General features: G+C 49.9%; 103 protein-coding genes and 1 tRNA gene (2 of these 104 only partly in view). 82 read left to right on the top strand and 22 right to left on the bottom strand.

The genetic code is table 11. The annotated features are described in order from the left end of the window. From pepV to ABCW45_RS03840, 12 genes are all read left to right on the top strand, one after another. Positions 1-666 carry the 3' portion of a dipeptidase PepV gene (pepV, locus tag ABCW45_RS03895; protein WP_343220314.1) on the top strand. 738 nt of this gene lie to the left of the window's left edge, so the window shows 666 of its 1,404 coding nt (coding positions 739-1,404); the start codon falls outside the window, past its left edge; it ends in the stop codon at positions 664-666. A gap of 233 nt (positions 667-899) precedes the next feature. Beyond that, on the top strand, positions 900-2,570 hold the full coding sequence (locus tag ABCW45_RS03890) for an AAA family ATPase (RefSeq protein ID WP_343220313.1): 1,671 nt from the start codon (positions 900-902) through the stop codon (positions 2,568-2,570). A gap of 88 nt (positions 2,571-2,658) precedes the next feature. Beyond that, positions 2,659-3,486: an amidohydrolase family protein gene (locus ABCW45_RS03885; RefSeq protein ID WP_343220312.1), complete on the top strand. Its 828-nt coding sequence runs from the start codon at positions 2,659-2,661 to the stop codon at positions 3,484-3,486. A 133-nt stretch (positions 3,487-3,619) separates the two neighbouring features. Next, complete coding sequence (locus tag ABCW45_RS03880; protein WP_343220311.1) at positions 3,620-4,075, top strand: YlmC/YmxH family sporulation protein; 456 nt, start codon at positions 3,620-3,622, stop codon at positions 4,073-4,075. Positions 4,076-4,184: 109 nt separating this feature from the next. Then, the gene (aguA, locus tag ABCW45_RS03875) at positions 4,185-5,297 is read left to right on the top strand and encodes an agmatine deiminase (protein ID WP_343220310.1); all 1,113 of its coding nucleotides are present in this window, start codon (positions 4,185-4,187) and stop codon (positions 5,295-5,297) included. A 167-nt stretch (positions 5,298-5,464) separates the two neighbouring features. After that, positions 5,465-6,331, top strand: a complete 867-nt coding sequence (gene aguB / locus ABCW45_RS03870) for an N-carbamoylputrescine amidase (protein ID WP_343220309.1) — start codon at positions 5,465-5,467, stop codon at positions 6,329-6,331. 318 nt (positions 6,332-6,649) lie between these two features. Next, positions 6,650-7,732, top strand: a complete 1,083-nt coding sequence (leuB, locus tag ABCW45_RS03865) for a 3-isopropylmalate dehydrogenase (RefSeq protein WP_343220308.1) — start codon at positions 6,650-6,652, stop codon at positions 7,730-7,732. A gap of 466 nt (positions 7,733-8,198) precedes the next feature. Then, on the top strand, positions 8,199-9,287 hold the full coding sequence (gene serC, locus ABCW45_RS03860) for a 3-phosphoserine/phosphohydroxythreonine transaminase (protein WP_343220307.1): 1,089 nt from the start codon (positions 8,199-8,201) through the stop codon (positions 9,285-9,287). A 32-nt stretch (positions 9,288-9,319) separates the two neighbouring features. Then, on the top strand, positions 9,320-10,486 hold the full coding sequence (locus ABCW45_RS03855) for a phosphoglycerate dehydrogenase (RefSeq protein WP_117566772.1): 1,167 nt from the start codon (positions 9,320-9,322) through the stop codon (positions 10,484-10,486). A gap of 165 nt (positions 10,487-10,651) precedes the next feature. Continuing rightward, a complete protein-coding gene (locus ABCW45_RS03850) occupies positions 10,652-11,887 on the top strand; it encodes a DUF1015 domain-containing protein (protein WP_015553655.1) in 1,236 nt (411 codons plus the stop codon). Positions 11,888-11,999: 112 nt separating this feature from the next. Continuing rightward, a complete protein-coding gene (trpS, locus tag ABCW45_RS03845; protein WP_117470394.1) occupies positions 12,000-13,088 on the top strand; it encodes a tryptophan--tRNA ligase in 1,089 nt (362 codons plus the stop codon). Between the two features lie 99 nt (positions 13,089-13,187). Then, on the top strand, positions 13,188-13,802 hold the full coding sequence (locus ABCW45_RS03840; RefSeq protein WP_015553654.1) for a DedA family protein: 615 nt from the start codon (positions 13,188-13,190) through the stop codon (positions 13,800-13,802). Positions 13,803-14,488: 686 nt separating this feature from the next. On the opposite strand, the gene ABCW45_RS03835 is transcribed toward ABCW45_RS03840, so the two are convergent. The 3 genes from ABCW45_RS03835 to ABCW45_RS03825 form a co-directional block, all read right to left on the bottom strand. Then, complete coding sequence (locus ABCW45_RS03835) at positions 14,489-15,397, bottom strand: radical SAM protein (RefSeq protein ID WP_343220306.1); 909 nt, start codon at positions 15,395-15,397, stop codon at positions 14,489-14,491. A gap of 118 nt (positions 15,398-15,515) precedes the next feature. Then, a complete protein-coding gene (locus ABCW45_RS03830) occupies positions 15,516-15,716 on the bottom strand; it encodes a hypothetical protein (RefSeq protein WP_343220305.1) in 201 nt (66 codons plus the stop codon). A 328-nt stretch (positions 15,717-16,044) separates the two neighbouring features. Next, entirely contained in the window at positions 16,045-16,536 is a 492-nt protein-coding gene (locus ABCW45_RS03825; protein ID WP_015553650.1) for a DNA-deoxyinosine glycosylase, read from the bottom strand. A gap of 207 nt (positions 16,537-16,743) precedes the next feature. On the opposite strand from ABCW45_RS03825, the gene ftsH reads away from it, so the two are divergent. The 4 genes from ftsH (at position 16,744) to ABCW45_RS03805 (ending at position 22,247) form a co-directional block, all read left to right on the top strand. Next, the gene (gene ftsH / locus ABCW45_RS03820) at positions 16,744-18,726 is read left to right on the top strand and encodes an ATP-dependent zinc metalloprotease FtsH (RefSeq protein ID WP_343220304.1); all 1,983 of its coding nucleotides are present in this window, start codon (positions 16,744-16,746) and stop codon (positions 18,724-18,726) included. 203 nt (positions 18,727-18,929) lie between these two features. Next, the gene (locus ABCW45_RS03815; protein ID WP_343220303.1) at positions 18,930-20,597 is read left to right on the top strand and encodes a S8 family peptidase; all 1,668 of its coding nucleotides are present in this window, start codon (positions 18,930-18,932) and stop codon (positions 20,595-20,597) included. Beyond that, complete coding sequence (locus ABCW45_RS03810) at positions 20,554-21,699, top strand: aldo/keto reductase (RefSeq protein WP_120040361.1); 1,146 nt, start codon at positions 20,554-20,556, stop codon at positions 21,697-21,699. Before ABCW45_RS03815 ends, ABCW45_RS03810 begins: the two co-directional genes overlap by 44 nt. A gap of 56 nt (positions 21,700-21,755) precedes the next feature. Further along, a complete protein-coding gene (locus ABCW45_RS03805; protein ID WP_117470743.1) occupies positions 21,756-22,247 on the top strand; it encodes a YbaK/EbsC family protein in 492 nt (163 codons plus the stop codon). On the opposite strand, the gene ABCW45_RS03800 is transcribed toward ABCW45_RS03805, so the two are convergent. Then, positions 22,207-23,571 (bottom strand): sodium-dependent transporter, encoded by a 1,365-nt coding sequence (locus ABCW45_RS03800; RefSeq protein WP_021904654.1) that lies wholly within the window; start codon positions 23,569-23,571, stop codon positions 22,207-22,209. The genes ABCW45_RS03805 and ABCW45_RS03800 overlap by 41 nt on opposite strands. Before the next feature lie 341 nt (positions 23,572-23,912). Between ABCW45_RS03800 and ABCW45_RS03795 the strand changes: the two genes are divergently transcribed. Both ABCW45_RS03795 and ABCW45_RS03790 read left to right on the top strand, forming a co-directional pair. Beyond that, a complete protein-coding gene (locus tag ABCW45_RS03795) occupies positions 23,913-24,647 on the top strand; it encodes an ABC transporter ATP-binding protein (protein ID WP_343220302.1) in 735 nt (244 codons plus the stop codon). Next, the gene (locus ABCW45_RS03790) at positions 24,647-25,573 is read left to right on the top strand and encodes a SufB/SufD family protein (RefSeq protein WP_343220301.1); all 927 of its coding nucleotides are present in this window, start codon (positions 24,647-24,649) and stop codon (positions 25,571-25,573) included. Before ABCW45_RS03795 ends, ABCW45_RS03790 begins: the two co-directional genes overlap by 1 nt. A gap of 166 nt (positions 25,574-25,739) precedes the next feature. Here the strand turns inward: ABCW45_RS03790 and ABCW45_RS03785 are convergent, their stop codons facing one another. After that, positions 25,740-29,642, bottom strand: coding sequence for a hypothetical protein (locus ABCW45_RS03785; protein WP_117484378.1), 3,903 nt, complete (start codon positions 29,640-29,642; stop codon positions 25,740-25,742). Between the two features lie 254 nt (positions 29,643-29,896). Here ABCW45_RS03785 and ABCW45_RS03780 point away from each other — a divergent pair, with 254 nt between their 5' ends. Both ABCW45_RS03780 and ABCW45_RS03775 read left to right on the top strand, forming a co-directional pair. Beyond that, positions 29,897-30,340, top strand: coding sequence for a MarR family winged helix-turn-helix transcriptional regulator (locus ABCW45_RS03780; RefSeq protein ID WP_117484379.1), 444 nt, complete (start codon positions 29,897-29,899; stop codon positions 30,338-30,340). Next, positions 30,340-31,680 carry an MATE family efflux transporter gene (locus ABCW45_RS03775; RefSeq protein WP_343220300.1) on the top strand — a complete coding sequence of 447 codons (1,341 nt, stop codon included), beginning with the start codon at positions 30,340-30,342 and terminating at the stop codon, positions 31,678-31,680. Before ABCW45_RS03780 ends, ABCW45_RS03775 begins: the two co-directional genes overlap by 1 nt. Positions 31,681-31,821: 141 nt before the next feature. Here ABCW45_RS03775 and ABCW45_RS03770 read toward each other — a convergent pair whose 3' ends face one another. Continuing rightward, positions 31,822-32,679, bottom strand: a complete 858-nt coding sequence (locus tag ABCW45_RS03770) for a YitT family protein (protein ID WP_117470747.1) — start codon at positions 32,677-32,679, stop codon at positions 31,822-31,824. A gap of 280 nt (positions 32,680-32,959) precedes the next feature. Here ABCW45_RS03770 and ABCW45_RS03765 point away from each other — a divergent pair, with 280 nt between their 5' ends. Next, positions 32,960-33,439 (top strand): pyridoxamine 5'-phosphate oxidase family protein, encoded by a 480-nt coding sequence (locus tag ABCW45_RS03765; RefSeq protein ID WP_015553643.1) that lies wholly within the window; start codon positions 32,960-32,962, stop codon positions 33,437-33,439. Between the two features lies 1 nt (position 33,440). Continuing rightward, positions 33,441-33,803, top strand: a complete 363-nt coding sequence (locus ABCW45_RS03760; protein ID WP_117470748.1) for a VOC family protein — start codon at positions 33,441-33,443, stop codon at positions 33,801-33,803. Here ABCW45_RS03760 and ABCW45_RS03755 read toward each other — a convergent pair. The 3 genes from ABCW45_RS03755 to ABCW45_RS03745 form a co-directional block, all read right to left on the bottom strand. After that, positions 33,758-34,030 (bottom strand): hypothetical protein, encoded by a 273-nt coding sequence (locus ABCW45_RS03755; protein WP_117566762.1) that lies wholly within the window; start codon positions 34,028-34,030, stop codon positions 33,758-33,760. The two genes, ABCW45_RS03760 and ABCW45_RS03755, sit on opposite strands and share 46 nt — an antisense overlap. A gap of 211 nt (positions 34,031-34,241) precedes the next feature. Further along, positions 34,242-35,834, bottom strand: a complete 1,593-nt coding sequence (locus tag ABCW45_RS03750) for an AAA family ATPase (RefSeq protein ID WP_343220299.1) — start codon at positions 35,832-35,834, stop codon at positions 34,242-34,244. A 168-nt stretch (positions 35,835-36,002) separates the two neighbouring features. Further along, positions 36,003-36,614: a 50S ribosomal protein L25 gene (locus tag ABCW45_RS03745; RefSeq protein WP_120040260.1), complete on the bottom strand. Its 612-nt coding sequence runs from the start codon at positions 36,612-36,614 to the stop codon at positions 36,003-36,005. A gap of 564 nt (positions 36,615-37,178) precedes the next feature. On the opposite strand from ABCW45_RS03745, the gene murI reads away from it, so the two are divergent. The 5 genes from murI (at position 37,179) to ABCW45_RS03720 (ending at position 40,391) form a co-directional block, all read left to right on the top strand. Next, the gene (gene murI, locus ABCW45_RS03740) at positions 37,179-37,955 is read left to right on the top strand and encodes a glutamate racemase (protein WP_117484387.1); all 777 of its coding nucleotides are present in this window, start codon (positions 37,179-37,181) and stop codon (positions 37,953-37,955) included. A gap of 36 nt (positions 37,956-37,991) precedes the next feature. Then, positions 37,992-38,585 (top strand): NAD(P)H-dependent oxidoreductase, encoded by a 594-nt coding sequence (locus ABCW45_RS03735; RefSeq protein WP_117484382.1) that lies wholly within the window; start codon positions 37,992-37,994, stop codon positions 38,583-38,585. Then, on the top strand, positions 38,578-38,787 hold the full coding sequence (locus tag ABCW45_RS03730; protein WP_117470753.1) for a hypothetical protein: 210 nt from the start codon (positions 38,578-38,580) through the stop codon (positions 38,785-38,787). Before ABCW45_RS03735 ends, ABCW45_RS03730 begins: the two co-directional genes overlap by 8 nt. A 276-nt stretch (positions 38,788-39,063) precedes the next feature. Beyond that, positions 39,064-39,624 (top strand): RNA polymerase sigma factor, encoded by a 561-nt coding sequence (locus tag ABCW45_RS03725; protein ID WP_015553637.1) that lies wholly within the window; start codon positions 39,064-39,066, stop codon positions 39,622-39,624. After that, complete coding sequence (locus ABCW45_RS03720) at positions 39,606-40,391, top strand: hypothetical protein (RefSeq protein WP_343220298.1); 786 nt, start codon at positions 39,606-39,608, stop codon at positions 40,389-40,391. The genes ABCW45_RS03725 and ABCW45_RS03720 overlap by 19 nt, the downstream gene beginning before the upstream one ends. Positions 40,392-40,592: 201 nt before the next feature. On the opposite strand, the gene aroE is transcribed toward ABCW45_RS03720, so the two are convergent. Then, positions 40,593-41,582 (bottom strand): shikimate dehydrogenase, encoded by a 990-nt coding sequence (gene aroE, locus ABCW45_RS03715; RefSeq protein WP_117470755.1) that lies wholly within the window; start codon positions 41,580-41,582, stop codon positions 40,593-40,595. 295 nt (positions 41,583-41,877) lie between these two features. Here aroE and ABCW45_RS03710 point away from each other — a divergent pair, with 295 nt between their 5' ends. Beyond that, the gene (locus ABCW45_RS03710) at positions 41,878-42,396 is read left to right on the top strand and encodes a shikimate kinase (RefSeq protein WP_117503494.1); all 519 of its coding nucleotides are present in this window, start codon (positions 41,878-41,880) and stop codon (positions 42,394-42,396) included. Between the two features lie 552 nt (positions 42,397-42,948). Here the strand turns inward: ABCW45_RS03710 and ABCW45_RS03705 are convergent. Further along, positions 42,949-45,834, bottom strand: a complete 2,886-nt coding sequence (locus ABCW45_RS03705) for an NYN domain-containing protein (protein WP_343220297.1) — start codon at positions 45,832-45,834, stop codon at positions 42,949-42,951. 390 nt (positions 45,835-46,224) lie between these two features. Here ABCW45_RS03705 and rimP point away from each other — a divergent pair, with 390 nt between their 5' ends. From rimP to ABCW45_RS03615, 18 genes are all read left to right on the top strand, one after another. Beyond that, the gene (gene rimP, locus ABCW45_RS03700) at positions 46,225-46,692 is read left to right on the top strand and encodes a ribosome maturation factor RimP (protein ID WP_021904666.1); all 468 of its coding nucleotides are present in this window, start codon (positions 46,225-46,227) and stop codon (positions 46,690-46,692) included. Positions 46,693-46,707: 15 nt separating this feature from the next. Further along, positions 46,708-47,874, top strand: coding sequence for a transcription termination factor NusA (gene nusA, locus ABCW45_RS03695; protein ID WP_021904667.1), 1,167 nt, complete (start codon positions 46,708-46,710; stop codon positions 47,872-47,874). Positions 47,875-47,894: 20 nt separating this feature from the next. Further along, positions 47,895-48,176: an RNase P modulator RnpM gene (rnpM, locus tag ABCW45_RS03690; protein WP_021904668.1), complete on the top strand. Its 282-nt coding sequence runs from the start codon at positions 47,895-47,897 to the stop codon at positions 48,174-48,176. Continuing rightward, entirely contained in the window at positions 48,163-48,474 is a 312-nt protein-coding gene (locus ABCW45_RS03685; protein WP_015553628.1) for a L7Ae/L30e/S12e/Gadd45 family ribosomal protein, read from the top strand. The genes rnpM and ABCW45_RS03685 overlap by 14 nt, the downstream gene beginning before the upstream one ends. An 88-nt stretch (positions 48,475-48,562) precedes the next feature. Next, entirely contained in the window at positions 48,563-51,394 is a 2,832-nt protein-coding gene (gene infB, locus ABCW45_RS03680) for a translation initiation factor IF-2 (RefSeq protein WP_242998013.1), read from the top strand. Positions 51,395-51,477: 83 nt separating this feature from the next. After that, positions 51,478-51,873, top strand: coding sequence for a 30S ribosome-binding factor RbfA (gene rbfA / locus ABCW45_RS03675; RefSeq protein ID WP_117470760.1), 396 nt, complete (start codon positions 51,478-51,480; stop codon positions 51,871-51,873). 145 nt (positions 51,874-52,018) lie between these two features. Continuing rightward, positions 52,019-52,981 (top strand): DHH family phosphoesterase, encoded by a 963-nt coding sequence (locus ABCW45_RS03670; RefSeq protein WP_343220296.1) that lies wholly within the window; start codon positions 52,019-52,021, stop codon positions 52,979-52,981. Positions 52,982-52,999: 18 nt separating this feature from the next. After that, a complete protein-coding gene (gene truB, locus ABCW45_RS03665) occupies positions 53,000-53,902 on the top strand; it encodes a tRNA pseudouridine(55) synthase TruB (RefSeq protein ID WP_120040246.1) in 903 nt (300 codons plus the stop codon). Position 53,903: 1 nt separating this feature from the next. Beyond that, positions 53,904-54,833 carry a bifunctional riboflavin kinase/FAD synthetase gene (locus tag ABCW45_RS03660; RefSeq protein WP_015553625.1) on the top strand — a complete coding sequence of 310 codons (930 nt, stop codon included), beginning with the start codon at positions 53,904-53,906 and terminating at the stop codon, positions 54,831-54,833. 65 nt (positions 54,834-54,898) lie between these two features. Next, complete coding sequence (locus tag ABCW45_RS03655) at positions 54,899-56,719, top strand: L,D-transpeptidase family protein (protein ID WP_343220295.1); 1,821 nt, start codon at positions 54,899-54,901, stop codon at positions 56,717-56,719. Between the two features lie 229 nt (positions 56,720-56,948). Further along, a complete protein-coding gene (gene rpsO, locus ABCW45_RS03650) occupies positions 56,949-57,215 on the top strand; it encodes a 30S ribosomal protein S15 (protein ID WP_117552104.1) in 267 nt (88 codons plus the stop codon). 203 nt (positions 57,216-57,418) lie between these two features. Next, positions 57,419-59,638 carry a polyribonucleotide nucleotidyltransferase gene (locus tag ABCW45_RS03645; protein ID WP_343220294.1) on the top strand — a complete coding sequence of 740 codons (2,220 nt, stop codon included), beginning with the start codon at positions 57,419-57,421 and terminating at the stop codon, positions 59,636-59,638. Positions 59,639-59,787: 149 nt separating this feature from the next. Next, a complete protein-coding gene (locus ABCW45_RS03640; RefSeq protein WP_015553621.1) occupies positions 59,788-60,066 on the top strand; it encodes a type II toxin-antitoxin system HicB family antitoxin in 279 nt (92 codons plus the stop codon). A 145-nt stretch (positions 60,067-60,211) separates the two neighbouring features. Next, positions 60,212-60,655, top strand: a complete 444-nt coding sequence (locus ABCW45_RS03635; protein WP_015553620.1) for a protease complex subunit PrcB family protein — start codon at positions 60,212-60,214, stop codon at positions 60,653-60,655. A gap of 291 nt (positions 60,656-60,946) precedes the next feature. Next, positions 60,947-61,618, top strand: a complete 672-nt coding sequence (cysE, locus tag ABCW45_RS03630; protein WP_181967987.1) for a serine O-acetyltransferase — start codon at positions 60,947-60,949, stop codon at positions 61,616-61,618. 318 nt (positions 61,619-61,936) lie between these two features. Then, positions 61,937-63,487 (top strand): DUF3794 and LysM peptidoglycan-binding domain-containing protein, encoded by a 1,551-nt coding sequence (locus tag ABCW45_RS03625; protein WP_343220293.1) that lies wholly within the window; start codon positions 61,937-61,939, stop codon positions 63,485-63,487. 448 nt (positions 63,488-63,935) lie between these two features. After that, on the top strand, positions 63,936-64,199 hold the full coding sequence (locus tag ABCW45_RS03620; protein ID WP_015553617.1) for a GIY-YIG nuclease family protein: 264 nt from the start codon (positions 63,936-63,938) through the stop codon (positions 64,197-64,199). Positions 64,200-64,352: 153 nt separating this feature from the next. Continuing rightward, on the top strand, positions 64,353-65,939 hold the full coding sequence (locus ABCW45_RS03615; RefSeq protein WP_117470766.1) for a serine hydrolase: 1,587 nt from the start codon (positions 64,353-64,355) through the stop codon (positions 65,937-65,939). A gap of 77 nt (positions 65,940-66,016) precedes the next feature. Here ABCW45_RS03615 and trhA read toward each other — a convergent pair whose 3' ends face one another. Beyond that, on the bottom strand, positions 66,017-66,673 hold the full coding sequence (trhA, locus tag ABCW45_RS03610) for a PAQR family membrane homeostasis protein TrhA (protein WP_117470767.1): 657 nt from the start codon (positions 66,671-66,673) through the stop codon (positions 66,017-66,019). Positions 66,674-66,949: 276 nt separating this feature from the next. Here trhA and ABCW45_RS03605 point away from each other — a divergent pair, with 276 nt between their 5' ends. The 11 genes from ABCW45_RS03605 to ABCW45_RS03555 all read left to right on the top strand — a co-directional run bounded on the left by ABCW45_RS03605 (position 66,950) and on the right by ABCW45_RS03555 (position 78,386). Continuing rightward, entirely contained in the window at positions 66,950-67,750 is an 801-nt protein-coding gene (locus ABCW45_RS03605; protein ID WP_343220292.1) for an RluA family pseudouridine synthase, read from the top strand. Positions 67,751-67,860: 110 nt separating this feature from the next. Beyond that, complete coding sequence (locus ABCW45_RS03600; protein ID WP_343220291.1) at positions 67,861-69,039, top strand: AI-2E family transporter; 1,179 nt, start codon at positions 67,861-67,863, stop codon at positions 69,037-69,039. Between the two features lie 79 nt (positions 69,040-69,118). After that, a complete protein-coding gene (locus ABCW45_RS03595; protein WP_343220290.1) occupies positions 69,119-69,619 on the top strand; it encodes a GNAT family N-acetyltransferase in 501 nt (166 codons plus the stop codon). A 285-nt stretch (positions 69,620-69,904) separates the two neighbouring features. After that, positions 69,905-70,453: a biotin transporter BioY gene (locus ABCW45_RS03590; RefSeq protein WP_117484658.1), complete on the top strand. Its 549-nt coding sequence runs from the start codon at positions 69,905-69,907 to the stop codon at positions 70,451-70,453. 3 nt (positions 70,454-70,456) lie between these two features. Beyond that, on the top strand, positions 70,457-71,152 hold the full coding sequence (bioD, locus tag ABCW45_RS03585) for a dethiobiotin synthase (RefSeq protein WP_343220289.1): 696 nt from the start codon (positions 70,457-70,459) through the stop codon (positions 71,150-71,152). A 124-nt stretch (positions 71,153-71,276) separates the two neighbouring features. After that, on the top strand, positions 71,277-72,476 hold the full coding sequence (gene bioA, locus ABCW45_RS03580; protein ID WP_117513677.1) for an adenosylmethionine--8-amino-7-oxononanoate transaminase: 1,200 nt from the start codon (positions 71,277-71,279) through the stop codon (positions 72,474-72,476). A 210-nt stretch (positions 72,477-72,686) separates the two neighbouring features. Beyond that, positions 72,687-74,678 (top strand): excinuclease ABC subunit UvrB, encoded by a 1,992-nt coding sequence (gene uvrB / locus ABCW45_RS03575; protein WP_117472078.1) that lies wholly within the window; start codon positions 72,687-72,689, stop codon positions 74,676-74,678. A 140-nt stretch (positions 74,679-74,818) separates the two neighbouring features. Next, complete coding sequence (locus ABCW45_RS03570; RefSeq protein ID WP_117470777.1) at positions 74,819-75,049, top strand: FeoA family protein; 231 nt, start codon at positions 74,819-74,821, stop codon at positions 75,047-75,049. Beyond that, positions 75,046-77,043, top strand: a complete 1,998-nt coding sequence (gene feoB, locus ABCW45_RS03565) for a ferrous iron transport protein B (RefSeq protein WP_343220288.1) — start codon at positions 75,046-75,048, stop codon at positions 77,041-77,043. Before ABCW45_RS03570 ends, feoB begins: the two co-directional genes overlap by 4 nt. 123 nt (positions 77,044-77,166) lie before the next feature. Then, complete coding sequence (locus ABCW45_RS03560) at positions 77,167-77,943, top strand: threonine/serine exporter family protein (RefSeq protein WP_343220287.1); 777 nt, start codon at positions 77,167-77,169, stop codon at positions 77,941-77,943. After that, positions 77,940-78,386 (top strand): threonine/serine exporter family protein, encoded by a 447-nt coding sequence (locus tag ABCW45_RS03555; protein WP_343220286.1) that lies wholly within the window; start codon positions 77,940-77,942, stop codon positions 78,384-78,386. The genes ABCW45_RS03560 and ABCW45_RS03555 overlap by 4 nt, the downstream gene beginning before the upstream one ends. Before the next feature lie 48 nt (positions 78,387-78,434). Here the strand turns inward: ABCW45_RS03555 and ABCW45_RS03550 are convergent, their stop codons facing one another. Next, complete coding sequence (locus ABCW45_RS03550) at positions 78,435-79,382, bottom strand: DUF5688 family protein (protein ID WP_343220285.1); 948 nt, start codon at positions 79,380-79,382, stop codon at positions 78,435-78,437. A 353-nt stretch (positions 79,383-79,735) separates the two neighbouring features. Here ABCW45_RS03550 and ABCW45_RS03545 point away from each other — a divergent pair, with 353 nt between their 5' ends. Continuing rightward, positions 79,736-80,074: a cupin domain-containing protein gene (locus ABCW45_RS03545; RefSeq protein ID WP_117472088.1), complete on the top strand. Its 339-nt coding sequence runs from the start codon at positions 79,736-79,738 to the stop codon at positions 80,072-80,074. 195 nt (positions 80,075-80,269) lie between these two features. Here the strand turns inward: ABCW45_RS03545 and queA are convergent, their stop codons facing one another. Next, entirely contained in the window at positions 80,270-81,295 is a 1,026-nt protein-coding gene (queA, locus tag ABCW45_RS03540) for a tRNA preQ1(34) S-adenosylmethionine ribosyltransferase-isomerase QueA (RefSeq protein ID WP_120040223.1), read from the bottom strand. 233 nt (positions 81,296-81,528) lie between these two features. Between queA and ABCW45_RS03535 the strand changes: the two genes are divergently transcribed. The 5 genes from ABCW45_RS03535 (at position 81,529) to metA (ending at position 86,441) form a co-directional block, all read left to right on the top strand. Continuing rightward, positions 81,529-82,110, top strand: coding sequence for a cysteine peptidase family C39 domain-containing protein (locus ABCW45_RS03535; protein ID WP_117503506.1), 582 nt, complete (start codon positions 81,529-81,531; stop codon positions 82,108-82,110). 221 nt (positions 82,111-82,331) lie between these two features. Beyond that, positions 82,332-82,403: transfer RNA gene (locus ABCW45_RS03530), tRNA-Arg, on the top strand. A 171-nt stretch (positions 82,404-82,574) separates the two neighbouring features. Then, complete coding sequence (locus ABCW45_RS03525; protein ID WP_165859951.1) at positions 82,575-83,588, top strand: pseudouridine synthase; 1,014 nt, start codon at positions 82,575-82,577, stop codon at positions 83,586-83,588. Continuing rightward, positions 83,564-85,531, top strand: a complete 1,968-nt coding sequence (ligA, locus tag ABCW45_RS03520) for an NAD-dependent DNA ligase LigA (RefSeq protein WP_343220284.1) — start codon at positions 83,564-83,566, stop codon at positions 85,529-85,531. The genes ABCW45_RS03525 and ligA overlap by 25 nt, the downstream gene beginning before the upstream one ends. Next, complete coding sequence (metA, locus tag ABCW45_RS03515; protein ID WP_117470784.1) at positions 85,521-86,441, top strand: homoserine O-acetyltransferase MetA; 921 nt, start codon at positions 85,521-85,523, stop codon at positions 86,439-86,441. Before ligA ends, metA begins: the two co-directional genes overlap by 11 nt. 136 nt (positions 86,442-86,577) lie before the next feature. Here metA and ABCW45_RS03510 read toward each other — a convergent pair whose 3' ends face one another. The 5 genes from ABCW45_RS03510 to ABCW45_RS17895 all read right to left on the bottom strand — a co-directional run bounded on the left by ABCW45_RS03510 (position 86,578) and on the right by ABCW45_RS17895 (position 90,622). Further along, positions 86,578-87,774 carry a M20 family metallopeptidase gene (locus ABCW45_RS03510; protein ID WP_343220283.1) on the bottom strand — a complete coding sequence of 399 codons (1,197 nt, stop codon included), beginning with the start codon at positions 87,772-87,774 and terminating at the stop codon, positions 86,578-86,580. 27 nt (positions 87,775-87,801) lie between these two features. Next, a complete protein-coding gene (locus tag ABCW45_RS03505; protein WP_343220282.1) occupies positions 87,802-88,647 on the bottom strand; it encodes an amidohydrolase family protein in 846 nt (281 codons plus the stop codon). Between the two features lie 84 nt (positions 88,648-88,731). Continuing rightward, positions 88,732-88,968, bottom strand: coding sequence for a hypothetical protein (locus ABCW45_RS03500; protein WP_343220281.1), 237 nt, complete (start codon positions 88,966-88,968; stop codon positions 88,732-88,734). Next, positions 88,937-89,989: an amidohydrolase family protein gene (locus ABCW45_RS03495; protein WP_343220280.1), complete on the bottom strand. Its 1,053-nt coding sequence runs from the start codon at positions 89,987-89,989 to the stop codon at positions 88,937-88,939. Before ABCW45_RS03495 ends, ABCW45_RS03500 begins: the two co-directional genes overlap by 32 nt. A 321-nt stretch (positions 89,990-90,310) precedes the next feature. Then, positions 90,311-90,622 carry a DUF3899 domain-containing protein gene (locus tag ABCW45_RS17895; protein ID WP_165859949.1) on the bottom strand — a complete coding sequence of 104 codons (312 nt, stop codon included), beginning with the start codon at positions 90,620-90,622 and terminating at the stop codon, positions 90,311-90,313. A 254-nt stretch (positions 90,623-90,876) separates the two neighbouring features. On the opposite strand from ABCW45_RS17895, the gene ABCW45_RS03490 reads away from it, so the two are divergent. From ABCW45_RS03490 to ABCW45_RS03470, 5 genes are all read left to right on the top strand, one after another. After that, on the top strand, positions 90,877-92,673 hold the full coding sequence (locus ABCW45_RS03490) for an ABC transporter substrate-binding protein (RefSeq protein ID WP_117567405.1): 1,797 nt from the start codon (positions 90,877-90,879) through the stop codon (positions 92,671-92,673). Positions 92,674-92,824: 151 nt separating this feature from the next. Further along, a complete protein-coding gene (locus ABCW45_RS03485) occupies positions 92,825-93,775 on the top strand; it encodes an ABC transporter permease (protein WP_117470807.1) in 951 nt (316 codons plus the stop codon). Next, positions 93,775-94,923: an ABC transporter permease gene (locus ABCW45_RS03480; RefSeq protein WP_343220279.1), complete on the top strand. Its 1,149-nt coding sequence runs from the start codon at positions 93,775-93,777 to the stop codon at positions 94,921-94,923. Before ABCW45_RS03485 ends, ABCW45_RS03480 begins: the two co-directional genes overlap by 1 nt. Positions 94,924-94,940: 17 nt before the next feature. Next, entirely contained in the window at positions 94,941-95,978 is a 1,038-nt protein-coding gene (locus ABCW45_RS03475; RefSeq protein WP_117470790.1) for an ABC transporter ATP-binding protein, read from the top strand. Next, positions 95,971-96,942, top strand: coding sequence for an ABC transporter ATP-binding protein (locus ABCW45_RS03470; RefSeq protein WP_015553589.1), 972 nt, complete (start codon positions 95,971-95,973; stop codon positions 96,940-96,942). The genes ABCW45_RS03475 and ABCW45_RS03470 overlap by 8 nt, the downstream gene beginning before the upstream one ends. 79 nt (positions 96,943-97,021) lie before the next feature. Here ABCW45_RS03470 and ABCW45_RS03465 read toward each other — a convergent pair whose 3' ends face one another. Next, the gene (locus ABCW45_RS03465; RefSeq protein WP_117470791.1) at positions 97,022-98,035 is read right to left on the bottom strand and encodes an asparaginase; all 1,014 of its coding nucleotides are present in this window, start codon (positions 98,033-98,035) and stop codon (positions 97,022-97,024) included. Between the two features lie 124 nt (positions 98,036-98,159). On the opposite strand from ABCW45_RS03465, the gene ABCW45_RS03460 reads away from it, so the two are divergent. From ABCW45_RS03460 to ABCW45_RS03405, 12 genes are all read left to right on the top strand, one after another. Next, positions 98,160-98,339 (top strand): DUF4250 domain-containing protein, encoded by a 180-nt coding sequence (locus tag ABCW45_RS03460; protein WP_117470809.1) that lies wholly within the window; start codon positions 98,160-98,162, stop codon positions 98,337-98,339. A 113-nt stretch (positions 98,340-98,452) separates the two neighbouring features. After that, positions 98,453-98,998: a putative ABC transporter permease gene (locus tag ABCW45_RS03455; protein ID WP_117470792.1), complete on the top strand. Its 546-nt coding sequence runs from the start codon at positions 98,453-98,455 to the stop codon at positions 98,996-98,998. A 197-nt stretch (positions 98,999-99,195) separates the two neighbouring features. Further along, positions 99,196-99,939, top strand: coding sequence for a lysophospholipid acyltransferase family protein (locus tag ABCW45_RS03450; RefSeq protein WP_015553585.1), 744 nt, complete (start codon positions 99,196-99,198; stop codon positions 99,937-99,939). A gap of 102 nt (positions 99,940-100,041) precedes the next feature. Beyond that, the gene (pheA, locus tag ABCW45_RS03445; RefSeq protein WP_343220278.1) at positions 100,042-101,205 is read left to right on the top strand and encodes a prephenate dehydratase; all 1,164 of its coding nucleotides are present in this window, start codon (positions 100,042-100,044) and stop codon (positions 101,203-101,205) included. Between the two features lie 120 nt (positions 101,206-101,325). Continuing rightward, positions 101,326-102,891 carry a Ppx/GppA phosphatase family protein gene (locus tag ABCW45_RS03440; RefSeq protein WP_021904852.1) on the top strand — a complete coding sequence of 522 codons (1,566 nt, stop codon included), beginning with the start codon at positions 101,326-101,328 and terminating at the stop codon, positions 102,889-102,891. 46 nt (positions 102,892-102,937) lie between these two features. Further along, a complete protein-coding gene (locus ABCW45_RS03435) occupies positions 102,938-105,142 on the top strand; it encodes an RNA degradosome polyphosphate kinase (protein WP_343220277.1) in 2,205 nt (734 codons plus the stop codon). Positions 105,143-105,396: 254 nt separating this feature from the next. After that, positions 105,397-107,403, top strand: coding sequence for a molecular chaperone HtpG (gene htpG, locus ABCW45_RS03430; RefSeq protein WP_343220276.1), 2,007 nt, complete (start codon positions 105,397-105,399; stop codon positions 107,401-107,403). Next, entirely contained in the window at positions 107,393-108,358 is a 966-nt protein-coding gene (locus ABCW45_RS03425; protein WP_343220275.1) for a CPBP family intramembrane glutamic endopeptidase, read from the top strand. The genes htpG and ABCW45_RS03425 overlap by 11 nt, the downstream gene beginning before the upstream one ends. A 237-nt stretch (positions 108,359-108,595) precedes the next feature. Then, positions 108,596-109,111 (top strand): dCTP deaminase/dUTPase family protein, encoded by a 516-nt coding sequence (locus ABCW45_RS03420; protein ID WP_021904848.1) that lies wholly within the window; start codon positions 108,596-108,598, stop codon positions 109,109-109,111. 111 nt (positions 109,112-109,222) lie between these two features. Beyond that, on the top strand, positions 109,223-110,029 hold the full coding sequence (locus tag ABCW45_RS03415; protein WP_117470796.1) for a tetratricopeptide repeat protein: 807 nt from the start codon (positions 109,223-109,225) through the stop codon (positions 110,027-110,029). An 8-nt stretch (positions 110,030-110,037) separates the two neighbouring features. Next, entirely contained in the window at positions 110,038-111,291 is a 1,254-nt protein-coding gene (gene hflX, locus ABCW45_RS03410; RefSeq protein ID WP_117567394.1) for a GTPase HflX, read from the top strand. A 36-nt stretch (positions 111,292-111,327) separates the two neighbouring features. After that, on the top strand, positions 111,328-112,197 hold the full coding sequence (locus ABCW45_RS03405; RefSeq protein WP_343220274.1) for a YitT family protein: 870 nt from the start codon (positions 111,328-111,330) through the stop codon (positions 112,195-112,197). A gap of 229 nt (positions 112,198-112,426) precedes the next feature. Here ABCW45_RS03405 and ABCW45_RS03400 read toward each other — a convergent pair whose 3' ends face one another. Then, complete coding sequence (locus ABCW45_RS03400; protein ID WP_343220273.1) at positions 112,427-113,377, bottom strand: substrate-binding periplasmic protein; 951 nt, start codon at positions 113,375-113,377, stop codon at positions 112,427-112,429. 106 nt (positions 113,378-113,483) lie between these two features. Between ABCW45_RS03400 and ABCW45_RS03395 the strand changes: the two genes are divergently transcribed. Next, positions 113,484-113,666, top strand: coding sequence for a hypothetical protein (locus ABCW45_RS03395; RefSeq protein ID WP_215704049.1), 183 nt, complete (start codon positions 113,484-113,486; stop codon positions 113,664-113,666). A gap of 54 nt (positions 113,667-113,720) precedes the next feature. Here ABCW45_RS03395 and ABCW45_RS03390 read toward each other — a convergent pair whose 3' ends face one another. Then, positions 113,721-114,197 carry a hypothetical protein gene (locus ABCW45_RS03390; RefSeq protein WP_015553573.1) on the bottom strand — a complete coding sequence of 159 codons (477 nt, stop codon included), beginning with the start codon at positions 114,195-114,197 and terminating at the stop codon, positions 113,721-113,723. Positions 114,198-114,484: 287 nt separating this feature from the next. On the opposite strand from ABCW45_RS03390, the gene addB reads away from it, so the two are divergent. Continuing rightward, positions 114,485-115,343, top strand: the 5' portion of a protein-coding gene (addB, locus tag ABCW45_RS03385) for a helicase-exonuclease AddAB subunit AddB (protein WP_343220272.1). It continues 2,690 nt past the right edge of the window; only the first 859 of its 3,549 coding nucleotides appear in the window; its start codon is at positions 114,485-114,487; the stop codon falls past the right edge of the window.

Genomic DNA, 115,343 nt, shown 5'->3' with positions numbered 1-115,343 from the left:
ATCCGGTTCACGGTATCCTCTGAGGATGGCTGCCTGAAGATTGCTGCAGTTGGCGAAAACGGCCATGCAATGGCACCGTGGAAAGGAAAGAATGCCCTGACAGGACTCTTATCCCTGATCGAGCGTCTTCCGTTGGCGGAATGCGGACAGACAAAGGCAGTCCGCGCGTTAAACCGCCTGATGCCGCACGGTGACTGGTACGGCGAAGCGCTTGGAATCAAGATGAGCGATGAGGAGTCCGGCGAACTGACACTGGCATTCAGCATGTTGGATATTTCCGAGAAAAGCTTAGAGGGCGAATTTGACAGCCGTTGTCCGATCTGTGCCACAAAGGAAAACACCATCGATGTGATCCGTGAAAAAATGGAAGCAGATGGAATCTCCTTCAATACAGAAGAAATGAAGCCGCCGCACCATGTACCGGCAGATTCTGATTTTGTGAAGACTCTGCTCTCCGCATATGAAAAATATTCCGGAAGAAAGGGCGAGTGTATCGCCATTGGCGGCGGAACCTATGTCCACAATTTAAAGAACGGTGTTGCTTTCGGCGCTGCCCTTCCGGAGACCGAGAACCACATGCACGGCCCGGACGAGTTCGCGGTAGTTGACGAGCTCACAATGAGTGCGAAGATCTTTGCACAGGTGATTGTGGATCTTTGCTGTTAAAAGAGGTCATGATTGGGAGAAAATGAATAGATAAGCGCAGCAGAGCGCACACGGTCCGGCTTCAGAAATGGAGCCGGGCCATTTTTTGTTATGGCTTATAGCAAATTACGCAGAATGAGCGGAAGCCGGAATAGCCGCAGTAAGCAGAGCTTTTTCTTGTAAAAACACGAGATTCATGGTAGCATAGAAGCAATGAAAAATCTGTGCATGGCTGCACGAAAGGAGCAGCAGAGATGAAAGAAATGAACATTCCTGTTGGAGTTTCGGATTTTGAAGAAATTCGTAAAAATGAGTATTACTATATTGATAAATCGGAATTAATAGGAGAGCTGCTCAGCAGAACGGGAATAAAAGTAACGCTTATTACCCGTCCCCGGCGCTTCGGCAAGACATTGGGCATGAGCATGCTGGAAAGCTTCTTCGACATCCGCAAGGAGAGCAGAAAACTGTTTGAGGGACTGAAAATTACAGAAAACCAGGCATTGTGCGATGCGTGGATGAACCAGTATCCGACAATTTTTGTTTCGTTTCGACAGGTAGATGGACTGGATTTCACTGGGGCATACGATATGCTCACAATGGTGATTGCAGATTTGTACAACAGACATCTCTATTTGCTTGATGGTAAAAATGCCACGGACTTCCAAAAAGCGGCGTTTGCACATCTCGCACATGGCAGCGGTTCGATAAAAGAAGTTAAGAGCAGCCTTATGCTTTTGACAACGATGATGCAAAGCTATTATGAAAAGCCTGTAATTCTTCTTATAGATGAGTATGATGTTCCCGTAGCAAAAGCGAACAACAACGGTTACTATGATGAAATGCTCGATGTTATGAAAGGCTTGATGCAGGCACTGAAGGACAATCAGGCACTTCGGTTCGCGGTTGTTACGGGGTGTCTGAAGATTGCAAAAGAGAGCATCTTTACTGGAACAAATAAGTTTGTGTCGGATACGATCACAAATTCCCGTTTGAACGAGTATTTTGGTTTTGTACAGAGCGAGGTTGACCAGCTGCTGAATGACACCGGTCTGACGGAACAGGCTGACAATATCAGGAAATGGTATGATGGCTACCATTTCGGTGATTTTGATGTTTACTGCCCGTGGGATGTTATGAATTATATGTTGGAACTGCAGCGAAATCCGAAAGCCAGACCGGTCAGCTATTGGAAAAACACCAGCGACAATGCCATCATACGTTCCTTTATTGAGTATGCAGGCGGTACGATTACAAATAAGCTTGAAACTTTGATGGCGGGCGGCTGTATTGTTCAGCGTGTAGATGAAAACCTGACCTATGATTATCTGCATTCTTCGGAAGAGAATCTTTGGAGTACACTATATCTGACGGGCTACTTAACCAAAGCGCGCAAGGGAGATTACAAGGACGAACTGCCGGATGGCATGGCTGCTCTTATGATTCCGAATGCAGAAATCAAAGAGATTTTTGAAACGACAGTTATTAAATGGTTCGATGACAGCACGAAGAAGTGGAATCGAAATGCTTTGTTTGACGCTGTATGGAACGGTGACAGTGAGAGGATTACCAAAGAAATGAATGCCCTGCTCCGGCGGACGATCAGCTACCATGACTATCGGGAAGACTTCTACCACGCTTTTCTTGCAGGTATCTTCACCGGCGCCGGATATATGGTGGATTCCAACAAGGAACACGGAGAAGGCCGGAGCGATGTGGTTATTTACGATTCTATGAATGCCCGTGTTGCAATTTTTGAGGCAAAGTATACGAAGGTTCTGGAAAATCTGGGGAGTGCGTGCGATACAGCTTTGCGGCAAATTGATGATCGAATGTACGCAAAGGAGTATGAGGAAGACTATGACCAGATTCTTTGCTACGGTATTTCGTTTTTTAAAAAGCGTTGCATGGTAAAGAAAAAGTGACTCATTGCAAATAAAAACCAAAGCCGCAGAAAAATTCAGGAACATGCTGCCGAAAACGGTGCATGGAGGAAGAACTGGAGAAGAATAGATGAATTGCAGGATCATTGACATTCATACGCATATCTATCCGGTTGCCCTGGCGAGACGGGCCATGGAGGTCACCGGGCATGAAAATGATGATTTTAAGAAGCTTCCGATCAGGGAAAATCTGCTGGCGCGGATGCGGGAGGCGGGAGTGGATCTCTCCGTGAACCTGCCGGTGGTATCGAAACCACAGAATCAGGGGGAGGTGAACCGGTTCGCGAAGGAAGCGGCAAGAAAAAATATTATCTCATTCGGCGGCCTTCACCCGGACTGTGAGAATGTGATCGAGGAGCTGGAAAAGCTGAAGGATATGGAGATGGCCGGGATCAAGTTCCATCCGCCGTTTCAGAAGGTCCATCTGGATGATCCGAAATACGAGGAGATGTGGAGAAAGATCAATCAGCTGGGATTTCCGGTGCTGATCCATATGGGGACGGCGAGGATCGTGCGCCCCTATGATCTCTACCCGTCGGGAATCCGAAAAATCTTAAAATCTGCCCCGGATATCCCAATTATCATGGCCCATATGGGAAGCTTCTGCATGATGAAAAATCCCAATGAGAATCTTGAAAATCTGCCGGAAAATGTATTTATCGATACGGCCATGAGCGCGGAGCTGGAGGAAGCCGGGGAGTTCGAGGAGATCGTCCGGAAATTCGGCACAAAGCGGGTGCTTTACGGCTGTGATTTTCCTTATGGAAGCCAGAAAGCCGCAATCGCGAGGATCAAGGACAGCAGCTTTTCGGACAGCGAAAAGGAAGACATGTTGTGGAGAAATGCGGCGAAGATTTTGAAGGCAGTGGGAAAACTGCCGGAGAATATTGAGTTGTAAAGCTTCAGAAAAATTACAATTAAGTGAAAATAATGCTGGATATTTATCTCAGGGACAAGAAATGGAACATAGACTATAAATAGAGAGTATGACTGGTTGACGGCAGCCTGCGCGAATAACAGGTCTGTGGTTGATGGGATACATAAAATGTTTCGATCCGGGAGATGATGCCATGCGGATGAGCGAGTTAAAGAGGCGGGAAGTGATCAATGTCTGCGACTGCAAACGGCTGGGGTTTGTGGGGGATCTGGACATTGATCCGTGTACAGGCAGGATTTTAGCGATCATTGTGCCGGGACCGGGCTGTGTCTGCGGATTCCTGGGACGGGAAAAGGAATTTGTGATCCCTTTTGGGGATATTTGCCAGATCGGGGACGATATTATTCTGGTCCGGGTTGAGGAGAAGAAGGAAAAGCCGTCGAAGCCCCCGAAGCCGTGTCCACCGCCGCCAAAGCCGCCGTTTTGTCCCTGCCCGCCTCCATGTGAGCCGGGAGGAAGATGTGACTGTCCGCCGCCGTGTAATATGGATTGTGGCTGCCCTCCGCCTTGTGACCAGGGAAAAGGCGGTTATATAAAAAAGTGGCGGTAAGAAACCTGGAAGTGAGAGCGGCTTCCGGGGCGAATAGCAGGAAGATGTACATGAGATAGATCAGTATAATTAGTAGTTAATGAAGATAAGTCAGGAAAGGAACTGAAGAATGAACAAACTTCACACGATACCGGCAGCGGATGGATTCCGCATGCCGGGCGAATTTGAACCTCACAGAGGCTGCATCATGATCTGGCCGAAGCGTCCGGGAAGCTGGAACTACGGCGCGAAAAAAGCGAGAGAGGCATTTAAGCGCGTGGCATGGGCCATCGCCGAGAGCGAGGAGGTCTTTATGCTGGCGGAGCCGGATGTGGAGGAGAATGCCCGCGAGATGTTATCCGGGAATCCGGGACACGGGATCCACGTGATCCGGATGGAGTCCGATGATGCCTGGGCGAGGGATGTGGCACCGACCTTTGTGGTGAACGGGGAGGGCACTGTCCGTGGCATCGACTGGGAGTTCAACGCCTGGGGAGGAACCGTGGATGGACTTTACGCCCACTGGGAGAAGGATGATCTTGTGGCGGAAAAAGTCTGTGGGGAGCTTGGCTATGACTGCTACGAGGCCCACCCCTTCGTTCTGGAAGGCGGTTCGATCCATTCTGACGGAGAGGGGACGGTTCTTGTGACGGCAGCGTGCCTCCTGAGCGGAGGAAGAAATCCGAAGCTCACAAAGGACGAGATCGGGAAGAAGCTCTGTGCTTACCTCGGGGCTAAAAAGGTGATCTGGCTGGAACATGGAATCTACAATGACGAGACGAATGAACATGTGGACAACATCTGCGCGTTCGTGCGCCCGGGCGAGGTGGTCTTAGGCTGGACCGATGATGAGAAGGATCCCCAGTATGCCATGTCGAAGAGCTGTCTGGATATTTTAGAACATGAGACGGATGCTATGGGAAGAAAAATCAAAGTCCACAAGCTTCCAATCCCAAAGACACCGATCTGTGTGACGGAGGAAGACCTCGGCGGTTATGAGTTTGAGGACGGCGAGGACACGAGAGAAGTCGGGGAACGGCTGGCGGCAAGTTATGTAAACTTCTATATCTCAAACGGCGGGGTGATCGTGCCGCAGTTTGGGGATGATCATGATAAGACGGCGGTGGAGATCCTCGGAAAAGTGTTCCCGGAAAGAAAGATCTGCCCGATCCCGGCCCGGGATATTCTGCTCGGCGGCGGAAATATCCACTGTATCACGCAGCAGATCCCGCAGGGAAGATAGGAAAAGAATACGATAAAAAATAGAATCAGAAAACGTGTATTGAACCAGGATAGACGCTGTACCTGAGGAGCAATTCAAAAAATTAAAAATCAAAGAACAATATGGAGCTGGAATATAGACAGCACATAGGGACAATAAAACGGATACCCCACAGGAGGAAATATAAAATGCGAAAAGTAAAAGTCGCAGCGGTACAGATGCGCTGCACAAGAGACGTGAATGCGAATATCGCAAACGCGGAGGGACTCGTGAGAAAAGCGGCAGCGGACGGAGCCCAGATCATCCTGCTCCCGGAGCTCTTTGAGCGCCAGTATTTCTGCCAGGAGCGCCAGTACGAATACTATGAGTTTGCAAAGCCGGTGGAGGAGAACGACGCGGTAAAACACTTCGCGAAGGTGGCGGAGGAGCTCAAAGTCGTTCTTCCAATCAGCTTCTACGAGAAGGACGGAAAGCGCCTGTTCAACACTGTTGCGATTCTTGACGCAGATGGAACAAATCTTGGAATCTACCGGAAGACCCATATCCCGGATGACCACTATTATCAGGAAAAATTCTACTTCACACCGGGCGACACGGGATTTAAGGCATTTAAGACCCGCTACGGCACCATCGGCGTGGGCATCTGCTGGGACCAGTGGTTCCCGGAGACCGCGAGATTTATGGCGGTAAAGGGCGCAGAGCTCTTATTCTACCCGACAGCCATCGGCAGCGAGCCGATCCTCTCCGTGGACAGCATGCCCCACTGGAGACGCTGTATGCAGGGACATTCCGCGTCGAACCTGATGCCGGTGATCGCGGCAAACCGTGTGGGACTGGAAGAGGTAACGCCATGTGAGGCAAATGGAAACCAGAAATCAGCCCTGAAATTTTATGGCTCCTCCTTCATCACGGACGGTGCCGGCGAAGTGATCCAGTCCATGGACCGCGACAGCGAGGGCGTGATCACAGCGGAGTTTGATCTGGATGAGCTGGAGCGCGAGAGATTCTCATGGGGACTCTTCCGCGATAGAAGACCGGAGATGTACCACGAGTAAGAAAAATTCAGAGAAGAAAAGGCACATGCCATGGAATAAACATTGGTTCCGGGTGATGTGCCTTTTATCATGAAGAGAAGCAGTGAGAGTGAACCCCACTAAAGTATAACTGTGATTCATATAAATAATAGAAAACATATATGCCAGTAATTCCTCCAATTTGTTGAAAATTAAGAAAAATTAGAGTATGATTACAAAGAGATAATCGGACAGAAAAGGAATTAGTCCGGTACAAATATGAAAAGTAAAATACCCGAAAAATATGGAAATGACGGCAGCATTTCGTGAATTTTCAGGCGGGATATGGAGGAAAAAGACATGGAATATAGAATTGCAACGATCTCCGGCGACGGGATCGGTCCGGAAATCGTGAGAGAAGCAAAGAAAGTTTTAGATAAAACAGGTCAGAAATACGGTCATAAATTCAACTATGAAGAGGTCCTCATGGGTGGAATCTCCATCGACACCTACGGTGTGCCGCTGACAGACGAGGCGCTGGAGATCGCAAAGAAGAGTGACGCTGTTCTTCTCGGTGCAGTCGGTGGAAATGTCGGCAACTCCCGCTGGTACGATGTTGCCCCGAACTTAAGACCGGAGGCAGGACTTCTTGCGATCCGTAAAGGATTAAATCTCTTCGCAAATATCCGCCCGGCATACCTCTACAATGATCTTGCAGGCGCATGCCCGTTAAAGCAGGAGATCATCGGTGACGGCTTCGACATGGTCATCGTCCGCGAGCTGACCGGAGGCCTTTACTTCGGTGAGCGCCACACAGAGACCGTAAACGGTGTTGAGCAGGCGACAGATACTCTCGTATACAGCGAGAAGGAGATCCGCCGCGTAGCGATCAAGGCATTCGAGATCGCCATGAAGAGAAAGAAGAAAGTAACAAGTGTCGATAAGGCAAACGTTCTCGATTCCTCCAGACTCTGGAGAAAAGTCGTTGCGGAAGTCGCAAAGGACTACCCGGAAGTCACTCTTGAAAATATGCTGGTCGACAACTGCGCAATGCAGCTCGTTATGAACCCGCGCCAGTTCGATGTGATCTTAACAGAGAACATGTTTGGCGATATCTTATCCGACGAGGCGAGCATGATCACCGGTTCCATCGGTATGCTGTCCTCCGCAAGCTTAAATGAGAGCAAATTTGGTCTCTACGAGCCGAGCCATGGTTCCGCACCGGATATCGCAGGAAAAGACATCGCAAATCCGATCGCGACGATCCTCTCCGCAGCTATGATGCTCCGCTTCTCCTTCGACCTTGACAAGGAAGCAGATGCTATCGAGGATGCGGTCAGAAAGGTCCTCGCAGAGGGCTACCGTACCGTTGATATTATGGACGAGGGCAAAAAGCAGGTCGGAACCACTGAGATGGGAAATCTGATCTGTGAGAGAATCTAATAAAATAAAGCAGAACGAGACTGGCAGAATACATGAGTTCATGTGTTCTGCCTTTTTTATGTAACAGGAAATTCCCTGTTACATAAAAAGGCACTAACGTGTCCAAGATGCACACTCGCGCGAAGATATAGATTGTCGCAAGCGACCGTGCGAGGCGCGAGAATGTGCCAAGGCACATTCTTTTTATAGAAATCCGGAAGAAATTGCCTACAGCAGTCATATATTTTAAAAAAAATTACCAAAAATGAAAAAAAGTTTGCATAATTCGGGGCAAATCAAAAATTTATCATTGATTTGCCCGGGCACTTGTGTTAGGATATATGTCAAATCATCCTAAGGCGTCGCGTTACACTGGTAGAGAAGAGACAGAGTAAAGTGCGGCGCCGGATCGAGAGACAAAGGCTGAATGTGTGGTCATTCCTGAAAGGACCGATCATAGAGCAATCAGAGAGAGGGGAATAAAACTATGAGCAGAGTTTACAACTTTTCCGCAGGTCCGGCCGTGCTGCCGGAAGAAGTCTTAAAAGAAGCAGCAGCCGAGATGCTTGATTACAATGGAACCGGAATGTCCGTCATGGAGATGAGCCACCGCTCAAAAGCTTTTGAAGAGATCATCCAGACAGCAGAGCAGGACATCCGAGACCTCTTAAAGATTCCGGATAACTACAAAGTCCTGTTTTTACAGGGCGGCGCTCACCAGCAGTTCGCTGCAGTACCGTTGAACCTGTTCAAGAACCGTGTCGGCGATTATATTATCACCGGACAGTGGGCAAAGAAGGCATGGAAGGAAGCAAAGCTTTACGGAACCGCAAATGCCATCGCGTCCAGCGAAGACGAGACCTTCAGCTATATTCCGGACTGTTCCGATCTTCCGGTCGATGAGAATGCTGACTATGTTTATATCTGCGAGAATAATACGATCTACGGAACAAAATTCCATACACTCCCGAACACAAAGGGAAAAACACTCGTCTCCGATGTGTCCTCCTGTTTCCTCTCTGAACCGATGGATGTATCAAAATACGGTGTGATCTACGGCGGTGTCCAGAAAAATATCGGACCGGCCGGTGTCGTTATCGTAATTATCCGTGAGGACCTGATCCGCGAGGATGTTCTTCCGGAGACACCGACGATCATGCGCTACGATGTCCAGGCGAAGGCCGGATCCCTCTACAACACTCCGCCATGTTACGGAATCTATATCTGTGGCAAGGTCTTCAAATGGCTGAAGAAGCAGGGAGGACTGGAAGCCATGAAGGAGAAAAACGAGCGGAAGGCAAAGATCCTTTACGATTATCTGGATCAGAGCAGGCTTTTCCACGGAACTGTCCGCAAAGAGGACCGTTCCATCATGAATGTGCCGTTCGTTACAGGTGATAAAGATCTGGATGCCCTGTTCGTAAAAGAGGCGGAGGCAGCCGGATTCGTGAACTTAAAAGGACACCGTACCGTCGGCGGCATGAGAGCCAGCATCTACAACGCAATGCCGGAGGAGGGCGTTGTGAAGCTTGTAGAATTTATGAAGAAATTTGAGGCGGAACACGCGGACGCGTAAGACTGCCGGATGAAAATATCAGAGGAAAAATCATGAGAAATATTTGTTGTTTAAATCAGATCTCCCACTATGGCACAGACCGCCTCACGGGAGACTATAAACTTGTAGATGATATTAAGGACGCGGAAGGAATCCTGGTCCGCAGCGCGTCTCTCCACGAGACAGAATTCCCGTCCGGACTCCAGGCCATTGCCAGAGCCGGAGCCGGAGTCAACAATATCCCGCTCGACGAATGTGCGAAGAAAGGCATCGTCGTATTCAATACACCGGGCGCAAATAAGAACGGTGTAAAGGAGCTTGTTCTCGCAGGCCTGTTCCTGACATCCAGAGACGTTGTCGGTGGTATCGGGTGGTGCAGGGAACATGCCGGGGAAGAGGACATTGCGAAGAAGATGGAGAAGAGCAAAAAGGCCTTTGCAGGAAACGAGATCAAGGACAAGAAGCTCGGCGTCATCGGTCTCGGTGCGATCGGCTGTGAGGTCGCAAACGCTGCCGCGGCTCTCGGAATGGAAGTTTACGGGTATGACCCGTTTATCTCCGTCAACGCCGCATGGATGCTGTCTCGCTCCGTAAAACATATCATGGACGTGAACACGATCTACAAAGACTGTGATTACATTACAGTCCATGTGCCGCTTCTTGATTCCACGAAGGAAATGATCAACAAGGATGCTTTTGACCAGATGAAGGACGGCGTCGTGATCTTAAACTACGCGAGAGACCTGCTTGTAAATGATGATGATATGGCAGAGGCGTTAAAGTGCGGAAAGGTGAAGAAATACATCACCGACTTCCCGAACGCGAAGACTTCTGCAATGGAAGGCGTGATCGCTACACCGCATCTTGGCGCATCCACGGAGGAATCCGAGGACAACTGCGCGGTGATGGCTGCGGATGAGTTAAAGGATTACTTAGAAAATGGTAATATCAAGAACTCTGTAAACTATCCGGCGTGCGACATGGGAATCTGTCAGGTGGCAGGAAGAATCGGCCTGCTCCACGCGAATATTCCGAACATGATCGGTCAGATCACGTCGATCCTTGCTGCTGAGGGAATCAACATCGCCAATATGACGAACAAGAGCCGCGACAAGTATGCGTACACGCTTCTTGATCTGGAGAATCCGGTGAAAGAGGAGGCGGTTGCCCACCTTGAAAAGATCAGCGGAATGTATAAGGTCCGCGTGATCAAGGGCTAAAAAATATAGTCGAAAAGAGAATAATACGGCTGCATAAGAAGATGGCAGCTGTGAAATGTAATTGTAATTCATCCATGTACGAAAAATCGTCATGGATGAATTGCGTTTATAGAGAATTGAGTGTAATATAGAGGCAGGATAAAATAATATGGGGAGGTAACAGGCATGGCAGTAGTGAGACCGTTTTCATGCGTGCGCCCGGCAGCAGAACATGCGGCAGAGATCGCGGCACTTCCGTATGATGTATACAACAGGGAGGAGGCAAAGCGAGAGGTGAAGTCCCATCCGCTTTCCTTCCTCGCCATCGACCGCCCGGAGACGGGATTCCCGGACACGGCGGACATGTACGCGCCGGAGGTCTATGCCCACGCAAAGGATCTTTTCGAACAATGGGTGAAGGACGGAAACTATGTGGAAGATCCGAATGAGACCTACTATCTCTATGAACTCACGATGAACGATCATCCCCAGACAGGAATCGTGGCATGCTCAAGCGTAGATGACTATGTAAACGGCGTGATCAAGAAGCACGAGAATACGAGAGAGGAGAAGGAACTGGACCGGATCCGCCATATCGATGTGATGGACGCCCAGTCCGGACCGATTTTTCTCGCATATCGCCCGGTAAAACGCTTAAAAGAACTGGTTGCACTTGCAAAAGAGGAGAATCCGCTTTATAATTTTATCTCAGAGGATGGAATCAGACACCGGGTATGGAAAATCGGATCCGGTGATATGATAAAAGAGATCCGGGAGGAATTTGAAAAGCTCCCGGCGACATATATCGCAGACGGTCATCACCGCGCGGCTTCTGCCGTGAAGGTTGCCTTAAAGCGCAGGGCGGAACACCCGGACGCGCCGAAGGACGCCCCGTTCAACTACTTCCTCTCCGTACTGTTCTCAGAGGATGAACTGACGATCCTGCCGTATAACCGTGTAGTGTGGGATCTGAACGGACACTCGGAGGAGGAGCTCTTAAAGGAAGCTTCGAAGCTTTTTGAGGTCTCCGGACCTTTAAAGGAAGCTGTGGAGCCGAAGGAACGCGGTGAGGTCGGCATGTACCTCGGAGGAACATGGTATGATCTGAAATTAAAGGCGGGAGTCCGACCGGATGATCCGGTGAAGGGACTTGACGTGTCCGTGCTCCAGGAGAAATTCCTGGCTCCGGTGCTTGGAATCGGAGACCCGAGAACGGATAAGCGCATCGACTTTGTGGGCGGGATTCGCGGCGTGAAAGAACTGGAGCGCCGCTGTGAGGCGGACATGAAGATCGCCTTTTCCATGTATCCGACATCGATGGAAGAACTGCTGTCTGTTGCGGACGCGGGGCTTCTGATGCCGCCGAAATCGACCTGGTTTGAACCGAAACTGCGAAGCGGAATTTTCATCCACCGGCTGTAGCCTGAAACTTGGGGTCAGCCGACAGGATTTCTGGAGATCGAAATGGGACTGCAGTCGTGGAGCCGCCGGTATCACAGAAACCTGACATCACAGGAGAGAAAGGAATATTGTTGTGGGAAAGATTATTTTAACAGGAGACCGTCCGACAGGTCGTCTTCATGTAGGACATTATGTAGGATCTCTTAGAAGAAGAGTAGAGCTTCAGAATTCCGGAGAGTATAGCGATATCTATATCATGATTGCTGACTCCCAGGCGCTCACAGACAATGCGGATAACCCGGAGAAGGTCCGCCAGAATATTCTGGAGGTTGCGCTCGATTACCTGTCTGCAGGTCTTGATCCGGAAAAATCCACGATCTTTATCCAGTCCATGGTGCCGGAGCTCTACGAGATGACCGCTTACTATATGGACATCGTTACGGTTTCCAGATTACAGAGAAACCCAACCGTAAAGAGCGAGATCCAGATGAGAAATTTTGAGGCCAGCATCCCGGTAGGCTTCTTCACCTACCCGATCAGCCAGGCAGCAGATATCACAGCCTTCAAGGCAAACGTGGTTCCGGCTGGTGAGGACCAGATGCCGATGGTTGAGCAGACAAGAGAGATCGTTCACAAATTCAATACGGTATACAATACAGATACTCTTGTTATGCCGGATATTCTTCTTCCGAGCAATAACGCATGCCGCCGTCTTCCGGGCACCGACGGAAAGGCAAAGATGAGCAAATCCTTAGGAAACTGCATCTACCTTTCCGATACAGAGGAGGACGTAAAGAAGAAAGTCATGTCCATGTACACAGATCCGAACCACTTAAAGGTAAGCGATCCGGGACAGGTTGAGGGAAATACCGTCTTCACATATCTGGACGCATTCTGCAAGGACGAATACTTCGCAGAGTTCTGGCCGGATTACAAGAACCTCGACGAGGTGAAAGAGCACTACAAACGCGGTGGACTTGGCGATGTAAAGGTCAAGAAGTTCTTGAACCGTGTGCTTGAGGAGGAGCTCCGTCCGATCCGCGAGAGAAGAAAGAGATGGGAGCAGGACATCCCGGCTGTATACGAGATCTTAAAGAGCGGAAGCGAGAAGGCAGAGCGCGTGGCTGCACAGACATTAAAGGAGATGCGTGCGGCTATGAAGATCAACTACTTTGACGATGCGGCGCTGATTGCGGAGCAGAGTAAGAAGTATAACGGTTAATATAAAAGCTGAATCTGCAGATGAATGGATTCGGGAAAAGTGAATAAAACAGACTGGATGCTGCATATATTATACCCATGGTAAAGCGGGGGTGTCTGTATGCGGGAGCTGGTACTGGAATTGATGGGGGAATACGGCAATCTTGCTGTGTTCCTCCTTATTTTAGTTGAAAATCTCTTTCCTCCGATCCCGTCGGAGGTGATCCTGACCTTTGGGGGCGTCATGACGGTCTGCACGGACATGACGCCCGTCGGTGTGATCCTGTTTTCCACTGCCGGATCGCTGGCGGGGGCTGTCATTCTATACAGCGTGGGACGGTTTCTGCCGGATGAGGTGTTCCGGAAACTGCTCTGCGGACAGATCGGACATCTGCTTCACTTCCGCCTGGAAGATGTGGATCTCGCGAAAGGATGGTTCAGGGAACGCGGGAGATCGGCGGTGTTCCTGTGCAGGCTGATCCCCATCGTCCGCAGCCTGATCTCCATCCCTGCAGGGATTGCCAGGATGCAGTTTGTGCCGTTTCTTGTCTTTACGGCGGCGGGAAGTCTTCTGTGGAACACGGTCCTCGTCTATGCCGGGAGGATTGCTGGGGACTCCTGGGAGAAGGTGTCGGCGGCCTTTGGGGTGTATTCGGATCTGTTTCTCATGATAGCTGGGATCTCCATCGCCTTTGCTGTCCTGTTTCGCGGGTGCGGAGAAAGAAGAAAGCTGTAGAAGCCATATAGAAAGGTCATTGCGGATGGGAGAAGGATGGAAAAAGAGAGTGAATTTCTTTTGCGAAATAATATAATTATTTGAATAATTATATACAATAGAACAATAAACTAATAACAATAAAATAAAAAATATTTTTTCTAAAAACATATTGACAAATGAGAAGATATCGAATATAATGAAGACAACAAAAAGAAAGAGAGAACAAAGCAAAGAAGACGAAAAGGTTCGTACTTAAAAAAATCTAAGTAAAGGAGGTACAGTCCACCGAACACATAAGTCTCGTTCCATTTTTCAAATTTGAAAAATCCGGAACAAAGGAAAAACACAAAACCGGGTAATTAATCGAAAAAAAGATTATTTGAAATCCTTCAAGATATGACGAGAAAGTATCAAAAAGAGAAATACAATAATCGATATGAGAACGAAAAGAAAGATAAGATTTCGGAAAAAGCCGGCGGAGTGAAAAAGGAAAACTTCATATAGAAAAAAATCTAATGAAAACGAGGTAAGATCCATTGGATAACGCAGAACATTAAGGTGGGTATCGAAACAAGAAAATTGATTCGGTACCCACTTTTTATGCGCAGAAAAGAATTGCTGCCACTTGCTTTTGGGGGGAGAGTAGCAAACTGTCTGTACGAACCAGGTGCAGGTCTGTAACCGGGCAGGCTTATTAATCTGTATTAAAGCCCTTCACAGTCAAACGGTGGCGTATATTCTTCTTTCGCGCTGCTTCTTTCCTGCATAAACCCTTCCGTGAGACCGAGGTCAATCGCGGTGTCAACGACTTTGTTGTACTCATAGGAGGTGATCCGCCGGTTGATCTCCGGATATTCGGTGCTCCTGTAGAACGGCGTATACTGGCTCATGATGCTGATAAGATACTGGTGATCCGGGAGATTTTCCCTGATCCAGTGCAGGAGGCGGATCGAGTCCTCTTTTGCGCCCGGAAGGACCATGTGACGGATGATGACGCCGCGGTCCAGCATTGATGGATTCCTTTTATTCCAGGAAAGTCCGCCGGTGAGGCGGATCATTTCTTTTATGGCGGCGGAAGCTTTCTCGAAATAGTCCGGGGCGGCGGAGTATTTCTTGGCGAGACCGCTGTCCATGTATTTGAGGTCTGGAAGCCAGATATCGACGTAGTCTGCGAGATCACGGATCGTTTCAAGCTTTTCGTAGCCGCCGCAGTTAAAGACGACAGGAATATGAAGCTTCGGCTTCGCGAGATCCAGGGCGCGGACGATAGATGGAGCGAACTGGGTCCCGGTCACGAGGTTGATGTTTGCGGCGCCTTTTTCCTGGAGTTCCAGGAAGATATCGGCGAGGCGGGAGACGGAGATGGTTTTTCCGTAGTTTTCGTGACTCAGCTGGAAGTTCTGGCAGAAGACGCAGCGTAACGTACAGCCGGAGAAGAAGACGGTTCCGCTTCCGGTGGTGCCGCTGATGCAGGGTTCTTCCCACATATGCAGGGCGGCCCTGGCGGCGCGGAGCTCGTGCCCGGCGCCGCAGAAGCCGGTGGATGTTGTTCGGTCGGCATGACATTCCCTTGGACAGAGGGTGCATGATCGGTAGATGGATTCGGTTAACATAACTTTACATACTTCTTTCGTGGTGATTTATGAGCCAGATGCCTGCAGATGATCGGTATTCAGGCACTGGCGGTCGGGCAAAATGCTTTCAAGGGATCGTGTGGATCAAAGCGTTGGTTCAGGATCTTGCTTTGTCGGAATTGTATTCAGCCCGATCCGGGGTATCCGGCAGGTAGTGGTAGAGGTCCTGATAGTGCTCGAATTCCGCATCGGTCTCCGGAAGGGCGGGGATCAGGCCGGTACAGTCGGTGGCGGAGCAGGCCTGGATGTCGATGTCCCAGTCGGTGCTGGTAAGCAGTTTCTTTGATGAGTTTTTCATGGAATCACCTCCTGAATTATAGTTTTCATCGAAAAAAGAAAATAAAACAGGAAAGTAATTCATAAAAAATTATATAGTGCAGGATTTCTAAATTATAAAAATGTCTCAAAACAGGAGAATTTAGTAATCTACCTGTGTTTTACATAACAATGACAAAGCGCTTGGGGTAGTTAAAATTAATAGTAACTGTTCAGTAGGTCTGCGCACTTGCTGCGCTGACCGTAAGAAAACATAGGCTGGAGGGCAAAAATCCCATCAGCGAAGCTGATCTGGAATGGATTTTTGCGTGTAACTATGAAGGTACTGAATAGTTACAATTAATATCTATCTATTTAAGATAATCAGTAATAATACCCCAGGCGCCCTCCAATTTCTCCAGCGTCCACGCCGCATTCGCCGGACTTGTGGACGGCAGGGAGACTGCCGGGATGCCGGTTGCGGATTCCTGATATTTTCTGTAGTAATTCCAGGATGTCTTTCCGTTGCAGAAGATCGCCCGGATGTCGGCTGTGGACAGGATCCGGGAGAGATCGTTGGGCACGACATCGCGGATGGAGCTGTCGCTGGAACCTTCGATGGAGCAGGATGCGATCACATCCCAGAGGGCAATATGATGGGAGAGGAGAAATTCCTTTTTCTCATCAATACTGCCCGGAACCGGAACCGCGAGAATTCCGGCCAGGGTCTTCCAGAAACGGTTCTGCGGGTGGTGATAGAAAAAATGTCCTTCCCTGGATTTGACGGACGGGAAGGAACCGAGGATCAGAATCCTGGAGGCGCTGTCAAAAACAGGCGGAATCGGGTGTGTGACGGTATTCATGATAAATATCCTTTCAGATATATTTTAAATGATAAAATTGCTATCCATGTTGTATTGTAGCGTTTCTGATATTTTTTGTAAACATAGAAATTTCATACTTTTTTTATTGCCTTATGGGGAAACTCAACTTATAATGATTAGGTATCACAAAATCATGGGTCAATATACCCAAATGTGATATATGCGCAAAAGAAGTGGAGAAAATCAATGGACAATAACAATCAGAACAGAAATGGCGGAAAGCGGCCAAGCGGACAGAATATCGGGGTGCTCGCCCTGATCCTAGTGATCACGCTGATCGCTGTGACCGTTATGAACAACATGGTCCGCAAAAACCAGACCCAGGAACTCGGGTATGAGGAATTTGTGGAATACTTAAAAGAGGGAGAGATCGATACGGCGAAGATCTCCAGCAACAGGATCTACTTAACGCCAAAGACTTCTTCCACGAAGCTTTCCCGCTTCATCCAGTATTATACGGTAAGAATCCCGGATGTTGATCTTGCAGAGCGTCTTTTAGATGCCAACGGGGTCCATGTGGTGGCGGAAGATACGAGTACGAGCGCGAGTATTTTAAATTTTCTGATGGGATGGGTACTCCCGTCGGCGCTCATGATCGGACTTCTCTATATGATGTACAGCCGGATGGGCGGCGGAGGAATGATGGGCGTTGGAAAGAGCAACGCCAAGGTCTACGTCCAGAAGGAGACGGGAGTCACGTTTGCTGACGTAGCGGGCGAGGACGAGGCGAAGGAATCCCTTGTGGAGATCGTCGATTTCCTGCACAATCCGCAGAAATATTCAAAGATCGGTGCAAAACTGCCGAAAGGAGCGCTCCTTGTGGGACCTCCAGGAACAGGTAAGACTCTGCTTGCGAAGGCGGTAGCCGGTGAGGCACATGTTCCGTTCTATTCCCTTTCCGGTTCTGATTTCGTGGAGATGTTTGTCGGCGTGGGTGCGTCCCGTGTCCGAGACCTCTTCAAGCAGGCACAGCAGTCCGCACCGTGTATCATTTTTATTGATGAGATCGATGCCATCGGACGCAGCCGTGACAGCCGGATGGGCGGAAATGATGAGAGAGAGCAGACCTTAAACCAGCTGCTTTCCGAGATGGATGGATTTGATTCCTCTAAGGGACTTCTCGTCCTGGGCGCGACGAACCGTCCGGAGATCCTGGATCCGGCACTTTTGAGACCGGGACGTTTTGACAGACGTGTGATTGTTGACAAGCCGGACCTGAAGGGCCGTGTCAATATCTTAAAGGTACATTCCAAGGATGTGCGCCTGGATGAGACTGTCGACTTCGAGGAGATCGCCCTTGCGACTTCCGGTGCTGTGGGCGCGGATCTCGCGAACATGATGAACGAGGCGGCTATCAACGCAGTCAAGAACGGACGCCAGGCTGTCTCCCAGAAAGACCTCTTTGAGGCTGTGGAGCTTGTTCTCGTCGGAAAAGAGAAGAAAGACCGGATCTTAAGCAAAGAGGAGCGCCGGATCGTCTCCTACCATGAGGTTGGACACGCGCTTGTCACCGCGCTTCAGAAGGATGCTGAACCGGTCCAGAAGATCACGATCGTTCCGCGTACCATGGGAGCGTTGGGATATGTCATGCAGGTTCCGGAAGAGGAAAAATATTTAAATACGAAAAAAGAACTTGAGGCAATGCTTGTGGTTTCCCTTGCCGGACGTGCGGCTGAGGAACTCGTGTTTGACACGGTGACGACAGGTGCTGCGAACGATATCGAGCAGGCGACAAGGATCGCGAGAGCGATGGTCACCCAGTATGGTATGTCTGAGAAGTTCGGTCTTATGGGGCTTGCGACCCAGGAGAACCAGTATCTGACAGGACGCACCGTCTTAAACTGCGGTGACGCTACGGCGGCTGAGATCGATACGGAAGTCATGAAAATGTTAAAGAACGCCTATGCTGAGGCGAAGCGTCTTCTCTCCGAGAACCGCGAAGCGATGGATCAGATCGCCGCGTTCCTGATCGAGAAAGAGACGATCACAGGCAAGGAGTTCATGAAGATCTTCCGCCAGGTGAAGGGAATCCCGGAGCCGGAGGAAGGAAAGAAAGAAGAGAAGAGCCGTATGGGAGGCGAGTTCGCGGAGGACGCGGCGAGCCAGCCGGTACAGGCTGCTGAGGCTTTGGAGGCCCCGACGGAGCAGAATCCGGAGCAGCAGAACTAAATATGGATAAATGTGGGCAGGGTGACAAAAAGTGTCATCCTGCCCATTTTTCTATATCAGCAAATTAAAAGAAATAATTCATGAAAAAGACAAGAATATCTGGTAAAATAAAATACAGATTTGAACACAGCTCAGAAGACAGCAGAAACGAATTGCGAATGTCCGCTTTGCAGGGCTGGAAATGGAGAGAAAAGAGAATTTTTATGGATCAGAATGATTATGGAAAGAGAAAAGCGGTCTGCAGACATGCGGCGGGATTTATGGCGGCGGTGATGCTCGCGGCAGTGGGACAGCCGTCTATGGCGTATGCGTCTGAAAAACTTCAGACGAATGACCCGTCCGCGTCAGAGCAGTGGGCGTTCTTCAACGATGGATCGTTCACATCGGAAGAGGTTACGAAGTATCCGGTCTACTCGGATCCGTTCGGTCAGCCATCGGAGAATGCGGAGCTTCTTGGAACTCTCGTGGAGGTAAAGAAGAGACAGGCGGTTTCCGGCGTGGATATCAACCTGAAACAGGCATGGGAGACATATGGGAACGGAAGCCATGATACCATCGTCGCAATGATCGATACGGGAATTGATGCTTCTCATGAAGATCTGAAGGACACTTTATGGGTCAATACCGATGAGATTCCGGGAAACGGCATCGACGATGACGGAAACGGCTACGTGGATGATTGTTATGGGTGGAATTTCTACAATAATAACAATCAGATCTTCACCGGGAATGAGGACAGCCACGGAACCCACGGGGCCGGGACGATCAGTGCCGGGACAGGAAACGGGATCGGAATCTCGGGAATCGTTCCGGGAACCCGGGTTCGGGTGATGGCGTTAAAGGCTCTTGGGGGAAATGACGGCGGCGGAAGTACGGCGGCTGTCATCAAAGCGATCAAATATGCGGAGGATAACGGTGCGGTGATCTGCAACCTGAGCCTGACGTCGACGACAGATGATAAGGCGTTATATGAGGCGATGAAGAATTCCGGTATGCTGTTTGTAGTGGCGGCGGGAAACGGAAATCCGAAGACAGGAAAAGGCGTTGATACGGACGTGATCCCGTTTTATCCGGCGGCGTATGACCTGGACAATATTATTTCCGTCGCGAATCTAAGCTTTGATGGGGCACTGTCCGCAAGCTCCAACTATGGAAAAACGACTGTGGATCTTGCGGCGCCGGGAAGTTATATCTTAAGTACGACCCCTGGAAACACCTATGGATACATGAGCGGAACGTCCATGGCGGCACCGATGGTGTCCGGGGCGGCGGCAATGATCTATTCGTATTTTGACGGGATCGGGGTTGCGGATGTGAAGGAGATCCTGATGTCCACGGTGACACCGATGGAGAGTCTCAAGGACGTGACGGTGTCCGGCGGCAGGCTGAATGTGGGCGCAGCACTTTCCTATGATATCAGCAGTTTATCAAGAAGGGGATTTCAGAACGGTGGAACGAGACTGGCGAACGGGACGGCTCCATATCTGGAAATGCAGACCTCGAACCGGAATGGCGGAATGTATCTGACGGTCCGCGTCCTCGATATTGACGGGGATCTTGATAAGCTCTTCTATGCAAAGGGCGAGCATACAGCCGGGGAGTTTGCGAACGGGACTGTGGAAGGAACGGCGTTTACGGTGAATGAGAAGGATATGGCGGCGTTCCAGATCACGGAAAAAGGAACGTATACGTTCTATGCTGTGGATAAGAATGGAAATGGAGCGGTGAAGATCGCAAAATTCGTGTCGGAGAGCGACGGACCGGGGCATTTCAGTAGGATCCTGATGGGAGAAATGCCGGAGGCAACAGATGATCGGAGGAGAACACATGAAGACAAGACGATTGGGAAAAACAGGGCTCATGGTGAGTGAGATCGGATTTGGCGGGGAATGGCTGGAACGGCATACGGAAACTGAGGGCATTGAGCTGATCCGGTATGCGTCAGAGAAAGGGATCAATATGCTGGACTGCTGGATGGCGGATCCGAAATCGAGAAATATCATCGGCGAGGGAATGAAAGAGAACCGGGATCAGTGGTTCATTCAGGGACATATCGGGTCTACCTGGAAGGACGGACAGTATTTCCGCACGCGGGAGATGAAATATGTGCGTCCGGCCTTTGAGGACCTTTTAAAGAGACTACAGACCGACTATATCGATCTCGGAATGATCCACTATGTGGATTCTGAGGAAGAGTGGGAGAAGATCCAGCACTCTGATTATCTGGATTATGTGATGGAGCTGAAAGAAAAAGGCGTGATCCGGCACATCGGCATGAGCTCCCACAATCCGAAGGTAGCTATGAAGGCGGTTGAGTCCGGATATATAGAGATGATCCTTTTCAGTATCAACCCGGCGTTTGATATGCTGCCGGCGAGTGAGGATATCGATACGATGTTTGCGGAGGAGTTTGACGCGGGACTTAAGGGGATCGATCTGGACCGGGCGATGCTCTATAAGGCCTGTGAGGAGAACGATGTAGGGATCACGGTCATGAAGGGATTCGCGGGCGGAAGACTTTTCGATGCGAAGAGATCTCCGTTTGGTGTCTGTCTTACCCCGGTCCAGTGTATTCACTATGCGCTGACGAGACCGGCTGTCTGCTCCATCATGTGTGGATATGACACAAAGGAGCAGGTAGATGCGGCAGTGGGATATGAGACTGCCTCAGAGACGGAGAAAGACTATGCGTCTGTGATCGCGAATGCGCCGTTCCATTCCTACCGGGGCGAATGTACATACTGCGGACATTGCAAGCCGTGTGCCGCAAATCTGGATATTGCTATGATCAACAAGTTTTATGATCTGGCAACCATGCAGCCGAAGATCCCGGCGACAGTGCAGTCTCACTATGAGCTTCTGGAACATAAGGCGTCGGAGTGCATCGGATGTCATTTGTGCGAAGCACGGTGCCCGTTTGGAGTTCCGATCGCGGAGAGGATGGAGAAGACTGCGAAGTTATTTGGATGCTGATATTGCGGAGATCGAAAATCCAGTCAGCGAATTATCAACAAAGGAGAAATAGGATCATGTCACTTGAAAAAGCAAAAGCAGATCTGGAACAGAAGGGATTTCTGGATCATGTGATCGAGCTGAAAGAATCAACGGCCACAGTGGCAGAGGCTGCGGAGGCACTGGATGTGAAGCCGGGAATGATTGCGAAGACCATGTCCTTTTTACAGGGTGAAAAAGCCGTCCTGATCCTGACGGAAGGGACGGCAAAAGTCGATAACCACAAATATAAAGATACATTTCATGTAAAGGCGAAGATGATCCCGTTTGATCAGGTAGAAGCGCGGATCGGCCATGCGCCGGGTGGCGTGTGCCCCTTTGGGATCAACGAGGGGATCGAGGTCTATCTGGATGACAGCCTGAAGCAGTTCACAACGGTGTACCCGGCTGCGGGAAATGACCACAGTGCGGTAAAACTTACGATCCCGGAGCTCGAGCGGGCTGCAGGAGCAAAAGGATGGGTGGATGTTACATCGAGATCCACCCAAACGCGTTCGCCACAGAACTGATCAGTATGATAGCCGCAAAGATCGGGCAGAGATACTGGATCATAAACTGGAAGATCACTTTTCTGCGGAACGGATGACCGCCGTCTGTGACCTCCTGTTCGATCTTTGCAACTCCGATGACTCTCGATACGAGAAGGCAGGTCGCGATCGCCGCGATCGGCATCATAACAGAGTTTGTCAGGAAATCGAAGAAGTCAAGGAACTGCATTCCGATCACGGTCACACCGGCCAGTGGACCATAGCCAAGACAGGAGAGCGTTCCGAGCAGGAGCATAATGACAGCCATAAATACCGTCGCCTTTTTCCGGCTCCAGTGCAGCTCATCCTCAAAAGTGGAGACGGCACTCTCGGTCAGGGCGATGGAACTTGTGACAGCCGCGAACAGGACCAGAACAAAAAACAGGATGCCGACTGCGGCTCCGAGTCCCATGCTTGCGAACACCTTCGGGATCGTGATGAACATCAGCGCAGGACCGGCCTGCAGGGTATCCGGGTCACCGCCGGAGAAGGCGAAGACGGCCGGGATGATCATGAGACCGGCCATGATCGCGATCGCGGTATCGAAGATCTCAACATTCTGGGTGGAATCTTCGATCGAAGTATCTTTTTTCATGTAGGAACCGAAGGTGATAAGGATTCCCATGGCGATGGACAGGGAGTAGAACATCTGTCCCATAGCGGATACCACCGTCATCCATGAGAAGTTCTCAAGGTTTGGTACCAGCAGATATTTCACACCACTCATAGCCCCCGGTCTCGATACGGAATAGCCCGCGATGAGCAGGGAAAGGACCACGAGGATCGGCATCATAAACTTCGATACACGCTCGATCCCGTTGCGTACACCTGCGTAAATGATAACAACTGTAAACAGAGTGAAGAGAATAAAGCAGATCTCCGTGGAACGACCGTTGGAAATAAACGCGGAGAAATATTCGTCCGTGGCAAGGGCCTGTCCATGTCCAAGAAGGTATTCCGCCAGATATTTGATGACCCAGCCGCCGATCACAGAATAGTACGGGACGATCAGGATCGGGATCACAGCATTGATCCAGCCTCCGAAGGACAGCCATTTTGATTTTCCAAAGGATTCATAGGCACCCACCGGACTCTTTTTTGTCATGCGGCCGAGAGCAGTTTCCGCCACGATCATCGTGTAGCCAAAGGTCAGTGCCAGAATGATATAGACGAGTAGAAAGATTCCCCCGCCATACTTTGCTGCGAGATAGGGGAAACGCCAGATGTTTCCAAGTCCTACGGACGCGCCCGCCGCCGACAGGACGAAACCGAGCTTTCCGGAGAACGAACTTCGTTTACGATTCATAATTAATTTCTCCTCATGTTTTTATCACAAATACATTTGTGCGTGTAAGGGATAGTCTATCATAGAATATGAAAAAAGGCAATTTGAACTGTCGGGGAGACTAAAATTGGAATAGAACCGATGGAAGGTATAATCAGAACGCAGAAGAATGTATAAAAAAAGGAACAACCGGAGAATCTTATAATTTGATGGCGAAATTATCGGTTTTGCGTTATAATACACTTATTCCTACCAGATAAATACAGTTTATATTTGGATACAGACGCAGGAATGGTGTCGATGTACATGGGCTTTTATCCGACAGGGTCTGAGCCCATTGATAGATACAGAGAGGTGAAATTGTGTTAAAAGCGGAAAATTTGATTCTCCATGTGGAGGATAACGGGGCGAAAAAATGTCTTCTGGATCATATTTCTTTCCAGGTGGACGATGGGGAGATGCTGGTGATTACGGGACCAAACGGCGGTGGAAAGTCCACACTGGCGAAGGTCATGATCGGAATCGAGAAGGCGGAGAGCGGAAAGATCTTTTTAAACGGGGAAGATATCACGGATTACGATATCAACCACCGGGCTAACGCCGGGATCGGCTATGCATTCCAGCAGCCACCGAGATTTAAGGGAATGACGGTGCAGAGACTTCTTGCGCTGGCAGCAGGAAGAGAGCTGGAAGATCAGGAGTGCTGCAGGCTTTTGTCTGACGTGGGACTCTGCGCTGAGGAATATTTAGGCCGTCAGATCGACGGAACGCTTTCCGGAGGCGAGATGAAGCGGATCGAGATCGCGACGGTTCTTGCGAAGGAACATACCTTATGTATTTTTGATGAGCCGGAAGCAGGGATCGATCTCTGGAGCTTCTCGATGTTGATCCGGAAGTTTGAGGAGATCCATAAGGAGAAAAAACAGAGTCTGATCGTCATCTCCCATCAGGAGAAGATCATCAGCATGGCAGACCGGATCATGGTGATCGATGACGGGAAGATCAAGGCGGAAGGACGGAAGGAAGATGTCCTGCCGTGTTTAGAAGGTCTTGATAAATGTCATGCATGTGCAGGAAATGCGGGGGTGAGAGCGTAATGGTAGAGCTGGATCATGTAGTAGAAGAGGTACTGAGGGTCATCAATGACAACGGATTTTCCCAGAAGGGCGCTTTCAATCTGCGCCAGAACGGAACGTCCATCTGCCACGGTGACAGTGAGCATATTAAGATCAAGAAGAAGACGGACAAGCCGGGCATCGATATCTATATTGATGGCGATACAAAGGGCGAGAAAGTTTACATCCCGGTGGTCGTCAGCGTTTCCGGCATGACAGACCTTGTATACAATGATTTCTATATCGCAGACGGCGCGGACGTTACGATCGTTGCGGGCTGCGGGATCCACAACAGCGGATGCAATGAGAGCAGACATGACGGGATCCATACCTTTCATGTTGGAAAGAATGCGAACGTCTGTTATCAGGAAAAGCATTATGGAGATGGAAATGGAACCGGCGGCCGTGTGCTGAATCCGGTGACGAATATCTATGTCGGAGAAAATTCCGTATTTACTCTGGATACGGCACAGATCAAGGGCGTTGACTCCACAGTCCGCGAGACGCTTGTGGAGATGGATAAAAACTCCAGATTGTATGTGACGGAGCGCCTCATGACCGAGGGAGACCAGACGGCGGAGTCCAACATCGAGGTACGTTTAAACGGTGAGGACAGCTCAGCCCAGATCATCTCAAGGTCTGTCGGAAAAGGCAATTCCGTCCAGACCTTCCACCCGAAGGCGGTCGGAAACAACAAATGTCAGGCCCATATCCAGTGTGACTCCATCATTATGGACCACGCCGAGATCGGATCCATTCCGGAGATCCGTGCGCGCGACTTAAACGCGGCGATCATCCATGAGGCGGCGATCGGAAGGATCAACGATGAGCAGTTATTAAAGCTTCGGACGCTGGGACTTACCGAGGAAGAGGCGGAGAGCGTTATTATTGAGAACTTCCTGAACTAAAATCGAAAGGTTATGCATAATAAAAGCAGGTCTGCAGGTGAAAAACACCGATGTAGACCTGCTTTTTTTCGCAATTACACGTCAGAAATGCAGATGTAAGCAGAATTGTAACTGTTCAGTAGGTCGGCGCACTTGCTGCGTTGACCGTAAGAAAACATACGCATAATTATTTTATTGTGATCGAGAGATTGCCAAAATCAGTGACAGGTGTCTCTTTTCCGCCAGTAAAGAGAAATACAGACAGCGTATGAGCCGGTTTTGCGCTGCCGGTGATCTGGACTGCTGGCTGGATCCTGATGAGGATATCTGCATCGGCAGATCTGGCATCCAGCCATCTTAACAGGTCTGCATCCAGGTATGCGGTCGAAGCGCCGTCAAGTCCGAGCGCTAAATGAGTCACGTTTTCGCGGATCAGTGTGTCGAGAATGCGGGCACTTATCGTCACGGAGAATGCGGAATGACTCTTTTCTGATACCACAGGGATGGACACCGCGATGCCGTTTGCAGATCTGCCATTCTTTTTCACAGTTTTCCGGGCGGCTTTGATGGCGAACTGGATCATATTGTGATCGAGAGTTACATTACCGTTCTTATCCGGTACAGCGGATGGAATGCTGATCGTGGACGGAGATTTGGACTGTGCCTGTCCGGAGTAGTCTGAGGACAGGAACGTATCTTCATAGGAAGAATCGCTGTCACTGTCGGAAGAACTGTTTCCGCCGGAATTACTGCCATTGGAGGAAGAATTTCCACCGCCGGAAGTATTGCCGCCGGAGTTCCCGCCTGGCTTATTGTCTTCGCCGCTGTCGGGCAGCTTATTGTTGACAGCGCTGACCTGGAGCGTGAGGAGAAAGTCATGGTAATTCTGGGAGATGACTTTAACTGTCACGGTGCCGATCTGTTGCTCCAGCGCAGAATCCACCGGACGGACCGGAAGTGTCAGTACTCCATCACAGATGGACGCGCCGCTGTCGTAATAGTCTCCGAGAGCCACGTCCTCAAGATGGTATTCGACCGTGCCGTATTTCTTCGGCGTGTCGAGCTCCGGCAGAAGGGAACTGAGGTCAAAGCGGTACGCGGCTTCCGTATGATTGAGGACAGTCATGGTTCCTGGTTTTGCATTGGATGCGGTGGCTTTTTTGATGTACGGTGCCTGACCGCAGAAAAAACGTTTTTCCGTTTCCCCGCCTGCAAACGAGTAGTTCGGGTTTGTCAGGGTGCAGAGGAAGCTTACCCCTTTTTCATCGGAAAAATCTGGATTTGGTGTTTCTGGTGCTGGAGAATTAAAGTACCAGGAATCGCCGATCAGACATGTGATCTCGTCTGCATCCGGGAGATCTCCGCCGCCAGCCGCAATGAATATAGGCTTTATGTCGGGTACATTCGCTGTACCGTCATAGACTTTTGAGATGAAATCTTCATCGACGGTCAGCTCCAGTTCCCGGGGAGTGACGGTCACGGTGTACGGGTCACTGTAGCAGATATATCCGCCGCAGGTGATCTCCGCGGCATAGGTGTATGTGCCGACGGGTATCGTCGGAGAGAGGTGGAGAGCCATGTCTGAGGCGTCTTCGATCTCCGTCATGCTGCCGTCGGAATTTACCTGGTACCACTGGCAGGAGGCAGACGGAGTTACATCTGATCTGAAGTGGATATCAGGCATCAGGCTGAATTCCCTGCCGGTCCGTGCTTTGTACTGGACGTTCACAGACTCTTTGTACTCTGTACCGGAAATCCGGGCATATACGGCTGCATCCTGGACAGGCGCATCCACAGCGGTCACATCTTCAATATATTTACTTTTTCTGTTCATATATTCGGGAGAATTGGTTACATCGTTCTTGGAGAGCCAGCTGCCGTCAGACTTCTGAAATCCTGATCCATTCGTCAGCAGAGCGGAGAAATCCGCGTAAGTGACTTTCGGACGAACCAGAGCTGATTGAAGGTCCGTCTCATAGATCTCAATTCTGCCGTAACTTCCGCCGGAGATCTTTACGTCACAGATCCCTTCCAGATAGAGCGACCGGTAGCTGCCGCCGGTCAGGACTGCCCTGCTGCCGTCCTTCATAACAAGGACAGGGTTGCTGCAGTCGGAAATATGGATCTCACTGTCTGTGTCTGCGTAGATATAACTGTATGTACCGCTGTCTAGTTCAGCATGTCCGCCAGGCTCAATGGTGATGGATGATCCGGAGGACAGGTCTAATTGATTTTCTTCTGAAATGCTGTAATCTTTTGGAACGATCAGTGTACCGCCGGACTGGACGACGATAGGAATATTCTGGATGAGCGCATATGGAGTTTCACGGTTGAGGAGCGTGACTCTGCCACTGAGGACCAATTCTGAGTCTGAAGTATCGTGATACAGTGACATATTGGTGAAATCAATCGTCACATTGTCCGGGACAATAAGCCGGGTATTGAGAGACGGAGTGAGGAAATGGAATGTACCGCCGGACGCATGATCGAGGGCGTCCTGAAGATCCGCATAGTACAGAGTCTTTCCGTCTTTTGTCACGCTGCCTGTGTAGGTCACTTCGCCGCAGGGGCATTTGTAGATGATCGTGGATCCGCTGGTGGTCGTCACGGCTGCCGAAGTGTGGTCGCAGGGAACTACGGACACATTGGTGAGTTTTGTGTCGCTGTCAGACGGAACGATGATCTGACCATTCTGTTCGTAGCAGTATCCTGGCGCAAGAAGGTCAGTGAGGGCACTGCCGTTTAAACTCGTGATTGTGCCGAAGGTGCCGCTGGAGAGGGAGGCAGTTCCTTCTTGGATCTCGAGAGCATCAATGAGAAGGTTCGTGCCGGCCGGGATGATCAGGCTGGGGGAAGATCCCCAAAGGTTGAGCGTGCCGATAAAGTGTCCCCGGGTGGTGCCGGTATTCTGCAACGTTACACCTGTACCGGAAATACTAGCTGTGTTACCGTGACTTCCGGTCCAGATCATTGTGTGACCATTAAAATCAACGGTCATATTGTCGAAGACGAAATTGGAGGATGAATCCTGATCGCTTAACAGAAGGATCCTGCTGCTGAAAGGATTCGCGGCAGTCGTTGCATCGTTAAAGGAGGTGACATATTCCGTCTCTCCGGGATTGTACACAATGTCGTTGATCTCCATATGACAGATCTCACATTCCCTGTCATCTGAACTGCGGGAATCATGTGTGCAGGCATTGCCGCAGACTGGACAGATATATCTGGTAAAGAAGGTGTCAGGATCCCTGACAAATCCTTTTTCATGCTCACATGTCATGACTGTGACGTTTTCCAGTTTGGTGCCGCGTTCCAGGGCATCTCCCTGCACGCGGCGGCCATCGGAATCAACGAAGTAACATCCAGGGGCCAGGGCATTGCCGAAATCCGCCGGATATTCGGATTCCGTGCGGAGTCTGCTGATCGTTCCGCCGCCGAGGAAGGTCGGTGTATAGCCCCCGGAATTAAGAAAAGTGTATCTGATAACAAAATCACCTTTGATATTTATATTTTCCATGGTTATCTGACCGTCCCATAACTGAACGGCAGTACCATTTTCCGCTGTATTTTCGATGGTTCCGTTTTTAAATGCGACATGATATGCTGTCGCAGGATCGAAATACACAACGGCCTCATCATCAAAATTTCCGGACAGGGTATAACCGTTGAGATCGAAGGTTATATTATCCCAGTCACATACGTTGGCGTCAAGCTTCAGCTGGCGTGTAATCGTGGTGTCTCTGAGCAGGGTGAATGTCACTCCCGGAACGATCCAGTCGAGTGCCTCAAAGATATCGGTGAATTCTTTTGTTCCAGAAATGTAGTCCACAGAAACAACGGGCTCCTGGTTTTCCACAGCATTGGAAAAGGTGGCTATGGCGGCAGCAGTGCTGGATGGAGTCACTGGAGCCGGGGCGTTGGACGGCGTGACAGCATTGGAAGAGGTTGCCGTCTGCGCCGGAAGTGCGCTCCGTGTGCCTGTTTCTGGCAGTAAGCTGCTGTTTGACGCATAGACGGGGCTGCCGGACAGTGTAAAGCTCAACGCCGCGGACAGCAGGAGCGCCAGTGGTTTCTTATATGTACTTCTCATAGAGATTCCCCCTTTATTTTCGTAAGAAAAGCTGAAAAATGGTATAAAAAACTGATCTTGCAACGGAATCGGTTATCTTTAGGATATCAATTTTTCGGGTGTTGTCAATAAACGCTGCACAAGATGTCGAAAATCGGCATGAATTGCAGGTGGAACTTTGATGGTGGAAGCGGAGCTGCGGGGATTGACAAATCATGGTGACGGGAGTATACTCCTTTTCAGTCTCAAATGGGATTGAAAAGGAGAAAACGATTATGGACCATGAAATACAGAAGCTTCACGACCAGGTAAACCAGGCGATCATCCGGTGCCGAAGAGTCTACTCGGTGTGGGCGAAGAAAAATAAGGTCAGCTATAACCGGATGCTGGTGCTCTATACGATCCGGGAATATGGATCCTGCACACAGAAACAGGTCTGCGATTCTTATATGCTGCCGCGGCAGACGGTGAACCATGTGATCACGGAGATGCGGAAAGAGGGGATCCTTGCGGTCAGCGAGGAGATGAGCCGCGGAAAAGAGAAGGCGCTGGTGCTGACGGAGAGCGGAGAAGAGTATTCGGAACGGCTCCTGCATTCTTTAAGTCTTATGGAGGAGCGGGCGGCGGCTCAGCTCGGAGCAGAGCGGATCCGGATGATGACGGAGCTGTTCATGGAGTATGACCGGGTGTTGGAAGACGCGCTGGAGGAGGAAGAGTGATGAAGGAGAAGATGGAGACTGGAACGGATCTCTTCCGCACGGAAAAGATTCCGAAGATTCTTTTGAAGATCGCGCCGCCGGTCATGCTGGCGCAGCTCATTCAGGCCGTGTACAACATCGTGGACAGCTTTTTCGTCGGTCAGTATTCCGCAAATTCGCTGACAGCGCTGTCGGTGATCTATCCGCTGCAGCTTATCATTATTGCCCTGGCGGTGGGAACCGGTGTCGGTGTCAACACGTACATGGCGAGACAGTATGCGCAGAAATTCCAGCAGAAAGCCGAGGAGGCAGCGGGAACCGGCATGGTTCTGGAATTCATGACCTGGCTTATATTTGCGGTTCTCGCGGCCGTGTTTATGCGTCCCTATGTCATGACAAGCGCGAAGTCTCCGGAGGCGATCGAGGACGCGGTGATCTACGGGCGGATCGTCTGCATCGGCAGTATTGGCGCGTTTTTAGAGGGAAACTGGACGAAAGTACACCAGTCCAGGGGAAATATGCGGCGCCCGATGATCGCCCAGACCGTTGGCGCGCTGACTAATATCGTCCTGGATCCGATCATGATCTTCGGACTTGGTCCTGTGCCGCAGATGGGCGTGGCGGGAGCTGCCTACGCTACAGTCTGCGGTCAGGTGGCCGCGGCTGTGATCACGGCCTTCGGGGGAGTGCGCAGGCCGCCGGAGTTTCGGAAAATGAAGGTTTACATAAAACAGATCTACTGGCTTGGATACGCATCGATTTTACAGCAGGCCATGTACACGGTGTATATTGTGATCTTAAACGCGATCCTCGCGGGATTTTCGGATTCCGCGGTGACGGTTTTAGGACTTTATTATAAGATGCAGACCTTCTTCTTTATCCCGCTGATGGGACTGCAGACGTGTATTGTGCCGGTGCTGAGTTTCAACTACGCGACGAAGAGTTATGGGAGATGCCGGGAGACCATGAAGGACAGTTATCTGTTTTCCTGTGGGTTTATGCTGATCGGGGGGGTTTGTTTCGTGTTCTTTCCGGTGGAACTGCTCCGGATCTTTTCGGACAGCAGTGAGGTCATTGCAATCGGAAAAACGGCGTTTCCGATCATTGGATCGAGTTTTATTCCGGCGGTATTTTCACTGATGACACCGGTGTTCTTTCAGGCGATCGGAAATGGAAGAGTCAGTCTGTTCCTGTCTGTGATGCGCCAGATATTCTGTCTGATCCCGATTTTCTGGGCGCTGTCTCTTCTGGGACTTCAGTTTACCTGGTTTGCGTTTCCGATCTCAGAGGTGCTTGTTGGAGTGACCGGGATGGGAGTGTATTGGAGGACGATCAATGGATGGAAGAATAGTAGGAAATAAAGAAAAGGCTGATGCGTTGGTTTGAAACTGCATCAGCCTTTTTGCTGCATAAATTCGGAAGAAACTGCTGGCGGCAGGATCTGTAGGAATTGTGTGTGTTCTGCAGAGAATGCCGGTAACAGGTTCTGGAGGCGCATGGTCTTAGAAGTACGTCCGTCTCTTCGGCGTATTCCAGCTTCCCACCACGCGCTTCACGTTGGAGATCGTTACGAAGGCGTTGGGGTCCTTTGCCTGGACGTAGTCCATAAACTGACCATATTCCTTTTTGGTGAGGATCGCAAGGATCTCTTCCTTCTGCGTGTCGCTGTAGCCGCCGGTTGCGGTGTAGACGGTGATTCCGCGCTGGAGTGTTTCGATGACGTAGCGCTTGAAATCATCGTTGTGCTCGGAGATCACGCAGACGCGGATCTTTCCGGTGAACTCGTCGATAAAGTAGTCCAGGACGAGGCCGCTGAAGTAGGTGGACAGGGCGCCGATGATCACGGTCTGGAGGTCGTAGGCGAAATAGGAGCTTGCGACGGTCACCATTCCGGCGATAATGATGGACTTTCCGAGATCCATGTGGAGGTACTTGTTCATGATCTTCGCGATAATGTCGAGACCGCCGGACGCGGCGTTGGCGTTAAAGAGGACTGCCTGTCCGTAGCAGATCACGACGATCATTCCCACCACGTCCAGGGCGATATTTCCTGTGGGAGAACCCGGATTTGGGAACAGGATCTCGAACACAAAGAGAAGCGCCGGCAGCAGGACGGAGATAAAGATGATCTTTGTCCCGAAGGTCTTATCCACGAAGAGGAATGCCAGGATGATGCAGATGATGTTTAAGAGCAGCGTCATGGCGGACAGGGACAGCGGGACAAAGTTTACGAGAACCACGGCGAGTCCTGAGATACTTCCGCTGATGATATGGTTCGGGTTCATGAAGAAATAGACTCCCACGGCGATGATGAAGGTGCCGAAGAAGATCGTGGAGAAATATTTTAGTTTTTCAAACATGGTGAGATTCCCTTTTTCGTATTAGTATTTGCGTGTCAATCATATGTGAAAAATGTATAGTTGTCAAACGTGCACGTTACAGTGTGAGCGCTTGTATGCGGCAAAGTGAAAAACAGATATTGATAAAATATGAAGGATGACCGGGGATGGAAAACGCGTTGGAGAAGGAAGAGGATGACGAATCCAATCGTGTGAGATATAATGGATCTGGAAGAATTTGCCGGTGTTTGGAGCAGGAAAAGATGAGGTTGGTAATATTATGAATCAGGAGTGTAGAATTATGTTTAGAGAGATTCGAAAAAAGAGAAATAAGATCGAGGATAGCGCGGCGGAGGAACTTCTGCAAAACAGCAGGAGAGGTGTTCTTGCGGTGAATGGGGATGATGGATATCCGTATGCGATCCCGCTCAATTATTTTTATGACAGGGAGAACCGGAAAATCTATTTTCATGGTGCGCGCGCGGGGCATAAGGTCGATGCACTGCGGGTATGTGATAAGGTATGTTTTACGGTTTATGGAAATGAGACGATCAGGGAGGAAGACTGGGCACCGTTTATGCAGAGTACGGTTGTGTTCGGGAGATGTCATTTGATGGAAAATGGCAGTGAGAAAGCAATGGAAATGTTAAAACGGTTTGCGATGAAATATTATCCGAATGAACAGCTGGCTGATGAGGAGATCGCGCAGGCGGGAAGGGCTGTGCAGATGTTTGAAATCGAGATCGAGCATTTGAGCGGCAAGGAGGTGCAGGAGAAGTAGAATGAGATTGAGGAATATTTTGATCGTTGTCAAGGATATTGAGAGATCGAAAAAGTTTTATCATGATCTGTTTGGACTTGATATAGTACTTGATAATGACGGAAATATAATCCTGACGGAAGGGCTTGTGCTGCAGGAGGAGAAGATATGGAAGGATTTTTTAGGGAAAACTATTATTCCGGAAAGCAATTCGTGTGAGCTTTATTTTGAGGAACAGAACATAGAGAGATTTGTTGAAAAATTGGAGCGGTTATATCCCAATATCCAGTATGTGAACCGCCTTATGACACATAGTTGGGGACAGAAGGTGGTCCGGTTTTATGATTTGGATGGCAATTTGATCGAAGTTGGGACGCCGATGTGATTTTGTGCGTCAAAGTACAGAACGTATGTGTAGAATAAATAGCTGAGGCAGAGTCCCGCCAGCACGGAGGTTGCGATGCCGCTGCCAATGATGCCCGCCTCATGGGGACGCTTTTCACCGATTTTCTGCCCCACAAGGACCGTGATGCCCATGGCGATTTTCGTGATCACCGTCATGACGCTCTGAATGATCTGGCTGCCTTCCGTGAAATCATTTGTCTTTTTCATAGTATTTTCCACCTGAAATTTCCAGTTATATAAAAAAGCCGGATAAAATGCCGAACGATCCTTCGGCATCTTATCCAGCTTTGTAAATGCGTTTACAAGCCCTCCGATGAGCTGCAAGACAGTATAGCAGGGAAATACAGAATTGTCAACTCAGCGACTTTTTTGATCTTTTAAGTTGAAAGATATTGCTGATGTTCACATGATACTATATTTATTTCTGCATAGTCTCGATCATGCATTCGTGTTTCTTCGTTGTTTTGTTATAATTAATTCCAACAAGTAATATACTACCATGATAATCTTTCAATGCATTTCCATACTGTTTTTCTCTGATCTGGTCTAAAACTCCAGATGCGCTTTTATCCCATTTAAGTTCGATCACTACCGCAGGCTTATCTAAATGCAGTTTTCTCGGAATCAGACATATATCAGCAAAACCCTTACCTGTAGGCAGTTCACGGATTATCGTATAATATTCACGTGCAAAGTAAAATGCAAGATTTATGGTACAGCTCAGAGAATTTTCATCGTTGTACTGAAGAATCGAAATTTCATCGTGAGCCTTGTCAACTCCTGCCGCAACTGCGTCGGCGTCCATGGCCCACAATGATTCTAAAAGTTTACGGGATGATTCTACGGAGTCGATCACGCCATGCCAGTTCATGGTGCTGATTGCATTCACATATTCCTGTGAGACTTCTTTATTAGGAATGGCAACGGTACCATCTACGCTGTTGTATGTCAGGTAGCCGAGATGGATCAGTAATGTCAAGACATCATCTTTAGTGGCAAATGTGGTCATATCATTGCTGAAAGTTCCTATATTGATTTGTACTGCTTCACCTGCAAGCATTCTGACAACAGAGTCCTGCAGTCCGTCCATATCCATCTGAATGTAAATTTTTAAGGCTTCATATGTTTCTGTCTGATTCCAATAAGTTCCCAACTTGTGCCGCAGCATGGCTTCCACAACCGATTTAGGACTGTAAATAGAGTAATGTTCATCACCATTCTGGCGATGTGCGATCAGATGATATCCATCATACCATGTTTTCGCTTCCTCGAAATTCATATCGTATGTATCGCAGAGTCTGGATACTTCCTGTTCAGTGAAGCCGAAATACCCGGCCAGATCGCCTGGATCGGTCATGGAATATTCTGTAAACATATTTAATGCGGAATGGGAACCATATTTTTTAATGGGTAATATGCCGGTCATGTAGGCCAATGCCACATAATCCTTATCCTTCAGCCATGCGCGCAGAAAATCTAAATATTTTTTCTGAGCCTCTTTATTCTGCTTGTACTCCCGGAACAGGCAGTCCCACTCATCGATCAGGATCACAAAAGGACATTTGGTATAACGGAATACGTCTTTCATGACCTGAATCAGATTCTTTTCATCACGAAACTGTATTTCGTGAAAAGTCTCCTTAAAATCCAAAATCAGATAATTTTTAAGCATCTCCAGCATTTCTTCCATTGTTTCAGACATACTTAAAAATTCCTGCATATTGATTTTGATCACATCATATTGGTTCAGATTTTCCCTATACGATCTGTCTTTACTGATAGCAAGATTTTGAAATAATTCCGTTGTATCCTCGCTCCGGTCATAATATGCGGCGAGCATATTAGCGGCCATTGATTTTCCGAATCTTCTTGGACGGCTTACACAGATATATTTCTGCTCGGTACAAAGCGCTTCATTGGTTCTGGCGATCAGTTCGCTTTTGTCGATATAAATTTTAGAGCGGAGACTACCGCGGAATGAAAGATTCCCCGGATTCAGATAACTTCCCATGCAAATTCCTCCCATCAGAAAAAGCGTCTTTGATTGTTTTTATTATACTTGATTCCAGCGGGAAGTACAAGGAGTGTTCATTTCCTACGGATGTAAAAATGGCGGCATCGCTCACCATTGAAGCGATACCGCCATTTTTATATCCATTTCTATATATGGACGCGGAGATTATTTGGTCTCTTTTTCCTCAGCAGCAGCTGCAGCAGGTGCAGTTGTAACTTCAGTTTCCGGAACAACGTTGTGAACCGGGATGACGGAGAGCACAACAGCCTCCGGATCAGTCTTTAAGTCGATGTCTTTGTTCTTTGCGATGTCAAGATCCTTGACATGTACGATGTCACCAACCTTGAGGCCTGCAGCATCCAGTGTTGTCTTCTCGACAAGTGCGGACGGGAATGCTCTGTAAGCAACTTCGCTTAAGTCTTCCTGAAGAACGCCGCCGACAACAGCCTCACGGTTCAGGATTACGATCTCAGCAGTAGAAGTAACCTTTTCATCGCTTACAAGTGCCTGAAAATCAATCTCATCGATCTTTCTTGTCATTGCATTGTAGTCAATTTCCTTGATCAGGACATCATATACCTGCCCCTCAATGTCGAGATTGATCTGGCCGCCTTTATGTTCGGTCTTTAAAAGACGTTCAGCATCTGCAACGTTCATCTTTACCGGAATGGAGCCTTCGATGGCATGTCCGAAAACATTACCTGTAACAAATCCTTCACGTCTTAATCTCTTTGCCTTTACATCCATGCTTCTTTTTTCAGCTTTTAAAGTAGTCATTTATCTTTTCCTCCAAAAATCTGATTCCCGGCAAACGAACCAGTATTCGTTCTGCCGGATTCGCTTAGCAGCCCTCAGCTTTAGTGTATAAAGGGGTTTTGTTAAGTTTGTGACTAATAACTGTTCAATAGGTCTGCGCATTTACTGCGCTGACCGTAACATAATTTTGACCAGCAGGCAAAAATCCCATTGCCGCAGGCAATTCGGAATGGATTTTTGCGTAACTGTGAAGGTACTGAACAGTTACCGCTTCTTTCTTGTTACAGCGTAAGTATAGCAGTGTTTTGAGAAACAGATTAACCAAAAATGAAAAAAATAAAGGCCTAAATTTTAAAAAATGCACAAAAACAGAGCGGAGAAAGTCTGTGGATGTTCAAAACGGGGAAAGTGTGATAAGATATAAGAGATCATCACAAAGAATAATTCGATGAAATAACTGGTGTTGTGCAGGAAAGAGATGTGCGGTCATGGAAATGAAACATGACAGCCTGAGAACACGAGGATTCATATAATATGCTGCATGAGATCCGGCGGATCTCTGCGGCAGTCAATGAGGTGTACATTATGAATACAGACAATCGACCGATCGGTGTTTTGGATTCCGGACTCGGCGGGATCAGTGTTTTGAGAGAATTAGTGAAACTGATGCCGGGGGAGGCTTTCTTATATTACGGGGACTCCGCGAATGCCCCTTATGGCACACGTACCCCGGAGGAGGTCATTGACCTCACAAAAAAGGATGTGGATTTTTTACTGGAACGCGGGGCGAAAGCCATAGTTGTGGCCTGCAACACGGCAACCAGTGTGGCGATCCGGGAATTGAGAGAGGAGTATGAGAAGAAGGATATTCCGGTGATTGGAATCGAACCGGCGCTGAAGCCGGCGGTGCTTGCGAAAGAGCACTCAAAGGTTGTCGTTATGGCGACTCCGATGACTCTCTCCCAGACAAAATTTAATTCCATGCTGCATGTCTACGAGGATGAGGCGAATATCATCAAGATGCCGTGCCCGGGACTTGTGGAGTATATCGAGGGCGGAATGTTAGAGGGACCTGTTCTGGACGAGTATCTGGAAAAACAGTTCGAGCCTTACGAGAAATCAGAGATCGACGCGGTGGTACTCGGTTGCACACATTACCCGTTAGTAAAAGATGAGATCCAGAAACATCTGCCCGGCGTGGCGATCTATGACGGTGGATTCGGAACCGCGAAGCAGACGAGAAAGCGCCTGACTGAGTGTGGACTGTTATCAGGGAAAGAGTCCGGAGGTGAGGTGAAGATCTTTAACAGTAAGAATACGGAGGATGTTCTGGAGCTTTCGAGAAGACTGTTGAATTTATAGATACATGTAATATCAAAAATATCTGGAGAGAAAGGTATGAAAAAATTATTGTACATTGACGCCTGCGTGAACCGCGATATTTCAAGAACGGAGAGACTTGCGCAGGCTTTATTAAAGGAAATGAACAAGAACGGGGAATATGAGGTCGAGACCCTGTGCCTGGAGGATGAAGATCTGAAGCTTTTTACCGGAAAAGAGAGTGCAGGACGGGAACAGCTCACGAGGGCCGGAATTTATGAGGGACCGCTGTTTGACTATGCAAAGCAGTTTGCGTCCGCAGACCGGATCCTTGTGGCGGCCCCGTACTGGGATTTTACTTTCCCGGCGAGAATGAAATGTTATCTGGAGCAGATCTGTGTGACAGGGCTGACCTTTACCTTTTCTTCCAAGGGAATCCCGGGTGGGCTGTGCCATGCCGACAGTCTCCATTATGTGACCACCAGCGGTGGCTCCATCGGGGCTCTGAATCTCGGATATGAGTATGTCGAGAAACTCTGCAAGGTATATTACGGAATCAATAAGACTGTGTGCTATACCGCAGAGGGGCTTGACATCGAGGGCAATTCCGTGGAAGAGATCATGAAGGCGGCAGAGGAGGAGGCAGTCCGGACATACCGGAACTTTGCGTGATTTCCTCAGGTTCATCTCCTTTTTTACAATAAGATATATCGCGATCGACTTAAGCGGCGGGAAGAAAAAGCTTCCGATCCGCAGCATTACCGTTGTCCCGAAGAATCATATCGACCTCGCGCGGGAGGGCATGAAGGAGTATCTTCACAGCCATGGATATGAGGTGGATGTGGAGCTTTCTAGGATCAAGTTAAGGTATTAGTACGAAAAATCATATTAAGGCATCAATCGAAACAGGACAGATCATCTGCGTGGATGCGGGTGGCTGTCCTGTTTTTTGCGGCTCTATGAAAATGGTTGACGGTAGACGCGATGGAAGTCAGTGTAGATAGAAAAACAAAAATAAATATGTCTGGTGGAAAAATAAGTTATATATTTGGAAGAATAAAGAAGAAAAGAAATTTCCGATAAAAATGAACTTTCCCCCAATTGCCTGTCTCTATAAGACAGATGCATCAAAAAAGAGAGGAGGCAGGACATGGATGAAGAGAATATCGTGAGACGCATGATCAACGGGGACATGGATGCCTTCGGGGAGCTGATGGAGAAGTATGAGAGGCCGGCGCTCAGGGCGGCCTGGCTGATCTCCGGGAACGCGGCGGACAGCGAGGACATTGTCCAGGAGACATTCACCGCCTGCTATTTAAACAGAAAGAAGCTCCGGGATCCGGCAGCCTTTAAGACATGGTTTTACAGGATACTCACAAGGTCCGCGTGGAAGATCAGCAGAAAGTCACGGAAAGAACAGCCGGAGGAGGAACCTGCATCCGGGCAGGCGGACACCGGAAGGTCCGTCCTGGAAAACTGCATTATGAAGGAAGAGGAGCGGATCCTCTACGAGGCGGTGGAAAAGCTGCCGCCGAAGCAGAAGACCGTGTTGATCCTATACTATTACAATGATATGCCGATCCGCGAGATCGCAAGGGTCTGCGGAGTGTTTGAGGGAACGGTGAAATCCAGGCTGTTCCACGCGAAGGAACAGTTGAAGCAAATCCTCACACAGGAGGAAGGAGGAAAAACATGGACGATCCTATCTTAGAAAAGAGACTGAAAAACATGTTTGAGAGCCGCGCAGGCGAACTTCCGGACGAATCGGTGCGGAAGGCGCGGATCCGGAGAAATGTATATGAGAAGATAGAAAGAGAGGGAAATTATATGAAGAAAGGTTTTATGAAAAAAGCGGTAGCAGCAGTTGCAGCGATCTGTGTATTTGGAAGCATGACGGCGTTCGCGATTGGAAAGATCGCGGGAATCACATCCCGCACCGATATAAGAGATGAAGTCCACACCTATGAACAGGCGCTGGAGCTTCAGAAGGAGAATGGACCGATGGTAGATTTCCCGGAGAAATTCTCCAACGGGTACGCGTTTAAGGCTGCTGTGCCGGTAAACTATGAGACGGAAGATAAAGATGGAAATAAACTGGGAAACGGAACACAGCTTTCCGTCACATACGGAAAAGACGGCATGGAGGATGTCACGTTTTCCGCGGAAGTCGGCATGGATGGAGAACTCACCCCGGCAGAGGTGAGGACATGCGAGGATGGTACAGAACTCTGTTTCTACAAGCTGACCAACAAGTTCGTTCCGGCAGATTATGAGCTCACCGAGGAGGACAAAAAGGCCCAGGAAGACGGCAATTTTAACCTGGCTTACGGCAGCGATAAGGTCGAAGTTATGACTTCCTACACGGTAGAGTGGAACATGGACGGACAGGGCTACAGCCTCTTCAAGTTTGGTGAGGATCTCGGCGCTGAGGAGATGTTTGGAATGGCGGAAGAGATTATTGCGGGACGGAGTAAGTAGAAGATAAAACAACTGGCAGTTCATAAGATAGATGATGAAAGCCTGAAATAAAAGATTTGATTAAGGAAAACGATCTGTTTGTGGTATTGATGGTTTGCACAGACAGATCGTTTTCCTTTTTTGATGCCATGCATCCAGAGAAAACTGTCGGTGGCAGGTTCTGGAGGTCATGTGTAAATAGAAACTTTAAAAGTAGAGTATTTATTTTTCGTCAGTGATTAACTCATGTGAAATACCGTTTCCGGCGTTTAAAGCAGCAATGACACGGCGTAAGTGATCTAAGTTGCTTTTTGAATAAAAAGGATCGGAGAAAAATTCCTTCTTGATCTTCTCCACTGGCATCTCCTTTCCAGTCCAGAGACGGAAGGCCTCGGCACCCTGGTAGAGGAGCATATAGGATCCGTTGAAGAACGGGTTGCCCTGATTTTTAGCCATGGTGAGGAGCTTTGTCTCACGCGGATTGTAGATGATATCGGAGACGATGAGGTCTTTCGGAAAAGTCAGATTTTCCGGGACCGGGCAGGTATCCTCGTGGGGAGCCATGCCGACGGAGGTCCCGTTTGTGAGGATAGCGCTGTCCGCAAGTTCTTTCTTTAAGAGATTCGCGTCGGAGAAGTCACAGATCTTGATCCTGCAGTCAGTGATCTCAGTGAGCTCCTCGACGGTATGTACCAGGCGGTCGTAGAAGCGGCTGGTGGGTCTCATGAAGACGGAGATCTCTTTTAAGCCGTCGAGGGCAGCCTGTACCAGAATTGCGGTGGCAGCGCCTCCTGCGCCCAGAAGTGTCATTTTTTTGCCGATGATATCGTAACCGGCATCTTTTACGGACTGCATGTAACCGATGCCGTCGGTGTTATGGCCGACGAGACGTCCATCTTCGTTTACGACCGTGTTGACAGCACCGATGATCCGGGCAGCGGTGGAGAGTTCGTCGCAGAGGGAGACCATGAGATTTTTATCCGGCATGGTCAGGTTGAAGCCGCGGGCACCGAGAACCTTTAAACCGGCAACTGCGGTGGGAAGTGTCTCCTCATTGACATCAAATGCGAGGTAGCGGTAGTCGAGCCCAAGAGCCTCAAAGGATGCGTTGTGCATCATCGGGGAGACGCTGTGGGCGCAGGGGCTGCCGAGCAGACAGATAAGACCGGTGTGTCCGGTGATCGGTGAAGCTGCGGATGTGGTGTTTTCCATTTTATGTGTACCTCCGGGGAGTGATTTTTCTCGCTTTATTATAACAGTGCAGGAAAGAAAATGCAAAAGAAAATTTATGATTTTAAAGTGTGAAAATGTAAAAAGCAGAAAAATTTAAAAAAGAGGGCTAAAAGCGGAATAGATCAGGAATGTGAAGGTTCTTTGATTGCAGAGTATGTTAAAATCTGGTATACTTGCACTAAATGACGCATGAAAGTGGAAAAGTGTTTTGGGTGTGGGAGAAAACAGTTAGAGATTTTGAGAGACTATTAGTACGAAAAGGAGAATTTAGATTATGGCGGGATTGAAGGAACATATTTTTCTGATCGGATTTATGGGCTGCGGGAAGAGTACGAACGCGGAGTGCCTGGCGGAGATGACCGGGGCGAGGCAGGTGGAGATGGATCAGATGATCGTGGAGAATGAGGGGATGGCGATCGCGGATATTTTTGAGGAGAAGGGGGAAGCGTATTTCAGGGAGCTGGAGACGGAGCTGATCAAAAGCTTTGCGGGAGTGGAGCCGGCGGTGATCTCCTGTGGGGGAGGTGCTGTTTTGAAGGAGGAGAATGTGCGGCTTATGAAGGAGTCTGGGAAGATCGTGCTTCTCACGGCAGAGCCGGGGACGATCTACGAGCGTGTGAAGGACAGTACGGAGAGACCGGTACTGAATGGGAATATGAATGTTGGGTATATTGAAGAGCTGATGGAGAAGCGCAGGCCGAAGTATGAGGCGGCGGCTGATGTGAAGGTTGCTACGGATGGGAAGACGGCAGAAGAAATCTGCGGGGAGATCCTTGAGGTTTGTGGGAAATAGATTGGCTAGAGGTACGCGCCGGTGAGTCTTCGGGCACGGACGCTTTGTGCAGGGAGCCTGGCTTCCTCTTGGCTCGCAGGAGAATGCGTTGGAGGACAGGCGGCACTAGTCTGAGCGTCAGCGAGTTGTGCCGACTGTTCTCCGCCCTTAGCATTCTTCTGCAAGCTTAGAGGAACCGCTCCCGAACCCCTGCGTTCGCGCCCGAAGACTCACCGGCGCTGTGCGTTGGCGGTTTGGAAGATTGCGTATCAGCGCGGTGTGTTGACAGGAGCGAGGAGAAGTTATGTGCTTGAGTCTGAAGGTTTAAAATCGCGCTCTATTTCGAAAATTTCGAAAATTCGCTGGATTGCGTGTTGGTGGTTCAAGGGAGAGAGATTGAGGGCAGGTCGGAAAATGTAGAGAATGGCTGGAAATAGGACGGAAAAAGTGTGAGAAATGTCTGAAATGGGGTCAGAAAAAGGCACTGACGTGCCAAAGATGCGCACTCGCGCGAAGATGTAGACTGTCGCAAGCGACCGCGCGAGGCGCGAGAATGTGCCAAGGCACATTCTTTTATGGCATTTCAGGATTTTTTCCCAGTCGTACTGCCTCTAAATACTTCTGTGTCTCCGCGTCTGCATGCGCGAACAGATAATTTTTTGCATTGCCGGTGTGCTTTCCCTTTTCCTCAGAGATCAGCTTTCCGACACGTTCGATCTCCTCACGGAAATCCCTCGCGGACCAGAGGATACAGCCCTGACTTCGGATAATGAGCTGGATCACGCCGTCGGAGGTAGCGACTGTGGTGCGGTATCGTCTGCCGATGCGGATCGCGACTTTTTCGATGTACTGGTCGGCGGTCTCCGCCTCTTTTGTATACACGACGTTGATGTTGTGGTATTTCTGGACTTTCTCCACACCGCCGGGGACCTTGTAGGCATCGAAGACGACGATGACACATATTTTCCGGAATCCCTGGTAGTTGCTTAGGATGTCCATAAGCTTATAGCGGGCGGCATCGATGCTCACGGCCGCCAGATCGCTCAGTTCCTCCCAGGCAAAGATAATATTGTAGCCGTCAACGAGAAGGTATTCGTCCTCCGGCTCCTCTTTTTCCTTCACCGGCTTCACCGGGCTGGCGTTCTTCGCACGGATCACGGTGCGGGAGTCGTAGTCGGAGACGAGCTTCCGTTTTGGCTCGCCATATGTACGGGTGAAAATCGCCTGAAGTTCTTTGTCGTCATAGAAGGAGAGCGAAGAACCTCCATTTCCGCGGCTGCCGGAAGAAGAATCGGCGGTGCCATTCGCGGAAGTTTTTGTTCCAGAACCAACACCGTCATCGGAGCCAGTCCCAGAGCCGGTTCCCGAACCAGCAGAGCCGTCTGAACCGGATTTGTAACCGCCAGCCGCTCCACTCGGAACTTTCCCCGCGGCTACATCCGCCGCCATCGCCTGCAGCCGTTCATTCGCTTCCTTAAGCTCCCGTTCCTGCTGTTCCTTCGCAAGCTGTTTTGCCAGCGGACTCTCCACATGCATATACTGCTTCACCTCATTCCACGGCACCACGAAGCCTGCCCCGTGGGAGCAGAAGACGGATCCGGCAGGATCCTGAAGGTCGGAATCGAAATCATAGCCGGAGGCCGCAATGACTTCCTCGGCATTATGGCATGGCTCATAGCCGGAAAGACTCAAGGTCAGGCGTCCACGGCCTTTCGTGTAGGAGATCACGTCGCGCTGGTAATTTCTCATGGTGGAAACCGGGGCGGTTCCCGTAAGAAGAGCCATGGAGCCATCCTGTTCCGGTGCGGAAAATTCACCCTGCATCCGGTCAAGATCCGCCATGGCGCGCCCAAGGTTTTCCGATGGGACTTCCAGACGGAACGCGTAGTAGGGTTCTAAGAGCACACACCCCGCCTCGCAGAGTCCCTGACGGACAGCGCGGTAGGTTGCCTGACGGAAATCGCCGCCCTCCGTGTGCTTCTGGTGGGCACGTCCGGCGATCAGAGTGATCTTCATATCGGTGATCTCGGAACCGGTGAGGATTCCCCGGAACCGCTTTTCCTCCAGATGTGTCAGGATCAGTCTCTGCCAGTTTTTATCCAGCATATCTTCGCTGCAGCTGGTATCAAAGACGAGTCCGGTTCCCGGCTCACCCGGTTCCATCAAAAGATGGACTTCCGCGTAGTGGCGCAGCGGTTCGAAATGACCGACGCCCTCAACGATCTTAGCGATCGTTTCCTTATATACAATATTTCCTTCGCCAAATTCGATCTCCACGCCGAATCGTTCCTGTACCTGACTTTTCAGGATCTCCATCTGTACATCGCCCATGACCTGTGCCTGGATTTCGCCAAGCGCCTCGTTCCAGACAATGTGGAGCTGCGGGTCTTCCTCCTCCAGCATGCGCATATGCCTGAGCATGGTGTGGGAGTCTGTTCCGAAAGGCAGCAGGATCCGGTAGGTGAGGACCGGTTCCAGAAGTGGAAGAACGCTGTCGGAGGCCGATCCAAAGACCTGTCCCGGTTTTGTGTCAGAAATCCCTGTGACAGCGACCACCATGCCGGGTTCCGCCTCCTTTAACATCTCAAATTTTGAGCCGGAGTAGAGCCGGATCTGATTGATCTTCTCCTCAGAATCAGGAGAAAGGGAATCGCGGATCTTTAAAGTTCCGCCTGTGATCTTCAGGTGCGTCATCCGGACACCTGTCTCATCGCGGGAGATCTTGAACACCTTCGCACCGAAGTCCTTCGTATAGTCCGGACATGATGCAAACTCCCCAAGGGAAGTCAGAAACTCCCGGACACCGGTGAGCTTTAACGCGGAGCCGAAAAAGCAGGGGAAGAGCTTCCGGTCCTGGATCGCGTTCCGAACGTCCGCCGTCTTTAAGCTGCCATCCGCGAGATATGCTTCCAGAAGCGCTTCGTCGCAGGTGGCGATCTCCTCTGCAGTTTCATCCGAAGTTCCAAGAATCTCACAGTTTCCGGACACCCCGCTGAAATCCACGATCCCGTGATCCAGCCGCTCCTTCAGTGACGCCAGCACCGCCTCCTGATCCGTTCCCTTCTGATCCATCTTATTCACAAAGAGAAATACCGGGATCCGATACCGTTTTAAAAGTCTCCACAGTGTCTCCGTATGTCCCTGAACCCCATCAGCTCCGCTGACGATCAGTACCGCATAGTCAAGAACCTGCAGTGTCCGCTCCATCTCCGCCGAAAAGTCCACATGACCCGGCGTGTCGAGGAGCGTCACGGAAGCATCGCCTAACGGAAAGACCGCCTGTTTCGAAAAGATCGTGATGCCGCGGGCGCGCTCCAGTGCAAACGTATCGAGAAACGCGTCCCGGTTGTCTACGCGCCCCATTTTCTTTAATTTTCCTGTCTCATATAAAATTGCCTCGGACATGGTCGTCTTTCCAGCGTCGACATGCGCGAGGATACCGATAACAAATCGTTTCATATACAATAAGGTCTGCTTTCTGTAATATAGATATAATAAGTGACCTGCCGCCTGAAAGAAAATAAAAGGCGGCAGCGTAAACATAGTATATCAGAAAACAGAATCCCATGCAACGAGGCACCGGCACAGGATTCACCAGGATCAGCATGATTTGCGTAAATGGACAGGTCTGTCGGGCTGGTCACTGCCCCAAAATCATAGAAAACACCCGGAAAACTGCACAGAAATCCCGCAAACAGGCACTTTTCCCAGCAAACCCCTTGATTTTTCAGATGTTCTATGCTATGATTTTGATGATAACATAAGTAACCGGTCAAAAGAGTGGACGAAAAAGTCCACTCTTTCGTTTTGCATAACCGGAATATTCCGGCAGAAAGGCGGTGGAAACCCATGGCAAGAAGAGATGAATATGAATCCAGGGTCGAGAAATTTTTAATTCCGATCATGGAAGAGAATAATTTTGAATTGGTGGACGTGGAATACGTGAAGGAAGCGGGCACCTGGTATCTGAGAGCTTATATCGACAAAGAGGGCGGCTTTACAGTGGATGACTGTGAGATGGTATCGAGACGCTTAAGCGACTGGCTCGATAAAGAAGACTTTATCGATGACAGCTATATCCTGGAAGTAAGCTCCCCGGGACTCGGCAGACCGTTAAAGAAAGAGAAGGACTTTAAGAGAAGTCTCGGCGAAGCAGTCGATATCAAGCTGTACCGCGCCATCGAGAGACAGAAAGATTTCTCCGGAATTCTCACGGCATATGACGCGGACACCGTAACGATCCGCTATGAGGACGGTTCCGAGAGCACATTTAATAGAAAAGACATTGCCTTAATCCGTCTGGCATTCGATTTTTAATAAGGAGGATAAAAAATGAACAAGGAACTGATGGAATCGATGAATATACTCGAAAAAGAGTACAACATCAGTAAGGACACATTGCTGGAGGCAATTGAGAATTCACTTCTCACAGCCTGCAAGAACCATTTCGGCAAAGCTGACAATGTGAAAGTCATCATTGATCCGGATGGCTGCGACTATTCTGTATATATGGAAAAAGAGGTCGTTGAGACTGTGGAGGACCCGATCACACAGATCAGCCTCGCCGACGCAAGAATGATCGCTCCGAGACATGTCCTTGGTGATATCGTCCAGATCCCCATTGATTCCCATGATTTCGGCAGAATCGCGACGCAGAACGCGAAGAACGTGATCTTACAGAAGATCCGCGAGGAGAGCCGTAAGTCCCAGTTAAGCGAGTGGCAGTGCAAGGAGAAAGAGGTCGTTACGGGTATTGTCCAGCGTTATATCGGCCGCAATGTCAGCGTAGATCTCGGAAAGATCGATGCGATCCTTCCGGAAGCTGAGCAGGTAAAGGGCGAAGTATTCCAGAGAACTGAGCGCATCAAGGTTTATATCTTGGAAGTTAAGGACAGCCCGAAGGGACCGAGAATCTCCGTATCCAGAACGCATCCGGACCTCGTAAGACGTCTGTTTGAGGCTGAGATCGCAGAGGTCCGCGACGGTACCGTTGAGATTCGCGCCATCGCCCGTGAGGCAGGTTCCAGAACAAAGATCGCTGTAAGCTCCACAGACCCGAACGTTGATCCGGTAGGTGCATGTGTAGGTTTAAACGGCGCGAGAGTCAACGCCATCGTCAACGAGCTCCGCGGTGAGAAGATCGATATCATCAACTGGGACGACAACCCGGCGTTCTTAATTGAAAACGCGTTGAGTCCGGCGAAGGTCATCTCCGTCGTTGCGGATGAGGACGAGAAAGAGGCACAGGTCATCGTTCCGGACTACCAGTTATCCTTAGCGATCGGTAAAGAAGGACAGAATGCAAGACTTGCCGCAAGACTTACCACCTACAAGATCGATATCAAGAGTGAGACACAGGCGAGAGAGCTTGGCCTCTTCGACGATATGGATTTCGGCGAGGAAGGCTTTGAGGGCGAGTACGAGAAAGATGTAGAGCCGGCAGAGGACGAAGCTCCGGCAGAGGAAACTTCCGAAGCACAGGCTGAGACAGAAGAATAGGAGAGAAGGGAACGACCACAGTGAGTACAGTAAAGAAGGTTCCGCAGAGACAGTGCATTGGCTGCGGTGAAATGAAAAACAAGCGGGAGCTGATCCGTGTCTTAAAAGGTACTGACGACGTGATTTCCATTGACGCGACCGGAAGAAAAAACGGACGCGGCGCATATATCTGCCCATCCATGGCATGCTTTGAAAAGGCAGTGAAGAGCCGGGGACTGGAACGCTCCTTTAAAATGGCAATTCCAAAAGAGGTTTACGAAAGTCTGAAAAAGGAGATGGAACAGATCGATGAACAGAAATAAGGTCCTGGGCCTGCTGGGCCTGGCGGAGAAAGCCGGCAAGGTAAGAAGTGGCGAGTTCTCCACAGAGAAGGCGGTAAAGTCCGGAAAAGCCGGACTGGTGATCGTATCGGAAGAATCTTCGGACAACACAAAGAAAATGTTCCGGAACATGTGTACTTACTATAAGGTCCCGTACTTTGAGTTCGGAAGCAAGGAAGAGCTCGGACACATCCTGGGAAAGCAGATGAGAGCGTCCCTGGCCGTGATCGACGAGAATTTTTCCAATGCGTTGTTGAAGCATTTTACTGCAAAAGCGTAGTCCTGCGGACATGAGGAGCGCATGCCTGCATGCGGCGGGTCATGTACATTGGCGATGGTTTGCAGGGACTATTTTGGAGGTGGCGAGCGTGAGTGAGTTTGAAAAGGATTTAAGAAAGAAAAAAGAGGGAACAGATACATTGAATCAGAATCAGGAGAATTCCACAAAGCCGGCAGTTCCGGCTGAAGGAGAAAATAATGCGCCGGCAGCACCGGCAAAGAAGCGTATTGCGGCAGTTTACCGTCCGCAGAACAGCACACAGAAACGTCCGGCAGGAAACCGCCAGCAGGGCGGTCAGAGACCGGCAAGACAGAACAACGGTTCCGGCATGCAGGTGAGACCGACGACAAACAGCGCGCCGGCAGAACCGGCAAAGGCAGCTGAGACTTCAGCAGCACCGGCACCGGCACCGGAGAAAAAGGCGGAGACAGTTAAGACAGAGGCACCGGCACAGGATCTTCGTGAGAATGTCCGTCCGCTTCCGAACCAGAGCCGTCCGGAAGGACGCCAGGGCTTCCAGTCCAGAGAGAGCCGTCCGTTCCCGGGACGCGACGGAAACCGTGAGAGCGGAAGAGATAACCGCCAGGGCGGCTATCAGGGCAGCAGAGATAATAATCGTCAGGGCGGCTACCAGGGTAACAGAGACGGAAACCGCCAGGGTGGCTATCAGGGCAACAGAGACGGAAACCGCCAGGGCGGCTATCAGGGCAACAGAGACGGAAACCGCCAGGGTGGCTACCAGGGCAACCGCGATAACAACCGTCAGGGCGGCTACCAGGGCAACAGAGACGGAAACCGCCAAGGTGGTTATCAGGGTAACAGAGATAACAATCGCCAGGGCGGCTACCAGGGCAACAGAGACGGAAACCGCCAGGGTGGCTACCAGGGCAACCGTGACAACAATCGTCAGGGCGGTTACCAGGGCAGAAACGACAACCGTCAGGGCGGAAACAGAAGCGGCATGGGCATTCCGAAGCCGTCCTTCGATACACCGCTTGCACAGAAGCAGCAGAACACAAAGCAGAGCAAGAACGCTTACAAGAAAGAGCATGACGCAAAGAAAGACCGCGATATCGAGATGAAAGGCAAGGCAGGAAAGGGCCAGAAGGGCGTAAAAGCTCCGGTTATGCCGCCGCAGCCGAAGAAGGAGGAGGCGAAGGTCGAGGAGATCAAGACCATCGTAATTCCGGAGGTTATCACGATCAAAGAACTCGCGGACAAGATGAAATTACAGCCGTCCGCAATCGTTAAGAAGCTCTTCTTACAGGGCACCATCGTTACGATCAACCAGGAGATCGACTTCGAGAAAGCCGAAGAGATCGCTATGGAGTATGATGTTCTCTGCGAGAAGGAGAAGAAGGTCAACGTCATCGAGGAACTCTTAAAAGAGGAAGAAGAGGACGAGAAGGACATGGTTCCGAGACCGCCGGTCATCTGCGTAATGGGTCATGTTGACCACGGTAAAACTTCCCTTCTTGACGCGATCCGCCAGACAAACGTAACCTCCAGAGAGGCAGGCGGTATCACACAGCACATCGGTGCCTATGTTGTTGAATACAACGGACAGAAGATCACATTCCTCGATACACCGGGTCATGAGGCGTTCACGGCAATGCGTATGCGCGGTGCCCAGGCAACAGATATCGCGATCCTCGTTGTCGCAGCGGACGACGGTGTTATGCCGCAGACTGTTGAGGCCATCAACCACGCGAAGGCAGCAGGCGTTGAGATCATCGTTGCTGTCAACAAGATCGATAAGCCGAGCGCAAACGTAGAGAGAGTAAAACAGGAGTTATCCGAGTATGAGCTGATTCCTGAGGACTGGGGCGGAAGCACCGTATTCGTACCGGTTTCCGCACATACAAAAGAGGGAATCCCGGAACTTCTCGAGATGATCCTCTTAACAGCAGAGGTAAAAGAGTTAAAGGCAAACCCGAACCGCCGCGCAAGAGGTCTCGTGATCGAGGCGCAGCTTGATAAGGGAAGAGGACCGGTGGCAACGGTACTTGTACAGAAAGGTACCTTAAAGGTCGGTGACGCTATCGCCGCTGGCTGCTGCTACGGTAAAGTCCGCGCCATGATGGACGATAAGGGCAACCGTGTCAAAGAGGCTGGCCCGTCCACTCCGGTTGAGATCCTCGGACTCAACGATGTTCCGAACGCAGGTGAGGTATTCATCGCGCACCAGAACGAGAAAGAGGCAAGAAGCTTCGCAGAGACATTCATTGCAGAGAGCAAGAATAAGCTTATCGAAGATACAAAGGCAAAACTCTCCTTAGACGACCTGTTCTCCCAGATCAAGGCCGGAAATGTCAAGGAGCTTCCGATCATCGTAAAAGCCGATGTACAGGGTTCTGTAGAGGCTGTAAAACAGAGTCTCGTAAAACTTTCCAACGAGGAAGTTGTTGTCAAAGTCATCCACGGCGGCGTTGGCGCGATCAACGAGTCCGACGTTACACTTGCATCCGCTTCCAATGCGATCATTATCGGTTTCAACGTTCGTCCGGACGCACAGGCGAAGTCCATCGCGGACCGCGAGAAAGTCGACATGCGTCTGTACCGCGTCATCTATCAGGCGATCGAGGATGTAGAGGCTGCCATGAAGGGTATGCTGGATCCGGTATACGAGGAGCAGGTAACCGGTCATGCGGTTGTCCGCCAGACGTTCAAGGCATCCGGAGTCGGCACCATCGCCGGTTCCTATGTGCTTGACGGTAAGATCACCCGTGGAAGCAAGGCCCGCATCACGAGAGACGGAGAGCAGATCTTCGAGGGACCGCTGGCATCCTTAAAGCGTTTCAAGGACGACGTGAAGGAAGTCAACGCAGGTTACGAGTGCGGTCTTGTATTCGAGGGCTTCAACGACCTTCAGGAAGACGATATGATCGAAGTTTATATCATGGTAGAGGTGCCGAGATAGTTGTCTGTCAGGTCTGTGCATAGCCGCGGAGAGTTTCGTTTCGCGGCTATGTCCGGGATAGTCGTAAAAAAAGAGGTAATATCATGAGAAAAAACAGTGTAAAAAATATCCGGATCAACGGCGAAGTCCAGAAAGCCCTGAGCGAGATTATCCGTTCCGAGCTCAAGGACCCGCGTGTTCATCCGATGACAAGCGTGGTCCAGGTCTCGGTCACACCGGACCTTAAGATCTGTAAGGCCTACATCAGCGTCCTTGCGGACGAGGAGCAGGAGAAAGATACGATCCGCGGCTTAAAGAGTGCGGAGGGCTTTATCAGAACCCAGCTGGCAAAAAAAGTAAATCTTCGGAACACTCCGCAGATCTTCTTTGTGCTGGACCAGTCTATCGAGTACGGCGTCCGCATGTCCAAGCTCATCGATGAGGTGACAAAGGATATGCCGGAGGAGCAGGAAGACGACGGAACTGAGAGCGAAAATTAAACGAAGGAACCGGTCTGCGTGGAAAATACGCGGACAGGAGCGTACTGAAATCATATAGAGGAATCCGGTCGGACACGCGTAACGCGGATTCTGCCGGATTTTTCTGTTTTTTATATTACAATACACATTAAGGGAGGCGGAACTTTTGGGAATTCTTGATGAGATGCTGGAAGGAAAGAAGAGCATTGTGATCCTGGGCCATGTAAATCCTGACGGGGACTGTATCGGTTCCTGTCTGGGACTCTATAATTATCTGAAGGAAAATTATGAGGGGCTTGAGGTCTCGGTGTATCTGGAGAAAATGGGAGTGAAATTTTCCTTTCTTTCCGGTTTTGAGGATGTACACACAGAATACGACGACACAAAAACATTTGACCTTTGCATCACATCGGATGCCAGCGACGTTCCACGCCTGGGCGTCTTCGCCCCGTACCGGGAGACAGCAAAAGATACATTCTGCGTTGACCACCACATCACGAACAAGGGAATGTGCAGGGTCAACGTGATCGAGAGCTGGGCAAGCTCCGCAAGTGAGGTGGTGTTCCGCCTTCTCGATAAGGGAAAGATCAGCAAAACGGTCGCAGAGTGCCTGTACACGGGGATCGCCCATGACACCGGTATCTTCAAGTTCTCAAACACATCGAGACAGACCATGGAGATCGCCGGGTTTTTAATGGAAAAGGGCATCGATTTCCCAAAGATCATCGACGACAGCTTTTTTGCGAAGACATATGGTCAGGCGAAGATTCACGGCCGGGCTGTTCTCGACAGTGTCCGGATTCTGGATAACCGTTGTGTATACACGGTTGTCACGACGGATGAGTTATGGGAATATGGCTGCACCGTAAAGGCCACGGACGGAATCGTGGACCAGCTTCGGATCATTGAAGGCATCGAGATCGCGTTTCTGCTCTACCAGACGGGAAATCCTGACGAGTACAAGGTGAGCCTCAGAACGAACTCCGCAGTGGATGTGAGCCGGATCGCCCTGAGCTTCGGCGGCGGCGGACATGTGAAGGCCGCAGGCTGCACGATGACGGGGGAGCCGCAGGAGATCGTGGAGAAGATCAGCGGAAAGATCCGCGAGCAGTGGGAAGAGCTCAAGTAACGAACACCGGAGGAAAGAATGTACGACGGAATTATTAACGTATATAAAGAAAAAGGATTCACCTCCCACGATGTGGTGGCGAAAATGCGGGGGATCCTGGGTCAGAGAAAGATCGGTCATACGGGGACTCTGGATCCGGCGGCGGAAGGCGTTCTTCCGGTGTGCGCAGGAAAAGGCACGAAGCTCTGCGATATGCTGACCGATCACGACAAGACATACAGGGCTGTTCTTCTTCTTGGAACCGAGACGGACACGGAGGATACGACGGGTACGGTGCTGGAGACGAAAGATACATCGGGCCTCACAGAAGACGAAGTGCAGGATGTGGTCCTCTCCTTTATCGGGGATTACGCCCAGGTTCCGCCGATGTACTCGGCACTCAAGGTCGATGGAAAGAAGCTCTATGAGCTTGCGCGAGAGGGAAAGACTGTGGAGCGGAAAGCGCGCCCGGTTAAGATCTTCGATATCCAGATCGAGAAGATGGAGCTCCCGGAGGTCACGATGACCGTGTCCTGCTCAAAGGGAACTTATATCCGCACCCTGTGCCATGATATCGGCGCGAAGCTCTCCGTCGGCGGCTGCATGAAGGAGCTTCTTCGGACAAAGGTGGGCCGGTTTGAGCTCTCAGAGAGCCTGACACTGGACGAACTTCAGAAGTTAAAAGAGGAAGACCGGTTGGCGGAGGCCGTACTTCCGGTGGAGGAAGTCTTCAAGGAGCTTCCGGAGATCCGCTCGGATACGGAGGAGCTCGATAAGCTCTTAAAGAATGGAAATCCGTTCCGCAGCCGCGCAGTAAAAGATGTAAAGGGCGGGGACATGTTCCGCGTTTATCATTCGGATGGAACCTTTATCGGGGTGTTTAAGTACGACGAAGAGAAACACATGTACTATCCGGAAAAAATCTTTCTGGGAGGAAATTGACATGCAGTACATCGCGGAAACCAGAGAGTTTCAGATCAAAGAGAAAACAGTCGTCAGCATCGGTAAATTTGACGGTCTCCACAGGGGACACCAGAAGCTGATGCATGAGATGTTAAAATGGAAGGAACAAGGCTTTAAGATCGCCGTGTTCACCTTCGCGACGCCTCCGGGAACCCTGGTAAAGGGAAAGATGCAGACCATGATCATGACGAACCCGGAGCGTGAGATGCTTTTGGAGAGAGCCGGTGTGGACTACATCGTGGAATACCCATTTGATGAGGAAGTATGCCATATGGCACCGGAGAAGTTCGTCTCCGACATCCTGGTGGGACACATGAACGCCGGGGTCATCGTTTCTGGTCCGGACTGCCACTTTGGATACAAGGCAGCCGGGGACTGCGCGATGCTGGAGCGCCTGTCGTCTGAGTACGGATACCGCTATTTTGTTGTTGACAAGGAGCGGGACGAGGAAGGAAAGATCATCAGCAGCACCTACATTCGTGAGATGCTGGCGGACGGAAATATCATAAAGGCAAACAAGCTTTTGGGGTATTATTACTTTGTCACCGGAACGGTGCAGCATGGAAACGCCATCGGACATACAAAATTATATCCGACGGCGAACCTGATCCCGCCGGCGGTGAAACACCTGCCGAAGTTCGGCGTCTATGTGACGAGGGTGACCGTGGACGGAAAAACTTACGGTGGACTGACAAATGTGGGGGCAAAACCTACGATCTCCGGGGAAAATCCTGTGGGAGTGGAGACTTATCTCTATAATTTTGAGGGAGATCTCTACGGAAAAGACATGAAAGTGGAGCTTCTCGATTTTGTGAGACCGGAGATGAAGTTTGAGTCCATCGACGCGCTGAAGGCGCAGCTGGACCATGATATCAAGGAGTGCCAGAGACGGTATCTGGAGTTTGCGTAAAAAGACAGCGTCCGATTTTCTAAAGGAGATGCGGGCGTATCTTATGAAATATGGAGAAGGAAGAATTGGAGTTAGAAAATAAGCCGGAAGGCGGGGAAAAAGAAAAGCAGGCGCCGGAGCAGAAGCCGGCGATGACATATGCAGCATTTAAGGCCCAGAAAGGGAGAAAACGGGGGAAAAACCGTGGGACCGGAATGAATAAGGACCTGGCGGTAAAGATCGCGGCTGTGTGCGGCGGCGTGGTCGTTCTCGTTGGGGCCGTTGGCGGCGGCCTCTACTGGCATGAATCCTCAAAATACAAGACATGTTTTCTGCCCGGAACCATCGTTGACGGCATGGATGTGACGGGAAAGACGGCATCGGAAGTGGAAGACGCCATCATGGAGCAGTTAAAGGGATATACGCTGACCATCAATGGGCGCGAGGATCTCTCTGAGTCCATCACCGGGGAGAGTGTGGGACTTTACGCGGAGTTTGATGATACGTTAGATAAGGCCATCGCCTCCCAGAAGCCGATGGACTGGGGAAAATACCGGTTTGGAAAAGCGGTGAATGAGGTAAATACGGATGCCCTGCTCCGCTACAGCGACGATATGCTGAATGAGGCAGTAGAAGGTCTCTCCTGCATGGACGAGGAAAATATGAGAGAGCCGGAGGACGCGAAGATCTCTGATTATGATTCCGTGACAGGCTCTTACTCGATCATAAAAGAGGATGAGGGAACGGAGCTCCAGGAGGACAAGGTGAAAGAGGCGGTCGCCACTGCGATCATGTCCCTGGCGGAGAGCGTGGACCTCGAGGAGCAGGGATGTTATCTGGCTCCTTCGGTGACCTCCGAGGACGAGGCACTTAAGACGGCCTGCGAGACCATGAACAAGTATGTGGGGGCGAAGATCACATATAAGTTTGGAGATAAAGCGGAGACGCTGAACGGAAATGAGATCCATAACTGGCTCACGGTCAACGGGACGAGCGTCAGTGTCAGCGAGTCGAAGGCGGCGGAGTATGTCAAGAACCTGGCATCCACCTGTAACACCGCGTATAAGCCGAAGACATTGAAGACATCCTACGGAAAGACGGTGACCATCACCACCGGAAATTACGGATGGAAGATCGACCAGGCGAAGGAGACGGCAGCTCTCGTGAGCCTCATCAAAAATGGGGAGCAGACATCCAGAGAGCCGGAATATTCCCAGAAGGCCGCGAGCCATTCGGGAAATGATTATGGAAATACATACGTGGAAATCAACCTGACGGCGCAGCATCTTTACTTCTATGCGAATGGAAAGCTTCTTGTGGAGTCGGATTTCGTGTCCGGAAATGCCGCGAAGGGCTGGAGTACCCCGGCGGGTGCTTATTCCATCACGTATAAGCAGAGAAATGCGACCCTGAAAGGCCAGGGATACGCGACTCCTGTTTCCTACTGGATGCCGTTTAACGGCGGAATCGGTCTGCATGACGCGAATTGGAGAAAGACATTTGGCGGAACGATCTACAAGAATGGCGGATCCCACGGCTGCGTCAACCTGCCGCCGGCAGTGGCGAAGACCATCTACGAGAACATCTCCGCGGGAGATCCGGTCCTGTGCTACCATTTAGACGGCACGGAGAGCTCCAAGACCAGCGGAACGAAGAAGGACGGAACGGCGGAGACAACGGCAGCTACGACGGCAGTGCCGACAACCGCGGCACCTGAGACGACGGCAGCACCGGCGACCACGGCAGCGCCGGAAACGACCGCGGCGGGACCGTCCGTGCCGGAGACAACCGCGGCGCCTGAGACGACACCTGCAGTTACGGCGGGCGGGGACAACGAGAGCTTCGGACCGGGATTCGTGCAGGAGACGGAAGGCATGACAGAGCAGGAAGTCGGACCTGGATTTTAAAATCGGTTTAAAAGAAAAGCAGTTCAATTCCGTGACGTTTAAACACGATTTGAACTGCTTTTTTGAACTGGAAGATTCTGGAGCTTTTTATGAAAAAAACTTATTTACTTTTAAAGACAGGTATGCTATACTGTCAGAGTATGTGAAAGCGCCGACACTCGGTCAGCGGATAACTCCAACCGGGACCTGGTGATCGGTAAGTTTAAAGAATTTTAAGGAGGAAATCACAATGATTTCAAAGGAAAAGAAAGCAGCTATTATCGCTGAGTACGGCAGAAAACCGGGAGACACAGGTTCACCGGAGGTTCAGATCGCAATTCTTACAGCAAGAATCGCAGAGCTCACAGAGCATTTAAAAGTTAACCCGAAAGATCATCACTCCAGACGTGGTCTTCTTATGATGGTAGGTCAGAGACGTGGTCTTCTTGCATACCTTAAGAAATCTGATCTTGAAGGATACCGTGCTCTTATTGAGAAGTTAGGCATCAGAAAGTAATAGCAGACTTATGGGTGGAGCGCATGATTTCGTGTACTCCACCTTTGTTGTAATTGACAGACGGAAGAAACTTCCGAGACCGCTAAAGTAGGCATGAGTGATCCGGAGCTTACGGGTTCGCGTGTTAACCAATGCGTGGATCATGTTTAGTTTAGTAGTTTCGGCTTCTTCTGTCGCAACATTTAAGAAAAGGAGACGAAGCCATGTTTAAGAGTTTTTCCATGGAACTTGCAGGACGTACCCTTACCGTTGAGGTAGGCCGTGTTGCAAAGCAGGCAAATGGTGCAGCATTCATGCACTACGGCGATACAGTTGTTCTTTCTACCGCAACTGCATCTGACAAGCCGAGAGACGGGATCGATTTCTTCCCGTTAAGCGTAGAATATGAAGAAAAATTATACTCCGTAGGAAAAATCCCGGGCGGATTCACAAAGAGAGAGGGAAAGGCATCCGAGAACGCGACCCTTACTTCCCGTGTTATCGACCGTCCGATGCGTCCGTTATTCCCGAAGGACTACAGAAACGACGTAACACTTGACAACATTGTTATGTCTGTTGACCCGGAGTGCAGCCCGGAGCTCACAGCTATGCTCGGTTCCGCGATTGCTACATGCATTTCCGATATCCCGTTCGACGGCCCATGTGCAATGACCCAGGTAGGTCTTATTGACGGCGAGTTCATTATCAACCCGACATCCGCTCAGAAGAAGGTATCTGATCTTGCTCTTACCGTTGCGTCCACAAGAGAGAAAGTTATCATGATCGAGGCTGGCGCAAAGGAAGTTCCGGAGCAGACCATGATCAACGCGATCTTCAAGGCACACGAAGTAAACCAGGAGATCATTAAATTCATCGACCGCATCGTTGCTGAGTGCGGTAAAGAAAAGCACACTTACGAGAGCTGCGCAATTCCGGATGAGCTGTTTGCTGCGATCAAAGAGATCGTTCCGCCGGCTGAGATGGAAGAGGCAGTATTCACAGACGAGAAGCAGAAACGTGAGGAGAACATCCGCCAGATCACAGAGCGTCTCGAAGAGGCATTTGCTGAAAACGAAGAGTGGCTTCCGCTTATCGGACAGGCTGTTTACCAGTATCAGAAGAAGACCGTAAGAAAGATGATCTTAAAAGACCACAAGCGCCCGGATGGCCGCCGCATCGACGAGATCCGTCCGTTAGCTGCTGAGATCGATATCCTTCCGCGCGTACATGGTTCCGGTATGTTCACCCGCGGACAGACCCAGATCTTAAACGCCTGCACACTTGCACCGCTTTCCGAGGCACAGCGTCTTGACGGTCTTGATGAGAATGAGACAACAAAGAGATATATGCACCACTACAACTTCCCGTCCTTCTCCGTAGGTGAGACAAAGCCGTCCAGAGGACCGGGACGCCGTGAAATCGGTCATGGCGCTCTTGCTGAGCGTGCCCTTGTACCGGTACTTCCGAGCGAGGAAGAGTTCCCGTACGCGATCCGTACTGTATCTGAGACAATGGAGTCCAACGGTTCCACATCCCAGGCCAGCATCTGTGCATCTACCCTGTCCCTTATGGCAGCAGGTGTTCCGATCAAGACTATGGTAGCCGGTATCTCCTGCGGTCTTGTAACAGGCGAGACAGACGACGATTACATCGTTCTTACCGATATCCAGGGTCTTGAGGACTTCTTCGGAGACATGGACTTCAAGGTAGGCGGTACTCACGAAGGTATCACTGCGATCCAGATGGATATCAAGATCCACGGTTTAACACGCCCGATCATCGAGGAGGCGATCAGACGCTGCCGTGAAGCAAGACTTTACATCATGGATAACATTATGGCTCCGGTTATCAGCGAGCCGAGAAAGACTCTGTCCAAGTACGCTCCGAAGATCACACAGATCACCATCGATCCGGCTAAGATTGGCGATGTAGTCGGCAAGCAGGGTAAAGTGATCAATAAGATCATCGAGGAGACTGGCGTTAAGATCGACATCACAGATGACGGTGCAGTCAATGTCTGCGGTACTGATCAGGAGATGATCGACAAGGCGATCGCTACGATCAAGAACATCGTGACAGATGTCGAGCCGGGTATGATTTACACAGGTAAGGTTGTCCGCATCATGGAATTCGGCGCATTTGTTGAGCTTGCTCCGAACAAGGATGGCATGGTTCATATCTCCAAGCTCTCTGACAAGCGTGTAGCAAAAGTTGAAGATGTCGTAAACATCGGCGATGAGGTTACGGTAAGAGTCGTTGAGGTAGACCGCATGGGAAGGATCAACCTGACCATGAGACCGGAAGATATGACAGCAGACCTTGAGAAGTTAACACGTCCGGAAAGACGCGAGAGAAGCGACCGCCCGGAGAGACGCGATGACAGAAGAGGCGGACGCCACGACGACAGACGCGAGCGTTCTGAGAAGAAGGACGATAACGAGTAAGACATGTCAGAGTCCGGTTATGTGCCAGTTTTGGTTACTGCATGACTGAACGGTGCTGCTTACGATAAATACATGGGCCGCAGCCTGCAGCGTTTGCTTTGCAGCCTGCGGCTCATGTTGATTAAAAAAAGATCGGAGAGGAGAAAACTATGACATTTACATATCCTGCCGTATTTACAGAGAAAGAAGATGGAACCGGTTATCACGCATTCTTTCCGGATCTGGAGATGTGTGAGGCGGACGGTGCCGATTTAGAGGACGCTATCGAAAACGCCAGAGATGCAGCCCAGAACTGGATCAGCGTAGAGCTGGAAGAATTCGAGGGCGACCTGCCTTTCGCGACTCATGTAGACGATATTGAGCTTGCAGAGAATCAGGTTGCGAAGCAGATCATGGTAAAGATCAAGTTTTTACCGGACAGCGACTGATGGGATTTTTGCTTTCCAGCTTAAGTTTTCTTACGGTCAGCGCAGCAAGTGGGCAGATCTGCTGAACAGTTACGAATAAGAAACTCATATAAATGGGATCCCCGGAATAGGATTGTAACAAAATCCATGATGGGGATCTTATTTTATGTTCAGACGTTTGCCAAGGCGCGCGAGAAAGGTGCTTACGGTGCTGGGAGTCCTGATGGTGATCTTGGGCGGGATTGCGGCATTTACCGGATGTCAGTCCGGAAATTCTGAGGAGAAGCAGGGAGAAGACCTGGAATTTACAGTCACCGGGGAGGCGGATATCCCGGCGGCATTAAAGGAGCTGATCGACAAAAAGCGGGAAAAACCATTCAAGCTTACATACGCGGACGGGCTGGAAATGTATATCGTCATCGGCGAGGGTCCGCAGAAAGGCGGCGGCTACAGCGTGGCGGTGAAGGAACTCTATGAGACGGATAATTCCATCGTGATCCGCACGGAACTTACGGGACCGGAGGCTGGTGAGGCGAGGGGGACAGAGAACTCGTATCCGGTGCTGATCGTGAAGACAGAGTATCGGGATAAGCCGGTGGTATTTCAGTAAATCCGGAGGGTCGTGTTTTGCTTACAAATGCGTTTCCTTATATTGTGTAATCGGAAATTACTTTATATAGGTAAGACAGACTCGATATTTTGCACTGATGTATTGAGTTAACGCTTTACTTTGATAATCATTTCTGATAGAATACATGTAATCAGCCATAAATGTCCTGACGGCAGATGTGGAACGTGACCGATTGACCAAAATGATCTGATGTGAAGAAATTCGGACACACAATATGGGCAGAATACGTATGATAGACAGAGAAAATATGTCTTAAAAGATTACAACGGGATGGCAGAGGAGAGGAAAAACATGTTGTTGAAAGATATCTGGCTTGATGTAAAGGCGGTTCAGGAGAGAGATCCGGCGGCGAGAAGCGCGCTGGAGGTCCTGCTTTTATACCAGGGAGTCCATGCCCTGATCTGGCACCGGATCGCCCACTGGTTCTGGACCCACAATATGCGGTTCCTCGGTCGTCTGATCTCCCAGATCGCCAGATTTTTCACTCTGATCGAGATCCATCCGGGCGCGGTCCTGGGACATGGGATCCTCATCGACCACGGCTGCGGCATCGTCATCGGCGAGACCACGGTGGTGGGGGATAACTGCACGATCTACCAGGGCGTGACGTTGGGCGGTGTCGGAACAAAGAAGGGAAAACGCCATCCGACCATCGGAAACAATGTCCTCATCGGAGCCGGAGCGAAGATCCTCGGCGCCTTCGAGGTGGGTGACAACTGCCAGATCGCGGCGAACGCGGTCCTCTTAAAGCCCCTGGAGGAGAACAGCACCGCAGCCGGAATCCCCGCGAGACAGGTCAAAAAGGACGGCGTGCCGGTGAAAGACCCGTCAAAGAAGATCAACACGGAACACATCTGCAAGATGCAGGAGACCATCGACGAGCTGGAGCGCCGGGTGAAAGAGCTGGAGAAGGAGCTGGAAAAGGCGAAGGAGGAGCTGTAGCAGAATAGATCTAAGCAGCAGTACAACCGGAGGACCTTTAAGCAGACCTGCGGAGGTGCTGCATTGAGCGAAAAGAAGCTCAGGCTGCCAGACCGAAAGTAACAACGGGCGTAACTGTTCAGTAGGTCTGCGCACTTGCTGCGCTGACCGTAAGAAAACATAGGCTGGAGGGCAAAAATCCCATCAGCGAAGCTGATCTGGAATGGATTTTTGCGTGTAACTATGAAGGTACTGAATAGTTACCAACGGGCATAAAATAATAACTGCCATCATACAATTTCCTAAAGCATGGCTTTGGAAAGGTATGGTGGCGTTTTTATGATGGAACTTTTGAAGAAACATATCCACATGAACCGTCGCAGGGGGAACGTCACGTCCCAGATGACCCTGGATGACGATTTCAATGTGCCGGATTCTATGGATGATGTGGAAGAACTGATCATGGAGAACGGGGAGGTAAAAATTGAGTCGGTGAAGAACCCCGGCGAGAAGGCGGAGATCAGTGGAAAACTGGAATTCCGGATCCTGTACCGGCGGCCCGGCGGAGAACTCACAGCTCTTGCCGGCAGCATCCCGTTTACGGAGACCGTACATATGCCGGGGCTTGCGGAGAACGACTACGTGCAGGCGGGCTGGGAGCTGGATGACCTGAATGTGAGTCTCATCAACTCGAGAAAACTGAATGTCAAGGCGTTAGTGACCCTGGAACTCAAGGCGGACGAGATCCGGGACATGGAGACGGCGTCGGACGTGAAATTCGACGGTGAGGTGGAGGTATTGAAGAAGACGCTGACCGTGGCTGCCATCGCCGTTCGGCGGCGGGACACGTTCCGGGTGCGGGAAGTCCTTACGATCCCTGGAAACGACCCGGACGCGGAGACGCTTTTGTGGCAGGATATGCGGCTTCAGGATGTGGAGACAAAGCCCCTCGACGGGAAGATCCATATCAGCGGCGATCTTCTGGTATTTGCAGTCTACTCTGCGGGCGGCGGGCAGATGCCGGTGCAGTGTTTCGAGGAGACTGTGCCGTTTTCCGGGAATGTGGAGCTCACAGAATCAGCGGAGGACATGATCCCGTTTATCACGGTGAAGTTAGTGCACCGGGATATGGAACTGCAGCCGGATTCCGACGGCGAGATGCGGGAGATATCCGTGGACGCGGTCATGGAACTGGACATCAGGCTCTACGAGGAAGAGCAGGTGGAGCTTCTCGGGGACCTCTATGCCCTGGACCGGGAGGCGGTTCCGGAGACAGGGACGGTGTGCTTTGATACGCTGGCAGTGCGGAACCAGGTGAAGACGAAGATCCAGGAGAAGGTCCAGCTCACCGGAAGGCAGCGGATCCTGCAGGTATGCCACAGCGACGGGGACGTGAAGATCGATGAGGTCCAGATCAAGGAGGACGGAATCCACATGGACGGGGTCCTGGAGATCCGGCTTTTATACCTGACGGCGGATGACCAGGCACCTGTGGGGGCAGCGTCGGAAGTGCTGCCGTTCCATCTGATGGCAGCCGCGGATGGTCTGACGCAGGATGTGGTATATGAGATTGAACCGGGAATCTCCGGGCTTACAGCTGTCATGGCAGGCGGGGACGCCGTGGAGGTGAAGGCTCAGATCACGGCGGATGTGCTGGTGTTAAAGCCTGTCTGCGAGCAGACGGTCCTGAGCGTGGCGGAGGAACCTTTGGATACGGAGCGGCTCAAAAAAATTCCGGGGATCATCGGATATGTGGTGAAGCCGGGGGACAGTCTCTGGAAGATCGCCAGGATGTTCCACACAAGCGTAGAACGGATCATGGAGCTAAACCACCTGTCAGACAGCACGATCCGGCCGGGCGACAGGCTGATTTTAGTGAAAACGGTGTAGGGATAGAGCTGGTTCCGCGTGTGACTGTTGTCCGGTGCTGCTTTTTATTGAAAAAACAAGTGCAAAATGCGGCAATGTGTGATTTTCCCCGAATGTCTGGTTGCAATTCGGGGAAAATTTTATATAATGGTATGAGTGGGATTTTCTGCTCGCAGCAAAATGACATTGGTCAGGAGCGACAGAATGTTATGGAATATGCCAGAATCGGAAACAGAAGAATGCTCCTGTAACGTTCTGAAAACTGCGGCATAAAATAACAGTACCACAGAAAATCACATCTAAGGCATCCCGATGCTTTCATATAGATTCCGCGGGCTCAGGCTTTCGGAGAACGGTGATGGATTCCATGGTCCCATTGCCGTTTACATAACATGTAAAGTGTCAGAGAGCAGGGAATGTCGGGGCAGGATACAAGCGGGTGCCGGTATCGCCGTGAAATGGAGAAAACATGAACTATACATATCTTCTGGAATGTTCGGACGGGACACTCTACTGCGGCTGGACGAATGACCTGGAAAAAAGGGTGAAGGCGCACAATTCCGGGCGCGGGGCGAAGTACACGAAGTCCAGACGGCCGGTGCGGCTTGTGTGGTATGAGACTTTCGAGACGAAGGAAGAGGCGATGAGCCGGGAAGTGAAGGTAAAACAGCTTTCCCGGAATCAGAAGGATGAACTGGTGGCCCATGGGCCGGTTGAAAGGCCGATTTCCTGAAAAGCCCCGTAAGCGTGCGGCAGAGCATTGTTTATTGCGCTGGCCGCAGGAAAACATCACATATAAGGCAGAAATGCATCGATTTTTGAAATGGATTTTTGCTAGTATCTGTGAGAAAACCGAACAGATACGGAATACAGGGAGAAAATATTTATGATTTGTACTTTTAAAAAGAAACTGGCAAAGGTGCTCTGCGGCGTGCTCGTGTTTACCCAGCTGGGAACGATGCAGGCTTTCGCGAGACCCGACTGGCCATCCGACACGGGAATCGAGGCGGAGGCGGGAGCTGTCATGGACGTGGACACCGGAACGATGCTTTTCGGACAGAACAGCCATGTGGAATACTATCCGGCGAGTATCACAAAGATCCTCACAGCCCTCGTGGTCCTGGAACATGCGGACCTCACTGACACGGTCACTTACTCGGACAAGGCCATGAACTCCGTGGAGGTGGACAGCGGAAATAAGCTGAGTCTCGTGGCGGGAGACACTATGACCGTTGAGGACTGCCTCTACGCGCTGCTTCTTGCATCCGTCAACCAGGCGGCAAACGCCCTGGCGGAACACGTGGCAGGCAGTATTCCGGACTTTGTTGACATGATGAACGCGAAGATCTCGGAGCTTGGATGCACGGAGAGCCATTTCGCGAACCCATCGGGCCTCAACAACGATGACCAAGTGGTTACAGCGTTTGATATGACGAAGATCGCGGCTGCGGCCTACAGTAACCCGAAGCTTCTGGAGATCAGTTCCGCGAAGTCATGGAAGGTGGGACCGACGACGAACAACCCGGACGGGGCCAGTGTGCGGAATGAGCACCGTCTCGTGATCACGGAGGACACTTCCAGCGAGTATTACTGCCCGGAGGCAGTGGCAGGAAAGACCGGATATCTCTTAAAAGCAGGAAACACGCTTGTTACATACGGTGAGAAGGACGGAAGACGTGTTGTATCCGTCATCTTAAAGGGAAGTCCGAGACAGTATTTCATTGATGGAAAATCGTTGCTGCAGTTTGGCCTGAACCGGTTCCAGAATGTGGATATCGCGGAGAATGAGACGAGATATGTCACAGGAGAGGACCAGGTGGATGTAAACGGGACAAGCTATGCGCCGTCCGACCTGGCGATCCAGACAGGAAAGAAGATCACACTTCCGAAGGACGCCACATTCGCGGACGCGGAATTAAGTCTCGGCGCAGTTCCGGACGGAGCGCCGGAGGGAACGGTCGGAGTGCTCAACTACATTTACAATGAGAGAAAGATCGGCTCCGCGTACCTGATGACGAAGGCGGGGGCGGAAGCACTTGCGGCTGCTGAGGCAGCAGGAGGGGCCGAGACCACTGCAGCGGAAGAAACGTCCGAGGAGAGCACAGACGCTGCGGATCCGTCAGCAGATGACGAGAGCACTGAGGCTGAGACGGAGACCATGGGCGAGGCAGATGTGACCACGGCGGCAGGTGACGCGGACAACGCATCGAATCAGGCGGGCAGCAATGATGTGAAGACCGGATTCCCTGCGAAGATCCTCCTGATCGTGATCGGAATCCTCGCGGCAGCAGCCCTGATCGGCGGTGGTATCTGGTTCATGATCCAGAACAACAGGAAAGAGGCGGAAGCAGAAGCACTTCGCCGCGAAAAGAGAAGACAGCGTCTCGTTGCCGAAGGCGGTGACGCGGAGGCCGAGTTCAACAGACTGCTTGAAGAGAAGCGGAAGAGGGACGAGGAGAGACGGAAGAGATAGAAGAGATAGAAGAGAGAAAGCGGCTGGATCAATTGTGATCAGGCCGCTTTTCTGATATACTGGAAATGAAGTTGGTTTTACGCGGCAGCCACATATCCGTACATCATCATGTAATGGCAGAAGCTTCCGCCCATGACGAAGAGATGGAAGATCTCGTGGGAGCCGAAATTTTTATGCTTCGAGTTGAAGATCGGCAGTTTCAGCGCGTAGATCACACCGCCGATGGTATAGATGATGCCGCCGGCGAGAAGCCATGTGAAAGCGGCAGGTGTGAGAGCGGCAACGATCTGGCGGATCGCCATGATGCATACCCAGCCCATCGCGATGTAGATCACGGAGGAGAACCACTTCGGGCAGTTGATCCAGAGGGCATTGATGATGATGCCTACGATGGCGATGCCCCAGACAAGGGACAGCATCCGGTAGCCGGACTTATTTCCGAGGACGATCAGGCACACCGGTGTGTAGGTTCCGGCGATCAGGATGAAGATCATCATGTGGTCGATTTTCCGAAGGATCTTATTGACATGCTCAGAAATGTCGAAGGTGTGGTAGACCGTGCTTGCGGCGTAGAGCAGGATCATGCTGACGATGAAGACGCTCAGGGCCTTTAGGTGCATGGTTCCGGGGACGGATGCGGCCTTGATTAAAAGCGGCGTCGCGGCAACCATTGCGGTCAGCATTGCGATAAAGTGAGTCAGCGCGCTTCCGGGATCTTTTATTTTCAGTTCCATAATCATTCCTCCAATCATGCGGGATAGCCTGTGTTGAACAGGGAAAATATTGGAAATCAGAATGTGCGTGACTGTATGAAATGAATTAGTCCGATATGGATCTGCGATAATAGGTTGTGGCGGACAAATTTCAGATCATTGCAGCAAATGAACGCAGGGTCTGGTTTCAAAGGTAAAGTGAATATTTAAAATGCGACACATAGTTTTTAAAACTACTTATCACGTTTGAATATACTATACCACTTACGATAAAAATATGCAAGGGGAAATATTTTGATGTTAAAAGTATTATATGAGGACGACGAGATCCTGGTGGTCATAAAGCCTGCGGGCGTGGAATCCCAGGCTGCGAAGCGGTTCGCACCGGATATGGTCAGCGAGGTGAAAAAACACCTGGTTATCAACAAATCATGCACACCGGGGAAGGAACCTTATGTGGGAGTTATCCACAGACTGGACAAGCCTGTGTCCGGCGTGATGGTGTACGCGAAAACGAAACGGGCGGCAGCGGCTTTAAGTGAGCAGGTTCAGAGCCATAAGATGAAAAAAATCTACACAGCAGTTGTCCACGGAAGACCTGTGAATATGGTGGATAACTATGTGGATTATATGGTGAAAACACCGGACGGGAATTATTCACAGGTTGTGGATAAGGGGATAACCGGTGCGAAAAAGGCGGAGCTGTCCTATGAAGTCTTAAAGACGATCGACGGGGAAATAGCCGGAATGCCGGAAACGGAGCTGAGTCTGGTGAGAATTTCGCTGAGGACTGGACGCCATCACCAGATCCGTGTACAGATGGCGCATCATGGGATGCCGCTGTATGGGGATATGAAATATGGAGTGCCTGTGGGAACTGCCAAACTTGATAAGAAAGAGAATGCAGACCAGGGAACCATGAAGGCAGCAGGAAATAGAAATATGCCGGGTATCAGAACAGCAGGAAATATGGGAAGTGGAAGAGAGTCGATCGCACTCTGCGCTTCATCGCTGACTTTTTTTCATCCGGTGACGAAGAAAGAAATGACGTTTGAGATAGAACCGGTCGGAGGGGCATTTCAGTTGTTTCAAGTTTGATCCTGGTTGGGCTGTTTTCGGCTGCAGGTTGTGACATTGGCAACTGTGGAGGTGAAGATCTTTGGATTCAAAGGTCGAGGCTTGTAAATGATCATGTTCTGCTAAGAACCATGGAAAAAACAGATTATGGAATCGTCCCGATGCGCGCATATCGCGGGAATTTCCGCCCATACTATGAGCAGTACAAAGGAAGTACAAATCAGAAAACGGGTGATTCCATGGTAAGTCCTGAGAAAAAACTGAAGAAATTTCTACTGATTCTGGGAATCACGGGTGCGGTATACGGAGCGTTCCGCTATCTTTTACCCCTCGTGGTTCCCTTTTTATGTGCGTATGGGACGGCACTATTTCTGCGTCCGTCGGTCAGGTTCCTCTCGAACCGCATTGCGGTGCCGTTTCGTGGGGAGATGCACCATCTGCCGGTGTCGCTTGTCGGCGGGATCGAACTTCTGGTGATGTCATGCCTTGTTTTCGGACTCCTCTACGCGGGCGGCAGCATGGCGGTGAGCCAGACGGGGCTTTTTATCCGGAGATTTCCGGACTGGCTTTCCGCCCTTGATCTGCGGCTTACGGATACCTGCCGCCTCCTGGAGCAGAAGATGGGGCTCAAGGCGGACGCGCTGGTGGAGCTTGCGGGGAGAGCAGTGGAAGAGGTCCGGCAGATGTTTAAGAACTCCACGATGCCAGTGCTCATGGACCGCTCCGTGTCTGCGCTCCGCGTGGCAGTCGCCGGGATCGTCCTTTTCTTTATCTATTTTGTCGCAGTACTCCTGACACTGCAGGAGATGGATGATATCAGGGAAAAGCGGAGCAGGTCCGCATTCCGGCGGGAATTTCTCGTAGTGGGAGAGCGGATCGCATCCGTGGTGGGCGCGTGGCTGAAGACCCAGGCGTTTATTCTGTTCCTAACAAGTGCCGTGTGTATCTTCGGACTGGCAGTGATCGGAAATCCCTATTCGTTTTTGTTTGGCTGCGGGATCGGGATCCTGGACGCACTGCCGGTATTGGGGGCCGGGACTGTGCTGATTCCGTGGGGAGTCGCGCTGCTGTTTCAGAAGGCGTGGAAAAAGGCTGCGGTGATCTTCGGCATCTATGTGGTCTGCTACTTTCTGCGTCAGATCTCAGAGGCGAGACTGATGGGGAAGCAGGTGGGGCTTTCGCCGCTGGGATCGCTGGTATCCATGTATGTGGGACTTAAATTGTTTGGATTGTCGGGGCTGATCCTGGGACCGGTGGGAGTGCTGCTGATCGGGGATCTGGTGCGGATGTATGAGGAACAGGGGAGCTGAAAAGACAGATTGTCTTGTGAAAAACACTATGATACAATGGGAACAGCAATTAGTTTACCCGTAAAAGAGGAGAACATCTATGACAGAAGATAACTTCACAATAAGAAAATCATCCCCAGCTGATCTCCCACGGATCCACGGGATCTACGCCGCTGCCCGCCAGTTCATGCGTGACCATGGGAACTTCAGCCAGTGGGACGGCGAGGACGCCCCGGAGCATCTGCTCCCGGGGGACATCGAGGCAGGAAATTTATATGTTCTGGAAGAAAACGGCGTGATCCATGCCGCCTTCGCCTTCATCATCGGCGCTGACCCATGCTACGCTGTGATCGGGCAGGGCGCCTGGAAGGCAGACACCCCGTACGCTGCCGTCCACCGCGTCGCAAGCGACGGTACGGTCCACAACATCCTGGGCCGGATCATGGACTTCGCCAAGTCGAAGATATCCCACATCCGGATCGACACCCACGAAAACAACAAGGTCATGCAGAGAGCGCTTGAAAAACAGGGATTTGAGAGATGCGGAATTATCTATGTCCCGGACGGAACGCCGCGGATCGCGTTTGAGTGGGGCAGGTAATCATGATGCAGAGGAAAGACACCGAATAGACCATTTGGTTTTGGAGGTGTCTTTTTTGTACAAACAATTGTTAACTATATAAGCACAATAGGTTGACAATGCGAAAATTCTATGTTATGCTCCTACAAGTCCATCTTTGCAATACCACCCGGGTTCTGAAGACAGCAGCCGCTGTTTCAGAAGGTATGGAAAGAACGGAAGAGTGATGCGCATGTACAGGAAAAGGGAAATGCTTCAGATTTCTTGAGCAACCAGAAAATTCAGGAGGAAATAATTTTGAAACATATGAAAACGAAAGACCTTGTGCTGTGCGCAATGTTTGTGGCATTGATCGCGGTAGGGGCATTTATCAAAGTTCCTGTTCCGGTGGTTCCGTTTACACTTCAGTTTTTATTTACGATGCTGGCGGGGCTGCTGCTGGGTCCTGTGAACGGGGCGCTGGCGGTCGTGGTCTATATTGTTCTGGGACTTGTGGGACTTCCGATCTTCACCCAGGGAGGCGGACCGGGCTATATCTTTCAGCCGAGCTTTGGTTACATCATCGGATTCGCTGTGGCAGCCTACGTGACAGGACGGATCGCGAATGAAAAGAGCCATCCTGGTTACAGACGCCTGCTGGCGGCAAATTTCATCGGACTCTTTATCGTGTACGCATTTGGAATGGTTTACTATTATGCGATCAGCAATTTCGTCATAAATACGCCGATCGGTCTCTGGCCATTATTTTTATACTGCTTTTTACTGGCGGTTCCGGGAGATATAGCGCTGTGCATTCTGGCGGCAGTCATCGGGAAACGAATGATCCCGATGATTAAAGAGGGGAGACTGGGATAGGAAATGAGCAGAAATATTTTTATCACAGGAACGGGAACGGATGTCGGAAAAACGTATGTGACAGGATTGATCGTGAAAAAACTGAGAGAGAGCGGTGCGGACGCGGCTTACTATAAGGCTGCCATGAGCGGCAACGAGAGACGGCCGGATGGCAGTCTGATCCCGGGGGACGCGCTCCAGGTAAAAAACATGTCCGGAATCCGCCAGTCCCTTGAGGAAATGTGTCCATATGTCTACGAGACAGCTGTCTCCCCACACCTGGCATCACGGATCGAGGGAAATCCGGTCCAGATGGAGACTGTGTTGGCGGGATTTCAGAAGGTCTGTGAGGAGTACGAGTACGTGACGATGGAGGGAAGCGGTGGAATCCTCTGTCCGCTCTGCTTTGATGAGGCGGATATCCGCCTGCCGGAGGTAGTCAAAGCCTGCGGTCTTGGGTGTCTGATGATCGCGGACGCGGGACTCGGCACGATCAACGGTGTGGCGCTGACCGCGTACTACCTCAAAGAGCAGGGAATCCCGTTGAAGGGGATCATTTTCAATCACTATAAGCAGGGAGATGTGCTCCATGAGGACAACCGGAAAATGTGCGAGTATTATACAGGAGTTCCGGTGGTTGCCTGTGTGGCGGACGGTGACACGGAGCTTTCCATGGACGCGGAGGATTTGAAAGCGCTGTATGAGACTGCGGAAAAATGACCGTGAATATGCCAAGATTATATAGGAAGCGATAAGTGCTGACGTACTCCCGGGAATCCCACCCGCAGCAGCGGAGCAGGAAAGGGACCGGGGAGTCCATGTTAAGATGAAGGAGAAGAAAACGATGATCTGGTATCCATATGAACAGTTAAAAACAATGAAGGCGCCCTACGAGATCGTGGACGCGAACGGGGTATATCTCTATACGAAAGATCAGAAGATGATCGATTCGGTCTCATCCTGGTGGAGCGTGATCCACGGATATAAGCACCCGGTGATCAACCAGGCGATCATCTCCCAGGTGGAGAAGTTTTCCCATGTCATGCTGGGCGGGCTGACCCACGAACCGGCGAGAAAGCTGTCAGAGAAACTGGCGTCCTGGCTGCCGGGGGATCTGGATTACTGCTTCTTTTCCGATTCCGGCAGTGTGGCGGTGGAAGTGGCGTTAAAAATGGCGCTGCAGTATTATATGAACCGGGGAGATGAGAAGCGGACCATGATCCTGGCCCTGGAGCATGCCTACCACGGCGACACCTTTAAGACGATGGAAGCGGGAGACGATGAGGATTACCATTTCGTGCTGAAAGCTTACGGGGCAAGCCCGTATGTGGTCCACATTCCGACGGAGATCACGGCCCTGGAAGAGGCCTTTGAAAAGTATCATGACAGACTGAACTGTGTGCTGGTGGAACCGCTTTTACAGGGGGCGGGCGGCATGCGGATGTATGACGTTTCCTTCTTAAAGAAGGCGAGAGAGCTTTGTGACCAGTACGGTGTTCTTCTGGTCTTCGATGAGGTGGCGACTGGATTTGGCCGGACCGGCAATCGTTTCGTGGCGGATCTGGTCCTCCCGGATATTCTGGTTCTCGGAAAGGCACTGACAGGCGGATATATCGGTCATGCTGCCACCGTGGCAAACCGGAAAGTATTTGAGGGCTTCTACGATGATGTTCCGGAACATGCCCTGATGCATGGACCGACATTCATGGGAAATGCGCTGGCGTGCAGCGCGGCCCTGGCATCGATCGAACTGTTCGAGACCCAGAACTACATGGAAAAGATCAAGAGGATCGAAGCTGTGACCCGCCGCGAGATGAAGGGCTTCACAGACCCCAGGATCCGCGAAGTCCGGATCCTGGGCGGCTGCGTCTGCGTCGAAGTCTACGATCCGGCCGTATTAAAAGGATATCAGGAGTATGCCTGCAAGAGAGGTGTGTTCAGCCGTCCGTTCTTAAACTACCTCTACGCAATGGTGCCGTATGTGATCCAGGAGGACGAGCTGGTGCAGGTGCTTCAGTGTATGAAGGATTGGTTTGCGAGATAGGAATGCGGACAGCAAATACAGTACAGAACAAACATTCGGTTTGTTCTGTACTTTTTTTAGCTTGAATGCTATACTGGACAGGTAATATACTAAGAATGAAACGATTCCGTACATTCATAGCCTGGGGCGGAGAGATATTCCAGATCGGCTTCGCCGTCGGGATTTTTGCACTGCTTCTAATAATATCATGGATAGGTCAGGAGAAATCATATGGATCATTTTGAATTAGTATCAGAATACCAGCCCACCGGAGATCAGCCGCAGGCGATCGAGCAGCTGGTGAAGGGATTTAAAGAGGGGAATCAGTTTGAGACGCTGCTTGGCGTGACCGGATCCGGTAAGACGTTTACGATGGCGAATGTGATCCAGCAGCTCAATAAGCCGACGCTGGTGATCGCTCACAATAAGACGCTGGCGGCGCAGCTTTATTCGGAGATGAAAGAGTTTTTCCCGAACAATGCGGTGGAGTACTTTGTCTCCTATTATGATTACTATCAGCCGGAGGCGTATGTGCCGTCTACGGATACCTATATTGAGAAGGATTCCGCGATCAACGATGAGATCGATAAGCTGCGCCACTCTGCGACGGCGGCACTGTCGGAGCGGAATGATGTGATCATCGTGGCCTCCGTGTCCTGTATTTACGGCTTAGGAAGCCCGATCGATTATAAGAACATGGTGATCTCCCTGCGCCCGGGAATGGAGAAGGACAGGGATGAGGTGATCCATAAGCTGATCGACATCCAGTATACGAGAAATGAGATGGATTTCAAGCGCGGAAGCTTCCGGGTAAGAGGTGATGTGCTGGAAGTATTTCCGGCTTATTCTGGAAGCGAGGCGTACCGGATTGAGTTCTTCGGGGACGAGGTGGACAGGATCATGGAGATCGAGGCGCTGACCGGAGAGGTGAAAGCGCAGCTGGAACATGTGGCGATCTTCCCGGCGTCCCACTATGTTGTACCGAAAGAAAAGATGATGCGGGCAACGGAAAATATCCTTGCGGAAATGAAAGAACAGGTAACCTTTTTTAAGAGTGAGGACAAGCTTCTGGAGGCACAGAGAATCGCGGAACGGACAAATTTTGATGTGGAGATGATGAGAGAGACAGGCTTCTGTTCGGGAATCGAGAACTATTCCCGTCATCTTGTGGGATCTGCACCGGGACAGCCGCCGTGTACGCTGCTCGACTATTTCCCTGATGATTTCCTGATTATCGTGGACGAGTCCCATATCACGCTTCCGCAGGTCCGCGGCATGTATTTCGGTGACCGGTCGAGAAAGAAGACACTGGTGGATTATGGATTCCGCCTGCCGTCTGCCCTGGATAACCGCCCATTGAATTTTGAGGAGTTTGAGACCCATATCAATCAGATGATGTTCGTGTCCGCAACCCCGTCCACTTACGAGGCGGACCATGAACTTCTCCGCGCGGAGCAGATCATCCGTCCGACAGGACTTCTTGATCCGGAGATCTCCGTGCGACCAGTGGAGGGACAGATCGATGATCTTGTGGGCGAGATCAATAAAGAAGTAGAAAAACACAACAAGGTCCTGATCACAACGCTTACAAAGCGTATGGCGGAAGACCTTACGGATTATATCAGGGAAGCCGGGATCCGCGTAAAATATCTGCACTCGGATATCGACACATTGGAGCGCGCCGAGATCATCCGCGATATGCGTCTGGATGTCTTTGATGTTCTTGTGGGAATCAACCTCCTCAGAGAGGGACTCGATATCCCGGAGATCACACTTGTGGCGATCCTGGATGCGGATAAGGAAGGATTCCTCCGTTCGGAGACATCCTTGATCCAGACGATCGGACGTGCCGCGCGAAACGCCGAAGGCCATGTGATCATGTATGCGGATTCCATTACCGATTCCATGCGGGCCGCCATCGACGAGACGAACCGCCGACGTGAGATCCAGCAGAAGTACAATGAGGAGCACGGAATCACTCCGCAGACCATAAAGAAAGCGGTCCGTGATCTGATCGCAATCTCCAGGGCTGCCAGTGCCGGCGAAGAAGAGTTCAGGAAAGATCCGGAATCCATGGACGCAAGGGAACTGGAGAAGCTTGCAAAGGAACTCACAAAGAAGATGCGCCAGGCGGCAGCAGAACTGAATTTCGAAGAGGCCGCAAAGCTGCGTGACCGGATGAAGGAAGTGAAGCAGATGCTGCTGGAGCTGGAGAAAAATTAAGATAATTGGTAACTTCTGCCCGTACCAGGCGGACGAATGTGCCAGGATACACTTATTGACAATTATTCTCAACAAGAATACAATATTTCCAGATGACAGAGTCGGTTCTGTCAATTATGATAGTGAAGGATGGACACAGGATGAAACTATATGAAGGAAATATTGGCGCGACGTATCTGGTCAAGTCAGTCCATGTGGATGAGGCAATTAACCGGCGTTTAGAGGCGCTGGGGGTAAATGAGAATACGCCTCTTCTTGTGATGAATAAGAAAAACAGCGGAACCATGATCATCAAAGTCCGTGGAACCCGCCTTGCACTGGGAAGAAGAATTACCGGTGGAATTGAGGTAAAAGAGGAGGCGGCATCATGAGCACGGGGGAGAGACCAATTACTGTCTGCTTTGTAGGAAATCCGAACTGTGGAAAGACTACGCTGTTCAATGCATTTACGGGAGCAAAATTAAAGGTCGCAAACTGGCCCGGCGTTACAGTCGAGCGGATGGAAGGAGAGACGAGCTATAAAGGGCGGAAGATCCGTGTGATCGATACGCCGGGAATCTACAGCCTTACTTCATATACGATGGAGGAACTCGTCACAAGAAGGTGCATTGAGGAAGATGGCGTGGACGTAATTGTCAACGTTGTAGACGCATCATCGCTGGAGCGGAACCTTTATCTGACGATGCAGCTTTTAGAATTAAAGAAACCAGTTATTCTGGCTCTCAATATGATGGATATCATTGAAGAGCGTGGGATGGAGATCGACCTTCACAGACTTCCTGAGATGCTTGGCGGGATCCCTGTGGTTCCGGTCTCCGCGAGAAAGCGCACAGGACTTGACGTGCTGATGCACGCTGTGGTACATCATTATGAGGAAGGTCCCCAGGGCGTGATCGTCCGCTATGACAGGGAGATCGAGGACCGGATCCAGCGGGTAGAAGACCTTCTGCGGAAGAAGTATCCGGATCTCACAAATCTGCGCTGGCATGCGATCAAGATGCTCGAATATGACAAGGAAGTCCTGAAGGACCATCCGGTCGAACTGGAACAGATCGTGCCGAGAAGCTTCGAAAAAGAGATTATCAATGAAAAATACGATTACGTGGAATCAGTAATCAAGGAATGTCTGTTTAATAAAGAAGAAAAATCACATATGACAGATCAGGTGGATAAGATCCTGACTCATCCGATCCTGGGAATTCCAGCGTTCTTTGGAATTATGGCATTAGTCTTTTTCCTGACATTCACAGTCGGGGATTTTCTGAAAGGATACTTTGAGCAGGGACTGGAACTGCTGTCGCGCGGTGTTTTGTCCGGGCTTCATTCAGCGGGAGCTTCCGACTGGGTGATTTCCCTGGTCGTTGATGGTGCGTTGGCAGGAGTTGGAGGAATCCTGACATTTCTTCCAAACATCTTTATCCTTTTCCTTGCGCTTGCGTTCCTGGAGGACAGCGGATACATGGCAAGAGTCGCCTATGTCATGAATGAGACAATGGGGCTGGTCGGACTTTCCGGCCGTGCGTTTCTGCCGATGCTGCTGGGATTTGGCTGTACAGTTCCCGCGGTCATGGCGACCAGGGCGCTGGAGAATCAGAGAGACCGCTTGAAGACGATCCTTATCACACCGTTTATGTCCTGCTCAGCGAGACTTACGATCTATGTTTTGCTGGCGGATATGTTCTTCCCGAAATCGGCAATGTTAGTGGCATATTCCCTTTATCTGGTGGGGGTTGCCATGGCGATCCTCATCGCGCTTATTGTACATAGAATGACAGACGATAAAACTGAGAATGCTCTTCTGATCGAACTTCCGGAATATAAGATTCCGAATCTCAGAACTGTGGCGATCTATGTCTGGGAAAAAATAAAAGATTACCTGACAAAGGCGGGGACAACGATCTTCCTGGCATCGATCATCCTGTGGTTTGTCATGAATGTTGGACCGGCGGGATTTATTTCTGATGTGGCGGACAGCTTTGCGGCAAAATTCGGACAGATCCTTGTGCCGGTACTAAAGCCGGTTGGTCTTGGAAGCTGGCAGATCGCGGTAGCATTGATCTCCGGAATCTCCGCAAAGGAGGTCGTTGTCTCGAGTATGTCCGTCCTTTATGGGATCGGCAATATCAATTCTGCAGCTGGAATGGCGGAACTCTCAGGAATCCTTGGGGGAACAGGATTCACAGCAGTGAACGCTTATGCGCTCATGGTATTCTGCCTTCTCTATACACCGTGTATTGCGACGATCGCGACGATCAAGAGAGAAACACAGTCCTGGAGATGGACATTGGGGATGGTCATGTTCCAGCTTGTGCTTGCCTGGTCGGCGGCATTTCTTGTATTCCAGATCGGAAGCCGCCTGTTCTGATCAAAAAAATCTTGAAACTATAACTGCTGCCATGCCTGGCAGAAGATTTTCAATAGTGGATCTTGCAGCAAATGGGTTATATAGCGGTTATAAAAATAAAAGGGGTTAAAAAAGGGGTAATAAATGAACGAAAAAACACTGCTGGAAGCTGTGGTGCTGGCGGGGGAGCTCATGCTTGTCAGCGGAGCGGAGATCTACAGGGTGGAAGACACCATGAATCATATGCTGAAACGATCGGAGTACGAACAGACGGAAACGATCGTATATGGAACGGGAATCTTTGTCACGCTGAGCGATCCAAATAAGGAACCACTGACCCGCGTCAAGCGTGTTGCGGCCAGATGCACCAGCATCAACCGGATCTGCCTGGTAAACGATGTATCTCGCCATTTCTGTGAGGGAAAGATCACGGTGGAGGAGGCGTTAAAGCAGCTGCAGGAGATCCAGGCACCAAAGACGGTCCAGTATGACTGGCTGACTCAGGGACTGGGATATGTTGGTGTTTCGGCGTTCTTTGCGCCTATGTTCGGCGGCTCCCTGGGAGACTTTCTGGCGGCAGCGGTAGTTGGTGTCTGTCTTGCAGTTGCCGTATGGATTGGAAAAACCTTGAAATTCAACGATTTCTGCTTTAACGCGTTTGGAGCGTTTGTGCTTGCGTTTTCAGCCATGACGATCTGCCATTCTTATCCGGTACTGAATTCAGATACGATTATCGTCAGCGCTGTCATGCCGCTTGTCCCGGGAGTAACGTTTACAACGGCGATCCGTGATACCTTAAACGGGGACTACGCAGCCGGATCCGCCAGAATTCTGGAAGCGATCGTTGTGGGACTTGCAGTTGCGTTTGGAGTTGGTGCGGGACTTCTTGTAGCCCGCAGCATGGAAGGAGGACTCTTATGATCATACAGGTATTCAGCGCGTTCTGGGCGGTCGCGATGTTCTCCATTCTGACGGAGACTCCGAAAAAGTTCCTTCCGTACGCGGCTTTTTCCGGCGGATTTGCCTGGTGGGCATATTTAATAATCAATAATCTGACTCATTCAACACTCCAGGCCGCATTCTTTTCGATCCTCGCGGTAGCGTTTCTGAGTCATATTCTTGCCAGGATCAAGAAAGCACCGGTGACGGTATTCCTCATCGCAGGAATCCTTCCGTCTGTGCCTGGAGCAGGAATCTACCGTACAGTATATTACCTGATCCAGGGAGACCAGACGCTTTCAACCCATTACTTGATCTCGACGCTTCACACGGCAGGCGCGATCGCTCTGGCAATCTTTATCACAGATTCTGTTGTCAACCTTGTGCATCTTTATCATGAAGGAAGTCATGCGAGACGAAATTGAATGGCTGGTTGACGGCGGTAGAATGTGTACAGCAATTTTTGTCTGTACTTAAACACATGTAGCCGAGTCTGCGGAAGAACTACAAGGAGATTCCGTAAAGATCTGCAGCTTATCCGTTTCCCTGCGATACAGATACATGTTATCAGAGAGAAAGTCTTCCGGCTGAATCGATTCGCGGTTGACATTTTTGATCGTATTGCAGAAGACATGATAGTCATGTTCCGTAAAATTTTCTGAATCAGCGATGATCAGAACCTCGTGGATACTGGATGGAAGGATGAGAAGATCACTTCCAAACTCGTCCGCGAGGTCTTTTAATTTATCAGGATAGAGGACGCAGGCGGCGCCGTTGTGCGCAGCATCGTTCGTGAGGACATAGAGCGTCGGAACAGGGCAGTCTTCGGGTACAAAGTCGGTAGCTCCGGGGAAATATTCCTTGATCACCGTTTCAAGGCGGCGGAAACTTGCAGAAAAAATCCGAGGTGTATTTTCTTTTGCGAGCGCAAAAAGTTCTTCCGCTGTCACATTCCAGGAAGCAGATACCGTGTTCGTGACGACAGAGCTGATCTGGGTCTCACCTTCAGATTCGATGATCAGGGAGAAGATCACCGCGAGATCCAGGAAAGGGATCCAGGGAATCGTTTTTAACAGCTCCTTATTTTTATCGCGAGAGATAAGCCGCCAGGTAATCTGGTTTCGGAATTCCTCAAAGTTGTTTAAGGAAGTGAGACTTGTCACGGAAACAGGAAGCTGTGTGTCGGTGATCGATATCATATATTCACAGAGTTCTGCCAGTGTGCGGCCTTTTTCAAATTGTTCATACAGCATCTCCAGGGAGATCACGGGGGAACAGTGTTTCTCCGATCTTAAGAGAGCCAGGGAATCAAGCACAACGCCGTTGTTTTTGAGCACACGTTCCCTGTGGATCGAGTAGCTGGTGTCCAGCCTGTTAAAAAGTTCCTCCTGCAGTGCGGCACAAAATTCTTCGTAGTTCATTGTAATACCTCCTGATGTGTTTTTAGATCGATAGATTTGTTTTCTTGATTTGAAGAATAGAAATTAGAATGTTTTTTGCAGCGGCCCGGCGGGAAGCGGATATTCATACTGCTTAGATTGGCCCGGCTAAAAATCAGGATGCCGGGCAGCCACGGGACGTAAAATGAAAGGATAGGTGTATTTTACCGAAATCCTGTTCGAAAATCAATCGTGATGATTCACAAGAATCGCCCTTTGAAATTGACATGCAGACAAAAAACAGTTGTATTTACAACATACAAAAGGGAAATATCGTGGTAAACTAAAATTACGAGACGGGTCATGGGAAGATCCGGGTGGAAAGGAAAAGAAAAATGGCTTTTATTAAAAATATTGATCATGAAACGGTTTTAAATCTTGCAGACCAGATCCACGCAGAACCGGGGCAGATCGTCAGCAAGACTCTCGCCCAGAACAAGGCGGTCAGCCTGACATTATTCGCGTTCTCCAAAGGCGAGGAAATCAGCACCCACGACTCCATCGGCGATGCCATGGTACATGTGATCGAGGGCACCGGTCAGTTTACTGTGGACAATGTAGAGCATATCTGTAAAGCCGGAGATGTTCTCGTGATGCCGGCGAAAAAGCCGCATGCGGTATTCGCGAAGGAAGATTTTAAGATGCTTCTTACGGTGGTATTTCCGTTAGATTGATACTTGAGTATACAGATTAAGCGTTCTTATATGCTTTAATGAGAGATGTTACCGCCTTTTATACTGGTGACAGAAAGATAAAAAACCCCCGGTGCAGCCACACTGGGGGTTTGCTTTTTGTCACTCGAACAGAGGAGTCACATCTCTTTAGCCGATTGGCATTTTATCATATGTAAAATATAAATTCAATATACATTAGTGAATAAACATTGCATCTCCAAAACTAAAGAACCGGTACCGCTCCTTGATCGCCTCCTGATATGCATTCAGGATGTGTTCCCGTCCTGCGAGTGAGGACACGAGCATGACAAGCGTGGATTCCGGAAGGTGGAAGTTTGTGATCAGGCAATCCAGGATCTTAAACTTGTATCCCGGATAGATAAAGATCTCAGTCCAGCCGCTTCCGGCTTTCAGGATCCCGTCATCGCCGGTTGCAGATTCCAGGGTACGGCAGCTCGTGGTTCCAACGCAGATCACACGTCCGCCATTTGCCTTTGTATCGTTGATCTTCTTCGCCTCGGACTCTTCTACGATATAGAATTCAGAGTGCATGTGGTGCTCTTCGATAGTGTCAACCTTTACCGGGCGGAAGGTTCCGAGACCGACATGGAGAGTTACATGAGCGATCTTAACACCCATCTCCTCGATCTCCTGCAAAAGTTCTTTTGTGAAATGCAGTCCTGCTGTCGGAGCGGCCGCAGAACCCTCGTTCTTGGCATATACAGTCTGATAACGGTTTTTATCCTTTAACTGGTGTGTAATGTATGGCGGGAGCGGCATCTGGCCGAGCTTGTCGAGGATCTCCTCGAAGATTCCGTCATATTCAAACTGGATCAGGCGGTTTCCCTCATCGACCACATCGATAACTTTTCCCTTTAAAAGTCCGTCACCGAAGGAAACTTCTGCGCCAACTTTCATCTTCTTGCCCGGTTTTACAAGGGTCTCCCAGACATTGTCGGATTTTCTCTTTAAAAGGAGAACTTCGATTCCTGCGTCAGTTCCAATCTTATGTCCCATGAGACGTGCCGGGATAACTTTTGTGTCGTTGATAACGAGGCAGTCACCCTTTTTCAGGTACTTTAAAATATCGCGGAAATGGCGGTGTTCCATCTCGCCGGTCTTTTTATCTAATACAAGCAGCCTGGAAGCAGCGCGGTCCTCAAGCGGATCCTGCGCGATCAGTTCCGGAGGCAGTTCAAAGTTAAAATCTGTTACATTCATTTTTCTATATCTCCTGTTTGTGCGTTCTTATCAAAAAGTTCCATGCCATTGTAGCAGAATCGGGAAGAAAAATCAATGAGGTGCGCCGGAATATGGGAAAATCGGTGATGATCCGCAAAAGGTGCGGGAAGCAGCCGGGAAATAAAAAATACATCTTGTCGTTTTAAGATTCCAGTGGTACGATAGGAAAATCAAAAGCATGGTATATGCGGCAATCGGAAGGAGCAGTTGCAATGAAATATATCAATCAGTTAGAACACAGAGATATCCCCTATGAACATAATTTAGACCACGGCGGAGTGCCGGAGGAAAAGCGGAATGTGGCTGCGGCAGGCTGCGGTCCGAGCTGCCTGTGCATGATGGTGGATGCGCTGACTTTGTCGACCTATGAACTTACAGACTGCCTGAAATTATCCAATGAGGTTGGCGCAAACCGTGAGATCGGAACGAGCCTGAAGATCCTGGGTCCCGTCGTTGCGGAAAGGTTTAACCTGAATTATGGGGAAACGAGTGATCTGAATGAACTGAAGGCGCATCTGGCGAAAGGCGGACTTGCCATCGCAAATTCCGGCGGTGACCGGGAAGGATATACCGGGGTGTTCACTCATGGAGGACATTACATCCTCGTTGTATCGGCTGATGACAATGAGGCGTGCATTCTGGATCCGTCCTATAAAGAAGGAAAATATGAGGAGCCGGGCAGGGATGGAAAAGCGAGAGCCGTAGATGGCTTTGTTTACTGCAGCCTGAAAGTTCTTGCGGAGGACTGCGCAAATCGTACTCCGTCCTACTATCTGTTTTCAAGAAAGCATTAAAAACATGAAAAGCGCGGCAGTCTGGAAATGGAAAAACAGTGCCCCTGGAACTGCCGCGCATTCATGCGAAGATGCAGATCATCGCAAGCGACCGCGCGGGACTCTTGAAGGTGCCAGGACGCATTCATCCTTCGTTTAGAAAAATTGAGTGAAAAAATATACAAAAAAATAATTCTCATCCCCTTGCATGAATCAGAAAATTATTGTATACTATTAGAGATGCATCTGTAGCTCAGTGGATAGAGCAGTGGCCTCCGGAGCCGCGTGCGTAGGTTCGATTCCTATCAGATGCATTTTCTGATGTCCCGGGATACCGGGGCAGTGAGACAGGAAAGCGTCTGCCAGATCTGGGAAATGTCCCGGACTGACAGGCGTTTTTTTCTTGCATTCGCCCCTCAGAAACGATATAATGGGCGAAAGGATAAATTTTGGATCATAAATTATGAATAAAAGGGAGAAATAGATTGGAAGGAACGATTCGTTTAAATAAATATCTGAGTGATGCCGGAGTCTGCTCAAGAAGAGAGGCAGACAGACTTGTGGAGGAAGGGAAAGTTCTTGTGGACGGCGAAATTGCCGTGATGGGAATGCAGATACGGCCGGGACAGAAGGTGGTCTGTGACGGAAAGCCGGTGGGCGAGAAGGAAAAACCGGTATTTCTGATCGTGAATAAGCCGAGGGGAATCGTCTGCACGACTTCCGACAAGGATCATGCAGAAAATATTGTGGAATTTTTAAATTACCCACAGAGGATCTACCCGGTGGGACGTCTCGATAAGGACTCCGAGGGACTTCTCCTTATGACAAATCAGGGAGACATCGTCAACAAGATCCTCCGCGGCGGAAATGCCCACGAGAAAGAATATGCGGTAGCTGTCAATCACCCGGTGACAGAAGAATTCTTAAATCAAATGTGTGAAGGCGTCCGGATCGAGGATCTGGATGTGACCACGAAGCCGTGCCGTGCCTGGAAGACCGGAAGCCATACCTTTCATATCGTCCTGACTCAGGGCTTGAACCGCCAGATCCGCCGGATGTGCCGCTCGCTTGATTACCATGTGATGAATTTAAAGCGTGTGCGTATCATGAATCTTCAGCTGGGTACATTAAAGCGGGGAGAGTACCGGGAACTGACGGAAAAAGAGCTGGGTGATCTGATGCGGATGGTGGAGGGTTCCACAAACCTTCCGGCGCGAGAAGCTGCGAAGGCCGGAAAGCTTACGGATCCAGCGAGAAGAGAAAGAAAACCGGCGAACTCCGGATATCAGGGAAAGAAGAACGACAGAAAGCCGTTTGAAAAGGGCAATGACAGAAAACCATTCGAGAAGAAAAACGGAACCGGAAAAGTATGGAAAAATGTCCGTAAGGACGGGGAAATAAAGCCGGAAAAGAAAGCCCCCGCATCTCCGGAAAGCTGGAAACCGGGTGCGCCGGAGCGCAAGGAGCATAAAATATGGACGACAAGATCAAGAGGATGAAGGAGCTGATCCCGCTTCTTTCCGAGGCCGCAAAGGCCTATTACCAGGAGAGCCGCGAGATCATGAGCAACTTTGAATATGACAGGCTTTATGATGAACTCCTGAAGCTGGAACAGGAGACAGGGACTGTGTTCGCAGGAAGTCCGACCCAGAAAGTAGGATATGAGATCTTAAGCGAACTCCCGAAGGAGCGCCATGAACGGCCGATGCTGTCATTGAATAAGACAAAGAGTGTGGATGAACTGAGGGAATGGCTTGGAAACCAGACGGGGCTTTTATCCTGGAAGATGGATGGACTTACCGTGGTGCTGACATACGAGGATGGAGTTCTTGCGAAAGCGGTCACCCGCGGAAACGGCGAGATCGGTGAGGTCATCACCCCAAATGCCAGGACCTTTATCAATATTCCGACAACGATTCCCTACAAAGGACAGCTGATCCTGCGCGGTGAGGCGGTGATCAGCTATTCGGATTTCGAAAAATTAAATGATTCCATCGCTGATGTGGATGCGAAGTATAAGAATCCGAGAAACCTCTGCAGCGGCTCCGTGCGCCAGCTGAACAGTGAGATCACGGCATCCAGAAACGTCCGGTTTATGGCGTTTGCATTGGTGAGGGCAGATGGAGTTGACTTTAAAAATTCAAGAAAAGAGCAGTTTTTGTGGCTTTCCAGTCTGGGATTTGAGACGGTCGAGTTTGTAGAGGTGACGGCGGAGACACTTTCCAGTGCAGTCCGCGGATTTGCGGAGAAGATCGAGCATTACGATATCCCGTCGGACGGTCTTGTGCTGTTATATGATGATATCGCCTACGGACAGTCCTTGGGGCGGACTGCAAAATTTCCGAGAGATTCCATCGCTTTTAAATGGGCGGATGAGATTCAGGAGACGACGCTTTCCTACATTGAATGGAGCGCGTCGCGGACAGGACTGATCAATCCGGTTGCCGTGTTTGAGCCTGTGGAGCTGGAAGGAACTACAGTAAGCCGCGCCAGTGTCCACAACATCAGCATCATGGAAGGGCTGGAGCTCGGTGCAGGAGACAGGATCACGGTCTACAAGGCGAACATGATCATTCCGCAGATCGCGGATAACCTGACAAGAAGCGGTGTCCGTGATATCCCGGCGACCTGTCCGGTATGCGGCGGAAAGACGGAGATCCGCAATCTGAACGATGTGAAGTCCCTCTACTGTACGAATCCGGATTGTCAGGCGAAAAAGATCAAGAGCTTTGATCTGTTTGTGAGCAGGGACGCGTTGAATATCGACGGTCTCTCCGAGATGACGCTGGAGAAGTTTATCGCAGCGGGATTCATCCATGAATTTGATGATATTTTCCATCTGGACCGCCATCGTGACGCTATCGTGACGATGGAAGGTTTCGGTGAAAAGTCTTATGAGAATCTCATAGCGGCTGCAAAGACCGCGTCCCACACCACACTTCCGAGGCTGATCTTTGGTCTCGGAATCGCGGGGATCGGTCTCGCCAACGCGAAGGTGATCTGCCGGCATTTCGATTTCAATCTGGATGCCATGCGGAAGGCTGGCGCGGAAGAGCTGTGCTCTATTGATGGAATCGGCGGCGTGCTTGCGGATGCGTGGGTGACGTACTTTAAGAATGACAGGAACAACGAGACACTGGATCATTTGCTGGCAGACCTTACGTTCGAAAAGGAAGTCAGGAACGAGGAGCAGACATTAGCCGGGAAGACCTTTGTGATCACCGGTTCCGTGGAGCGTTTCGCGAACAGGAAGGAGCTTCAGGAAAAAATAGAAGCTCTGGGCGGAAAGGCTGCCGGTTCCGTATCAGCAAAGACCAGTTATCTGATCAACAATGATGTGACATCCAATTCGTCAAAGAATAAGAAGGCAAGAGAACTTGGCATTCCGATCCTTTCCGAAGCGGATTTTCTGAAGATGATAGGAGAAGAAAATGCCGATTAAAATACAGAATGGATTGCCGGCAAGAGCGATCCTTGAGAGCGAAAATGTATTCATTATGGACGAGGACCGCGCGGAGAGCCAGGATATCCGTCCGTTAGAGATCCTGATCTTAAATCTCATGCCGTTGAAGGAGGACACGGAGACCCAGCTTTTAAGAGCTCTGTCCAATACACCTCTGCAGGTGGAGTGCACTTACATGACGATGTCCACCCATGAGTCCACCCACACCTCAGCCAGTCACTTAAATAAGTTTTATGTGACATTCCCGGAGATCAAGAAGAAACATTTCGACGGAATGATCATCACCGGCGCACCGGTGGAGCTGATGGAGTTTGAGGAGGTCAATTACTGGGAGGAGCTGACCCGGATCATGGAGTGGAGCAAGACCCATGTGACATCCACCATGCATCTGTGCTGGGGAGCCCAGGCCGGACTTTACTATCATTACGGAATCCCGAAACACTTACGGAAAGAAAAACTTTCCGGTGTGTATACACAGAAAGCGCTGGATAAGCGTGTTCCGTTACTCCGAAGTTTTGACGATTACTTTAAGTGCCCGCATTCCCGCTATACAGAAGTGTGGGAGGAGGATATTTTAAAGCACCCGGAACTCCGGATCCTCGCTAAATCCGATGAGGCAGGCGTCTTCCTTGTCATGAACCAGGACGGAAGCCAGATCTTCGTCCAGGGCCACCCGGAGTACGACCGTATGACCTTAAACAACGAGTATCACCGCGACCTCAATAAAGGCTTAAATCCGGCACTCCCGGTCCACTACTATGAGCATGATGACCCGTTCTCTGTTCCACCGCTTATGTGGAGAAATATGGCGAACACGCTGTATACGAACTGGCTGAACTACTACGTATATCAGGTGACTCCGTATACGCTGGAGGAGGACACGGAGTAGAAGGTTCGAAATCCCTTATTTTATGCGGGATTTAGGATCTTAAAGTTTCAATAAGTCCCCTATTCACGGAGAAATCCGCAGATAGAGGACTTATTTTGCCTTTCTGTCTTTCTTTCAATTACTGGGATGGGATTCGTTACTTTTCATGATATCGTTCCGGCACCTGTGCATCATGGTAAGCGTTGATCTCATCACGGAATTTGCTGTCTTCCAGAATATCCAGGGCAGTCATGGCCAGACCCTTGGCTCCCTTCAGGCAGATTTCATCGGCTTGCGGTGAGGCGGCTGCGTCTGCATAAGCTTTTGAGTGACTTTGAATCGTTTTATCATCAGTGATCGACAGATAATCGTGGATTGCCGGAATTTTAATCGAAACATTTCCGATATCGGAAGAACCGTACAGTTTTCCCGGTGTTGGCCAGGTCATGTGAATTCCGAGAGACTCCATATTATTTTTGAAAGCTTCGCACATAGGCTTATTCGGGTAGCGTTCCGCGTAGATCGGTTCTACAACCACCTCTGCCTTGGCTCCGGTCAGGGATTCTGCCCGTTCAATGCTGGATTTCACGAGATCAATAAGAAACTCAATTCGTATCATGGTTTCCGCTCGGAGATTAAATTCACACCGGACGAGTGCAGGAATGACATTGGCAGCTGTTCCACCTTCTAAAATAACACCGTTGATATTATCCTGAATCTGGAATGTGGGACGCATCAGATCAATCTGGTTGAATACATGGATTGCAGCACTGAGCGCGTTAATCCCGTTCGAAGGTGCAGAAGAGTGGGCTGCTTTTCCGTGGAAAACGACGCGGATGGTTGTGGCAGCGCGTCCCCCTCTTCCTACAAGATTCGATCCGCCTCCTGACGGATTCATCATAAGCGCATAATCGGTATCATGAAAACCGCCGCGCTCTAAAAGAATCACTTTACCGGCACCGCCTTCCTCCGCAGGGGTGCCAATAATGGAGATTTCCCCATCATAGTTGTCCATGAGAGCGGCAAGACCGGAAAATGCACCGACAGCACAGGTCGCAATAATATTGTGACCGCAACCGTGGCCGATTCCGCGAAGGGCATCATATTCTGCGAGAAACGCGATTCTCGGTCCTGCATGCTTTCCTTTTTTTACTGCTTTAAAAGATGTGTCAAGTCCGCAATAAGGGGTTTCAACCTCGAACCCATGGCCTTCTAAAAATGTGCGGATAAATCCTACAGCCTGATGTTCCTGGAATCCCAGTTCCGGATGATCATGGATCTGATGGGAAAGTGTCAGAAGTTCATTTTGCATCTTGTCAATGGTCTCAATAATTTTTAACTTATTCTGATTCATAGGGAAATACCTCCTGCAGGGTAAGAGCTATTTTTGGTATACGACTTTTCCTTCGATCAGAACCGTAGAGGCGGAGGAATAGTAGTCTAGCGGATAGCCGTCCCAGATGACGATATCGGCATCTTTTCCAGGTTCCAGACTGCCGACTCTCTGGTCAAGTCCACAGAAACGGGCTGCGTTGATGGTGGCAGATTCCAGAGCTGCCATAGCAGTAAGCCCTTTTTTGTACATGAGTGTCAGATGAATCGCAGCCAGCTCAATATTCATTCGCGGATGAGCGGTGGATGAGGCAAAGGTAATGCCGTGTTCCTCAAGTACAGAACCAACGATAGGGTCACGGTAGCGGCTTTCATTACTTTTTTGTCCATAAGATGGGCCGACCACGCAGTTCACCTGATGTTTTTTTAGAATATCCGGAATCAGCCAGCTTTCGGTACAGTCTTCCAAGATATAATTGAGTTCGAATTCCTCGGCAATGCGAATGGCGGTGGTCATATCATGGCTTCTCTTTGCGGTGATCTTGACAGGCATCCCATCAAACACGCGCATGAGGGAATGAAGCTTCATGTCGAATTTCGGCGGTTTCCTGGATGGATCCGCTTCGGACAGTTTCCAGAGCGTGTGGTAATTTTTTGCTTTCATCAATGCTTCACGGATCAGAGCGGCACTGGCAAGCCTTGTTTTTGGGGCACGTTTGCTGGAATAGGTCGTTCTGACATCATCCGTTAGGCACATGTGAAAAGCAAGCTCAGGCACCATCGTCATTTCGGAGACTGTTTTACCGGAGGTCTTGATAGCGGCACATGTTCCGCCGATGAGATTTGCATCTCCGGGGCAGGTGACTGCCGTGGTGACTCCGCCGGCAAGTGCCATTTGAAAGCCCTCATCGGCAGGATTGATGGCGTCTAACGCACGGAGCTGCGGAAGAATTGGATCCGTGGACTCATCGGAATCATCTCACTCAAAACGAAAGACCTGTTCGCGCACTCCTAACTGACAGTGAGGTTCTACAAACCCCGGAGTCACATAGTGTCCGCAGGCATCGATACTGACATGTCCTACATTATATTTGCTCACGGCGTTATCACAGATATCGAGAATCTTTCCATTCTCCACAACCAGATCTTTTTTTTCTTCGTAGATTCCGGCCATATTGATCAGATTACAGTTTCTGATAATCAACATTGCTTTCACCTGCCTTTCTCCTGTATGCAATCTGACCGTCGATGATAACGATACCGGCCTGACTCAGAGTTGCCAATGGTTCTACGTCCCAGATCACGACATCCGCATCTTTTCCAGGTTCCAGACTGCCGACACGGGAGTCAATGTCGGTAATGATGGCGTTATTGATGGTGAGACATTTTAAAGCCATTTCCCGGGAAAGTCCGTTTTTGACATAGAGAGCAGCCTGCAGAAGCTGACCTTCAATCGGAACGAAAGGCGCATCAGTGATCAAGCCGAACGTGATTCCGGCGTTCTCCAGAATCTGCCCTGCTTCAAAAGTTTTATTTCTGGCTTCGATTTTTCCTTTTCCTCCTACGGTAGGACCGAGAAGGCATTGAACATGATTTCTCACAAGTTCATCGACGATCAGATAGCCGTCGGTGCAGTGTTCAATGGAAAAACGAAGATGGAATTCATTGGCGATCCGGATTGCAGTTTGGATATCATCCGCCTGGTGTGCATGAATCTTGACACGCATACCGTCGAAGACCCGCATTAAAGAATGCATATGAAAATCGAATGGAAAATCAGGGTCCTCTCCGTGTTCCTGATAGTTTCTATAGTATTCCTTCGCTCGGAAGAGTTGTTCCCTCATAATGGCAGCACTCATCATTCTCGTTTTTGGTGCCATGTTCCTCCTGCCGTAATTGACTTTTGGGTTTTCACCGAGGGCCATCTTCATGCAGATTTCCTGACAGATGACGCGGGAGTCGGGATTTTTTCCGGCGGTTTTTCCGGCTGTGAACGTTCCTCCTATAATATTGGAACTTCCGGGGCCGGTAACGACCGTAGTAACGCCGTGACGAACTGCAACGTCGAAGGTGGCGTCATTCCATTTCAGAGCGTCAATTCCGCGGAGTCCGGGAAGAGCTGGACTGGTATTTTCATTTCCGTCCATTTCCGCGGAACTGGCGGTTCCCCAGAGTCCGATATGGCAGTGGGCGTCCACGAGGCCTGGAGTCACCACTCTTCCGGCAGCGTCGATCACTTCGCAGTCCGCGGGAACAGGACCTACGTTTCCTACCCGGGATATTTTTCCGTTTTCGATTAAAAAAGAGCTGCACAGCGAACATCGGGCTGGCAAAGAACGCAGATTTCGATTAGGTTGATTTACAGAAAAAAAAACGGGTGAATCAACCTAATCGATTTTTTTGTGCCGGAAAATAGAAATGAGACTTCGGAAATGCGGAAATTACCTTGTCAGCAATATTCTGAAAAGTTATAATGAATGCAGAAATGAATTCAAAACAATAATAATACGCATGAATTGTTTGATAATTCATTAAAACACAAAAATATGCAAAGTTTTCTACAAGGTACAGAGTGTCAAAAACAGCGACAGAATGAGATATAAGCTGCCGGCCAGAACCGGTCCCGCACAGGATGGAAATACGTTCCTGGAATTGCGGTATTCGTAGTAGGATCCGAGTTCAGGTGTGGAAGCCGGGGCAATCTTCTCATTTTCTTCTTCAAATTTTTCATGGTGTTTCCCGTACTTCCAGAGTTTTCGATGGCTGTAAATAAACAGGTCAAAGGTTCCGAGATTTTTAACAAATCGGAGACCTCCAAAGATAAGGGGAAAGAAACTGGCAAGAAACAAGGAGTTGATGAGTCGGTTCATAAAAAAAGAACTGTGACTGAAAATAAAATAGAGAATTCCAATGACTCCTCCAATTAGAAGATGAGTCAGAAAACTTTTCCGGAACGATGATGACATAAGGGACCATCCTTTCGCTGAATTGATGTCGTGCATATGGAATTTATTATAATGAGATTCATATAAATGTCAACAGCTGGGAGAAATTCCAATGGAATGAAAATGGGCGAGATGGAAGGCCTGTTTGGAGGTCCTGAAATAAAAAAGGAGGAAACGATATGAAGAGAAGGACAATTGCAGCATTGTTAGCATGCACGATGGTGATCGGAACCCTTGCAGGGTGCAGCAGCGAACCGAAGAACCCGGGAGACTCCGATACAACGGTTACTGAGACAACGGCGGCAGAGACAACGGCAGCTGCACAGACAGGACCGAAAGTATTTAACGACTATATGACGACGGATATTGATACATTAAACAGCCATATCTACACGTTAAGTGCAAGTTCGGATGTGATCAACCCAACAACACTTCTGCTGTATCGTCAGTATCCGACCGCGGACGGAAAATCATTTGAGTATATTCCGGAGTTGGCAGAAAGTGAACCAGAGCAGGTAGATGCGGATGGAAAAATCTGGCAGATTAAGATCCGTGAAAATGCGAAATGGGAGAATGGAGATTCAATCAATGTGGATGATGTGATCTATTCCTTCCAGATGTGTCTGGATCCCCTTATGGTAAATAACCGTGCATCCCAGCTTGCAAGTGATTATATTACGATCACAAAGGCTACAGATTATTATCTTCAGGGGACAGAAAACAAAGTCTCCTGGGACGAAGTGGGAATCAAGAGAAATGGCGATTATATGCTTGGCCTCGAGTTAGATGCTCCAGTTACAGCAGCCGATATCAAGAGTCATTTCAACTATGTATGGACCAACCTGGTACATAAACCGACGTATGAGGCCGGTATGAATGAAGACCGGACGAAGACTTCATATGGTTCCACGGGAGACACTTATAAGAGCTGCGGAGCTTATATTTTGACAGAATGGGTACCGGGTTCCGTTTTCAAAATGAAGAAAAATCCGGATTATGTTCTTGCAGACCATATCAAATTGGATGAATATGTTTATAAAGTTGTAGCAGACAGAAATACAGCGCTTGAGCTTTACTTAAACGGAGAACTGGACGAAGTCGCATTAAGCCCGGAGGCGATTGAACAGTATGTGGATGATCCGAGCATCAAGGTAGCACCGGCAACCTCCATCCAGACCATTACGATTAACCACGGAAATACTAATAACAATGGAATCCTTGGAAATCTGAACTTCAGAAAAGCGTTGTTCTATGCAGTGGACCGTCAGAGCATTGCAAAAATGACAAATGGAATTCCGGCTAATTATCTCGTTGCGAGCAAGTGCCTTGGTCTTGACGGCAAGACATTCCGGGAAATGCCTGAATCACAGGAATATCTGACCGAAAATCTCGGGTATGATCCGAAACTTGCCAAGGAGTATTACGACAAGGCGATGGAAGAATGTGGACTTACCAGTCTGACCCTGACCCTTCAGTACAATGAGACGAGTGCCAACAATAAGGCGGCATCTGAGTTCTTACATAAATCTTTCCCGGAGATCTTTGGCGACAGCTTTACTCTGGAGCTGATGGCAGCTCCGAGCGGTGTCTTAAACTCCTACATCAAGGGATGGAAAGATGGAGATCCGAACAGCTTTGAACTTCAGTGGAGAGGATGGAATACCAGTACACCGGCACCGTGGAACGGACTTAAAGTTTACACCGGCATGTATTCGAACAAGAACGAACCATATTACAATGATGAAGTGGATGCACTTTGGGAAAAAGCCAATTATGATCTGGAAGCAAAAATGGATTCGGCATACCGTCTGGAACTGACAAGGGAAATCGAAAAGATCGTGCTTGATGAAGTAGCAGCCTGCCCGGTATACGAGGCACCGAGCTACTATCTGATCAATCCGAAAGTCATTCTCCCATCGGATGTATACATTCCGGGTTACGGATTTGGTTTCACGATCAGTGATAAAGAAGTATAACCGATGACGGGAACTGAATGAACCTGCAAACATCTGCCTGCCGGATACTGCGAGCCGGCAGGCGGATTTTATGCTGACGGAAGTGATCGGGCGGCGAAAAGGAACCGATGGGCTTTACAGGAATCGCAAAAGGAAACTCGGAGGGAATGATATGGCAAAATACATTATGCAGCGAATTCTGGCAATGTTAGTAACTCTGTTTATTATCATTACCATCGGCTTCATGGTGATCCGCCTGATGCCGGGCGGAATCTTCGATGATGCCGTAGATATGACATATGAGCAGAGGACAGCTCTGGAAGCAAAATATAATCTTGATAAGCCGATCCCGATCCAGTATGCAATGTTCTTAAAGGGACTTGTTCTGGAAGGCGACTGGGGAACATCTCTGAAGATGTATGTCAATGTTCCGGTGTGGGATGTGATCAAGACAAAGATTCCGGTCACACTCTATATTAACTTTTTTTCACTGATCATATCGCTTCCATTGGGGATTATCCTCGGAATTGTGGCGGCAATCCGGAAAAATACGATGACAGACTATCTGATATCGTTTCTGGTCGTCATATTTATCTCAGTTCCATCCTTTATCTTCGCCACCCTGCTTCAGTATTTTGTGGCATTTAAAGCGGGATTATTTCCGATCATTTACGATGCTACGGCATCCGGTTGGGATAAATTTTATTGCCTGTTTCTTCCGATCATGGCCCTGTCTCTAGGACCGATCGCCCGTGTGACAAGATATCTGAGAGCGGAACTGGCAGAGACCATCAACTCAGATTTTATGCTTTTGGCAAAGACGAAGGGACTCACGGAACGTCAGGCAACGATCAACCATGGAATCCGAAACTCCATGCTTCCTCTTATGAATATCATTGTGCCGATGTTTACAAGCATTATGGGCGGAAGTCTTGTAATCGAGACCATTTTCTCGATTCCCGGTATGGGCGGTATTATGGTAAAGTCCATCAATGCGCCGGACTATACGGTAACGCTGGCGGCCCTGATCTTTTATTCTGTGGTATCTCTTGTGACTGTACTCATCGTGGATCTTTCTTACGGGATTGTTGATCCGCGTGTAAGGATGGGAGGGAAGAAATAATGGCAAAATTTTACTCTTCCGCTGTACCGGAATATCAGGCTGACAAAGAACAATTTGAATTTGTCCAGATGAAGGATGACATTGCGGATGTGACATTCCAGGATAAGCCGATTGGCTTTTTTAAGGATGCAATGCTGCGTTTCTGCCGGAGCAAGGTCTCCATTGTAGCGTTTGTAGGAATCGTGATCATTCTGTTCATGGCAATCTTTATGCCAATGATGAGCCGCTGGCACTACAATGACCAGGATCTGAACCGAATCAATCTTCCGCCCAAAATGCCGGTTCTCGAGAATGTTGGAATTCTGGATGGAACCCGATGGCTGACGAATCGACGTGTGGACAGCCTGGAAGATACAACACGTTATCCGGAAGGCAGCATTCTGAAAGTCATCAACTACCGGAAGGTCCAGGGCGCGGATATGTGTGATATCAAAGTGGATTACTACAAGTACTGCGGTCTTGAGGATGGAACATATTTCTGGATGGGGACGGATTATCTCGGCCGTGATCTGTGGGTACGAATGTGGCGAGGTGCCCGTGTTTCCCTGGTAATTGCGTTCATCTCGGTAATCTGCAATGTTTTTATCGGTATTGTCTATGGCTCCATTGCGGGATATTACGGCGGAAAGATCGATATGGTTATGATGCGCATTACCGAGATTATCGGTGCATTCCCGGAGATTGTAGTGGTAACATTATTTATCCTCTTTTTCGGAACCGGCATGCTGTCAATTATTCTTTGCCTTGTCGTACAGAACTGGATTGGCACAGCCCGAATGATTCGCTCCCAGTTTTACCGTTATAAAGGCAGCGAATATGTGCTTGCGGCCAGAACACTCGGCGTGAAAGATATGGCACTGATCTTCCGGCATATTCTGCCGAATTCCATTGGGCCAATCATTACACGTGCCATGATTGCAATTCCGGGAGCTATTTTTACCGAGTCTTTCCTGGCATATATCGGACTTGGCATCCGTGCACCGGAAAGCTCGATCGGTGTCCTTTTATCCCAGGGACAGAAGATCATGCAGCAGTATCCGAACCAGGTGTTTTTCCCGGCAGTTGTGATTTCTCTGCTGATGATCGCATTCAACATGCTGTCAAATGGTCTGCGTGACGCATTTGATCCAACCCAGCGCGGTGCATAAGGAAAGGAGCGAATGGTATGGAACCTATTTTAAGTGTAAAAGATCTTTCTGTTTCCTTTCAGGCGTTCGCAGGTACGGTTCATGCGGTTCGTGATGTCAACTTTGACTTGATGAAAGGTGAGACACTGGCGATTGTAGGAGAATCCGGTTCCGGAAAATCGGTTACGATCAAAGCAATTCTTGGAATTCTTGCAAAGAACGGCCATATCGACAGCGGCTCGATTCTGTATCAGGGCGAAGATATGGCGAAATATAAGGAAAAAGACTTTTATAAGATCAGAGGAAAACGGATCTCACTGGTGTTCCAGGATCCTCTGTCAGCACTGAATCCGATCATGAAAATAGGAAAACAGATCTCAGAGGCGCTGATCTTAAGCGGATCCATTGAAAAGTCAAAGGCGAAGCAGAGGGCCATCGAATTGATGGAAGCCGTTGGAATTCCGAACGCGGCAGAGCGGTATGAGGCATATCCGTTCCAGTTCTCTGGCGGTATGAGGCAGCGCATTGTCATTGCAATTGCCCTTGCATGCAATCCGGAGATCCTGATCTGCGATGAGCCGACGACAGCTCTCGATGTGACGATTCAGGCGAGAATCCTGGAGCTGATCAATGATATGAAAAGAGAGCACGATCTGTCGGTAATTTTCATCACTCATGACCTCGGCGTGGTTGCCAATATTGCAGATCGTGTATGCGTTATGTATGCCGGACGGATCGTGGAAGTGGGAACCTGTGAAGATATTTTCTACCATCCGGCGCATCCGTATACCTGGGCACTGTTGTCTGCAATGCCGGATCTGCACACGGAAGAGACCCTATATGCAATTCCGGGTGCTCCGCCTAATATGCTTCATCCGCCGAAAGGGGATGCATTTGCAGCGAGAAATAAATACGCGATGAAGATTGATTTTGAAAAAGAACCGCCGTATTTTAAAATTTCCGACACCCACTATGCTGCTACATGGCTTTTACATCCGGATGCGCCAAATGTAGAGATGCCGGAGATTTTGCAGCACCGCATCGCCAGGATGAAGGAGGAGGCGGAACATGGATAATAAAAAGATGAATTCGACAGGTGTTGAGGATCATATTCTGGATGTGGAACACCTCAGCATGTATTTTACAACAAAAAACAGAGGAAAAAAGTCTACAGTGAAAGCGGTGGATGATGTATCCTTTTATGTGAAACGCGGGGAGACGTTCGGACTGGTTGGTGAGTCCGGCTGCGGAAAAACAACGACAGGCCGCACGATTATTCGGCTGTATGATCCCACCTGGGGAACTGTGAAATTTAACGGCATAGAAATCTCCGGAAAAATGGACAGGGAGCTTCATAAATATATTACCGATCATATTGCCATGATTTTCCAAGATCCGATCGCATCTTTAAATCCGAGAATGACAGTACAGGAGATTATAGCGGAAGGATTGAAAATTCGAGGGGTGAAAGACCCGGAAGAACTGCAGAAAAGGGTGATCGCGATGCTGGAACATGTGGGGCTTCAGGCAGAACATGCATCCCGATACCCCCATGAATTTTCAGGAGGACAGCGCCAGCGCATCGGAATTGCAAGGGCGCTGATCGTGGAACCGCAGCTGGTGATCGCAGATGAGCCGGTTTCAGCTCTCGATGTCTCTGTGCAGGCACAGGTGATCAATCTGCTAAATAAGCTGAAACAGGAAATGGGACTGACAATCCTGTTTATTGCGCATAATCTTTCCGTCGTCAAATATTTTTCCGACCGAATCGGTGTGATGTATTTCGGAAAGCTGGTTGAGATGGCGGATTCCAATGAGCTATTTAAGAATCCGCTTCATCCGTACACCAAGGCACTGCTTTCTGCCATTCCGGAGCCGGATCCGCTCAATGAGAAAAAACGCGTAAAAATCCATTACGATCCGGAGATTCATCATTACGGTGAAGGAAAACAGCCGTCCTATCACGAAGTAAGTCCGGGACATACGATCTATTGTTCGGACGAAGAGTTTGAAGAGTATAAAAAAGAGTGGAAAGCATAATTCCGGACGTTATTTAAGAAGCCAAAAAGACTGCATGTCCGTTTGTTGGTATGCAGTCTTTTAAAATGTTTCAATCGTATTACCGTCTTCCCGTGTTCCACAAAATATCATGATTGATGGTCTCATAGAACATCTCCCGCACCTTATCATGATCCCTCGTCTGCCCGAGGATCCACATGAGTTTGGTGACGGTGGCCTCCAGGGTCATATCGTAGGATTCGATGAGACCGAAGGCGTTTTTGATTTTCTGGCCGACCTCGTAGACGGACATGTTGCTGCCTTCCTGAGTGACCTGGGTGGTCATGACAACAACTTTTCCCATAGAGATCCATTTTTCGATGGAGCTATAGAAATCGCCGGATTCATAGGACGGAAGACCGCCGACACCGAAGGATTCGATGACGACTGCGTCGTAATGCTCTGCCATATAGTCGAGGAGGCTGGAGTCCATGGACGGGATCAGCTTTAAGAGGCTGACCTGGCTGTCCATCTCGTGGTAGAAGCGGACACTCTCGCGGTCCTGCCACTTGTCGTCGATGTAGTATAAAATATGCTCGTCCTGGATCACGGCGAGGTACGGGAAGTTGATGCTGGAGAAGGCGTTGTAGCTCTTGCTGCGCTCCTTTTTTCCACGTGTTCCCGCGATGACTTTTCCGTCAAATACGATGGTCACGCCGTGGGCACGTTCGGAGGCGGCAAAACGCAGGCTGTCCAGAAGGTTTGTTCTCGCGTCCGTCACGTCAAGGTCGATGGGCTTCTGGGCACCGGTGATGACGATGGGCTTGCTGGAGTGCTGGACGAGATAGGACATGGCAGCAGCGGTGTAGGCCATCGTATCGGTGCCGTGGCAGATCACGAAGCCGTCATAATCGTCATAATTCTCCTCCAGGACCTGGGCGAGCTTCAGCCAGTGCTTCGGGTGCATATTCGTGCTGTCGATGTTTAAGACCTGCACCGTCTCCACCTCGCAGAATTTTTTCGCATCCGGTACATAAGATAACAGTTCATCGCCGGTGAGGAGCGGTGTCAGACCGTTTTCACCTCTCTTGCAGGCGATCGTTCCTCCCGTTCCAAGCAGCAGAAGGTGTTTCATGGTTTTTAAATCCCCTTTCGTTTGCAATCATCTCACATATGGTTTATAGTATAACACAGGAGGATTCAGAAAGTAAAGGCGGCGGATGGTTTGGAGAGAAAGAATCATCCGGGAAAGGAGAGAGATGACGAAGATACCGAAAGATCCGGTCATGCTGTTAAGCTATATCAACACACAACTGCGGGACAATTACCCGGATATGGACGAGTTGTGCAGGTCGCTTTGTCTAGACAGGAAAGACGTGGATGAGAAACTCGCGTCGATCGATTATGAGTACGATCCGGAAAAAAATCAGTATGTATAGAGTAAGCGGCCGATCCTGGCTTTCCAGGGCATGAGCCGCAGAAAAATCAAAGTGGAAAAAAGCACCGTGGAAAAGGCTGCATAGCGGATCGGAGAATCACAGATACTGGTTTCATGAACAGATGGAAGCAGAAAAACAGAAATCAGAAAATTGCAGTAAAAAAAAGCTCCGGCGGCGGATGGAGACAATGGGTCAGGAATTTTATGCTCTGCGGTCTGACGGGATGGGGACTTGAGATCCTTTTGACTTCCGTGGAAGGCTTTGCGGCTGGAGATATGAAATTCATGGGAAAGACATCAATATACATGTTCCCGATATATGGAATGGGAATCCTTTTGGGGCCCATCGGGAAATGGGTGGACAGTTGGATCGGAGACCGGGGACAGATCGCGGTAAAGGACAGGATCTTCCGACATGGGATCCTGGACATGGTCCTGATCTTTTTCGCAGAATACCTCACGGGAACATTCTTGAAAAGCCTTGGGATATGTCCGTGGGATTACACCGGGCGGATGCTGAGCGTTGACGGCGTGATCCGGCTGGATTTTGCTCCGTTCTGGTTCATGACAGGACTTCTCTTTGAATATCTGACGGGAGGAAAAGAGGAAATCCTTTCCAGAGATCCGGAAACGGAAAAGCCAATATATAGACAGATTTGAGCTGGATTTTAGATGGATTCGAGGTGCATTTGAGTTGCAAATAAGAGGTTTATTTAATATAATATAACTTATGAACCTCATTGCTGTAACTCTTTAAAGTGTATGAAAGGCAATTGTTCAATAGGTGGGCACACCTGCTGTGCTGACCGTAAGAGAGCACCGTTACTGTTAAAGAAAATATGGGAGGTTTGTTACTTATGATAAGATTATTACTTGTCCTGTTCACACTGGTGGGATTTTTGATCTTCAGCTATCCGTTCCTTGTGGCACAGGTATCGCTTGGAAAGAAAGATCCCCACGCGCGGGATCTGGAGACGATCAAGGTCGTCCGGTCCGTGTTCAAGGTACTCTTAAAGCTGGCGGGGGTGACCGTGACGGTGAAGGGCGCGGAAAATATACCGGAAGACACAGCGGTCCTCTATGTTGGAAACCACAGAAGCTATTTTGATATTCTTGCGGGCTACACGACAGTTCCGACACTGCTCGGTTTCGTCGCAAAAAAGGAGATGGAAAAGATCCCACTCTTACGCACCTGGATGGTGAACGTGAACTGCCTGTTCTTAGACAGAAAGAACATCAAAGAAGGCTTAAAGATGATCCTTCAGGGAATCGAGAAGGTAAAAAACGGCGTTTCCATCTGGATTTTCCCGGAGGGAACGAGAAATCCGAACGAAGATATCACGGAGCTCCTTCCGTTTAAAGAGGGGAGCTTAAAGATTGCGGAGAAATCCGGCTGTCCGGTGGTCCCGGTGGCGATGACAGGAACGGCGGAGGTGCTGGAAAAACACTTCCCGTTTATCACCCCGTCCCATATTACGATCTACTACGGAAAACCGTTCTATGTAAAAGAATTGGAAGCCGAAGATCGGAAACATCCGGGTGCTTACACTAGAAATGTATTGATCAGAATGCTGAAAGAAATGCAGGAAGAAAAACAATAAGGTTTCAGGCGGATAAAATGGCTTGAAATGATATGACAGGACAAGGTTTCGGAGAGATCTGCTGAAAAAGCAAAAGAAATTTTGGGAAATACCTGGGGAGAAATGACAGAAAGCAGAGGCATAAAATATATGAAAAATCTTGACTTAAAAGAATGCAGGGACAAGCTGGACGTGATCGATAAAGAGATCGTCCGTCTGTTTGAGGAGCGCATGTCCGTATGCGGAGATGTGGCGGAATATAAGATCGGAACAGGAAAAGCCGTTTACGATGCGGCGAGAGAGGCACAGAAGATCGCAGCGGTTCAGGAGCTGGCCCACAGTGAGTTCAATAAAGAGGCGGTAAAGGAGATCTTTTCCCAGTTAATGTCCGTCAGCCGCAGATACCAGTACAGCCTGTTATCCGCTCACGGTATGGGAATGGACACCGGATTTACGGAAGTGGAGACCATCGGGAAGAAGAATAAAAAGATCGTCTTCCAGGGCGTCGAGGGCGCTTACAGCCATGCCGCCGCGAAGTTATATTTCGGCGAGGACGCGGATCTTTACCATGTTCCGGAGTTCGAGGACACGATGCGCGAGGTGGAAGAGGGACGCGCTGATTATGCGGTACTTCCCATCGAGAATTCCACAGCCGGTTTCGTGATCAACAACTACGACCTGCTCTTAAAGTATAAGAATTACATAGTCGGCGAGGTCTATGTCCCGGTTGCCCATATGCTGCTCGGCGTTCCGGGAGCGGAGCTCTCCGATATCAGGACCGTTTACTCCCATGCCCAGGCTCTGGCCCAGAGCTCTGATTTCCTGTCCGCCCATAAAGACTGGAAGCAGATCGCTGTCTTAAACACGGCTGTAGCTGCAAAGAAGGTCATGGAGGAGAAGGATCCGTCCCAGGCGGCTGTCGCAAGCCGTACAGCGGGAGAACTCTATGGAATGGAGATCCTCGCAAAGGAGATCAACAACGTCAAGGGAAATACGACAAGATTCCTGATCCTCGGAAAAGAGCCGGTGTACGCAAAGACCGCCGGAAAGATCAGCGTGGCTTTCGAGATCGCCCATAAGAGCGGTTCCCTATACAACATCCTTGGAAACTTCATTTTCAACAATGTCAATATGACGATGATCGAATCCAGACCGATTCCGGAAAAGAGCTTCGAGTACCGGTTCTTCGTGGATTTCGAAGGAAATTTAAGCGATGCGGGAGTGAGAAACGCGCTGACCGGTCTTGCTGCGGAAGCTTCCGTCATGAGAATTTTAGGTAATTATTAGAGAGATACGGTCCGGGAAAATCCGGACCGATTCTTGTATCAACAGATATTTGATGCAGACGATATGGCGGACACAAAACGGGTCCGGCGATCGTCGTGCACAGAGCAAGGAGGAAAAAACATGGCAGCCCTTACATTTGCAGCCATCGATGTGGGATCCTTTGAGGTGGAGATGGGGATCTATGAGATCTCAAACCGCAACAAGATCCGAAAACTGGATCAGATCCGTCACGTCACTGCGCTGGGAAAAGATACCTACAATAACGGAAAGATCAGCTATGAGATGGTGGAGGAGCTTTGCGATGTGCTTGCGGATTTTGCAAGGATCATGAAATCCTATAAAGTCACGGAATACCGTGCCTACGCCACAAGTGCGATGCGCGAGGCGAGAAACAATAGGATCGTTCTGGATCAGATCCGTGTCCGAACCGGGATCCAGGTACGGATTATCAGCAACTCGGAACAGCGATTTCTGGGCTACAAGGCTATTGCGGTGTCCGATGACGAGTTTGATGAGAATATCCAGCAGGGAACCGCTATCGTGGACGTGGGATTCGGCAGCATGCAGATATCCATGTTTGATAAAAACCTTCTGGTGAATACGGAAAATCTGCCGTTAGGTGTTCTGAGGATCCGCGGTACTCTGGAAGAGGTCGATACGACGATGGAACAGTACCGGGAGCTTATTGATGAGATGGTGGACAATGAACTCCAGAACTATAAAAAAATGTATTTAAAGGAGCGGAAGATCAAGCATCTGATCGGGATCGGTGAGAACATCCTGTATCTGTTTCGGTACGAGGAAGACGGAAAGCCGCTTTCGAGGATCACGAGAGAGCAGTTTGAAGAGTTTTACACCCGCCTGAGCACGATGAATGAAGAGCAGATGGAGGAGCATTTCGGGGTGAACCGGGAGTACGCTTCCTTACTTATGCCATGCGCGGTGATCTATAAGAAGTTTCTTGAGATGACGGGAGCAGAGATGATCTGGATCCCCGGGGTACGGCTCTGTGACGGGATCGCGGCGGAGTTCGCGGCGGACAAGAAGCTTATAAAATTCCGGCACAATTTTGATAACGATATTATCAGCACTTCCCGTTCCATGGCAAAACGCTACCAGTGCTTAAGCCGGCACACGGAGACTGTCGAGAAATATGTGCTCCAGATCTTCGATACAATGCGGAAATACCACGGAATGGGGCAGAGAGAGCGCCTGCTTTTGCAGATCGCGGTGCTGATCCATGCCTGCGGAAAGTTTATCAGTGTCCGGAATTCCAATGAGTGCGCTTACAACATCATCATGTCCACGGAGATCATCGGTATCTCCCATTTGGAGCGGGAGATCATCGCAAATGTGGTCCGCTATAATATCCGGGATTTCGATTACAATATGGTTCGGATGGAGACAGAATTAGATGAAGTGACGGACAGCTTCAGCGGTCAGAACGAGGTCATGCTTCTGATCGCAAAGCTCACAGCGATGCTGCGTCTGGCGAATTCCATGGACCGCGGACACAGTGCGAAGCTCGCGGACTGCCGGATGACCGTGAAGGATCAGAACCTGATCATCACGACAGATTATCACGGCGATATTACGCTGGAGGCTGTTTCTTTTGAGCAGAAAGCAGCGTTCTTTGAGGAAATTTTTGGAATTCGGCCGGTGCTTCGCCATAAAAAGTATGTATAGTCAGGTCTGACCGGAACCAACGCATTCAGGGAGGCGGAAAAGAAAGATGAAAAAAGAAGAAAAAAAAGACAATGCACAGAAGGCCAGAAAAGGAAAAGAACAGGGAATTGAGTATTTTCAGGATCCTAAGAATTATGTAAACCGAGAACTGAGCTGGCTGGAGTTTGACTGCCGTGTACTGGAGGAAGCCAGAGATAAGACCAACCCACTCTTTGACCGTTTAAAATTCTTAAGCATCACGGCATCAAATCTGGATGAGTTTTTCATGGTCCGCGTGGCCTCCTTAAAGGACATGGTCCATGCCGGATATAAAAAACCGGATATTGCCGGAATGACGGCTCAGGAACAGCTGGATAAGATCAGCGTCCGGACCCATGAACTGGTGGTTCAGCAGTATAATACCTACAACCGGTCCCTGCTCCCGGCACTCAGAAACAACGGATTAAATCTGATCGAGTGCCATGAGGACCTGACACCGGAACAGGGAGTGTTCGTGGACCGGTATTTCAAGGAAGAGGTCTATCCGGTACTCACCCCGATGGCGGTGGACTCCTCGAGACCGTTCCCCCTTGTCCGGAATAAATCCTTAAATATCGCGGCACTGCTGAAGAAAAAAGACGGCGATGAGGAACTGGAATTTGCCATGGTACAGGTTCCGGCGGTACTCCCGAGGATCTTAAGCCTCCCGGTGACCACCGATGAGAACCACAACGAGACGCGGAATGTGATTTTCCTGGAGGAGATCATCGAGCGGAACATGCAGCAGCTGTTCTTAAACTACGATATCGTGACCTCCCACCCGTTCCGAATCATGAGAAATGCCGATTTCTCCCTTGACGAGGAGGAAGCTGTGGATCTTCTCGAGGAGATCGAGAAGCAGTTAAAGCGCAGGCAGTGGGGCGAGGTCATCCGTCTGGAGATCGAGGATAAGGCGGATCAGAGACTCCTCAAGGTATTGAAACGGGAACTTGAGGTCAATGAGGAAGACATCTTCGAGATCCCGGGCGCTCTGGATCTGACGGTCCTTATGAAGATGTACGGCCTTGACGGATACGACCATTTAAAGACACCGAAATATACGCCGCAGCCGGTTCCGGCACTGATGAATGACGATGATATCTTTACGAATATCCGGAAAGGTGATATTCTTCTGATGCATCCTTACGAGACCTTTGATCCGGTTGTGGACTTTGTCAGAAGAGCGGCGAGAGATCCGGAAGTGCTGGCGATCAAGCAGACCCTCTACCGTGTCAGCGGAAATTCCCCGATCATCGCGGCCCTGGCTGCAGCGGCGGAGAATGGAAAACAGGTATCCGTACTCGTTGAGCTGAAGGCAAGATTTGATGAGGAGAACAATATTATCTGGGCAAAAAAACTTGAGAAAGCAGGCTGCCATGTGATCTATGGCCTTGTGGGCTTAAAGACCCACTCGAAAATTACCCTCGTAGTCCGGAGAGAGGAGGACGGCATCCGCAGATATGTTCACCTTGGAACCGGTAACTACAACGATTCCACCGCAAAGCTCTATACGGACTGCGGAATCATGACATGTCATCCGCTGATCGGTGAGGATGCCACAGCAGTTTTCAACATGCTTTCCGGTTATTCGGAACCCTTAAACTGGAATATGCTCTCCGTGGCACCGCTGTGGCTGAGAACAAAATTCCTGCGTCTGATTGAGCGTGAGACGAAGAATGCCCGGGCAGGAAAGCCGGCTTCCATTATTGCAAAGATGAACTCTCTCTGTGATAAAGAGATCATCGCGGCCTTATATGAGGCGTCCTGCGCTGGTGTCAAGATCCATCTGGTGGTCCGTGGAATCTGCTGTCTGAAGGCAGGAATTCCGGGACTTTCCGAGAATATTGAAGTCCGCTCCATCGTCGGGGAATTTCTGGAACACGCGCGGATCTTTATCTTCGAGAATGACGGAAGCGAAGAGATCTACATGGGAAGCGCCGACTGGATGCCGAGAAACCTGGACCGCCGCGTGGAGATCCTGTTCCCGGTACTGAGGGAAGAGTTGAAAGACAGGATCCGGAAGTATATGGAACTGGAGCTTGAGGACAACTTAAAAGCCCATGTCTTACAGCCGGACGGAACATACGAGAAGCCGGACCGCCGTGGAAAACTCCCGGTGGGATCCCAGATGGCACTCTGCGAGATGGCTGTGGCTGCGGCGAAGAACGAGCGGAAGAAACATGAGCAGGAGGAGACTGCAAGAGTGTTTATTCCGATCGAGAGCGAGAATTAAGTGAGATCATAAATTGACTGACCCGCCCATAGCAAAGGCGAAAGAGAAAAAAGTTTATAAAAATTTTATTAGCACTCATCAAAAATGAGTGCTAATTTTATTGACATTTTGATTTCCTGGTATTAAAATATGTCATGTTGAACAGAACAGCTGTTAAAAAGGCAGCTGGAAAACGATAAATGAAAATAAGCGGTCCGAAGGAATTATGAGAAATTCCCCCGCGCCGCAGGAATAGAAATAAGGAGTGGTTTAACATGGCAAAAAGTGGAAGTCTTTCAATCAATAGTGAGAATATATTCCCGATCATCAAAAAATGGCTGTATTCCGATCACGATATCTTCTACCGTGAGTTAGTCAGCAACGGCTGCGATGCCATCACAAAATTAAAGAAGCTGGCCCTGATGGGCGAGTACGAGACACCGGATGATGAGACCTATAAAGTTCAGGTTACTGTAAACCCGAAGGAAAAGACGATCCGGATCAAAGATAACGGTCTTGGAATGACAGAGGACGAGGTTGACGAGTATATCAACCAGATCGCTTTTTCCGGTGCGCAGGATTTCTTAAACAAGTACAAAGATAAAGCAAACGAGGACCAGATCATCGGTCACTTCGGACTTGGCTTTTACTCCGCGTTCATGGTAGCCGACAAAGTAACGATCGATACCTTATCCTACAAGCAGGACGCAAAGCCGGTCCACTGGGAGTCTGAGGGCGGTACCGAGTTCGATATGAAAGAGGGCACAAAGGAAGGACACGGAACCGTGATCACCCTGTACCTGAATGAGGACAGCGCTGAGTTCGCAAATGAGTACCGTGCAAGAGAGATCCTCGATAAATACTGCGCGTTCATGCCGGTTGAGATCTACTTAAACGATGAGACTGCAGAGCCGCAGTACGACACGATCGAAAAGGACGAGCTCACCGATAAAGATACAATTATCGAGACGATCGTAGAGCCTGCAAAGACAGAGGAGAAGGAAAAAGAGGACGGAACAAAGGAGACAGTTGAGGTTTCCCCGGCAAAAGAAAAATATAAGATCGCAAGACGTCCGGTTCCGGTAAATGATACAAATCCGCTCTGGAACAAGCATCCGAATGAGTGCACAGACGAGGAGTACAAGGAGTTCTACCGCAAGGTATTCCAGGATTTCAAGGAGCCGTTATTCTGGATCCATCTGAACATGGACTACCCGTTCAACTTAAAGGGTATTCTTTACTTCCCGAAGATCAACATGGAGTACGAGAGCATCGAAGGTAAGATCAAGCTCTACAACAATCAGGTATTCATTGCCGATAATATCAAGGAAGTCATTCCGGAATTCCTGATGCTGTTAAAGGGCGTGATCGACTGCCCGGATCTTCCGCTAAATGTATCCAGAAGTGCCCTCCAGAATGATGGATTCGTTAAGAAGATCTCCGACTATATCACAAAGAAGGTTGCGGACAAGCTGTCCGGCATGTGCAAGACAGACCGCGAGAATTACGAGAAATACTGGGATGACATCAATCCGTTCATCAAATTCGGCTGCTTAAAGGATGAGAAGTTTGACGAGAAGATGAAAGACTACATCCTCTACAAGAATCTGGACGGCAAGTACCTGACTCTCGCTGACTGCCTGGAGGAGAACAAGGAAAAACACGAGAATAAGATCTTTTATGTAACTGACGAGAAAGAGCAGAGCCAGTACATCAACATGTTCAGGGAAGCAGGAATCGACGCTGTGATCCTTCCGAATCCGATTGATTCTCCATTTATGCAGCATGTGGAGCAGAAGAATGAGGGCTTAAAGTTCCTGCGCATCGACGCGGATGTCAACGAGACCTTCAAGGATGCCGAGGAGACCGATGAGGCCGCAAAGGAGCAGGAAAAGAAGGACGCTGAGACTCTTGCGGAGGTTTTCAAGAAGGCCATCGGAAACGATAAGTTAAATGTAAAGGTCGAGAAGCTGAAAAACGAGGGCCTCGCGTCCATGATCACTGTCTCCGAGGAGAGCCGCAGAATGCAGGATATGATGAAGATGTACAGCATGTACGGCGGCGGTTCCGACCTGTTCCCGGCGGAGGAGACACTTGTCCTCAACGCAAACAACGGCCTTGTAAAGTATGTGTTAAACAACAGGGACGGCGAGAAGACACCGATGCTCTGCGAACAGCTCTATGACCTTGCAAAGCTCGCTCACGGAAGTCTTTCTCCGGAGCGTATGACAAAGTTCATTGCGAGAAGCAGTGAGATCATGAAGGAAGAATATGGTGCATAAACGAAGAGATTTTCTGATCACGTTTACAATTTTATGCCTTGCCATGTGCGCCTGCTCAGGGTTCCAGTACCTGGGCAGTGCTTTCTATGGCCTGGTATGGCACCGGATCCATGGCCTGGGAAGCGGCGGAGCGCGTCTGCTTTCCGGGCTTTTTGATTCCCCGTGGACGGGAGTCCTGGTGCAGTATATCTTTTCTATCGGAGTTCCTTTCCTTCTGGTGGTTCCGATGACATGTTTTGTGAGATCGGACCGGAGACCGGCTCATACACTTCCGGCGGAGGTCTGGATGTCGGCGCTTTTCATGTGCCTGGGACTTGGGTACATCTTTAATTTCCTCGGCGTGTTTCTGGACGTGTTTTTTTCTATATTTACGGGAGTTCCGGCGACGGATATGAACCCGGTGATGGACGCCCTCGATGAGCTGACGCCTGGAATGGTGATCTACACCTGCCTGATCGCCCCGTTTATGGAGGAGTTTATCTTCCGGGGAGTTCTCTTAAAGAAGGCGAGACGGTTCGGGGACCGGACAGCGGTTGTCTACTGTGCGGTCATGTTCGGGCTGATGCACGGAAATTTAAACCAATGCCTGTACGCGGTGGTGATCGGACTGATCCTTGGCTATGTGGCGGTGCGGACGAACCGGATTTTTTATAATGTGTTGCTTCACATGGCAGTGAATTCCTTTTCCATGATGTTAGTGCTGGTGGAAAATGGATTGAACGTACTGGGGATGAGCGCAATGGCGGCGGCGTTTTCTGTGGGAAGCTTCATTATGATCCTGCTTCTCATCGCAGCCGGGATCTACTTTTTCTTCCGGGACGGACGCCGCTACTGGTGGCAGATGGGACGGCAGAACGGGTGGCCGACACCGTACAGGAAGTATGTGTACCTGAATCCGGGATTTATTTTATATATGATCATTTTCGGGATTGAGATGATATCGTATATTTTATAGAAAAAGTTTTCGAGAAAACAGCAGCCTGGAGAGAATATCCGGGAGTGTCGCGGCTGCTTGGAAAACCACATAGAAATGTACGTGAGAGACGGAAGCATCCGGCAGAATATACTGTGGGCAGTGGACACATTGCCGTAATAACGCAGTGCATTCTGCCGGATTTTCTGTCTGAAACGCTTGAAAAGGGGGCGGGGTCTTGGTATAGTAGTGGGAGACCATTTACGAAGAGGAGACATCATGCAGAGAATCGCAAAATTTGAAAAAGTAAGCTTTGAGCAGTTTAAAAAAGACTGGCAGGGGGAACACCCGCAGGATACAGAAGAAGTGATCAGGGAAATCTACGATGGGATCAGACTTCCGAAGCGTGCCACAGCAGGCTCTGCCGGATATGATTTCTTCGCACCGGCAGCGTTCACGCTGAAACCGGGCGAGATGACAAAGATCCTCACAGGAATCCGGGCGCGGATCGATGACGGCTGGGTATTAAAGCTCTATCCGAGAAGCGGACTTGGATTTAAGTTCCGTCTTCAGTTAAACAATACCGTCGGGATCATCGACAGCGACTACTACGGATCTGACAACGAGGGCCATATCCAGGTGAAGCTCACCAATGACAGCCGAGAGGGAAAGACCGTGGAAGTGGAGGCAGGAACCGGCTTCTCCCAGGGGATTTTCGTGGAGTACGGAATTACAGTGGATGATGAGGCCGATGAGGTGAGAAATGGTGGATTCGGAAGCACGACGCGTGCGTAAAATGTGGAGAAAAGGGAAAGAATTCCCGAGGCCAGAGCGTGCTGAAGCTGAAGGTTCATGAAAAGACTTTACAAAGCATATAAAGAAACGAAATAAAACGTAAAATTTAAAATGTATAAACAGTATAAGAAAACAAGAAAAATAAGCAAAATAAAAAAGAGCATTGTATCAGCGTTATTTCTATCCGGTATGCTGCTCCTCCTCACCGGTTGCAGCCATGTGACCAGTGAGATGAAGGAGAGCAGGGAGAACGGCATCGCCCTCATGGAAAGCGGTGATTACGAGGGGGCTGTCGCGGAGTTTGACAGCCTGATCGACCAGACAACGCGGGTGACCTCTTTTGAGATCGATGTATTAAAGTACCGCGGTGAGGCAGAATTTATGTTGGGGGACTATGGTGCCGCGGCGTATACTTATGATACCCTGGCGAAGGTGGATAAGCCGAGAGCCGAGTATTACTACCTCGGCGCGGTGAGCCTCGCGAATTCCGGGGATCAGGATGGTGCTGAGAACCGCTTGGAGTCCGGTAAGAGCGCGGATGCGAAACATGAGGTTACAGGCTACGCAGAGGCGATGGAAGCCCTGGGGGCGGCATATATGACTGCCGGAGACGAGGAGAAGGCGGATGAGCTCTACCAGACTCTCGTGGATGAGGGCTTTTCCAGCACGGAAGTTTACAACCGCTGGATGATGGCTGCGATGGAAAAAGGCAATTATGAGGAAGCGCTGCAGCACGCGGAGGCGGGACTTGCCCTCTCTGATGACCGGGCAAAGAAAGAAATCGCCTTCAACCAGGCCGTGTGTTATGAGTACCTGGGCCAGTATGAGAAGGCGCTGGAGCTGTTCCGAAGCTACGAGGAGCAGTATGGACAGGACGAGAAGGCAGATCATGAGATCGCGTTTCTCGTGACAAGATAGGAGAAAGAATGGCAGAATTGATAGAGATCGGTGAGCAGCAGGAACGGGTCATCCTGTTTGCTGCCAGCACGAACGCCTCCGATGACACGGAGGAGTCCGTGGAGGAGCTTCGGGAGCTTGTAAAGACCGCGGGAGCTGAGACCGTGGGAGTCGTGATCCAGAACCGGGAAAATATCCATCCGGGAACATACCTCGGAAAAGGTAAGATCCAGGAATTGAAGGAGATGGTCTGGGAGTCCGGCGCTACCGGCGTTGTCTGCGACGATGAGCTCTCCCCGGCACAGTTAAAAAACCTGGAGGACGCTCTGGACACGAAGGTCATGGACCGGACGATGATCATCCTCGATATCTTTGCCGCCCGTGCAAAGACAAGAGAGGGGAAGATCCAGGTAGAACTTGCGCAGTTAAGATACCGCGCCGTCCGCCTTGTGGGTCTCAGGAATTCCCTGTCGAGACTTGGCGGCGGAATCGGTACGAGGGGACCGGGTGAGACGAAGCTTGAGGTGGACAGAAGACGGATCCACGAGCGGATCAGCCAGTTAAAATCGGAACTCCAGGATGTGGAGCGCCACAGGGATGTGGTACGGAAACAGAGAGAGCAGAGCGGAACGCTGACGGCGGCCATTGTGGGTTACACGAACGCCGGAAAATCTACGCTCTTAAATAAGCTCACAGGAGCCGGGATCCTGGCGGAAGATAAGCTTTTCGCGACCCTGGATCCGACGACGAGGGCGCTGACGCTTCCAGGCGGGGAAAAGGTCCTTTTGACGGACACAGTAGGATTTATCAGAAAGCTTCCGCACCATCTGGTGGAGGCGTTCAAGAGCACTCTGGAGGAGGCGCGGTACTGTGATGTGATCCTTCATGTGGTGGACTGTTCGAACCCGCAGATGGACATGCAGATGCATGTGGTCTATGAGACTCTGCGCCGATTGGACATCAAGGACAAGGAGATCATCACGGTATTCAACAAGGTGGACCGCCCGGACGCAGATACCGCCTGCAGGGATATGTCCGCGGATTATAAAGTGAAATTATCGGCAAAGACAGGAGAGGGCATTGAGGAACTGCTGGATCTGTTTGCCATAATTTTGAGAAACCGCAGGATCTACTTTGAGAAGGTATTCGCTTACAGGGATGCCGGACGGATCCAGACGATCCGGAAGAGCGGACAGCTTCTTTCGGAGGAGTATCAGGATGACGGGATCCATGTGAAGGCGTATGTGCCGGTGGAATTATTTGAAGAATTATATCGGGATTAGATGAATTCAGACTGGCAGATATAAGGGGGTAATCTTATGGAAAAGATGAGGGGAAAAGAGCTTGCTCTGGATCTTCTGGCAGATGTGGCGGGCGGCTTTGTACAGGCCGTCGCTCTCCACTGCTTTATCAACAACATTGATATCGCACCGGGAGGAGCCAGCGGTATGGCGATCCTGTTAAACCGTCTGACGAATCTCCCAATCGGTACCCTGACATTTCTGATCAATATTCCGCTTCTGATCGCGTCCTGGATCTATCTGGGAAAGGAGAAGACGATCAAAACACTGAAGACAGTTGCGATCATGACCGTGATTCTGGATGGTCTGGTGACACCGTATTTTCCGGTGTATTCCGGCGATAAGATGGTATCCTGCCTTTTCGGCGGAGTGCTGATCGGAATCAGTCTTGCCGTTATATTCATGCGCGGCTCTACCACAGGCGGAGGCGATATCGCCGCAAAGCTTTTACAGAAGTATCGTCCGCACATGCAGACCGGAAAAGCGATCATGGCGACGGACCTTGTGATCATCCTGCTTTCCATGGTGGTATTCCGGAATATCGAATCCGGTCTTTATGGACTCATCAACATGGTGGTGGGAACTTATGTGATCGATGTGATCCTCTATGGTATGAATAAGAGCACCATGATAACGGTCATTACAGAAAAACCGAAGGAGATCGCCGATGAGCTGATGGATGAGCTGGAGCGCGGCTGTACCTTTTTAAAGAGCGAAGGAGCTTATCGGAAAGAAGATGGAAAGACCGTGATCTGTGTTCTGGACAGAAAGCAGTTCTACAAGGCGAAGAAGATCGTCTATGATATCGATCCCAGAGCGTTTATGATCGTCTCTGAGGCTCAGGAAGTCTACGGGGAAGGTTTTCTGGATTCTGACTGGGAAGTGTAGGAAGAAACAAATGAATGCGGCAGGACAGACCGGATCACCAGATCCCGCGGGTGTGTCTGCGGCAGATAAGACGGAACAAAAAAGATGATCCGCTGATTACCTGGCGGATCATCTTTTTGTCACAGAAGATCAGGGGGGACCTCTGTGACGATAACTTCCGGCACCCGGGGAGGCGCCGGTGAAGGGGTACGGCCTGACCGAGGCCGCGGGGTTATATCAAAGGATCGAACTATTCGATAATGCCAAGGCTCTTCGCGTACTCTGTATACTCATCGTACCACTGATTGTAAAGATCTTTCTCAACGACTTCGTCGATGATCTCGTTGATCCGGTCTGTGAGGGCATCCTCACCCTTCGGGATACCGATTCTTGTTCCCTGTGTTTCAGGATCAACTTTGAAATACAGGTTCGGGACGATCACAAGATTGCTGTCCGGGTTGGATTCCAGATATAATCTTGCCATTCTGAGGGCTGCGACCATCACATCACCCTTTCCGGCCTCGACCATCAGGAAACCATCGTTTGTGGAGGAAACACGGTTGTATTTTTTGTAAGCCGGGATCTGCTCCTGTACGAACTGCTCCTGAAGGGAACCATTCTGGGCAACGACCACCTTGTCTGCAAGATCGTCGAAGGATTTGATGCTGTCAACATCTTCCTTGCGGACCAGAATGCCGTATGCTGTCTGCGGATCTTCGTCTCCGAAATAGTAACCTTTGGAGAGGTTCATGGTCTCAGCTCTTGCCGGTGTGTAGGCTAAGGCGGAGATCGCGAGATCATATTTTCCGGTCGTGATGCTTCCGAGAACGCTTGTGAAGTCCATCGGTTTTAAGCGGACCTCAACACCGAGTGCCTCACCGATGTACTTTGCAAGTTCAACATCAGAACCTGTGTAGGCCTCCTCGCCGCTCTTTGTGGGATCGATGAATTCGTTCGGAGCGAAGTACGGCTCAGTTGCGATCTCGATGTATCCGCGCTCTAAGATCTCGTTCAGGCGGTTGTTGGAACCGGTGGTCTCAGATGCGATGATTCCTGCGTCTGTCTGAGGAGTTGCTGGCTCTCCGGAAGTTGTCTGCGGGATCGTAGCGCCCATTGCGGAGGAACCGGAACATCCGGTGAGTGCCGCAGCGGATAATAAAAGTGTTGTACCTAAGATGAGAAGCTGATTTAATTTCTTCATGGATTGGTTCCTCCTTGTATGCTGATTGATTTATCGTGTTAACAAGATTCTGATTTAGCGTGGTAAATTGTTATCATGGTGAAGAGTATACAGGAGGAAAATCGATTTGTCAAGTAGGTTATTAAAAAAATATGAAAAAAATGTTACAGTTCAGTCATTACATCTTCTTGTTTCCATATTCATGAAAACAAGAAGCTTGGTGGTTCCACCATATGCTGATTTGGATGAAAAAGTGCTTATGCAAGCAAGCTTGCAACACACTTTCTCATTCAAACCAGCGCATGGCTGAACTGTAACAAAAAATACCCGGTGGTCTCAGAATAGAAATCACCGGGATTCAATATTACTGTTCAACTGCTTTGGAAAGCGCCGTCCGCACCGCCGACACCAGCGCCATGGAGGTATACTGGGATCCGGACGGATACTCCAGCCCCTCAAGACTCTGGTTTTCCAGGATCTGCGCCGCAATGGAATCCATGGAGGGTGCCATCAGGGGATACATAGTCTCGACGGAGTCACTCAAAGGCACGAGAGATACGGAGCGGATCCCTGTACGGTCCACTGTGACCTCCACATTGGCGTTCTCGCTGCCCAAAACGATGGGGGACGAATAAAGTCCCGGAACGTATGTAGCGGAGGCAGGAGCGGCCGATGAGGCGTTCTCGGCGGTCTGGTCTGCCGTGCTCCCGGAGATGTTGTCCTTCTTCGGGCGGAACATAAAGAGGAAGAGCATGATGAGGACGATGGCAAAGCCGATAAAAAGCGCGGTGTAGATGATCTCCTTCATTCTGAGGACGATGATCTTTGTTTTTGAACTCATGGAATAGATCCTTTTCACGAAATATTTTGTATATTCTATGAGGACTGCAGGAAAAAGATTCATGATCCCGGAGCCGATAGAAGAGACGTAGGAGAAAGATCCGACTCCGGTAGCTGCGCGATAAAGAACTTGACAATTCCCTTCGGAGCATATACGGTTGAGAGAGAATGATATGTTCCGAGTGTCCGGATGCGCATACCGAGCGAAGGCGCAGACGGTCACAGAAGAGCGTGCACGGTGTGGAAACGTGCCAAGGCACATTCTTTTTCATATAGCAGGAGGATAACATGGGATTATGCATTATCGCCGGCGGTTCCGGTGCCGGAAAAACAGAATATATATACAGGAAGATCATCGAGCTGTCCGCGAAGGAACCGGAGGGCAGGTTTTTTGTGGTGACGCCGGAGCAGGCGACGATGCAGGCCCAGAAGGAGATCGTGAGACTCCACCCGAACCACGGGACGCTGAACATCGACATCGTGAGCTTTGAGCGCCTGGCCTACCGGATCTTCTCGGAGATCTCCCTGCCGCAGCCGGAGGTGCTGGACGATACGGGCAAAAATATGGTCCTCAGAAAGCTTGCCGGGGAAAAGATGGACGAGCTCACCATGTTTTCTGCCCACTTAAACCGCCCGGGATTTATCAGTGAGATCAAGTCCATGCTTTCGGAGCTCTACCAGTACGGGGCGACTCCGGAGGATTTAAAGGCGCAGACAGCCGGGGAACATGTGGGACAGATTCTGGCTGCGAAGCTCTCGGATATGGAAGTGATCTTTGAGGCGTTCCGGGAGTTTACGAAGGAGAAATATATCACGCTGGAGGAACTTCTTGATGTGCTCTGCCGGGTGGCGGACCAGTCTGCCCTTTTGAAGGACAGCACCATGGTTTTAGACGGATACACGGGCTTTACGCCGATCCAGTACCGGCTTATCGGGATTTTACTGAAACTTTGCCGGAATGTCTTTGTGACGGTGTCCGCAACGATGGAGCCGGGGATGGATCTTACGGCAGAGTCGGATGAGACGGATCTCTTTGATATGAGCCGGAAAATGACAGGAAAATTGAAACAGCTGGCGGAGGAGAACGGGGGGAAAATTTACCAGGACCTCGTCTTTTCCAAACGCCCGCTTGTACGGTTCCGGAACA

The sequence above is a fragment of the Pilosibacter fragilis genome, assembly GCF_032490495.1.
GTDB lineage: Bacteria > Bacillota > Clostridia > Lachnospirales > Lachnospiraceae > Pilosibacter > Pilosibacter fragilis.
The sequence above is the reverse complement of the archived record's forward strand: the minus strand, read 5'-3'. Positions and strand labels throughout refer to the sequence as shown.

Bases quoted from the DNA above. Each gene is read 5' to 3' on its own strand.
- ABCW45_RS03890 (WP_343220313.1), top strand. From the start codon at position 900: ATGAAAGAAATGAACATTCCTGTTGGAGTTTCGGATTTTGAAGAAATT.
- ABCW45_RS03885 (WP_343220312.1), top strand. From the start codon at position 2,659: ATGAATTGCAGGATCATTGACATTCATACGCATATCTATCCGGTTGCC.
- ABCW45_RS03880 (WP_343220311.1), top strand. From the start codon at position 3,620: ATGGGATACATAAAATGTTTCGATCCGGGAGATGATGCCATGCGGATG.
- aguA (WP_343220310.1), top strand. From the start codon at position 4,185: ATGAACAAACTTCACACGATACCGGCAGCGGATGGATTCCGCATGCCG.
- aguB (WP_343220309.1), top strand. From the start codon at position 5,465: ATGCGAAAAGTAAAAGTCGCAGCGGTACAGATGCGCTGCACAAGAGAC.
- leuB (WP_343220308.1), top strand. From the start codon at position 6,650: ATGGAATATAGAATTGCAACGATCTCCGGCGACGGGATCGGTCCGGAA.
- serC (WP_343220307.1), top strand. From the start codon at position 8,199: ATGAGCAGAGTTTACAACTTTTCCGCAGGTCCGGCCGTGCTGCCGGAA.
- ABCW45_RS03855 (WP_117566772.1), top strand. From the start codon at position 9,320: ATGAGAAATATTTGTTGTTTAAATCAGATCTCCCACTATGGCACAGAC.
- ABCW45_RS03850 (WP_015553655.1), top strand. From the start codon at position 10,652: ATGGCAGTAGTGAGACCGTTTTCATGCGTGCGCCCGGCAGCAGAACAT.
- ABCW45_RS03840 (WP_015553654.1), top strand. From the start codon at position 13,188: ATGCGGGAGCTGGTACTGGAATTGATGGGGGAATACGGCAATCTTGCT.
- ABCW45_RS03835 (WP_343220306.1), bottom strand. From the start codon at position 15,397: ATGTTAACCGAATCCATCTACCGATCATGCACCCTCTGTCCAAGGGAA.
- ABCW45_RS03830 (WP_343220305.1), bottom strand. From the start codon at position 15,716: ATGAAAAACTCATCAAAGAAACTGCTTACCAGCACCGACTGGGACATC.
- ABCW45_RS03825 (WP_015553650.1), bottom strand. From the start codon at position 16,536: ATGAATACCGTCACACACCCGATTCCGCCTGTTTTTGACAGCGCCTCC.
- ftsH (WP_343220304.1), top strand. From the start codon at position 16,744: ATGGACAATAACAATCAGAACAGAAATGGCGGAAAGCGGCCAAGCGGA.
- ABCW45_RS03815 (WP_343220303.1), top strand. From the start codon at position 18,930: ATGGATCAGAATGATTATGGAAAGAGAAAAGCGGTCTGCAGACATGCG.
- ABCW45_RS03810 (WP_120040361.1), top strand. From the start codon at position 20,554: ATGAAGACAAGACGATTGGGAAAAACAGGGCTCATGGTGAGTGAGATC.
- ABCW45_RS03805 (WP_117470743.1), top strand. From the start codon at position 21,756: ATGTCACTTGAAAAAGCAAAAGCAGATCTGGAACAGAAGGGATTTCTG.
- ABCW45_RS03800 (WP_021904654.1), bottom strand. From the start codon at position 23,571: ATGAATCGTAAACGAAGTTCGTTCTCCGGAAAGCTCGGTTTCGTCCTG.
- ABCW45_RS03790 (WP_343220301.1), top strand. From the start codon at position 24,647: ATGGTAGAGCTGGATCATGTAGTAGAAGAGGTACTGAGGGTCATCAAT.
- ABCW45_RS03785 (WP_117484378.1), bottom strand. From the start codon at position 29,642: ATGAGAAGTACATATAAGAAACCACTGGCGCTCCTGCTGTCCGCGGCG.
- ABCW45_RS03780 (WP_117484379.1), top strand. From the start codon at position 29,897: ATGGACCATGAAATACAGAAGCTTCACGACCAGGTAAACCAGGCGATC.
- ABCW45_RS03775 (WP_343220300.1), top strand. From the start codon at position 30,340: ATGAAGGAGAAGATGGAGACTGGAACGGATCTCTTCCGCACGGAAAAG.
- ABCW45_RS03770 (WP_117470747.1), bottom strand. From the start codon at position 32,679: ATGTTTGAAAAACTAAAATATTTCTCCACGATCTTCTTCGGCACCTTC.
- ABCW45_RS03765 (WP_015553643.1), top strand. From the start codon at position 32,960: ATGTTTAGAGAGATTCGAAAAAAGAGAAATAAGATCGAGGATAGCGCG.
- ABCW45_RS03760 (WP_117470748.1), top strand. From the start codon at position 33,441: ATGAGATTGAGGAATATTTTGATCGTTGTCAAGGATATTGAGAGATCG.
- ABCW45_RS03755 (WP_117566762.1), bottom strand. From the start codon at position 34,030: ATGAAAAAGACAAATGATTTCACGGAAGGCAGCCAGATCATTCAGAGC.
- ABCW45_RS03750 (WP_343220299.1), bottom strand. From the start codon at position 35,834: ATGGGAAGTTATCTGAATCCGGGGAATCTTTCATTCCGCGGTAGTCTC.
- ABCW45_RS03745 (WP_120040260.1), bottom strand. From the start codon at position 36,614: ATGACTACTTTAAAAGCTGAAAAAAGAAGCATGGATGTAAAGGCAAAG.
- murI (WP_117484387.1), top strand. From the start codon at position 37,179: ATGAATACAGACAATCGACCGATCGGTGTTTTGGATTCCGGACTCGGC.
- ABCW45_RS03735 (WP_117484382.1), top strand. From the start codon at position 37,992: ATGAAAAAATTATTGTACATTGACGCCTGCGTGAACCGCGATATTTCA.
- ABCW45_RS03725 (WP_015553637.1), top strand. From the start codon at position 39,064: ATGGATGAAGAGAATATCGTGAGACGCATGATCAACGGGGACATGGAT.
- ABCW45_RS03720 (WP_343220298.1), top strand. From the start codon at position 39,606: ATGGACGATCCTATCTTAGAAAAGAGACTGAAAAACATGTTTGAGAGC.
- aroE (WP_117470755.1), bottom strand. From the start codon at position 41,582: ATGGAAAACACCACATCCGCAGCTTCACCGATCACCGGACACACCGGT.
- ABCW45_RS03710 (WP_117503494.1), top strand. From the start codon at position 41,878: ATGGCGGGATTGAAGGAACATATTTTTCTGATCGGATTTATGGGCTGC.
- ABCW45_RS03705 (WP_343220297.1), bottom strand. From the start codon at position 45,834: ATGAAACGATTTGTTATCGGTATCCTCGCGCATGTCGACGCTGGAAAG.
- rimP (WP_021904666.1), top strand. From the start codon at position 46,225: ATGGCAAGAAGAGATGAATATGAATCCAGGGTCGAGAAATTTTTAATT.
- nusA (WP_021904667.1), top strand. From the start codon at position 46,708: ATGAACAAGGAACTGATGGAATCGATGAATATACTCGAAAAAGAGTAC.
- ABCW45_RS03685 (WP_015553628.1), top strand. From the start codon at position 48,163: ATGAACAGAAATAAGGTCCTGGGCCTGCTGGGCCTGGCGGAGAAAGCC.
- rbfA (WP_117470760.1), top strand. From the start codon at position 51,478: ATGAGAAAAAACAGTGTAAAAAATATCCGGATCAACGGCGAAGTCCAG.
- truB (WP_120040246.1), top strand. From the start codon at position 53,000: ATGTACGACGGAATTATTAACGTATATAAAGAAAAAGGATTCACCTCC.
- ABCW45_RS03660 (WP_015553625.1), top strand. From the start codon at position 53,904: ATGCAGTACATCGCGGAAACCAGAGAGTTTCAGATCAAAGAGAAAACA.
- rpsO (WP_117552104.1), top strand. From the start codon at position 56,949: ATGATTTCAAAGGAAAAGAAAGCAGCTATTATCGCTGAGTACGGCAGA.
- ABCW45_RS03645 (WP_343220294.1), top strand. From the start codon at position 57,419: ATGTTTAAGAGTTTTTCCATGGAACTTGCAGGACGTACCCTTACCGTT.
- ABCW45_RS03640 (WP_015553621.1), top strand. From the start codon at position 59,788: ATGACATTTACATATCCTGCCGTATTTACAGAGAAAGAAGATGGAACC.
- ABCW45_RS03635 (WP_015553620.1), top strand. From the start codon at position 60,212: ATGTTCAGACGTTTGCCAAGGCGCGCGAGAAAGGTGCTTACGGTGCTG.
- cysE (WP_181967987.1), top strand. From the start codon at position 60,947: ATGGCAGAGGAGAGGAAAAACATGTTGTTGAAAGATATCTGGCTTGAT.
- ABCW45_RS03625 (WP_343220293.1), top strand. From the start codon at position 61,937: ATGATGGAACTTTTGAAGAAACATATCCACATGAACCGTCGCAGGGGG.
- ABCW45_RS03620 (WP_015553617.1), top strand. From the start codon at position 63,936: ATGAACTATACATATCTTCTGGAATGTTCGGACGGGACACTCTACTGC.
- ABCW45_RS03615 (WP_117470766.1), top strand. From the start codon at position 64,353: ATGATTTGTACTTTTAAAAAGAAACTGGCAAAGGTGCTCTGCGGCGTG.
- trhA (WP_117470767.1), bottom strand. From the start codon at position 66,673: ATGGAACTGAAAATAAAAGATCCCGGAAGCGCGCTGACTCACTTTATC.
- ABCW45_RS03605 (WP_343220292.1), top strand. From the start codon at position 66,950: ATGTTAAAAGTATTATATGAGGACGACGAGATCCTGGTGGTCATAAAG.
- ABCW45_RS03600 (WP_343220291.1), top strand. From the start codon at position 67,861: ATGGAAAAAACAGATTATGGAATCGTCCCGATGCGCGCATATCGCGGG.
- ABCW45_RS03595 (WP_343220290.1), top strand. From the start codon at position 69,119: ATGACAGAAGATAACTTCACAATAAGAAAATCATCCCCAGCTGATCTC.
- ABCW45_RS03590 (WP_117484658.1), top strand. From the start codon at position 69,905: ATGAAAACGAAAGACCTTGTGCTGTGCGCAATGTTTGTGGCATTGATC.
- bioD (WP_343220289.1), top strand. From the start codon at position 70,457: ATGAGCAGAAATATTTTTATCACAGGAACGGGAACGGATGTCGGAAAA.
- bioA (WP_117513677.1), top strand. From the start codon at position 71,277: ATGATCTGGTATCCATATGAACAGTTAAAAACAATGAAGGCGCCCTAC.
- uvrB (WP_117472078.1), top strand. From the start codon at position 72,687: ATGGATCATTTTGAATTAGTATCAGAATACCAGCCCACCGGAGATCAG.
- ABCW45_RS03570 (WP_117470777.1), top strand. From the start codon at position 74,819: ATGAAACTATATGAAGGAAATATTGGCGCGACGTATCTGGTCAAGTCA.
- feoB (WP_343220288.1), top strand. From the start codon at position 75,046: ATGAGCACGGGGGAGAGACCAATTACTGTCTGCTTTGTAGGAAATCCG.
- ABCW45_RS03560 (WP_343220287.1), top strand. From the start codon at position 77,167: ATGAACGAAAAAACACTGCTGGAAGCTGTGGTGCTGGCGGGGGAGCTC.
- ABCW45_RS03555 (WP_343220286.1), top strand. From the start codon at position 77,940: ATGATCATACAGGTATTCAGCGCGTTCTGGGCGGTCGCGATGTTCTCC.
- ABCW45_RS03550 (WP_343220285.1), bottom strand. From the start codon at position 79,382: ATGAACTACGAAGAATTTTGTGCCGCACTGCAGGAGGAACTTTTTAAC.
- ABCW45_RS03545 (WP_117472088.1), top strand. From the start codon at position 79,736: ATGGCTTTTATTAAAAATATTGATCATGAAACGGTTTTAAATCTTGCA.
- queA (WP_120040223.1), bottom strand. From the start codon at position 81,295: ATGAATGTAACAGATTTTAACTTTGAACTGCCTCCGGAACTGATCGCG.
- ABCW45_RS03535 (WP_117503506.1), top strand. From the start codon at position 81,529: ATGAAATATATCAATCAGTTAGAACACAGAGATATCCCCTATGAACAT.
- ligA (WP_343220284.1), top strand. From the start codon at position 83,564: ATGGACGACAAGATCAAGAGGATGAAGGAGCTGATCCCGCTTCTTTCC.
- metA (WP_117470784.1), top strand. From the start codon at position 85,521: ATGCCGATTAAAATACAGAATGGATTGCCGGCAAGAGCGATCCTTGAG.
- ABCW45_RS03510 (WP_343220283.1), bottom strand. From the start codon at position 87,774: ATGAATCAGAATAAGTTAAAAATTATTGAGACCATTGACAAGATGCAA.
- ABCW45_RS03505 (WP_343220282.1), bottom strand. From the start codon at position 88,647: ATGGCACTTGCCGGCGGAGTCACCACGGCAGTCACCTGCCCCGGAGAT.
- ABCW45_RS17895 (WP_165859949.1), bottom strand. From the start codon at position 90,622: ATGAACCGACTCATCAACTCCTTGTTTCTTGCCAGTTTCTTTCCCCTT.
- ABCW45_RS03490 (WP_117567405.1), top strand. From the start codon at position 90,877: ATGAAGAGAAGGACAATTGCAGCATTGTTAGCATGCACGATGGTGATC.
- ABCW45_RS03485 (WP_117470807.1), top strand. From the start codon at position 92,825: ATGGCAAAATACATTATGCAGCGAATTCTGGCAATGTTAGTAACTCTG.
- ABCW45_RS03480 (WP_343220279.1), top strand. From the start codon at position 93,775: ATGGCAAAATTTTACTCTTCCGCTGTACCGGAATATCAGGCTGACAAA.
- ABCW45_RS03475 (WP_117470790.1), top strand. From the start codon at position 94,941: ATGGAACCTATTTTAAGTGTAAAAGATCTTTCTGTTTCCTTTCAGGCG.
- ABCW45_RS03470 (WP_015553589.1), top strand. From the start codon at position 95,971: ATGGATAATAAAAAGATGAATTCGACAGGTGTTGAGGATCATATTCTG.
- ABCW45_RS03465 (WP_117470791.1), bottom strand. From the start codon at position 98,035: ATGAAACACCTTCTGCTGCTTGGAACGGGAGGAACGATCGCCTGCAAG.
- ABCW45_RS03460 (WP_117470809.1), top strand. From the start codon at position 98,160: ATGACGAAGATACCGAAAGATCCGGTCATGCTGTTAAGCTATATCAAC.
- ABCW45_RS03455 (WP_117470792.1), top strand. From the start codon at position 98,453: ATGAACAGATGGAAGCAGAAAAACAGAAATCAGAAAATTGCAGTAAAA.
- ABCW45_RS03450 (WP_015553585.1), top strand. From the start codon at position 99,196: ATGATAAGATTATTACTTGTCCTGTTCACACTGGTGGGATTTTTGATC.
- pheA (WP_343220278.1), top strand. From the start codon at position 100,042: ATGACAGAAAGCAGAGGCATAAAATATATGAAAAATCTTGACTTAAAA.
- ABCW45_RS03440 (WP_021904852.1), top strand. From the start codon at position 101,326: ATGGCAGCCCTTACATTTGCAGCCATCGATGTGGGATCCTTTGAGGTG.
- ABCW45_RS03435 (WP_343220277.1), top strand. From the start codon at position 102,938: ATGAAAAAAGAAGAAAAAAAAGACAATGCACAGAAGGCCAGAAAAGGA.
- htpG (WP_343220276.1), top strand. From the start codon at position 105,397: ATGGCAAAAAGTGGAAGTCTTTCAATCAATAGTGAGAATATATTCCCG.
- ABCW45_RS03425 (WP_343220275.1), top strand. From the start codon at position 107,393: ATGGTGCATAAACGAAGAGATTTTCTGATCACGTTTACAATTTTATGC.
- ABCW45_RS03420 (WP_021904848.1), top strand. From the start codon at position 108,596: ATGCAGAGAATCGCAAAATTTGAAAAAGTAAGCTTTGAGCAGTTTAAA.
- ABCW45_RS03415 (WP_117470796.1), top strand. From the start codon at position 109,223: ATGTATAAACAGTATAAGAAAACAAGAAAAATAAGCAAAATAAAAAAG.
- hflX (WP_117567394.1), top strand. From the start codon at position 110,038: ATGGCAGAATTGATAGAGATCGGTGAGCAGCAGGAACGGGTCATCCTG.
- ABCW45_RS03405 (WP_343220274.1), top strand. From the start codon at position 111,328: ATGGAAAAGATGAGGGGAAAAGAGCTTGCTCTGGATCTTCTGGCAGAT.
- ABCW45_RS03400 (WP_343220273.1), bottom strand. From the start codon at position 113,377: ATGAAGAAATTAAATCAGCTTCTCATCTTAGGTACAACACTTTTATTA.
- ABCW45_RS03390 (WP_015553573.1), bottom strand. From the start codon at position 114,197: ATGAGTTCAAAAACAAAGATCATCGTCCTCAGAATGAAGGAGATCATC.